This is a genomic window from Pantoea sp. (genome assembly GCF_039594315.1).
Taxonomy (GTDB): domain Bacteria; phylum Pseudomonadota; class Gammaproteobacteria; order Enterobacterales; family Enterobacteriaceae; genus Pantoea.
On record NZ_JBCNNP010000006.1, the window covers coordinates 57,672 to 166,338 of the forward strand.

Here is a 108,667-nt window from a genome sequence, read left to right on the forward strand (position 1 = left end):
TTTATGGCTTTGTGGCTTACGCACTGGGTAAAGTGTTCTTCCCCGATGCTTCGCCAAGTGTGCAGATGATTGCGGCACTGGGTACATTCTCGGTTCCGTTCCTGATTCGTCCGTTAGGTGGCTTGTTCTTCGGTATGTTGGGCGACAAATACGGTCGTCAAAAAATCCTCTCTATCACCATTGTCATCATGTCGATCAGTACCTTCTGTATCGGCTTGATACCCTCTTATGCCTCGATCGGTATTTGGGCACCGATTTTACTGTTGCTGGCAAAAATGGCGCAGGGCTTCTCGGTTGGCGGTGAATACACCGGTGCATCGATCTTTGTTGCTGAATACTCGCCAGACCGTAAGCGCGGCTTCATGGGCAGCTGGCTCGACTTCGGCTCCATCGCCGGTTTCGTGCTCGGCGCGGGCGTGGTGGTGTTAATTTCCACCGTTATCGGCGAAGCGAAGTTCCTCGAATGGGGCTGGCGTATCCCATTCTTTATCGCACTGCCGCTGGGTATTATTGGTTTGTATCTGCGTCATGCATTGGAAGAGACGCCAGCATTCCAGCAGCACGTGGAGAAACTGGAACAAGGCGACCGTGAAGGTCTGCGCGACGGCCCGAAAGTGTCGTTCAAAGAGATCGCCACTAAGCACTGGAAAAGCCTGCTGGCCTGTATCGGTCTGGTGATTGCCACCAACGTCACCTACTACATGCTGCTGACCTACATGCCGAGTTACCTGTCGCATAACCTGCACTACTCGGAAGATCACGGTGTGTTGATCATCATCGCCATCATGATGGGTATGCTGTTTGTGCAGCCAGTGATGGGTATGCTGAGTGACCGCTTTGGCCGTCGTCCATTTATCATCATTGGTTCGATTGCGCTGTTTGTCTTCTCGATCCCGTCGTTCATGCTGATCAATAGTGGCGTGTTAGGGCTGATTTTTGCTGGCCTGCTGCTGATGGCGGTGATTTTGAACGCCTTTACCGGTGTGATGGCTTCCTCGCTGCCAGCGATGTTCCCAACGCATATCCGTTACAGTGCGCTGGCCAGTGCCTTTAACATCTCAGTGCTGATTGCCGGTTTAACGCCTACGCTCGCCGCGTATCTGGTTGAAGCGACTAACAATCTGTATATGCCGGCTTACTATCTGATGGTAGTGGCAGTGATTGGTTTGATTACCGGTATCTACATGAAAGAGACCGCCAACAAGCCGTTACGTGGTGCGACGCCAGCGGCTTCGGATCTGGATGAAGCGCGTGAAATCCTGCAGGAACATCACGATAACATTGAGCAGAAAATCGAAGACATCGATGACGAGATCGCCAAGCTAGAGGCGAAACGTAAAAACCTGGTGCAGCAGCATCCGGACATCAACGAGTAATCTTCCCCACTCCCGCCGCCCGGCGGGAGTTTTCGTTTCCGCACACAATCCTTCATCCTATGCCGCGAAAAGGGGTAAACTACTGCCACTTTTTTAACCTGCATAAGTTGTAGAGCATGTCTGAATTTAATCTTATCCAGCGTCCAAGAAGACTGCGCAAAAGCGCGTCGATGCGCGCAATGTTCCAGGAATCCAACCTCAGCATCAACGATCTGGCGCTGCCCATCTTCGTTGAAGAAGGCGTGGATGATTACGTGCCAATCAATGCCATGCCGGGCGTGGTGCGCATTCCTGAGAAACGTTTGGCGTATGAGATCGAACGTATCGCCAAAGCTGGCATCCGCTCAGTCATGACCTTCGGTATTTCCCACCACACCGATGCCACCGGCAGCGATGCGTGGAATGAAAACGGCCTGGTGGCGCGTATGTCGCGCATCTGCAAAGACACCGTGCCGGAAATGATTGTCATGTCCGATACCTGTTTCTGCGAATACACCAGCCACGGCCATTGCGGCGTGTTGTGCGATCACGGCGTGGATAACGACCAAACGTTGATTAACCTCGGCAAGCAAGCTGTGGTCGCGGCGCAAGCCGGTGCCGATTTTATCGCGCCGTCTGCGGCGATGGATGGCCAGGTTAAAGCCATTCGCCAGGCACTGGATGCCGCCGGATTCACCGATACCGCGATCATGTCTTACTCCACCAAGTTCGCGTCATCGTTCTACGGCCCGTTCCGTGAAGCGGCCGGAACCGCGCTAAAAGGCGATCGTAAAACTTATCAGATGAATCCGATGAACCGCCGTGAAGCGATCCGTGAGTCGCTGATTGATGAAGCGGAAGGCGCGGATTCACTAATGGTAAAACCAGCAGGCGCGTACCTCGACATTCTGCGTGATATCCGCGAGCGCACTACGCTGCCGCTGGCTGCGTACCAGGTGAGTGGTGAATACGCGATGATAAAATTCGCCGCCCAAGCCGGTGCGATTGACGAACGAAATGTGGTTCTGGAAAGCCTTGGCGCAATTAAACGTGCTGGAGCGGATCTCATTTTCAGCTATTTTGCCCTTGATCTCGCCGAGCAAAAAGTGCTCTGATCCTCGTTACGCTTGGCAACGATTATCGCAGCCGTTGCCAGGCGCTTTCTGCCTTTGTGGCACATAAACACCAGTGTTGTCGTCATTCCATAATTAATAAGAGTAACGCGATGAAAGCACCTGCACTGCCTGCGGACGAGTCACATCGTCTGGCCCAGTTACGTGCGCTCAACATTCTGCACACGCCTGCAGAAGAGCGTTTTGACCGTTTAACCCGCCTCGCCCGTCGTTTATTTGGCGTGCCGGTCGCGCTTGTCAGCCTGTTAGAAGAGGACCATCAATGGTTCAAATCTGCGGCGGGATACGCTGCCCAAACCGCCCCACGCAATACCTCATTTTGCGGCCACGCTATTTTGCAAGATGATGTGATGGTGGTGGAAAACGCCCTTGATGATGAACGATTCCACGATAACCCGCTGGTCAGCAATGAAAACAGCCCGGTGCGTTTCTACGCCGGTTGCCCGCTGCGCACGCCGGCCGGTGCCAAAATCGGTACGCTGTGCATTATCGATCATCATGCACGCCAGTTTAATGCCGACGATATCCATACATTGCGCGATTTGGCGGCGATGGCAGAAGCCGAATTAGTGGCGTTTCAGACCGCTACCTCCGACGAGCTGACGCAAATCACCAACCGCCGCGGCTTTATGACGCTCGGCCAATTAGCGCTGAATGAGTGCCAGGTAAAACAATTACCGGCCAGCTTAACCTTCCTCGATCTTGATCGCTTTAAAGCCATCAACGATACACTCGGTCATCGCGAAGGCGATCGCGCATTGATGGATTTTGCCGATGCGATGAAGGTGAGTTTCCGTCACGCGGATATCTTTGCCCGTTTGGGCGGCGATGAGTTTGTGGTGCTGTTCAATGGCTTGCAGCAATCGGATGCGGAAGGCGTGCTGGCGCGTTTTGATCAGTTCCTGCAACAGCAAACGCAGAGTCTGGATCGCCGTTATTCGCTGCACTTCTCGTCGGGCATCGTTGAGTTTGATCCTGACTATCCACAATCGCTGGAGCAATTGCTGGAAGGCAGCGACGAACGCATGTACGCCGCGAAAAACGGCAAAAAACAACGTTCATGATTGATCGGTCGCCATCAGTGGCGACCTTCTGTTTATTTGCGAGCTAAATCGTCGATTAAGGTCTGATTAAACTTCTGCGGCTCTTCCATTTGCGGCGCGTGTCCCATGCCGGGGAATTCAATCAAGCGTGCGCCCGGAATCATCTGCGCCACCTGCTTACCCAGCACATTGTAATGACCTAACTGCGCTTTCACTGCCGGCGGCGCGATATCACTGCCAATCGCGGTGGTATCGGCGGTGCCAATCATCAAAGTGGTTGGCACGGTGAGATCTTTGAACTCATAAAATACCGGCTGGGTGAAAATCATGTCGTAGATTAACGCCGAGTTCCACGCCACTTTCTTGTGCCCCGGCCCGCTATTCAAGCCCGCCAGCATATCGACCCATTTGTCATATTGCGGCTTCCACTGTCCGCTGTAATAGGTGTTCTGCTCGTACTTCTTGATGCCTGTCGCATCCAGCTTCAATTCACGCTGATACCACTGATCGACCGAACGCCACGGCGCGCCTTTGGCTTTCCAATCCTCCAGGCCGATCGGATTGACCAACACTAGCTTCTGCGTTTGCTGCGGATACATCAGCGCATAGCGCGTTGCCAGCATGCCGCCGGTGGAGTGCCCAACAATCACCGCTTTCTCTACACCCAGCTGTTGCAATAATTGATGAGTGTTTTGCGCCAACTGCTGGAAAGTGTATTGATAATTGGCGGGTTTGGTTGAACTGCAAAAACCAATCTGATCCGGCGCAATCACGCGATAACCGCTTGCCGCCAGCGCTTTAATGGTGTCATCCCAGGTTGCACCACAGAAATTCTTGCCGTGCATCAACACCACAGTTTGGCCATTGGCCTGCTGCGTGGGTTTGACATCCATGTAGCCCATGCTCAGCGTTTGCTGCTGCGAAGCGAAGTTGAAATGCTGCAACGGATACGGATATTTGAATCCTTCCAGTTGCTCGCCATAGACATTGGCGGCGAAGGCCGATGCGCTGGTACATAACGTCAGCGATGCCAGCATAACGGCAAGTGATTGTTTTGGCTTGAAACGAAACTCCATAACGCCCTTCCTCAACGGTGAAAAACCTTCAGTCTGGCACGTAAATAGCGTTTACGTATTGATGGTGTGTGCCGCGAAAAATATTCACCTTTTACTGTTAAGCGCGGCAAAGCGATGAAAAATTTGAGTTAATAATAACTTCCGTTATTACGATGAATATATTACATCATCACAACATGCAATCGTTTAAATTCACGAAAAACGAGACCGGTCTTGATGACAAATAATAAATATGCCGAATAATCAGAAAACTTTACATTAATTGCAGATTGGAAAGATTAATTAAATTACACTCTAGCTGTGTTTAAGGAGGACTAAGATGACACAAACAAAATACAACGAAGGGGTTATTGATTCGGTAACTGAATGGATTATGGCTAATCTGGATCAACGTTTGAGTATTGATGATATTGCACTGAAGTCTGGCTATTCAAAATGGTATTTACAGAAACTTTTCGCTCGCTATCACAATGAAACACTGGCACGTTTTATTCGTAAAAAGAAATTGATGCACTGCATTACCGACCTGAAAAACAGCAAGGCTCCGATTATCAGTCTGGCAGTGAAATACCATTTCGAAAGCCAGCAATCTTTTACCCGCTCATTCAAACATGTTTTAGGTTGTACGCCGCTGTTTTGCCGTAAGCGCCAGCTGGAGGCTGATGTGCAGCAATCGCTGCGAGAAAGTGACGACCCTTGCAGTATTTGTCGTCAGGTAGGATTTGATGCCACAGAACGCAATAAAGAAATTATCACTCCGGTGGTGCGTAACGATAAATTTCACCCACGTCTCAGTTGTGTAATGCGTTAATTTCTAATTGAATTTTATTAGCGCTTTTTAAACTCTTTTTTGACACTGACTTATGTCAATATTACGGCACATTCATCAATTGAAAGCGGATGGCATCCCATCCGCTTTTGCATTTAGTAACTCGACTTATTATTTCCCATCACGGTATTTTTGAAATGGGCTAAACGATTATCCAGTGCGCTGGTGTAGAGCATCGTATCAACGCCGACCGCGACAAAATTCGCACCCCATGCAATTGCACGTTCTGCCATCGCAATATTCACTGCCAAAAATCCAGCGGCTTTTCCTGCCCGGCGAATACGTTTAATACTCTGCTCAATTATCCGTTGCACTTCAGGATGATCGGCATTATCGGGATAGCCCAGCGAGGCAGACAGATCTGCCGGGCCGATAAAGATGCCATCCACGCCTTCCACTTCCAGCAATGCATCCAGATTATCAATTGCCGTTTTGCTTTCGGCCTGAATCAGCAAACACAACTCGTCATTGGCGCGCGCCATGTAATTTTCCACCCGCCCCCAACGTGCCGCGCGCGCGACGGCGGCACCGACACCACGCGTGCCGTAAGGGGGATAGCGCGTCGCCTGCACCAATGCTTGCGCCTGCTCGGCGGTATCGATCATCGGCACCAGCAAGGTACGTGCGCCGATATCCAGCACCTGCTTAATCAACGCGGTTTGATACTCCACCGGACGAATCACCGGTTGGCTACGATACGGCGCAATCGCCTGCAACTGGTGATAGAGATCCTGCACGGTGTTTGGTGCATGTTCACCATCGATCAACAACCAGTCGTAGCCGCTGGTGGCGGCAATCTCGGCCATATACGACGATGTGCTGCTGAGCCACAAACCAATCTGCGTTTCACCTTGTGCCAATCCGGCCTTGAAGGGATTTTTTAACGGATCTTGCATACATGCTCCTTGTTTAGTGGCTGGCCTGCTGTGATTGTGGCAGCGGGCGATCCACTTTCAGGCTAAGAATAATCAGCGAGCCAACGGCGGCGATCAGCGCCAACGCCAGTAATCCCGCGCTGCTGCTATTAAATTGCATCTCGGCATTAACGCGAATCAGCGGCGCCAGGAAGCCGCCCACAGCGCCAAACAAATTGACGAAGCCAATGCCCGCCGCCAGCGCAGTGCCGGAAAGCAGTTGCGTCGGCATGGTCCAGAACACCGGCTGCACGGCAATAAAACCTACGGCGGCAACGCTCAATGCGATGATGGCAAACAGCGGCGCGACTAAACCGGAAAGGCCAATGCCCACTGCCGCCGCCAGCAAGGTGAAGGCTGCCACCCGACGTCGCTCACCCGTGCGATCGGAATAGCGCGGAATCAGCCAGGTGCCAAACAGCGCAGCCACCCACGGAATCGCCGCCACCATCGAAGCGAGAAAACCCACTTTGGTGCCGAGCAGCGCCGCGACTTGTGAAGGCAGGAAGAAAATCAGGCCGTACACCGCAATCTGAATGGTCATGTAGATGATGGCGAGCTGCCAAACCCGACTGTTGCGCAGTGCATCACGCAAATGCGCGGTAGGTTTTTGCTGCTCTTCACTTTCCAGCTGACGTTGCAGCGCCTGCTTCTCTTCTGGACTGAGGAAACGCGCTTTGGCTGGCGTATCGTCGATGTAGCTAAAGGTGAAAACGCCCGCCGCAACGGCCAACAATCCTTCAATGATAAACATCCAGAACCAGCCGGGATGTCCCAGCACACCGTGCATTTCCAGCAACGCGCCAGAAAGTGGCGAACCCAGTGTCAACGCCAGCGGCGCGCCCATATAAAACAATCCCATGACGCTGGCGCGCTGCTGTTGCGGGAACCACAGCGAGGTCAGATAGATCATGCCCGGAAAGAAGCCCGCTTCAGCCGCGCCGAGCAAGGTGCGCACCAGCAGGAATTTGGCTTCGGTGTCGGCAAACGCCATCGACGCCGAGAGAAAACCCCACAATAATGTGGTGCCGCCAATCCAGCTGCGCGCACCGAAACGCCGCATCAGCAAATTAGCCGGCACCCCCAGCAACGCGTACACCACAAAGAAAATCCCGGCTCCCAGCGCATAGGCTTCATTACTTAAGCCGGTATCCAGTTGATAGGCTTCTTTGGCAAAACCAATGTTGGCGCGGTCGAGAAACGCCAGCACGTAGAGCATCAACATGAAGGGAATAAGACGTGCGCGGTTCTTTTTCACCGCGCTTAGCACCAGTGTATTCATCGGAACAGCCCTCATAATGGGCTGCGACGCAACGCCGCAGCCGAGGCGATTAGTGTTGATAAGGACGTTTCAAGCCTTCGCGATTCAATTCCACGCCAAAGCCCGGCTTATCCAGCACCGATTTGTGCATACGGCCATTAACCGGCACCGGCTCATCAATCAGCAGCGGATCAAATTGCGGACGCAGCGTGCTGCAATCCGGGCTGGTCATCAGGAATTCGCTGAATGGCGTGTTGGTGAAAGTGATTACCGCATGATGCGAATACACCGACGATCCGTGCGGTACCACCAGTTGGCCGCGCGATTTCGCCAGCGCCGCCACCTCAACCAAGGTGGTTAAGCCACCGCACCAGCCGACATCCGGCTGCAAAATATCGATGCCGGTTTCCGCCAGCGTGCGGAACGATTGCAGCGTGCCGTGGTGCTCACCGCTGGTGATCAACATGCCTTGCGGCGCCTGGCGTTTCAGTTGTGCATAGCCTTCAAATTGCTGCGGCGGCAAGCACTCTTCCAGCCATTTGACGTTATACGGTGAGCAAGCGTGCGCCAGTTTGGTGGCAAAGTTCACGTCCTGGCTCATCCAGCAATCCAGCATCAGCCAGAAATCCGGGCCGCAGGTTTCGCGATAATGCGCGATGCGCGCCACCTCTTTACGGATACCTTCATCGCCGTCGTGCGGTCCCCACTGCACCGCCATTTTTCCGCCGATAAAGCCCATTTTCTGCGCCAGATCGGGCCGCGCGCCGGTGGCATAAAACTGCAATTCATCGCGCACCGCGCCGCCCAAAAGCTTGTAAACCGGCAGCTCGGTGACTTTGCCGAACAGATCCCACAGCGCCAAATCAACACACGAAATGGTGTTCATCACCAAGCCGCCGGAACCGGCGTAGTACATGGTGGCGTTCATCATCTGGTCGTGAATCAGTTTGATATCACTAACGCAGCGACCTTCAAGAAAACGATTCAGATGTTTTTCGACAATAAAGCAGCCCATTTCCCCGCCAGTGGTAATAGCGAAGCCGGTTTGACCGTTATCGGCCTCCACTTCCACAATCAGCGTACCTAACACATTAATGCCAAAGGATTGGCGTGACTGTTCGTATTGTTTGTATTTGCTCATTGGCGTGGCGACATGATCGTCAATCCAGTGGTTAGCACCTTGATCGTGATAATCGCCGCCTGCCGCCGCTTTATCGGCGGTGGCACCGCCAGCAAAGTAAGCGCGAACCGTTTTAATTTTTGGTAGGGACATGGTCTTCTCCTGTTACGAGGCCTGTTTTTCTGCCGGGCTACGCCAGCCCAGCAGTTGGGAAATGTCGCGGGCGCAGGCAATCGCCTGGCCTGCAAGGTAATCGCGTTTGTCGTCATCAATTTCGAGCCGCGTGCCCACCAGCGAAATTGCCGCAACCAACTGCTCACGCGCATTGAAAATCGGTGCCGCCACGCAGCGCACATCGGGATAATCTTCGCCGTTATCAAAGCTCCAGCCCTGACGGCGAATGCGCGCCAGCTCGGTGCGCAACGCATCGGCACTGGTTAGCGAGGTGGGCGTTACTGCGACAAAACGCATCTCTTTGATGATGCGCTCTTGCTCTTCCGGACGTTGCCAGGCGAGCAGACATTTACCGATGCCTGAGCGATACAGTGAAAGGCTTTTGCCTTCGTGCGAGCGCACGCTGATGGTGGCGGCAGATTCGAGTTTGAGGATGTAGCAGGCATGGCCTCCATCCAGAATGCCGAGATGGCACAGCAAGTTGGTCTGCTGCATTAAACGTGTCAGGCGCGGACGGGCGATGTCGCGTATATCCATGTGCTGCAACGCATGGCCGGCAAACTCCACCAGCCGCGTCCACAGGCAGTAATTGTTATTGCGATCGATGGTGATCAGGCGCTGCTTTTTCAGTTCAGCGAACAGCAGATAAGCACTGCTTTTCGGCAACGCCAGCGCTTCAATGATTTCGGCCGGGCTGCACGGCCCTTGCTGCGCAATAAACTCGAGAATCGCGATGGCACGCGTCAGTGCGGGAACAGGCGTAACTTCCAACATGCTGGACTCCAGTCTGATTATCTGGAGGGCAGTGTTGGTGTTTTAGTTGTTGATAAGTGTGCGCCGCATCAAATTACGCACGCTCGCAGCGGTTTGCAGGCGGTGTGTGTGCGGGAATGTGAATCGCGCCGCGCGCCAGGTACAGCCGATTGTACTCAGCGCATACGATGTGGTTATTCAGGAGAAGATATATTTGATTGCCGCAATCACCATGGTGGTGGCCATCACCATCAGTAAGCGCTTGATCCAGCGCATGTCGGTTTTTAGCTCGGAGACATCGGCTTTTAGAACAATGATGTCTTTTTCCATTCTGTCTAAACGAACTTCCACATTCGAAAGCCTTACATCAAGATCTTTGATGGCACCGCTAAGTCTCGCATCTAAATCCTGAATTGCGTTACTAAGTCGAACATCTAGTTCATGGATGCTCTCTTTGATCCCTTCTCCGGCTTTCATCAAATCGGCACGCGAAAGAGCGTTGTCCTGCTGCATCTCTGTGAAGATCTCCACCATGGCTTCGGCTTGCTGGTCACTGACGCCAGCCCGTTGCAGCGCTTTAAAGGCTTTGTGTGTATTCATCATTGCGAGTGTCATCCGTGAAGCTCCCTGGCAGATATCGGCTGAGCCAACAGCATGTCAGGCGAGCGATTGCTGTACCATTCGACTGTTTATATTTTGCGCTGCATGGCAAAAAACATCAATTAGTACAACAAGTAACGCGCATTCTCATGCGAGACATCTCGCAAATATTCGCTAGGTTCTACCACGAAAGGTTTTGCGATATTGCAGCGGAGATGTGTTGAGTTGCTTCTTGAAATGGCGACGCAGCATTAAGGGCGAGGAGAATCCGGCTTTCTCGGCAATCAGCTCCACCGGCTGATCGGTTTTCTCAAGAAAACGCTGCGCTAACGCCAGGCGCTGATTCACCAACCAGTCGCTGAAACAGCTGCCGGTGGTCTGATTGAAGCGACGGGTGAAACTGCGGCGGCTCATGAGCGCTTTATCCGCCAGCTGTTCCAGCGTTAGCGCGTGCTGTAAATTTTCTGTCGCCCAACTTAATGCCGACATAAAGCGATCGTTACCGGCAGATTGATAAACCGGCTGCTCAATATATTGCGCCTGTCCACCCTGACGATGCGGCGGTACCACCAGCATGCGCGCCACGCTATTGGCAACATCCACGCCACACTGTTCGCGCACCAAATGCAGGCAGCAATCAATACTCGCTGCGGTGCCCGCCGAGGTGACAATCTGTCCTTCATCGATATACAGCACGTCGCGGTCAATCGCCACATCAGGATAAAGTCGCTCGAAATCCGCCATCCAACACCAGTGGGTGGTCGCGCGTCGCTGGCTGAGCAATCCCGCAGCGCCCAATACAAAAGCACCGAGACACAGGCCAACCACTTGCGCGCCGCGTTGTACCGCCTGCTGCAAAGCGAGCAGTAATTCCGCCGGCGGCTGTACGTCTGGATCGCTCCAGCTTGGAACCACCACCATATCCACTTCCGCCAACTGCATCAGGCTATGTTCGGCAACAATTGAAAAACCACTGTTGGTTTTTAACGGTCCGGGATGGGTGGCACAGATAAACAGCTGATAGCACAGCGATCCATCATCGTGCGCCGCTTTTTCAAATACCGCACAAGGCACCGAAAGATGGAACGGAATGATGTCGTCAAACACCACAACGCCCACTTTAATCGGCGCAGCAGTGTGCGACGCTTTTGGCGCAAATTGAACGTTATTTGTCATCCGCTGTACTCCTTCACTCACGACGAAATCACCATAATGCAACACATCGGAGGCAACTCAGGCCTCTCAAGCCAAACACTCATTAAAGGATTATTAGTTATGAACAACATTTTAACCTCAAGCGCTCCAACCATTCGCACCATGAGCGGCGCGACGGCTACCCAAACACTGACGGCTAAAGAAACTGCGGTCATCGTGATTGATATTCAGAACGAATATTTTGCAGACGGAAAAATGCCGATTCCCGATGGCATGAAAGCGTTGAACAATAGCAAACGCATCGTCGAGTTCGCTCACCAACACAACATGCCGGTTTTCTTTGTGCAGCATTTAGGTGATGCCGATGGCCCATTGTTTGCCAAAGGCAGCCGTTTTGCTGAATTCCATCAAGATTTGCAACCTGGCAGCAACGACTGCGTGATCAGCAAAGCGACGCCAAGTTCGTTTGTTGGCACCGATCTGCAACAGCAGTTGGATGCGCTGGGCATTAAGCAACTGATCGTCACCGGCTTAATGACCCATATGTGTGTGTCATCTACCACACGCGATGCGGTGCCATTAGGCTATGCGGTGATCATTCCGGAAGATGCCACTGCCACACGCGATCTTGCTACCTGGGACAACAACGTGGTCGATCACAACGTGTTGCAGCAAGCGGCACTGGCGGCAGTGGCTGATGTGTTTGCCGAAATTAAAACCACTGACGACGTACTCGCGTTACCAGTGCGCTGATTATTGAACCGATTTGCCCGGCAATAATTTCTCTGACATCACGCGGCGGCAGGCCAAACTTTCCTCACGAGCCTGCTGCTGCTGTTCCGGTGATAAATCCTGCCACACCGTTTGCAAATGATCGGCTAAACCACTTTGGAAATGGATTTTTTGCAACGCGTAATCGGAGTTGCTGCCTTCAATAATCTGATGCATATCGTGCGATGTGTTACCGCGTCCATCGTGCGTCAGCGTGCAGAACATCGCGATGTAATAGCCTTTGTCCTCGTCGCTGTAATGCGGCATCAGCCACCATACAACAGCACTGGCAACAATCAGCAATGGCAGGAGGAATTTGATTTTTAACATACGTCGATTCACCAACTGGAAAGTAAAAGCGTGGCGATAGTAGCAGATTGGGCGCGCGTGACACATTCGGCATCAGCGATCCAGAGTGAAACGATGAACTTACATAAATGCCTAATTCGTTGTGATCGAATGCAAAAATTTGATATTTAGCCGTAAAAACAAGACGAGTCTTGAAAGTCGCGTTAGGTACACCGCTATAAGTTGCTCATTCCGCAGCCACCTAATCCGACGAGAGACTATGAAACCGACTCCGCTGGCGCTGGTTTTTGGCGCACTGTGTAGTGAGCCCGTTTATGCCAAACAAGCTCAGTCCACTTCTGAATTCCCTTACCCACCCTCCAGCCTGTTACTGCAACCTCCGGACGATCCCCTTAATGCCGCTTTGCAGGGAAATACACACGACCATTCGCTGATGCAAACCGTAAGACAAGCCGCCGCCAACGGCATCAAAAACCTCGGTAAATCACTGGCACGTAGCGAGTGGTATGACGATTTCAATCCTGCCGCCCAGCGATCGCCGTTGTTATTGGCGGATCGACGGCCTCATCTTTTCTGGTATTACCGGCTGCAAAACTCAATGATCGCCAGTTTGCCTGATGATGATGATGAGCTTGATCCTGCCTTAGATGGAGGTTTACCGTCGGGGCCACCGCCGGTACTGCCGCAGCCGAAGAAACCACAAATTGCCAGTTATGCAGCGCTGCCAGGCACGCTGTTTAGTGTCAGTGACAATTTGCAGGCCAGTTTCATCCAGCATGCCCAACTGGCTGGCAAAGATAGTCGGCCGAATTTGTTTATTTCGGGTTATCAGGTGCAGGAACACTATCAAGGCAAAACTTCACGCGAGAACAGTGAAAGTCGCTATCGAGGCTGGCAGATCGGTGCGCGCTGGACGCTGGCAGGCAATGAACAGCGCCAATTGGCTCTCAGTTTGGGGATCAATAAAGGCCAGTTAACGCTGGTGCCGAAAACGGAAGATGGCCGCAGCAGCAGTCGCTTCGACACGCAAGGCGTCAATGCCATGTTGAGCTGGCAACAACCTGTGGGTTTACAACTGGCTGTGCCGTTTGGCGTCAACCACTATCGTGGTCGCATCAGCACCGACAAAGCCGGTGAAGTGGCGCAGATGCAAGCGATTGGCGGCAATATTGGGCTGGACGGCGGTTGGCGCTGGTCGCACGGCGCACATGCCTTTACGCCAGTAGCTGGCGTGATGGCACAGTGGCTGAATATCGACGATATCCGCGATCAAGAAGGCTTGCATGCTCGTTATCAACAGCAAACACAGCGGCAACTCTCCGGCGGCTTCAAATATGACTTTACGCCAACCGATATGCTGGCATTCGGGATGGAAGTGCGTTACGTCGAGCGCGCTAGCAGCGCGGGCAGCGTCAATCTGGGGAATGAAGGTGAATTCAGTACCGCCCGCAGCGGAAATAGTCTGCGTTATAGCGGTTATATCGATTGGCAGCTGACAGAAAATCTGTCGCTAAATTCCCAGCTTAAAAAGCAGCAGCGGTTAGGGCACGAAGGCGTCAGCAATTGGCAGGCCCAACTTGGGGTGCAGATCGCCTTCTGATTGCGTTGAAAGCTTACAGCGCCTGCGCACACGCCCAGGCGGAACTCCACGCCCATTGGAAGTTGTAGCCGCCCAACCAGCCGGTGACATCCACCACTTCGCCGATAAAGAACAAGCCCTGCACATCGCGCGCTTCCATGGTTTTCGAGGACAGCTGGGTGGTATCGACGCCGCCCAGCGTCACTTCTGCGGTGCGATAGCCTTCAGTGCCATTTGGCTGCACGCGCCATTGATGGAGCGTGTTGACCAGTTCGTTTTGCTGCTTACTGTTCAGTTGCTTCAGCGTTACATCCGGAATCTGCTTCAGTTCCTGCAACACTTCAACCAAACGCTTCGGCAGAATCTTCGCCAGGCTGTTTTTCAGGCTGAGATTGGGATGCGCATCACGCTGCACATTAATAAAGTCATCCAGCGAAGTGGCTGGCGACAAATCAATGGTGACGAATTCACCCGGCTGCCAATAGCTGGAGATTTGCAGCACCGCTGGGCCTGACAAGCCGCGATGGGTAAACAACATCGCTTCTTTAAATAAGGTGCCGTCCTGAGCGGTAATGGTGGTGGGCAGCGCCACGCCGGACAATGTATTGAGCTGCTCCAACAAAGGTTTGTGCAAGGTAAATGGCACCAACGCCGCGCGCGTGGGGAACACTTTCAGGCCGAACTGCTCCGCCACTTTGTAGCCGAACGGCGTGGCACCGAGTCCCGGCATCGACAGTCCGCCACTGGCGATCACCAGTTTTTCCGCCTGCACGGACGTGCCATTAAGCTGCAAAGTGTAGCCGCTGTCATCACGCTCAACGCTCAGCACTTCACTGCGCAAGCGCACGCTGACCTGCCCGGCTTCGCACTCTTTCAGCAGCAAATCGACAATCTGCTGCGCCGAGTCATCACAGAACAGTTGTCCGAGGGTTTTCTCGTGGTAAGCGATGCCGTGGCGAGTAACCAGATCGATGAAATCCCACTGCGTGTAACGCGCCAGCGCGGATTTACAGAAATGCGGATTGTGCGACAGATAGGCAGCAGGTTCGGTATGCATATTGGTGAAATTGCAGCGGCCGCCGCCTGACATCAATATCTTGCGTCCGGCCTTTTTGCCGTTATCCAGCAGCAATACACGACGGCCCAATTGCCCTGCCTGCGCCGCGCAGAACATGCCGGCAGCGCCTGCACCAATAATGATAACGTCAAACTTTTCCACTGCGATAACCCAACTTGCCCGAAAGGCGCTGATTGTAGAGATCTGCGGCATTTAGCGCTAGCGTCAAAAAAATGCCGCAAATATGTCATATTGTAACTACCTAATTTATAGGGGTTTTAAGGGTAATCCTCTGTGTTAATTACAATTTTAAGTCAAGTTGCAGCTATATTTTCCTTTCACATCGCGCACGTTGTCGCAGATAATGCGCCGCGTTCATGTCCTCCAAAAATGGCGTAACGTTTATGCTACATCTGTTTGCTGGTCTCGACCTCAGTACCAGCCTGTTACTGATTCTTGCTCTGCTGTTTGTATTGTTTTATGAAGCAATCAACGGTTTCCACGACACTGCTAACGCGGTCGCTACTGTCATTTATACCCGTGCGATGCGGGCGCAACTGGCGGTTGTCATGGCGGGTGTTTTCAATTTCTTAGGTGTTTTGCTAGGTGGATTGAGCGTGGCGTACGCCATCGTTCACATGCTTCCGACCGATTTGCTATTAAATGTCGGTTCGGCCCACGGTTTAGCGATGGTGTTCTCCATGCTGCTGGCCGCGATAATCTGGAACCTCGGTACCTGGTATTTAGGCTTGCCGGCCTCCAGTTCTCACACATTGATTGGTGCAATCATCGGCATTGGTCTGACCAACGCCTTAATGAGCGGCACTTCGGTGGTTGATGCGCTCAACTTGCCGAAAGTCATCAATATCTTTATGTCATTGATTCTTTCACCGATTGTCGGTCTGGTGATTGCGGGCGGTCTGATCTTTATCCTGCGTCGCTACTGGAGCGGAACCACTAAACGTTCACGCATCCACATGACGCCAGCCGATCGCGAAAAGATTGATGGTAAGAAAAAACCCCCGTTCTGGACGCGCATCGCCCTGATCGTCTCCGCGATTGGCGTGAGTTATTCACATGGCGCTAACGATGGGCAGAAAGGTATTGGCCTGATTATGCTGGTGTTGATTGGCGTCGCACCAGCGGGGTTTGTGGTTAACCTGAGTGCATCGGGTTACGACATCACCCGCACGCGCGACGCGGTGAACCATCTGGAGCAGTATTACCAGCAGCATAACGAGTCGCTGACGCACATGATGCAGCTCGCACCGCCGGTGGTGCCAACGCCGGAAGAATCGGTCGGTGGCCCGCATGAGTTCCATTGCGATAGCGGCCGTGCGTTGCAGGCGATCGATCGTGCGCAACTGCTGCTGAACAATCTGCAAAGCTACGATCAGCTGACGGTTGATCAACGCAGCCAGATGCGTCGCTTGCTGCTGTGCGTCTCCGATACCGTGGATAAAGTGGCTAAGCTGCCGGAAACCAGCGCGGAAGATAAGCGCTTCCTCAACAAGCTGAAGACGGATTTGCTGGGTACCGTTGAGTACGCACCAATCTGGATTATCGTGGCTGTCGCGCTGGCGCTGGGCATCGGTACCATGATTGGCTGGCGTCGTGTCGCGACTACTATCGGTGAGAAGATTGGTAAAAAAGGCATGACTTATGCGCAAGGGATGTCCGCGCAGGTCACCGCTGCGGTATCGATTGGTATCGCCAGCTACACCGGCATGCCAGTTTCCACCACCCACATTCTGTCTTCATCCGTCGCCGGTACCATGCTGGTTGATGGCGGTGGATTGCAGAGCCGCACCATCAAAAATATCGCCATGGCGTGGGTGTTCACCCTGCCGGTGTGTATTTTGCTGTCGGGTTCGCTGTACTGGATTGCGTTGAAACTGATTTAATTCAGCCGCTAGAAATACGGAGGGCGACAGCGATGTCGCCCTTTTTTATTGCCAGATCGCCATCGCAATCAAACTCACCACCACCAAAAAGCACAGTCCGCTGGTCAGCACAAACTGCCCGCGCACCCGTTCGCAGCGGCGAATGAACTCTTCGTCGTGATGATCCTGATAACGCTTATCCCAAATGTAACGTACCAGCCGTACCTGTTTGCTCGGCTGCCCGTGCGAGGTGAAGAAACCCGCGCCATCAACATATTGATATAACAGTGGATCGCAACCGCGCAAAACGGCCAAAAGTGAGCGCAGAGAAGAGAAGTAGCGCGCCATATTCACCAGACAAACCACACACAGAGCCCAAAAAAGCGCGATAGTGCTGATCATGTTCCCCTCCCGGCTGGAACCGCAACGACGTCAAACGCAGCGGGGAATTGCTGTAGACGCCGGACGGCAAATAAACCAGCCACTGAATGTTTTCGATTGCATTGTTGTTATGCGAACCTGAGTGCGCGACTCATACGGCAGTGGCACTTATTTTCAGTGTAGGAGATCTGTTCAATTTTTTTCCAGCGATGATTTTCGTTCACCGCGAGTGAAAAAGCCGATAACGCTTGATCTTCCTCACATGCGAACTTCTGCTTGCAGCATTTGTTAACAACTCTGGCTATACTCAGGACATAACAATAGCCACCTGCACGGCTGAAAATAGGGTTGGTGGCGCTTCATCGCCGTTTCGCGCAAAGGACAACGCCGACCAAGAAAGCAGGAAGGTTGCCCCCGAATCTTGAGAAAGGAGTTTTATCATGGCTTATAAACACATCCTGATTGCAGTAGACCTTTCCCCGGAAAGCCAGTTATTGGTTGATAAAGCCGTTTCGCTGGCCCGTCCATACGACGCTAAAATCTCGCTGATCCACGTTGATGTGAACTATTCAGACCTTTACACCGGGCTGATTGACGTCAATTTGGGGGATATGCAGAAGCGCATTTCTGAAGAGACGCACACCGCGCTGAAAGAACTCTCCGTCAATGCCGGTTATCCGATCAGTGAAACCCTGAGCGGCAGCGGCGATCTCGGCCAGGTGCTAGTGGATGCGATTAAGAAATATGATGTGGATTTGGTGGTGTGCGGCCACCATCAGGATTTCTGGAGCAAGCTGATGTCTTCAGCACGTCAGTTGATCAACACCGTGCATATCGACATGTTGATCGTGCCACTGCGCGATGAAGATGACGAATAACGCTTAAGACACACCTTGATTGTAGCGGCGCGATTTATCGCGTTCTTTTTACAGCGACTCTGCTGTGAAATGCGCGATAAATCGCGCCGCTACGAAACTTGCGGAATCAGACCAACGGCGGATAAATATCAAACCGGTGGCTTTTGGTCACCACCGCATCGGGCGTTGCAATACCTGCTAACGGCGGCGCGTAATCCGGGCGCTTCACCACAATGCGCTTTTTCGCCAGCCGACGCGCCGGTTCCAGCAATGCATCAGCATCCTCATCCGGCCCCACCAGCGACTGAAACACCCGCATCTCCTTCTTCACCATCGCGCTTTTTTGCCGATGCGGATACATCGGATCGAGATATACCACATCCGGCGCGGGCGTGATATCGCTCAGCGCTTGCTGACTCACCACGTGCAATAACGTTAAGCGATCGCGCAGCCAGCCGCCGATTTCGATATCCTCATAGCCTCGACGCAAACCGTCTTCCAGCAGCGCCGCGACCACCGGATGACGCTCCAGCATGCGCACACGACAACCCAATGCCGCCAGCACAAACGCGTCACGGCCCAAACCGGCGGTAGCATCGATCACATCCGGCAGATAACCGCCTTTGATGCCCACGGCTTTCGCCACCGCTTCGCCGCGACCGCCACCAAATTTGCGCCGATGCGCCATCGCGCCAGAAACGAAATCGACAAAAATGCCGCCCAGCTTTGGTTCATCCAACTTGCGCAATTCGAGATGTTGCGGCGTGAGCACCAGCGCCATCGTCGCCTCAGCGTCTGCTTCTAAACCCCAGCGCTGTGCCAAATGTAATAAGGCGCCGTCTCCGGCGCCTGTTTCGTCAACTAAACCGATTTTCACTACAGGCTTATCCCTGAATTCCGTAATGTTCCAACATCGCATCCAACTGCGGTTCGCGGCCACGGAAGCGTTTGAACAGCTCCATTGGCTCTTCAGAACCGCCGCGCGTCAGGATGTTATCGAGGAACGATTGACCGGTTTGGCGGTTGAAAATGCCCTCTTCTTCGAAACGAGAATAGGCATCCGCCGCCAGCACATCGGCCCACAGATAGCTGTAATAACCTGCGGCGTAGCCACCGGCAAACACGTGGCTGAAGGCGTGCGGGAAGCGGCCCCATTCTGGGCTTGGCACCACGGCAACCTGCTTCTTCACTTCACGCAGGGTTTCAAGGATTTGCGCGCCTTTAGCGGGATCGAATTCAGTATGCATACGGAAATCGAACAGGCCGAACTCCAGCTGACGCAGAATAAACAGCGCCGCCTGATAGTTTTTTGCCGCCAGCATTTTATCCAGCAGATCCTTCGGCAACGGCTCGCCCGTTTCAAAATGTCCGGAGATAAATGCCAGCGCTTCCGGCTCCCAGCACCAGTTTTCCATAAACTGGCTTGGCAGTTCGACCGCATCCCACGGCACACCGCTGATGCCCGACACGCCCGGCGTTTCGATGCGCGTCAGCATATGATGCAAACCGTGGCCGAATTCGTGGAACAGGGTGATCACTTCATCGTGAGTGAACAGCGCCGGTTTGCCTTGCAGCGGACGGTTAAAGTTACAGGTGAGATACGCCACCGGCTTCTGCAAACTGCCGTCGGCTTTACGCATCTGGCCAACGCAATCATCCATCCACGCGCCGCCGCGTTTGTGTTCACGCGCATACAGGTCGAGATAGAAGCTGCCGCGCAGTTCGCCACTTTCGTCGAACAGGTCGAAGAAACGCACGTCAGGATGGTAGACATCGACGTCTTTACGCTCTTTAGCCGTGATGCCGTAAATACGTTTCACCACTTCAAACAAACCACTTACCGCACGCGCTTCCGGGAAGTACGGACGTAGTTGCTCGTCGCTGATGGTGTAAAGATGCTGCTTCTGTTTTTCGCCGTAGTAAGTCAGATCCCACGGATTCATCTCGTCAACGCCGTGCTCTTTTTTGGCGAAGGCACGCAGTTGCGCCAGCTCTTTTTCGCCTTGCGGACGGGCGCGTTTCGCCAGATCGGTCAGGAAGTCGATCACCTGCGTTGGATTTTCCGCCATTTTGGTCGCCAACGATTTGTCGGCATAGGAATCAAAGCCCAACAACTGAGCGAATTCGTGGCGCAGCGCTAACTCTTCCGCCATTACCGGGCCGTTATCCCATTTACCGGCGTTCGGGCCTTGATCGGACGCGCGCGTTGAATAGGCGCGATACAGTTCTTCACGCAGTGCGGCGTTGTCGCAATAGGTCATTACCGGCAGATAGCTCGGAATATCCAGCGTCAGCAGCCAGCCTTGTTGCTCTTTGGCTTCGGCCTGTGCTTTTGCTGCGGCCATTGCGCTTTCCGGCATGCCCGCCAATTCTGCTTCATCGGTGATTAGCTTGCTCCAGCCCATGGTGGCGTCGAGCACGTTGTTGCTGTAGGTCGAACCGAGTTCAGACAAGCGCGCGGCGATTTCGCCATAACGCTTCTGCTTCTCTTTATCGAGGCCGATACCGGACAACTCGAAATCGCGCAGGCTGTTATCCACCGCTTTCTTCTGCGCGGTATCCAGTTTGGCGTAGCTGTCGCCCTGTTTCAGATTGCGATAAGCCTGATACAACCCTTCGTGCTGGCCCACCCAGGTGCTGTATTCGGACAGCAGCGGCAGCGTTTGCTCGTAAGCTTCACGCAGTTCAGGGCTGTTTTTCACGGAATTGAGATGGCTAACCGGTGAGAACAGACGGCCTAAACGATCGTCCACTTCGGCCAACGGCTGCACCAGATTTTCCCATGTGTAAGGCGCGCCTTGCGCCACCGCCTGTTCAACTGCCGCGCGGCAATCGTTCAGCGCTTCAGTAACCGCTGGCACCACGTGTTCTGGTTTGATGGAAGAAAACGGCGGAAGCGAAAAAGGCGTGAGTAACGGATTGGTCATAAGCGCAGTCCTTTCTTTATGGATGGGGCGCGAGCTTTCGCGCGACGCAATTTTACTAACATGCGGCTTGAAGGCATGAAAATCAATGCTCACACATTCCGTAGCGGCGCAATTTATTGCGCAATGCCGGAGAGGGGCAAGATGTTCAGGGTGAATAAATGCAAAAGAGCGCGATGAATCGCGCTGCTACGGATGGTGCGTGAAGTGGGATTGAAGCTTAATGTGGAAAGATTACTTAACCGCCAACTGATAATGAATCACATCATAAGGTGCCACCCACGGTGGCAGCGGCTCGCGCTCGACAATATCTTTCGCCAGCGCCCAGCCTTCAATCGCGCCACCTTTTCCGGTGAGCGACATGCCATCGTGCAGCAGCGGCGGCAGATTGTCATCAAACGGCACTTTGTCATCGGCAAAATCGTTGATCACTTTGCCGCCCAGCGTGCTGATTTTCACGCTGACTTCCACTTGTTGATCCGGAATCAGCCTGGCTTTCACCGGCTTGACCGCAAACCAGCGCATACCGTTTTCAGCGCGCAACGTTTTACGTTTCTCAACCTGCTTATCCAGTTGCGCATAGCCTTGCTCGATCAGCTTGCCCATGCCTTGGTTCATCGAGGCCTGCATCTTCGCGTAGCGCTGCGACATCTCTTCACTGTCGATAGCAGAAGTGCCGGTTTTCAATTGGGTTGTCATTCCGGCGATTAACTGATCCAGGCTAATGTTGAGGCCCACATCTTTCACCATCTGCAACTGCACCACCGCATTAGTGGCGATCGATTGGCCTAGCGTATAGCCATCACGTTCAGCATCAGTTTTCGGGGATGCCAGCGGCGTCATGCTGGCTGGCTGCTTTTTTGCCTGATTCAACTCATTGGTCAACGCAGAAATATTTTGCATCTGCTTGAGTTTTAAAGCTTCCTCACGGCGTTTGGCCGCATCATGCGCATCACGCAATTGCTGATTTAACTTTTCAGAATCTGCCGCGTGCTGGAGTTTCAGCTTCTCTTCATTGCGTTTAACCGCTTCCTGCGCCTGACTCAACTGTTCACTGAGTTGCGCTGCGTTTTGTGCTTGTTGCTGTTTTTCTGCGTTCAGCGATGCCAGTTTTTTATCGCTTTCACTTTGTTGCGCTTGCAGTAAATCAGCTGTCTTTTGCGACTCGCTCAACTTTTGATTTTGCTGCTCAGCCGCTTGCAACGCCTGCGTTAGCTGGCCGACTTCTTGTTCCAGCCGTTTTTTTTCTGCTTGCAGTGCCGTGAGTTGCTCATCATGATCGGCAGGCTGCACCGCCACGACATCTTTTACTTTTTGCTGAGCGGCTTTCAGCTCTTGCGCCATTTTATTCAGGCGCTGCGTTTGCTGATGATTCTCTGCTTCTAAAGCCGTTAGCTTTTTCTTGCTCTGTTTCAGCGATTCCTGCGACGAACCACGATTTGCCTCGGCCTGGTGTTTTTCTAACTGTTTGACGCGTGCGCGCAAGCGTTCAAGTTCAGCTTGTTCGGCAGATTTTTTGGCAGGTTGAGGTTTAGCCACTTCCGCGGGAATAAAAGGTTTGGCGCTCGATGCCTCACCGAATGCGCGCAGCATCGCATCGTCAGATGCCGCCTGTGCCAAAACCGGCATTAGCGCTACAGTGATAAAAAGAATCCGTGGCAGACAACGTAATGTCATCTTAGCCTCCCGGTGCGGCATCAAGAAAACACAAGGCTCCATCGTCATCATTAAGATAAAGATGAAGCCCAACCACAGCGCAAGTTAATTGCGCTGTTAATACTTTTAATTGGTACTACGCGTGTTAACCGGCTTGACGAATAATCAGCTGAGAAAGGCGAGTTTTAATGCGGAAGCACAGTTCGCGAATCTGGAACTGATAACGCGGCATCACCAAATCATTAATATCCGCACCAATTGAATCTTTAACTTGCAGATATTTATTGGTTTGCGCGCCAATTTTTTGGAATTCAGCCTGATAGCTATCGAATGATGCCTGACTATACAAACGCATCGCATCCAGCTCTTTACGACATTGCTGAATATTGCTGGCACGATCTTCACCAAATGAAGATGAAGACGATTGCTCAGGCGCTGAAGCCACAAACGGTGAGCTTTGTTGCTCCGGCGCTTGCTGCGCCACAGGCTGTGGCTCAGGGGCTTGCTCAGTGACGAGGCTATGAACAGGTTGTTGTTTCGCGCACCCACTCAGTACCAACAGGCTTGCCACCGCGATACCAGTCATTTTTTTCATTATTTTCACCAGGAGTTAATAGAGATGCTTTAAGCAAAAAAATTATACGGTCTTAACCGGAAAGTTTCCTGCCAGAATCTCCTGGCATTGAGCTTGAGACCGCTTGGTTTAGCGAAGACTAACTTACTTAATCTGCGGATGTAATCCGAGAAAAGAATTCTGCCGCGGAAATATTCGCTGATAACCAGACAAGTCGCAACCCGCTAAAGCGACGAAAAGACGCGAAACTTAACTCGCTACGCCAAAACGTCAGCAATTTTTAGCCGACGCGGCTATAATCGCGCCACATACACAGTTTTATCTCCTTTGATCCAACCGCGGACCCCCTTTCTTTATGCTGAGTTATCGCCACAGTTTTCATGCCGGCAACCATGCCGACGTGCTCAAACACACCGTTGAAAGCCTGATCCTCACCGCTTTGATGGAGAAGGAAAAACCTTTCCTTTATCTGGATACGCACGCCGGTGCTGGACGTTATCTGCTGAGCGGTGAGCACGCCGAGCGTACCGGAGAATATCTGGAAGGCATCGGCCGCATTTGGCAGCAGCCGGACGTGCCAGAACTGCTCAAGCCGTATCTCTCGGCGGTGCGTAACCTCAATCCGCATGGCACGCTGAAGTATTATCCTGGCTCGCCGCTGATCGCGCGTTTCCTGCTGCGTGAAGACGACAAGATGGAAATGACCGAGTTGCACTCCAGCGATTACCCGCTGCTGCGCACCGAGTTCAGCAAAGACGATCGCGCACGCGTGTCGCGTGGTGATGGCTACCAGCAATTGAAGGCGAAGTTGCCGCCGCTGAGCCGTCGTGGCCTGATTCTGATCGATCCGCCGTATGAGATGAAAAGCGATTATCAGGATGTGGTGAAAGGCATCAAAGAAGGTCACAAACGTTTTGGTACCGGCGTATTCGCGCTGTGGTATCCGGTGGTGATGCGCCAGCAGATCAAGCATATGATCAAAGATCTGCAAGCCACCAACATCCGCAATATTCTGCAAATTGAGCTGGCGGTGCGTCCAGACAGCGATCAGCGCGGCATGACAGCTTCCGGCATGATCGTGATTAACCCGCCGTGGAAACTGAAAGCGCAGATGGAAGAGTTGCTGCCGTGGCTGCATAAAAAGCTGGTGCCAGCCGGAACCGGTCACTTCAGCGTTACCCAGATCGTGCCAGAATAAGTTCGCTCTGCGCGCTGCCAGCCAAATAGGACAATTATCATGTGGATCATTCTGGCTGGCGCGCTGACTGCGCTGTCGCCGGCCAAACGTCTCTCCGTTTTACTGCTTACGCTCGCCACCATTCTCGGTTTATTTGAGGATGTGGTGAACTGGCCAGCGATGACGCTGCTGGGCGTGATCGCCGTGATCGCCTGGGTTCGCGTCGAAAATCCAGCACGCTGGATGCAGATCATCACCGAAGTGGCACTGGTCGCCATCGCTATCGGCCTGTTCCTGCACTTCTTCCCCGGCTTCAACAATCCGCGTCAGGTGCAAGATGTACAAGCCGGGCCGCTCAGCACGCCGTTTAGCTTCTCGTACAATTTCGATAAAGCGCTGATTCCGTTTGTGTTGCTCATCTGCTTACCGACGTTGTTCCGCACTCCCGCCGCACCACCGCGTTACAAAATTCTGTGGTTAGCCTTGCTGGCGGCGATTCCGCTGCTGCTATATATCGCGGTGCAATTGGGCGGTTTGGCGGTTGAGCTGCACTGGCCAGAATGGCTGGGCAGTTTTATGCTGGCGAATCTGTTCTTTGTGTCGCTGGCGGAAGAAGCGTTCTTTCGGGGTTATCTGCAACAGCGCCTGCGCCAGAAAGGCGGCGTTGTGGCGGCGCTGCTGCTGACATCGTTACTGTTTGGCGTGTCGCATTTTCCCGGCGGTCCAATGCTGATGGTGTTCGCCACCTTGGCCGGATTGATTTACGGGTTGACGTGGCAGTGGAGCGGCCGCTTGTGGGTCGCCACCGGCATGCATTTCCTGTTCAACATGACGCATCTGCTGTTCTTCACCTATCCGGCGCTGCAGCACTAAATTTCGAACACCGCAAAATCATGTGCCAGTTCGGTTGCCGCAAACACCGACTGGCACTCTGCCAGCAATCTTTCCCGATCGTGCGACACATAACGCGAGCTGAAATGCGTGGCAATCATGCGTTTCGCGCCTGACTTTTTGGCCACTTCGGCCGCCTGAATCGTGGTTGAATGACCGCGTCCATTGGCTTTCTCCACCAGCGCCGCTTCCAGCGTGGTTTCGTGCACCATCACATCGGCATTGGCCGCCAGTTGCAGCGCTACCTCGGTTGGCGCGGTATCGCCAAAAATCGCCAGCACTTTGCCTTTGGTGGCCGGGCCGAGATAATCCGCGCCATTAATTTCACGACCATCCTCGAGCCGCACGCGTTTGCCGGCTTTCAAATCCTGATACCACGGACCACGCGGCACACCTTCAGCTTTCAAACGCGGCGCATCAAGGAAGCCCGGTTTGTCATGCTGCTCAATGCGATAGCCGTAACACTCGATCATGTGATTCAGCGGCCACGCTGTGACGCGGAATTCGCCGTCATCCAGCACCAAACCGGCTTCAATCTCAACAATCTCCAGCGGATAGCTGGTGTACGAGCCGCTCAAACTCAGCGCGGTTTCGATAAACTGGCGAATGCCTTTGGGGCCAAACACCGTCAGCGGCTCCAGCAAACCGGCCATTGAGCGGCTGGTGAGTAATCCTGGCAGCCCAAAGATGTGGTCGCCGTGCAGATGGGTGATGAAGATTTTCTCCAGCTTGCTCGGTTTGAGCGCCGAACGCATGTATTGGTGTTGCGTCGCTTCGCCGCAATCGAACAGCCAGGTTTCGCCGCGTTTCGATCGCGTGAACGCAATGGCGGTAACGTTGCGTTGCAGGCTGGGCGCACCGCCGCCGGTGCCAAGAAAAGTCAGATGCATAATATTCATCCCTGTAAACGGAACCTGAATTTGACCCTATCATAAACATAGGCGCAATCTTTGCGTGCCTCGCGCTGCTAGCGTTAAACTCTATGCCAATTTTCCTCCCACAGATGGAACATAACGGATGACCAGACATTATGACTACCTCGCCATCGGCGGCGGCAGCGGCGGAATCGCCTCGATTAACCGTGCGGCGATGCACGGTCAGAAGTGCGCGTTAATTGAAGCCAAAGAGCTGGGCGGCACCTGCGTCAACGTTGGCTGCGTACCGAAAAAGGTGATGTGGCATGCGGCACAAATCGCCGAAGCGATTCATCTTTATGGCCCGGATTATGGCTTCGACACCACGGTAAACCGTTTTGATTGGTCGATTCTGGTGAAAAACCGCAGCGCTTACATCGACCGTATTCACACCTCGTACGACAACGTGCTGGGCAAGAACAAGGTTGATGTGATCAAAGGCTTCGCACGTTTTGTTGATGCCAACACCGTGGAAGTGAACGGTGAAACCATCACCGCCGATCACATCCTGATCGCCACCGGCGGCCGTCCAAGCCATCCAAAGGTACCGGGCGCAGAATACGGCATCGACTCCGACGGTTTCTTCGAGCTGGATGCGCTGCCAAAACGTGTGGCGGTGGTTGGCGCGGGTTATATCGCGGTTGAGCTGGCGGGCGTGGTCAATGCGCTGGGCGCGGAAACGCACCTGTTTGTGCGTAAACATGCGCCGTTGCGCAGCTTCGATCCGCTGATCGTCGAAACGTTAGTGGAAGTGATGCAGGCAGAAGGTCCAACGCTGCATACCGAATCGATTCCAAAAGCCGTGATTAAAAACGCCGACGGCAGTTTGACGCTGCAACTGGAAAGTGGTCACGAGCAAACCGTGGATTGCCTGGTGTGGGCGATTGGCCGTGAACCGGCGACCGACAATCTCAATCTGGCGGCCAGCGGCGTGGCGTTGAACGACAAAGGTTATATCAAGGTCGATAAGTTCCAGAACACCAACGTCAAAGGCATTTACGCGGTCGGCGATAATACTGGCGCGGTAGAATTAACGCCGGTTGCCGTGGCGGCAGGTCGTCGTCTCTCCGAGCGTCTGTTTAACAACAAACCCGACGAGCATCTGGATTACAGCAACGTGCCCACCGTGGTGTTCAGCCATCCGCCGATTGGCACCGTTGGCCTCACCGAACCGCAGGCACGCGAGCAGTATGGCGACGATCAGGTGAAGGTCTACAAATCCTCCTTCACAGCGATGTACACCGCCGTGACACAACATCGCCAGCCGTGCCGCATGAAGCTGGTGTGTGTTGGACCGGAAGAGAAGATTGTCGGCATTCACGGCATCGGCAACGGCATGGACGAGATGCTGCAAGGCTTTGCGGTCGCGCTGAAAATGGGTGCGACCAAAAAAGACTTTGATAATACCGTGGCGATTCACCCCACCGCTGCGGAAGAGTTCGTCACCATGCGTTAATATTTCCTAATGGAAATTAAAAACCAGCCATTTATTTATCTGGCTGGTTTTTTTATGTCTGCAATTTATATCCCGCTTTCTTCACTACTCAATAATTCGCGCACAGGATAAGATTTATTTCTTTGCTGGCAGTGGGTCCAGGTTACTTGTCATGAAAAATATCAATTTCCGCACCTACCGTAGCGGCGCAATTTATTGCGCAATGCCTGGATGGGCGATGTTGCTGCATAAGATAAGGTCAAAATAACGCGATAAATCGCGCCGCTACAGAGCGGTGCGCGATGTAATTCTTGTGTAAAACAATTTTTTCGGGGAGAACAGTGTGAACAGAGGTCGCAAGCGGGCATGAATATCATCAACATTATTATGTCCGCAGGGAAATCATCGGTAGATGTTGCGTTGTATACGTTAATTCCAATTATGGTAGTGATGTTATTCATCATGAAATATTTGGAAGTGAAAGGCGTATTAGATTTTGTGGTTCGGCATACCACACCGTTATTAAAACCATTTGGGATTACTGGATTGGCATTTTTCGCCATGATTCAGCTTAATTTCGTCAGTTTCGCCGCCCCGCTGGCGGCGCTAGCAATCATGGAAAAGCGTGGCACCTCCGATCGGCATATGGCAGCGACGCTGGCGATGCTGTTTGCCATGGGCCAGGCGAGCACCTTTTATCCGCTGATTCCGGCGGGATTACATTGGAGTACCGCGCTGATTATTTCCGTATGCGGCGGTGTGATAGCGGCGGCAGCAACTTACCATCTGTTTGGCCGCAAACTCTCCGACAAAGCGTTGCTCAACGAAGATGAAGCCGTCACCACCAACGAAAGCAAAATGGGGCTGATTGGTATTATTAATAGCGCCGGTTCCGATGCGATTCGTTTGGCGATGGGTTCGCTGCCGATGCTAATCATCTCGCTGTCGGTGGTTGGCATCCTAAAAGAAGCAGGCGGTATTGAAATGTTAACGCGCCTGGTTTCACCGCTGCTGGATAAACTCAACATCTCCGAAGTCTACATCCTCCCGGCACTGACCAAATGCCTGGCGGGCGGCACCGCCTATTACGGCGTGGTGGCAGGATTGGTGGAGAAAGGTTTGTACAGCGCGCACAACATCAATGCGTCGGCGGGATTGCTGATCCAGACCTTCGACCTGCCTGGCATTGGCATTTACCTCGGCTTGTCGAGTCGCTTCCCGCGCCTGTTCCGCTTTGCCGTGCCCGGCATTTTAGTTGGCATCGGGCTGCGCGCTGCGGTTCACAGTTTGTTGTATTAGCGCTAACCGTTTGCACTATTTGTAGCGGCGCGATTTATCGCGTTGTGTTGACCTTCATGGAATGAGGCACCAAGCCCATCCCGGCAATGCGCAATAAATTGCGCCGCTACGGTCTGTGCGGTGTGAAATTATTTATCCGCGCCAAACGCCACATCGCGCTGTGCCCGCAACTCCGCCAAACGTTGCTCCAGCGCGGTTTCAATATGATTATACGCGGTGCTGCCCAGCGCCAGACGCAGCGGCATCGCGGCTTGATCCAGCGTAGCAATCATCGCCGTCACGCACTTCCCTGCATCGCCGGCAATGGTGAAATCGCCGGATAAAATCGCGCGACGCAACTGGCCTGCGGCATTGTCCTGATATACATCCAGCGCCGTCGCCACATCCAAACTCGCGCCGAAATTGGTGGCGGTTGGGCCTGGCTCAATTAACAGGAAATCAATGCCAAAACTGGCGACTTCCTGACGCACCGCTTCGACAAAGCCTTCAATGCCCCATTTGCTGGCGTGGTAGAGACTAAAGTTGGGATACGCTACCTGCCCGCCTTCCGAAGAAATCTGGGCGATGCGTCCGCCACCCTGCTGACGCAGCAACGGAATCACCGCACGAATCAACTGAATCGAACCGGTCAGATTGGTGGCGATCTGGCGATCAATCTGCACATCGCTCAACTCTTCCGCCGCGCCAAATAAGCCATACGCGGCATTGCTCACCACCACATCAATGCGATCAACCGTGGCAAAGGCTTGCGCAATGGTCGGCGCGATACTGGCGGTTTGCGCCAGATCCAACATGATGACCTGCAACTGCTCGCCATAAATCTGCTGCAAATCGGTCATCGCTTGTTCACGGCGCACTGTCGCCACCACGCGATCGCCGCGCGCCAGTAAACGTTCACTCATCAAACGGCCCAGCCCGCTGCTGGCTCCGGTAATTAACCAGGTTTTCATCTTAAGTTCCTCATGTTGAAAACCTGATGGTAGATCGCTTCACTGGTGGTGATAATCTACGCAATCACGTATGACCTGGTGAGGAAAAGCCACCAATGAAACGCCCTTCCTGGCACGAACTGCAAGCCATCAAAACGCTCGGCGAGCAGCGCAGCTTTCGTCGCGCCGCTGAACTGCTTGGCTTAAAGCGTTCATCGCTGAGTCATTTAGTCAAAACGCTGGAGCACAATCTCGGCGTGCAGCTGTTCCAGCGCACCACACGTAGCGTGTCGCTGACCGAGGCCGGGCAGCAGCTGCTGGATCGGCTGTCGCCCTTGCTCAATCAGATGGATGATGTGCTGCAAGACATCTCCGCCAGCCGCCATCAGCATTACGGCACGCTGCGTATCAGCGCCAGCGATGTGGTGATTGGTGTGTTGCTGGATAAGGTGGTGGCGGAATTCAGCGCGCGCTATCCGGATATTCAACTCGATTTCGCTGCGCAAGGTGCGTTGGTGGATATCACCGCCGCCGGGTTTGATGCTGGCATTCGGCTGATTGAAGACGTGCCGCAGGATATGGTGGCGATTGCATTAGGCGGCCCGCTGACTTTTGTCACCGTGGCATCGCCCACTTATCTGGCGCAACATCCAGCGGTGAACCATCCGCACGATTTATTGCAACAGCAGTGCATTCGCCATCGTTTACCCAGCGGCAAACGTTATCAGTGGGAATATGCGCAGGCAGCGCAAAGCTATGAAATTGACGTGCCGGGCATCATCACCTTGGATAACAACGCGCTGATGGCGCAAGCGGCGAGCGCCGGTTTAGGCATTGCTTATGTGCCGTCGCTGTATGTTGAGCAGGCATTGAGCAGCGGCCAGCTGGTAGAATTGCTGGCCGATTGGCGGGTGCAATCGGCGGGGATTGCGTTGTGGTTCCCACCTAATCGCCATCAATCAGTGGCGCTGCGGCTGTTTATCGAAGCCTTGAAAACCAGCCTGCCGCGCCCTGAGTGAATCAGGCCTTACGCTGTGGCGCTTTATGCACCAGCGTGTAAGCGTAATCGACGCCCATGCCATAAGCACCGCTGTGTTCGCGTACCAAATCCATCACCGCATCGTAAGTCTCTTTGCGTGCCCAATCGCGTTGGTACTCGAGCAGCACTTGCTGCCAGGTGACCGGAATCGCACCGGCCTGCACCATGCGCTGCACTGAACGTTCATGCGCATCGACGCTGGTGCCGCCCGACGTATCAGTGACCACGTACACTTCGTAGCCCTCTTTCATCGCCATCAACGCCGGGAAAGTCAGGCACACTTCGGTCCACAACGCGGAGATAATCAGCTTCTTACGGCCGGTTTTCTCAACCGCTTCAACGAATTTCGCGTCTTCCCACGAGTTCATTGAGGTGCGCTCAATCGGCGCCACATCCGGATGCACCGCCAGCAGTTCCGGCCAGATGTAACCACTAAAGCTTTCAGTTTCCACCGAGGTATAAATCACCGGCACGTCGAAAATTTTGCCCGCTTTCGCCAGGGCGACGGTGTTATTTTTGAGCTGCTGGCGATCAATATTCGCCACACCAAAAGACATCTGCGGCTGGTGGTCGATAAAGATCAGCGTGGAGTTCTGTGGGTCAAGCAGGTCGAATTTAGACATCATCTATTCCTCTAAAGTGGTTTTAAATTTGTGTGTTGTGCTGCTGGAATGAACTTTAGAGAAAGTGGATGTTAAGAGATAACGCAAAGAATTTTACAACTTGTTCAAAGCATTGATAGAAGATTGATTTACAACGTTTAAAACGCATATTGATGGCAATATTCACCTTAAAACGCCTAAGAAATGGCGTTGATCCCGCCGTATGTACCGGCGTAACCTGTCGCCACAAAATCTAAAAAACCACCTGCAAAAATGATCGTACGTCCTCATCAACACTGGTTTATCCGGTTGTTTGACTGGCATGGATCGGTGCTCAGTAACATCGTGTTCCGCCTGTCGCTCAACCTGCTCATGTCACTGATCGCCGTCTTCGGCTTTCCCTGGTATTCCACCTTCGGCATTCATCTCACCACCGCACCGTTCAGTTTGATTGGGGTGTCGATCGCCATCTTCCTCGGCTTTCGCAACAACGCCAGCTATGCGCGATTCATCGAAGCACGGACGTTGTGGGGCAGCTTGCACATCACCCAGCGCTCGCTGCTGCGGCAGATCAAAAGCATTCGCGGCGTGAGTGAAGAACAACAGCGAGAATTTAGCAGATTGCTGCTGGCGTTCTGCTGGAGCCTGAAACATCGCTTGCGTAAGACGGATGAACAAGCCGATTTGCAGCGCTTGTTACCCGCCAACTGGCATCATGCGGTGCTTGATAAGCCGATGCCGACGTCGCAGATTTTATTGTGCTTGAACGCATGGCTGGCGCAGCGCCGCGATAGTGGATTGATATCGGATATGGTCTGGCACAGCGTGGATGAAAATCTCAATCAGCTGTCGGGGATTTTGGGCGGTTGCGATCGCATTGCCAGTACGCCGATTCCGTTTGCCTATAGCCTGATTCTGCATCGCACGGTTTATCTGTTCTGTACCTTGTTGCCGTTTGCGCTGGTGGCAGATTTGCACCTGATGACGCCGCTGGTGTCGATGTTTATTTCCTACACCTTTTTGTCGCTGGAATCGTTGGCCGAGGAGCTGGAACATCCGTTTGGCAGCGCGCCGAATAATCTGCCGCTGGATGCATTGTGCGTGAATATTGAACGTGAGTTGAAAGCGATGAATGGCGATCTGTCGTTGCCGGAACCGTTACAGCCGGATGCGCATTTTAATTTGACGTAATCGCCAAACGCCGCGCATACCGTAGCGGCGCGATTCATCGCGCACATAAATGGCAGCACCAAGCCCATCCGGATATTGCGCAATAAATTGCGCCGCTACGGATGATGCGCGATGTGAATCTATCCTAAATGATCCAACCAACGCGCGTACGCCTGATCCCACAACGCGGACGGCGTACCGGCTTTACCCAAACCAAATCCGTGCCCGCCGCTGCTCAGCTCAATCAGTTCAACCGGCACGCGCATACGGCGACAAGCATCGCGCATCATTTCGGTGTTGTGCGGATTGGAGGTGTGATCGTCTTCCGCCTGCGCGAGGAAGGTCGGCGGATATTCGTGGGTCACGTAGTTTTGCACCGACCAGTTAGCTTCCTGCGTCGGCGTGGCGTGATCGCCCACCATCATCAAATGGGTTTTAGTGTTTTGATACGGTGCTTCAAGAGTGATTACCGGATAAATCAGGCCGACGCTATCGGCTTTCGGCACGATCTGATCAAGCGGATCTTGTGCCGGATAGGAATCGAACGTCGGTCGCGCCGCCGCCATGCCGAGCAGATGTCCACCGGCGGAGAAGCCGAGCAAATGCACTTTGCGCTCCATCGAACGCACCAAACGAATCGCGCGCTGCGCATCCTGCAACGGCGCCAGATTGCCCGCCTGCCATTTCTCGCCCGGTAAACGATAACTCAGCACATACACGGTGTAGCCGCTGCCGTTCAACCAACGCGCCACCGGCCAGGCTTCGCGGCCCATGCCGATAAAGCGATAACCGCCACCTGCCGCCACAATCACCGCTTCACCGTTGGGATTTTCCGGACGAAAGCGCTGGATCGCTGGCGAGACAATATTGGTCCACGAGCCGTGTGTATCGACTTTCAGTAAACCTGAAGGGCCGCCGCCGCCCGGAGGATCATCCGGCCACAATGGGATAATGTCATCACGCGCAAACAATTTGCCCGTGGTCATTGCGAGGACGGTTGCTCCGCCAGCCAGTAAAAAGTGACGCCGTGTAATCATCTTGCCCAGTAGCCAATATTGAAAAAGGTGTCAGCTTTTACAGCTGAATCTCATTATGTGACGCATGTCTGATTTCAACGCTGGCGATTATGTACGCAAATCGTACAAAAAATCCATAAAAAAACGCGCCTAAAAAGGCGCGTATTCTTTCGATAAATAGAACTAATCCTGCTGTTGAAATTGTGTCATCACGGTTTGTTCGCATTGCGACTGATCGTGACGCAGTTTATGGCGCTCATCCTCGCCCAATTCCAGCCACGCGCTAATTACTTCCTGCGCGATTTCTTCATTAAATTCAGGCTTCTCAACCGCCGACGAAGACTGGCTGGCCGCGAGTTGCGACTTCATCTTCTCGGTGTAAGTATCCAAATCGCTGGTCTTCTTTTCCGTGCTCACCAAATGACACAACTGGCTGGCGTAAACATTCTCTTCCTGATTATTATCGCCATCAGCGGCAAGCGCAGCGGCTGAGAGAGACAGCCCAACGAGGGCGAGTAATAACGCTTTCATAATAGGCTCCAATAAATTCCAATAAGTCAGTTCTTATTGCGCGCGGCCTGACGCGCAGCGCGCCAATTTAACAACGGCGTCACCGTCACGCCGTGCAACACAATGCTGCACACCACCAACGTCAACGCCATATCCACCATCTGTTCCGCCTGCGGGCCACGCATGCCGTGCACCCACGCATAGGCAATATAATTGATACTGCCGATGCCGCGAATACCTAACCAACCAATCAATAAGCGCCGCATCAGCGGAATATCGCAGCGCCAGGTGGTGATCCACACCGCCAGCGGGCGCACCACCACAAACAATAATAGCGCCAGGCCAATGCCGGTAAGGTTCCAGTGCTGCGCCAGCGTGATGCCCAACACCACCATCATGCCCGCCGCCAGCAAGCGCTCGATAGTATCACCAAACGACAGCGCATCGCCGATCACCAAGCCCACCGATTTCACCATGCCGCTGCTGCCCTGCGCCAGACGTTGGCCGGTATTCACGCGCGCTTCTGCGGGCAAGTAACGTTCTTCTTCGGATATCTCATCTTGCGGATAGCGTTTCACCACGCGCAATTCGGCGCGGCGCAATCCCACGCCCGCCGCAAAAGTCGCGAGGAAGCCGGAAGCATCCACCGATTGTGCCGCTGCGTAGCTCAGCGCAATCAATGACAGCGCAAACAGATCGTTGGGGGCCACGTCATGATGCGCGGTGCGCAAGTGCGTCGCGAGTTGACCAATCAACCAACCTAAGGCGTAACCGATGCCCAATCCGCCGCCAATCGCCCACACCGCATCTTTCGCCAGCCACTCACCCAACGCCGCACCGCTTAACGCGCCAGGCTGCAACAGCAGTAACGCCAGCATCAACAGCGGCAACGCCGAACCATCATTCATGCCCGCTTCGCTGGAGAGCGCCACACGCAGCGCATCATCATCGCGCGCGTCATTGACTGAAATCAGGCTGGCGAGCACCGGATCGGTCGGCGCGACAATCGCACCAAACGCCAGCGACAGCGCCCAATCAAAGCCGGTAATCCAGTGCACCAGCAGCGTCATGCCGCCAACGGTAAGCAACATGGCGGGAAACGCCAGCCGCACACCAATACGCCACGCATGCGCTTTAAGCGGCAAACGAAGCTTCAGTCCAGTGATGAACAGCGAGGCAGCCATGGCGATTTCGGTGAGGTGAGCGGCAAGATTGGCGTGGCCGATAATATCGACCTGCAACAAGTTGAACATCCACGGGCCGCACAAGATGCCCGCGAACAGGTAGAGACCAAATGAGGTCACTGGCCCGCGGTGAATCCAACCGGAAGCCAGCGACATAAGGAGTAGTAGACCGCCGGTGGCAGCGGTCCAGGCCAGGAAGTTCATAACGCTCCGTTTTTTAAAAACAATCTCCCTTAAGCCTGGCACACGAAAAGCGATCAGTTTTGCAGATGGCGACTGGCAAGGCGAATCATCAGTGCCAGCGCTGCGGCCAGCGTCGAGAGTGCCACCACGCCGGTCCAGCCCCAATGCGCCAGCGCCAAACTGCCGAGCGCCGCACCGGTCGCCATGCCGATAAACACCACGGTAAACATCAAGGCATTCAAACGGCTACGCGCTTCCGGCGCCAGGCTGTAAACCAGGGTTTGATGCGCCACCAGCGTCGCTTGCACGCCTAAATCAAAACCAATGGTGCTGAGGATAATCAAACCGATCTGCGCGGGAACCGGCAACAACGGCAGCAGGAACATCAGCGCAAACGACACCATCACCAACGTTGCGCCGTATTGCGTGACACGCGCCGGGCCGATGCGGTCGGCGATGCTACCGGCTAACGGCGCGGCTAGCGCACCGGCTGCGCCCGCCAGACCGAAGGCACCGGCGACGGCGCTATCGAGGTGAAAACGTTGGCTCAACATTAATGCCAGCGTTGACCAAAAGGCACTGAAGCCCACCGACAACAAGCCTTGCGCCAATGCCGCACGACGCAGCGTTTGATGGTGCTGCCACAGATGCGCCAGCGACAGCAGCAAACGCGGGTAGCTCACCGAGGTGCCCGGCGTAAAGCGCGGCAACACGCGCCACAACGCCAGACTAATCAGCAATACCGCCACCGCCGCCACCATATACATGGTGCGCCAGCCAAAATACTCCGCCACCACGCCGCTCACCACGCGCGACAGCAGAATGCCCACCAGCAAGCCGGTCATCACCGTGCCGACGGTTTTACCGCGACTGCGCTCTGGCGCTAATGCCGCTGAAGCAGGCACGATATCCTGCGCCACGGTGGCGGTTAAACCGGTCACAAAGCTGGCGATCAACAGCGCGTTCAAGCCGCCGGAAAAACCACATAACAGCAGTGCAGCAACCAGCAGCAAGCCTTTAATCAGAATGATGGTGCGACGATCGTGCCGGTCGCCGAGCGGTGCCAGCAACAAAATGCCGAGCGCGTAACCGGCCTGCGTCAGCATCGGCACCATGCCCACGCTGCCGACACCGACGTTAAATTGTTTGCTGATGATATCCAGCATCGGTTGGCTGTAGTAAATCGATGCAACGCTCAGTCCTGCACCGGCCGCGAGCGTAAACACCAGCGGCGCGGGCAGTTTTTCCGCCGTGACGGCTGAAGACGAAATGGCTGACATAATGGTTTTCCCCCGTGAAAGTGCGCTTATTAAAGCGCGTCTCCGCCATACGCGGTAGACTGCTCAAACACAGAACTGTTATGCGTGGTACGTATGAATACTCCTTCCAGCCTTGACCGCATCGAATTGATGCAGACCTTTATCCGCATCGTGGAAAGTGGATCGCTTTCTGCCGCTGCATCGCAGCTTGGCACCACGCAGCCCACCATTAGCCGCCGCCTGCAAGCGCTGGAGCAGCGGCTCGGCCTGAAATTGATTATGCGCACCACGCATGCGCTCAAACTCACTGACGACGGCGAACGCTGTTATGCGCAGGCGCTGCAATTGGTGGCGACCTGGCATGCGCTGGAAGATGAATTAACCGGTGCCAGCGACGATCCCATTGGCACCTTGCGGGTGCGTGCGCCGCATGCGTTTGGTCAGGATCAGCTGATTGAGCCGCTGATTGATTACCTACATCGTTATCCACGTTTAACCGTAGAGTGGATGTTGAATGACCGCACGCCGGATTTCATCAGCGAGAACGTCGATTGTGCGATTCAGGTCGGCGCGCCGAGCGATCCGTCGATTGTGGCAGTGCTCTTAGCCGAAGTGCCGCGCTTTGTGGTGGCAGCGCCCTCGCTGCTGGCAAAGCATGCACCGGTTGAGGACGTTGCGCAGCTGACCGATTTGCCATGGCTGGCGCTGACCAGTTTTTATCGTAATGAAATTGCCCTCAAGCGCATCAGCGATGGCCAGCCGTTGAATCTGGCGATTGCGCCACGCCTCGCCAGCGACAGTTTGTACGCAATACGCAAAGCCGCCCTCGCCGGGATGGGCGCCGCGGTGGTGTCATCGTGGGTAGTGCAGGAAGATTTGGCGAACGGCGATTTGATTCAGTTGGTGCCCGAGTGGCAAGCCCCGCCGCTGCCGGTATGGCTGACTTATCCGTGGGCCAGTTATTATCCGGCGCGTTTACGCCAGTTTTTCGCCATGATCCGCGAAGTGATGCCGCAATTGGCGGGAACGCAGCCGGCGAGTCGTTAAAGAAATGAAGCGGTCACCCTAAATGGCGACCCTACGGGAATGGTGTTGTAGGGTCGCCATTTAGGGTGACCTGGATTCATCACATATTTGCCGCTTTCTTATCATTCTTAGACATATTATCCAGCCAGCCCATCACAAAGGCCGACAGCACAAACGTCAGGTGGATTATCACGTACCACATCAATTTCTCGTTCTCGACGTTACGCGCATCCATAAAAATACGCAGCAGATGGATCGAAGAAATCGCTACAATCGAGGCCGCCACTTTGTTCTTCAGCGAGCCGGAATCCATCTTGCCGAGCCAACTCAGCTTCTCGCGGTGCTCATCAATATCCAGCTTGGAGACAAAATTCTCGTAGCCCGAAAGCATCACCATCACCAGCAAACCGCCGACCAGCGTCATATCCACCAGCGACAACAGCAGCAGAATCAAATCGTTCTCCGCGATGCTGAACACGTGCGGCAGCAGGTGAAAAATTTCCTGGAAAAATTTAATCGACAGCGCCAACAGCCCCAATGACAAGCCCATGTAAACCGGGGCCAACAGCCAGCGCGCTGAATACATCAGATTTTCGACAAAACGTTCCATAAGTTCCCATTAATCAACAGACAAGTGGCCGAGTATAACCGAACTTATGTGAAGTTATTTCAGGCCATCTTCAGAAATTTCTGGCGCGGCTGGCAGCGGCAAAGACAAACGAAACACCGCGCCACCTTCCGGCCGATTCTCTGCCCAAATGCGTCCACGGTGCGATTCGATAATGGTTTTGCCGATCGCCAAACCCAAGCCAACGCCCGGCACCGCTGACTCCTTATCGCCGCGCGCAAACTTATCGAAAATGCGCGTCAGATTTTCTGGCGCAATGCCCGGCCCGCTGTCCCACACCGCAATCTCCAGCCGATCCTGTGCGCGCCAGGCTCGAATGCCGTGCTGCGCGGCGTTACCGGCATATTTCAGGCTGTTCTCAATCAAATTAGTAAACACCCGTTCCAGCATCGCGCTGTCGCCTTTGATCAGCACCATGTCCGGTAAATCGAGCGTAAAATCATGGCCTTTTAGCGATGGTCCCATGCTACTTAACGCGCCGCCAATCACTTCATCCAGCGCCACCCATTCATCGCGCAGATTCAGCCCGCCAGACTGAATGCGCGCCATATCCAGCATGTTGCTCACCAGTCGGATGGTGCTCAGCGTTTGTTCGCGAATTTGATTGGCCTGACCGACATACTTCGATTGTTCGCTGGCGAGATCAAGCATCAGCATTTCCGCCTGACCAAACAGCACCGTCAGCGGCGTACGCAGATCATGTGATAGCGCCGACAGCAGCGCATTGCGCAGTTGCTCGCGTTCTGCCGCCAGCCGTGACGCCGCTTCGCTGTGCGACAGCGCCATGCGTTCCAGCGCGTTGGCGATCAGCACGGTGAAAGTTTCCAGTAAACGCTGCTGCTCAGGAATCATCAGTTGGCGCAGATTCTCCGGCTCCACCACCAGCAAGCCGCGACAGTGATTGCCACTTTTCAGCGGCAAAATCTGGTACGGCACGGCGGGAAGTGTATCGGTGCCCGCGCCCGCCGGTTGGCCTTTGCTGTAACTCCATTTGGCGATCGCCAGATCCGGCGGTGTACCAATCTCGGTATCGCCAAGGGTTTGCAGTTCGCCGTGTTCGTCTGGCAACAGCAGCAAGCTGCGCGCCTGGAGCGTGACGTCAATGATGCGTTGGCTGGTGGCGGCGATATCCTGCGGCGTTAAGTCGCTGCCGAGCGCTTTCGCCATCTCATACAAATGGCGCGCGCGCTGCTCGCGATAACGCGCCACTTTGGCTTGATAGCGCACGCCTGCGGTTAGATTCCCGACAATCACGCCGACCGCCAGCATCACCGCAAAGGTCACCAGATACTGTAGATCCGACACCGCCACGGTGCCGGTTGGCGCAACGAAATAGAGGTCGAAGGCGAGGATGTTGATCACCGTGGCGAACACCGACGGCCAGCGACCATAACGCAGCGCCACCAGCACCACCGCCAGCAGATAAATCATCACGCTGTTGGCGGGATCAAATTCGATCAGCAGCGATTGCCCAACGCAGGTGACCACGATGCATAGCAGCAGCGCCATCATGCAGCCGCGCAGTTGCAGCCGCCATTTTTCCGCGCTGGCGCGCTGGCCGCTGAGCGCATGCGGCGCATCGCGCACCGGTTCATCCAGCGCCACCACGATTAAATCGAGATCCGGGCCAAGCTCGCCGAGACGCTGAGCAAAGCTGTCGCGCCGCCAGCGCCGCTGCGGCTGGCGTCCGGTGACGATTTTGCCGAGATTGTGCTCGCGCGCGTAACGCAGCACCGCGCGCGCTTCATCGGGATCGGACAGCGTCGCGGTTTCTGCGCCTAATTCTTGCGCCAGTTGCAGCGTGCGTAAAATCGCGCGACGCCGCGCTTCCGGCAGACGATTAAGGCGCGGCGTTTCCACATACACCGCATGCCACTCGCTGCCGAGGCGAGCCGCCAGCCGCGCGGCGGTGCGCACCAGCTTTTCGCTGCCGGTGTCATCGCCAATGCACAGCAGAATGGCATCCCGCGTGTGCCACACTTTGTCTCGGCCTTGCTGATCGCGCCAGGCGCGCATCTGGTCATCGACGCGATCAGCGGTGCGGCGTAAAGCCAGTTCACGCAGCGCGAACAGATTCCCTTTGCGGAAGAAGTTTTCGATGGCGCGCTCGGCGCGGTCGCCCACGTAGACTTTGCCCTCTTTCAGCCGCTGACGCAGATCGTCCGGCGGCAAATCCACCAGCACCACTTCATCGGCGCTGTCGAAGAACGGATCGGGCACGGTTTCGCGCACCTGAATGCCGGTCACGCCGCCGACCACATCATTCAGGCTTTCCAGATGCTGCACGTTGACCGTGGTGATGACATCAATGCCCGCTTCCAGCAGCTCCTCAATGTCCTGCCAGCGTTTCGGATGGCGCGAACCTTGCACGTTGGTGTGCGCCAGTTCGTCCATCAGAATCACCGCCGGATGGCGCGCCAGTGCGGCGTCGAGATCAAATTCGGCATGACGTGAACGCCCGGTGGCGCGGCGTGGCAACAGCGCCAAACCGTTGAGCAGCGCGGCGGTTTCCTGGCGATCGTGGGTTTCAACCACACCGGCTAATACGTCGAGACCTTGCGCACGCAGCCGCTGCGCCTCTTGCAGCATGGCGAAGGTTTTCCCCACGCCCGCGCAGGCACCGAAGTAGATTTTGAGTTTGCCGCGATGGCTGTCGCGCTGATTGAGCAGCAGCGCGTCAGGATCGGGGCGGGAGATTTCGTCGTTCATCAATCATCCATTGAGAAGGTCACCATCAATGGCGACCCTACGGGTTTACTGCAAATCATCTAACGCCAGATTCAAACGCAGCACGTTCACGGTTTCTTCACCGATAAACGGCAGCAACGGGCGCTCGGTTTGGCGGGCAATCAGCGCTTGCACCTCCTGCAACGACAGATGACGCGCGGCGGCGATGCGCGGTGCTTGCCACATCGCGGCTTCTGGCGATATATCGGGATCTAACCCACTCGCCGACGCGGTGACCAACTCCACTGGCACCGCAGCAGGTGCCTGAGGATTTGCCTGGCGCAATGCGGCAACCCGTTCCGCCACCGCTTTATCCAGCGCCGGATTGCTGCCCGCCAGGTTGCTACCGCTGGAGGCCAGCGCGTTGTAGGGCGTATCACCGGTGGCGGAAGGTCGCCCCCAAAAGTGCCCCGCCTGATTGAATACTTGCCCAATCTGCTCCGAACCGCGCACCGCGCCATCCTGCTCAATCAACGAACCGTTGGCCTGCGACGGAAACCACCATTGCGCCAAACCGGTGGTGAGCAGCGGATACAGCGCGCCGGTAAGCAGCGTAAGTACCATTAACAATATAATAGCCGGACGTAACTGACTCATTTTTCTCTCCTTACGCCAGACCCAGCAGGGTTAACAGCAGGTCGATGGCTTTAATACCGATAAACGGCACCACTAATCCGCCCGCACCGTAAATCCACAGATTGCGGCGCAGCAGCGCAGCGGCACTCAGCGGACGGTAACTTACGCCTTTCAGCGCCAGCGGAATCAGGAACACAATCACCAGCGCGTTGAAAATCACCGCCGACAGAATCGCCGAGTTGGGTGAATGCAGCGCCATCACGTTCAGCATGTTGAGCTGCGGATAGGTGGCGGCGAACGCGGCGGGAATGATGGCGAAATACTTCGCTACGTCGTTGGCGATACTAAAGGTGGTGAGCGAACCGCGTGTCATCAGCATCTGTTTGCCGATGTGCACCACTTCCAGCAGCTTGGTTGGGTTCGAGTCGAGATCGACCATGTTGCCGGCTTCTTTCGCCGCCTGAGTACCGGAGTTCATCGCCACCGCCACATCGGCCTGCGCCAGTGCGGGGGCATCGTTGGTGCCGTCGCCGGTCATCGCCACTAAACGCCCTTCGGCCTGATATTGGCGAATCAATGCCAATTTGGCTTCCGGCGTGGCCTCCGACAGAAAATCATCGACGCCCGCTTCCGCTGCAATCGCCGCTGCGGTTAACGGGTTATCGCCGGTGATCATCACGGTTTTGATGCCCATTTTGCGCAGTTCGGCAAAGCGCTCTTTAATGCCGCCTTTCACGATATCTTTCAGCGCCACCACACCAAGCACCTGCGCACCTTCTGACACCACCAACGGCGTGCCACCGGCGCGCGCCACCTCTTCTACGGCGCTATTCACTTCTGCCGGGAAGCGGCCGTGATTGGCTTCGATGTGGCGACGCACCGCATCCACCGCGCCTTTGCGGATCAGGCGATCCTGCACGTTGACGCCGCTCATGCGCGTTTGCGCTGAGAACGGAATAAAGCTGGCGCCCATGCTGCTTAAATCGCGTTCGCGTAGGTTAAATTTCTGCTTCGCCAGCACCACAATGCTGCGTCCTTCAGGCGTTTCATCGGCCAATGAAGCCAACTGCGCCGCATCGGCCAGTTGCTGTTCAGTGATGCCCGGCGCAGGTAAGAACTGCGTTGCCTGGCGATTACCCAGCGTGATGGTGCCGGTTTTATCCAGCATCAACACATCGACATCGCCCGCCGCTTCTACCGCACGGCCGCTGGTGGCAATCACATTGGCTCCCAACATGCGGCTCATGCCCGCCACGCCAATCGCTGATAACAAGCCGCCGATGGTGGTGGGAATCAGGCACACCAGCAAGGCCACCAGCACCGTGATGCTGACTGGCGTGCCGCCATAGGCCGAGAACGGCCACAGGGTGGCGGTTGCCAGCAGGAACACAATGGTCAGCGACACCAGCAGAATGGTCAGCGCGATTTCGTTCGGCGTTTTGCGACGTTTCGCCCCTTCCACCATCGCGATCATGCGATCGAGGAAGGTTTCACCCGGATTGACGCTGCACTGAATCACCAGCCAATCCGAAAGAATGCGGGTACCGCCGGTAACTGAGGAGAAATCGCCGCCCGATTCACGAATCACCGGCGCAGATTCGCCGGTAATCGCGCTCTCATCCACCGACGCGCCACCTTCCAGCACTTCGCCATCGCACGGAATAATGTCACCGGCTTCCACCAGCACCACATCGCCTTTGCGCAGCGTATCGGCGGCAACGTTATGCCAGCTAGCGCCGTAACGTGCTTCCGCCAGTTTTTTCGCATCGCTGGTTTTACTGATGCCTTTCAGGCTGTTGGCCTGCGCCTTGCTGCGTCCTTCTGCCAGTGCTTCGGCGAAATTGGCGAACAGCACCGTGAACCACAACCAGATCGCGACGCCCGCAGTAAAGCCAGCGCTGCCGTTTAACGTGCCGATGGCCATGCCGATCGCGAGGATCGATGTCAGCACGCTGCCGATCCACACCAGGAACATCACCGGGTTGCGAAACTGCACGCGCGGATCGAGTTTTTTCAGCGCATCCAGCATGGCAACGCGGGTTAGCGCCGCATCAAACAGCGCCAATTGTTGACGACTCATGATTCCGTTATCCCTGAATAAGTTGCAGATGTTCCGCCACCGGGCCAAGTGCCAGCGCGGGGATGAACGTTAATGCACCTACCAACACCACGGTGCCAATCAGCAGCCCAATAAACAGCGGACCGTGCGTGGGCAGCGTACCGTTGCCGACCGGCTGAATTTTCTTCGCCGCCAGCGAACCGGCAATCGCCAGCACCGGAATGATGATGCCGAAGCGACCCACCAACATGCAGAAGCCGAGCAGCAGGTTCCAGAACGGCGTATTGGCGCTCAAACCAGCAAAGGCGCTGCCGTTGTTATTCGCCGCCGACGACACGGCGTACAGCACTTCGCTAAAGCCGTGAATGCCGGGATTGGCCATGCCCGCGCGTCCGGCGTCAGTCATCATCGCCAGCGCCGTGCCCAGCAGCACCAGCGTTGGCGTCACCAGAATCGCCAGCGCGGTCATCTTCATTTCCCACACGTCGATCTTTTTGCCCATGTATTCCGGCGTGCGACCGATCATCAAGCCAGCGATAAACACGCCGAGCAGCACAAACAGCAGCATGCCGTATAAGCCCGCGCCGACGCCGCCGAACACCACTTCGCCCAACTGCATCAACCACATCGGCACCATGCCGCCCAGTGCGGTGAACGAGTCATGCATGGCGTTAACCGCACCACACGACGCCGCCGTGGTGATGACGGCAAACAAGCTGGAATTGAGGATGCCGAAGCGCGTCTCTTTGCCTTCCATGTTGCTGGCGCTGTCAGCACCGAGCGCGAGGAAATGGGGATTGCCGCGCACTTCCGCCCACATCACCGTGATCACCGCCAGTACGAACATGATGGTCATCGCCCACAGCAGCATGTGGCCTTGACGGCGATCGCCCAGATGCTGACCGAAGGTGAAACACAGCGCGGCGGGAATCAGGAAGATGCTGAGCATCTGCACCAAGTTAGTCAGCGCCGTTGGGTTCTCGAACGGATGCGCCGAGTTGACGTTAAAGAAACCGCCGCCGTTGGTGCCGAGCATTTTGATCGCTTCCTGCGAAGCTACCGGACCGAGCGGCAGCGTTAGCTGTGCGCCTTCCAGCGTGGTCAACGCGTGATACGGCTCGAAGGTTTGAATGCTGCCCTGACTGACAAAGAACAGCGCCATCAGCAGGCTGATCGGTAGCAGCACGTAAACGGTGATGCGCGTCAGATCGCGCCATGCGTTGCCGAGCGTATCCAGCGAACGATTAGCAAAGCCGCGAATCAGCGCAAACGCCACCGCGATACCGGTCGCCGCCGACAGGAAGTTTTGCACCGTGAGGCCAGCCATCTGACTGAAATAGCTCAGCGTGCTTTCACCGGCGTAAGCTTGCCAGTTGGTGTTGGTGACGAAGCTGATAGCGGTATTCAGCGCCAGATCCCAGCTCAGATTGGGCAGATGTTGCGGATTAAGCGGCAGCGATGCTTGCGTCATGAGCATCAGCAGCAACAGCGCAAAACCCAGCGCATTGAACAGCAGAATCGCCAGCAGATACTGCGGCCAGCGCATCGCTGCGTCGTCGGCGCCGGCCAGACGCCACAGCGCGCGTTCGGTGCGCGGCAGCAGCGGCTTGTCCGCCACCAATACGGCAAGGAAACGGCCCAGCGGATGTGCCAGCAACATCAGCACCAACAGGAATCCGGCGATCAGCAAAAATGCATTCGCAGCCATCAGAACGCCTCCGCATTTAGCAGGGCATAAATCAGGTAGCCCAGAAGAATAAATACCAGCACGATGCCGGCTATCACGCCCACGCTCACAGCAACCTCCAATCGATTGGTTAGTGCTGCAAGCATGCGCGGCGCGGCATAAAGAAGAGGTAAAAAGGCGGGAATCTGGCGTAAATAAAGTATAAAAATGGCGCGAAATTAAGCGGTTTCCAGCGCCCAGATGCGGTTGAGATCGATGTTCTGCCACAATCCGCTGTCTTCCGCGCCGGTAATGCTGTCGGTGCAGAAGCTATCACCAAGATCGAGCTCTTCCGGCTTCACTTCACGCTGAGCGTGCAGCGACCAGAACACATGCACTTTGGGCTTAAGCAGCGACTTTTCACCGGCTTTCACCACCAGCGCCACGCGCCCGGAAGCTAAACGCACCAGCGATCCCACCGGATAAATGCCGATGGTGCGCACAAAGGCGTGCAGCAGCGTGTTATCGAAATGTCCACGCCAGCTCAGCATGTTGTGCATCGCTTCGGCGGGCGTCCAACCTTTGCGATACGGGCGATTCGAGGTCACAGCATCGTAGACGTCGCACACCGCCGCCATGCGCGAATAGAGCGAGATTTCCTCGCCTTGCAGGCCATGCGGATAACCTTTGCCGTCGTATTTTTCATGGTGATGCAGTGCGATATCCAGCAAATCCTCACCGGCATTGGCATCCATCAGCATCTGCGCACCGACAATCGGGTGCTGGCGCATCACGGTGAACTCTTCATCGGTCAGCTTGCCGGGCTTATTGAGAATCTCCAGCGGCACCGCCGCTTTGCCAACATCGTGCAGCAAACCACCCATGCCAACGCGGCGCAACTGATGCTCATCCAGCCCCATTTTTTTGCCGAGCGAGATCATCAGGCCGCACACCGCCATCGAATGCAGATAGGTGTAATCGTCGTGATTTTTCAGCCGCGCCACGCTGAGCAATGCCGTGGGTTCGCGGGTGATCGAACCAGCGATCTGATCCACCAGATCAAGGGTGTAATCGAGATCGAGACCTTGCCCCATACGCGCTTCATTGAACATCGCCAGCACTTGCGGCTTGCCCTGATTGAAGATGCTTTGCGCCTGATCCATCTCCTGGAAGAAGGAGGTTTTGGGAATATCTTTTTTCGGTGCGGGCGCCACCGGAGCCTGCACCGACTTATCCAGATCGATCCACAGCTGCATGATCCCTTCATTGCGGATCATCGCGATCTGACGTTTATCAGTGATCAGCATTTGGTTGCGAATGCGCTTATCTTTGACCCACCAAACTTCAAGTTTGTGGATAAACATTCCCTGCCGCAGTTCGTCAACGTTAATCAGCTTTATCACGATATCGCTCCTTAATATCAGTGGGTGGTAAGGAGGTATCGGCAGCTGAGCAAAAAATCTTCAGGAGGGATTTGTGCGATCGGTGAGGTTTGTGAGGTGGGTGCGCACTGCAATGTAATTGCATGCAACTGAACAGATTGTTTGGAGTACGGCTCTGGGATCAACTACAATGTTAAAAAATGCACTGTATAACGGTGCATTTATGCAATAGGTTGCTGCCCTGTTTACGGCAAAGTAGAGCAACCCATGAAGGGATCGATTGAGAATTTTAGGGATGATTGGCTGGAATCGTTTTTTGTCTATGCAACACCGCACAAATATATTCCAGCCGCGATTGAATCTGCCTTAGCGCGCAAGCTCGATATCATCCACGCGGCGGCATCTCATCACGTTGCGTTCACCTCCGGGCAATCGCTTTGAGGTATTGAAGCCGCCGCTGCTGGGATATTTCTCCATTCGAATCAATGAGCAATATCGGCTCATTTTTCGATGGAATAATGGCAAAGCCACCGATCTCTATTTGGATCCTCACAGCTACCGTAAACACCGCTAGCGTCCACCAGCGAGTATAAGAGAAGCCACTATGAAACAAGCGATGCGTAAACCCACCAGCGTGGGTGATGTACTGCAATATGAGTTCCTTGAGCCGCTGAATCTCAAAGTGAATGATTTGGCGGAAATGCTGAATGTGCACCGCAACACCGTGAGTGCACTGGTGAATAATAACCGTAAATTAACCACTGAAATGGCCTATCGGCTGGCGACCGTTTTCGATACGTCTGTTGATTTGTGGCTCAATCTGCAACGTCATCTGGATCTGTGGGAAGTCGAAAACGATGCCAGAACGCAGGAAGAACTGAGTCGCGTTACGCCGTTAGTCATTTTCATGGCGCAACGCGCAGCAGCGGTGGCATAAAAGCCCGCCATCAGAACCGGTGTTGTAGGGTCGCCATTGATGGTGACCTGGATAATCACACCACTCTGGTCAGCACATCTTCGCCTTGCGAAAACGCCAGCAGATTCTCGAACACCAAATCGGCCATTGCCGCCATGGTCTCTACGGTGCTGCTGGCGAGATGCGGCGTGATCACCACATCATCACGACCACGCAGCGCTTCGGGCACCGCAGGTTCCTGTTCAAACACGTCCAAACCGGCACCGGCAATTTCGCCCGCCTGCAATGCGGCGATCAGCGCCTGTTCATCGACTACGCTGCCGCGCGCGATATTGATCAAAAAGCCCTGCGGCCCCAACGCGCGCAGCACTTCCGCGTTGACCAGATGATGGGTTGCAGCGCCGCCCGGCAACGTTAGCACCAAAAAATCGGCCTGCTGCGCTAGCGACAACAGCGAATCATGGCGCGTGAAAGGCACATCAGGACGCGAACGCGGATTGTAAAAATGGATATCCATATCAAACGCCTGCGCGCGTTTCGCCAGTTCTTTGCCGATGCCGCCCAATCCAACAATGCCGCAGACTTTGCCACCGATTTTAGTGGTCAGCGGATAACGTCCTTGCGCCTGCCAGTTGCCGGCGCGCACATAGCGATCTGAGGCGCTAATACGACGCGCCACATCCAGCAACAGCGCCATGCCGGTATCCGCCACGCAAGCGTTGAGCACCCCCGGCGTGTTGGTTACCACAATGCCACGCGCCTGCGCGGCGGCGGTATCAATCGCGTCATAGCCAACGCCGTTGCTGCATATCACTTTCAGATTAGGCAATTGCGCGATCAACTCGGCACTGGCGCCCATCAACGCATTGCCGCTGGTGACCAGCGCATCAATGCTTGCGCCATGTTGTGCCAACCACGCCGCCTGATCCTCCTGCTGCCACAGGCGAAAAGTGGTGAAATGCGCGTCGAGATTGTCCTGTAAGCGCGCCGGTAACAGCGGCCCTTTCAGCAATACCTTATACGGCGTTGATGCCATCTTTTTTCCCCTGTTTTTGATATGACGTCGCGGCGGCATCCTGCTCTTCGCCAACGCGTTCAATCGGCCCCATCACCAGCAAGAACAACAGTGCTGCCACCACGCAGTGCGCGCCAACAAACACCAATCCAATGCTGTAACTGCCGGTTAAGCCAACGATGATGCCGAACAGCAGCGGTGTGATGAAACCGGCCATATTACCGATGCCGTTAAAAATCGATCCCGCCAGACCAACCGCTTCTTTCGGCGCGGTATCGCTGACAATCGTCCAGGTTCCCGCGCCCGCCGCCACGCCTTTGCCAAAGAAGGCGAACGACATAATGGCGATAATGCCGACGTTGCTGGGGATCACCGCCGCCAGAATCAACGTAGCTGCCATCAGCATGCCAACGATGTACGGCGTTTTGCGCGCCCACGACAAGGTCCAGCCGTTAGCCAGTAATTTATCCGAGATATAGCCGCCGCTGATGCCGCCCAGGAAGCCAAACACTGCCGGTGCGATAGTGGCAAAACCGGCATCAAGAATGTTCATGCCGCGCGCCTGCACCAGATAAATCGGGAACCAGGTGATAAAGAAGTAGCTGAGCGCGATGATGCAATACTGGCCGATGTAGGCGCACCACAACATGCGGTTGGTCAGCAGCTTTTTGAACATCGCTTTGCTGAGTGGCGGACGCGCTTTAAGCGTCTGTTCGGAATCGATATCCACCAGCGCACCGTTCTGTTCAATGAAACGCAACTCGCTTTCCGAGACCTGTGGATGCTGGCGCGGGCTGCGCATGTAGCCGAACCAGATAAACACCGCCAGCACGCCGATGCCGCCCAAGACAAAGAACGGCCATTCCCAACCGAAGCGTGATACCAACCAGCCGGAAAGCGGCGAGAAAATGGCGACGGCAAAGTATTGCGCCGACGCAAATAACGATGACGCGCGGCCACGTTCAGCGCTGGGGAACCACATGATCACCGCACGCGCATTGGCGGGGAAACTTGGCGCTTCAATCAGTCCGAGGGCGAAACGCAGCGCAAACATCAAGGTCAGCGCCATAGTCATGCCGCTAGAGAATTCGCCGACAAACCCCATCAACAAGGTCGAAACTGACCACAGCGCCAGCGTTACGCCATAAACTTTTTTGGTGCCGAAGCGGTCGAGGAACAAACCGCCGGGGATCTGACCGATCACGTATGCCCAGCTAAAGGCCGACAGGATCAAACCAAGCTGGATCGCTGATAATCCAAATTCATCTTTGATCGCCGATCCGGAGATCGACAGGATCGAACGGTCGGCATACGCCACCACCGAAAGAAACAGGATCAGACACAAGATCCACACGCGGACGTGGCTATTTTGCGGGCGGTTATTCGCTGTTTGCATAAGCTGAGTTCCTCAAAAGGAGAGCGCGATGGGGCGGAATACCGCGTTATTTCCACTCTTCAGCAACTATAGAGAGCCGCATGCGCGCTGGTCATTGTGCGATTGGAGGAATCGGCGGGGGAAAATCGCGTCAGATTTGGCATCTGCCACAAAGCGAGGTGCGGCGCTGCACAGAACCCTAAATATTTGCGCTCGATTGCGCTGAAATGTGCGCCAGGCGGAAGAAAAATCTTCGCATCGAAACTATGAGCAGACTCAGAATAGTTAGTTTCCCTTTTTACAGATGAAGCATTACTATTCATTAAATACCATTACTAAATGCAAGGGATTGACTAGCCAATGGATACGGTTGAAGAAATTAGTGGGACGTATTTTTTTAATGGAATGTCCAACCTCTCAGCAACGGAATTATATTTCTGGGTGCTATTGGATGAAGCCGGAAAACAACTTGGTACTGATGACTTAGTTACGTTAGCGCTTATCATTTTGGGACAACCAATTAAAGGAACCAGAGGGAAACCGGCTGGCGCAACCAAAGGCACATCATATCTCAGTTCATATTTGAGGCAGTGGCTCAGAGTAGAAGTAAAGAACTGGCCGACACTTACGACAGGCAGCATAAAACGTCGAAAATTTTCCTATGTAAATAACTTAGGAGCATTTGTGGGCAGATGGATACCCATCCTGGGAATTGTCATCTTAGCCTATGATGTGAGTGCGATATCTTATAAAACGACTGCCAGATATAACCTAATCGCCCGTGGAAATGACAAGTTATGGAACTAGGGCCAACGGAAAAAAGCATAATTGAGTGGTATAAGCAGAACTGGAATGGGCAGACACTGCTGTCACGAACTCCTTGGCCTGTAAGCCTAGATACCAGCTTATCTACTGGCGATCACGCCTGGCTAGTGGAAACTGGGGAAGAGATCATGAATGATTATTTTCATCGGTTTGGCATTTCCCACTCTGGTTTCGATCTACTCGAATATTGGCCTGTGGAGCCTGGATGGATCCCCAACATCTTGTTGCCGAAATCAATGAGAAATGAATATAAAGCACCTAAAAAACTCACGTTAAGAATGTTAGCTGAGTCGGCTAAAGTTGGGCGCTGGTTATACGATTAAACAAACGCAAGGAGCATTAATAAAATGGCCGTACCTGTTCACTTATATTTAACCGATGATGGCGGTGCAGTAATCCGAGGCTCCTCTGACGTGCATGAGCGCGAAGGAAGCATTGAATTGAGAGGATTACATCACTGTATAACTATTCCCACCGATCCGATGACAGGAAAGGTGACCGGCACTCGACAACATGCCCCCTTCAATTTCAGCAAGGAACTTGATAGCTCATCGCCTTACTTGTTCAAAGCTGTTGCAACAGGGCAAACCCTAAAATCCGCTGAGTTTCGTTTTTATCACATCAATGATGCCGGACAGGAAGTTGAATATTATCGAATCACGCTTGAGGGAGTAAAAGTCATATCCGTCTGCCCAATAATGCATGACACAAGAGACTGTCCAGGCACAGGCCACATGGAAGAAGTTGCATTGAACTACGAGAAAATAACCCATCTTTATAAAGATGGGAATTTACTGGCGCATGACGCCTGGAACGAGCGCTCCACGGCGTGATCTGAAACAACTGTAGGGGGGCCCGCGGGCCTCTCGTCGTAAATCCAGTGCGAAACGGAATTCAATCGCGCAGTTGCGCCATCACCACAATGTCATGCAGCTCGCCGTCGCGCAGGCAGGCTTTGCGTTTGAGGCCTTCGCGCTCGAATCCCAGCTTGTGATACAGACCCAGCGCACGTTCGTTATCGTGGAACACTTCCAGTTCAATGCGCACCACGCCGAGCCAGTTATAGGCGTAATCAATGGCGTTGCGAATCAGCTTCTCACCAATGCCGCGTCCGCCAAAGGCGGGATCAACGCTGATACCGAAACTGATGCTGTGACGTGTACGCGGACGCTGTTCGACAAACAACGTCAGTTCGCCGACCATCGCGCCATCAATCTCGGCGACAAAGCCGATGTAGCCTAGCTCATCCATCTTCTCGAATTTTTTCTGCCAGGTTGCCACGCTCGGACACGGTAACTGCGTGGTCCAGCGGTAAACCTCAGGATGGCTGTATAAACGTTGATAGGCGGCGGCATCGCCCGGCTCGCGACCGCGAATAATTAAATCCATGTCGGTGTTCCCTTTTCTCATGCACTAAGCTGTTAACTCTCACCAATTCGGGAAGAGTGACTCTATGTTGTATCGTCGTTTTGAACGTTTTATCAATATTTTCCAGGATGCGCCAACCGATTCCCCGCCCACCAGCATGTGGCCGTTTTACTTCTACTACCTGCGTCAGGTGTGGCCGAGTTTTGTCGCGCTGCTGATTGTTGGGCTGGCGCAGGCACTGATTGAAGTGGCGCTGTTTAGCTATCTCAGCCGCATTATCGATCTGGTCAATAAATCCACGCCCGCCACGCTGTTCAGCGATAACTGGCAAATCTTGATGTGGATGGCGTTTGTCGCGCTGATTCTGCGGCCGGTGGTGATCGCGCTACACGATATGCTAGTGCATCAAAGCATTAACCCGAGCATGACCAGCATGATCCGCTGGCAGCATCACAACTACGTGCTGCGCCAAAGCCTGAACTTCTTCCAGAACGATTTTGCCGGGCGTATTGCACAACGCATCATGCAAACCGGTAACTCGCTGCGCGATTCGGCGGTGCAGCTGGTCGATGCGATTTGGCATGTGGTGATTTACGCCGTGACCTCGCTGGTGCTGTTCGCCGAAGCCGACTGGCGTTTGATGATTCCGCTGGTGATTTGGATTGTGGCGTACAGCGTGTCACTGAGTTTCTTTGTGCCGCGCGTTAAACAGCGTTCGGTGGTGTCATCGGAAGCGCGCTCCAAATTGATGGGCACCATCGTCGATGGCTACACCAACATCGCCACCATCAAACTGTTTGCGCACAACGATTTAGAACGCAAATACGCGCGTGAAGCGCTGCAAGAGCAAACTGACAAAACCCAGCATGCCAGCCGCATGGTGACCACCATGGACGTCACGCTCTCAACGCTGAATGGCTTGCTGATTGTCAGCACCTCGGCGCTGGCGCTGTGGTTGTGGAGCCAGTCGCTGATCAGCGTGGGGGCGATTGCGCTGGCTACCGGTTTGGTGATCCGCTTGGTGAACATGTCCGGCTGGATCATGTGGGTGGTGAACGGCATCTTCGAAAATATCGGCATGGTGCAGGATGGCCTGAACACCATCGCACAGCCGCTCAGCGTGCAGGACGCGCCGGATGCCAAACAGATGAAGGTGAAACATGGCCAGATTCGTTTTGAGGATGTGCGCTTTGATTACGGCGGCAGCCGCCAGGTGATCAATCGCCTCAATCTCAACATCAAACCGGGTGAGAAAATCGGCTTAATTGGGCCATCTGGCGCCGGTAAATCAACGCTAGTGAACCTGCTGCTGCGGCTGTACGACATCAACGGCGGACGCATCCTGATTGACGATGACAACATCGCTGAAGTGACGCAAGAGAGCCTGCGCGGGCAAATCGGCATGATTACCCAAGATACCTCGCTGCTGCACCGCTCGATTCGTGACAACCTGTTGTATGGTCGGCCGGATGCCACCGAAGAGGAGTTACAGACGGCGATTATCCGCGCACGCGCCGATGAATTCATTCCGTTGCTGTCGGATCCGCAAGGCCGCACTGGCCTGGATGCGCACGTTGGCGAGCGCGGCGTGAAGCTGTCGGGCGGCCAACGTCAGCGTATCGCCATTGCGCGCGTGTTACTGAAAGACGCGCCGATTCTGATCATGGATGAAGCCACTTCAGCGCTGGATTCTGAAGTAGAAGCGGCGATTCAGGAGAGCCTGGAAACGCTGATGCAGGGCAAAACGGTGATCGCCATCGCGCACCGTCTTTCGACTATCGCCAAGATGGATCGCTTGGTGGTGCTGGAGAAAGGCGAGATTGTCGAGATGGGCAACCACCGCGAACTGCTGGCGCACAATGGATTGTATGCGCGCCTGTGGCAGCACCAAACCGGCGGTTTTGTCGGCGCGGATTAATCGCCGCGTCGATATGGCAGGGCATCGCGCGCTTCCAATGCCCAGGCGCGCATCCCTGCCCGTTCTTCCACTAAATACGCCGCCACTGCTTCACGTAAGCCTGAATGACACAGATAGTGCCAGGAATGGGTGATTTGCGGTTCGAAGCCGCGCACCAGCTTGTGTTCGCCTTGCGCACCGGCATCAAAACGCTGCAAACCTTCCGCAATCGCAAAATCCATGCCCTGATAGAAACAGGTTTCAAAATGCAGGCGATCAAACTCCGCCAGACAGCCCCAATAGCGGCCATACAGCGTGTTGCCATCGACTAAACAAAACGCCATTGCCGCCGGTTGTCCTTGCAGCGTGGAGATCACCACGCGTATCGCATGCGGCATGCGTTCGGCCAATTGGCTGAAGAACTGGCGCGTCAGATACGGACGCTGACCGCGCACCCGATAGGTGTTGGCGTAGCAGGTGTAGACGAAATCCCACTGATCTTCGCGTAGTTCATCGCCGCGATACCAGATGAATTCGAAACCGTTGCTCATCACCTGTTCACGCTCTTTGCGCAGCTGTTTGCGTTTGCGCGACATCAGCGTATCGAGGAAATCCTGGAAGTCACGATAGCCTTTGTTGTGCCAGTGATACTGAATGCCGAGCCGCTCCAGCCAATCGGGTTGTTGCGCCATCAACGTGTTGGCAAATGGCGTGGTGAAGTTGATATGCGCCCCGCTCAGGTCGTGTTGCAGCAATTCATCCGGCAATGCGCTGAGCAGTTTGGTCAGCGCTTCGTCGTCACCCAACAAGCGTGCGCCGGTGACCGGGCTGAACGGGATCGCGCCCAACCATTTGGGATAATAGGGAATGCCAGCGCGCCCGCAGGCATCGGCCCAGGCGTGATCGAACACGTATTCGCCGCGCGAATGGCGCTTGCGATAACCCGGTAACGCCGCGCGCAATACCCCGTTTTCCCGCCACAGCAGATAATCGGTGTGCCAGCCATTTTCTGGCCGCACGCAGCCGCTCTCTTCCAGGGTTAAGAGAAAGGCGTGGCGTAAAAACGGTTGATCGTTAGGTAACAGCGCATCCCATTCGACAGCAGAGATTTCCGCCAGCGACGACAGATGAAGCAAGGACATTCACGGCTCCCGGCCAGGTGAAAGCAGGCGCTTAGTTCAACAGGTTTTGCCGCGCGGGAAAAGGTGCAGCGCACTGAATGCGAATTCGTGCCCCGTTTCGGCAATGCGCAATAAATTGCGCCGCTACGGTAGGTGCGGTTTGTGATTGATGCGCATACACATCGCACGCATTTGTAGCGGCGCGATTTATCGCGTTCAGTTGATTTTAAAAAGGTCAAAACAACGCAATAAATTGCGCCGCTACGGTAGGTGCGGTTTGTAATTGATGCGCACACACATCGCACGCATTTGTAGCGGCGCGATTTATCGCGCGTCGTTGATGTATGCGTATAATCAGGCTTTTCTCGTTATTGGGAATTTTCATGGATCGACTCGATTGTGACCGCATGTTTGTCGCCGTGCTGGAAGTCGGCAGCTTTGCCGGTGGCGCTGAACGCCTTGGCACCAGCAGCGGACAGGCATCCAAGCTGGTATCGCGGCTGGAACAGGAACTCGGCGTGCAGCTGTTCAAACGCAGCACGCGCGCGTTGTCGCCAACCGAAGTCGGTCGCGCCTATTACGAGCGGGTGAAAACCTTGCTGGAAGCGTTTGATACATTGGATGCCACAGTACGCGACAGCGCAACCACGCCGACCGGTCGCCTGAAAATCAGCGCGCCCGGCACCTTCGGCACCGCAATCCTCGCCAGCGTATTGGTGGAGTTCGCACGCCACTATCCCAACATCGAACTTGATGTGAATTTCTCCGATCGTGCGGTCAACATCGTCGATGAAGGGTTTGATATGGCGATTCGCATCGGCAAGCTCGACGACAGCAGTTTGATCGCGCGTCGACTCGGCGATGTACCGATTCGCGTGGCGGCGGCACCCGGCTATTTGCTGCAACACGGCACACCACAGCACTGGCGCGATTTGGCCTCACATCAATGCATCAGCGACACCAATTTCCGCGATCCGTGGCACTGGCCGTTCGTCACGCCGTGTGGCGACAGCGTCAGCATGCCGATTCGCGGTCGCCTGTGTTTTTCCAATACCGAAGCCTGTTTGCAGGCGGCGATTGCCGGATTAGGCATTGCGCGGCTGCCCGGTTTTATCGCCGCGCCCGCCTTGCAGCGCGGCGATATCGTCTCGCTGCTGGAGGAGTTCGCCACGCCGCCGCTCGGCCTGTTTGCACTTTATCCACCGGCGCGTCATCTGGCGCAGAAAACCCGCTTACTGATCGATTTCCTCGCCGATCATTTCCTGCATCATCCGCCTGGCTAATTCCTTCCAATTTGGAAGCAATGAAAGCCATTTTGCCCGGATTATCACCGATTCAGCAGCGCTGTATGCTCTCTTCATCACCACAGAGGAGAATTGCGATGCTGGTAAACGGTAAGTGGAGTGCAGAGTGGCACCCGGTGCAAGCCACCGATAAACAAGGCGGATTTGTCCGTCAAACGTCCAGTTTCCGCCACTGGATCACCGCTGATGGCTCCAGCGAATTTGCCGCTGAAGCGGATCGCTATCACCTGTATGTGGCGCTGATTTGTCCGTGGGCATCGCGCACGCTGCTGGCGCGCAGTTTGAAAGGACTGGAGGAAGTGATCAGCGTGTCAGTGGTCGAGCCGCAATTGGGCGCACAAGGCTGGCGTTTCGGCGATTATCCGGGTGCCGACCGCGACTGGCTCAATAAAGCCGAATACATTCACGAACTCTACACCCGCGCCGATGCCGATTTCACCGGCCGCGCCACCGTACCGGTGCTGTGGGACAAGAAAACGCAAACCATCGTCAACAACGAATCGGCCGATATCCTGCGCATGTTAAACAGCGGATTTGGTGATTTAGCTGACGATCGCATTGATCTGTATCCCGAAGATCTGCGTGCGGAGATCGACGCACTCAACGAAGCCATCTATCCGCGCCTGAATAACGGCGTGTATCGCACCGGTTTCGCCACCACGCAAGTCAGCTATCAGCAGGCGTTTAATGATGTGTTTGGTCAGTTGGATGAGCTGGAGCAGCGCTTGCAGGATGGTCGCACTTTCCTGCTCGGTGAGCGTTTAACCGAAGCCGATATCCGCTTGTTCGTTACGCTGGTGCGTTTTGACGCCGCGTATCACGGCCTGTTTAAATGCAACCTGCGCCGCCTGCGCGACTATCCGCTGCTCGATCGTTATCTGAAGAGTATGCTGTCGGTTTCTGGCGTGCGTCAGACGGTGAATATCGACCATATCAAACAGGGCTATTATTCGATTAAAGCGCTGAATCCCAACGGCATTGTGCCGGTTGGCCCAGATATGGCGGCTTACGGTTTATAAGGAGCGTTGCGATGGCGAAAGCCCTGGTGATTTTTTTACATGGCGTTGGCAGCAATGGCGACGATTTGGCGGTGCTCGGTCAACATTGGGCCAGCCTGCTACCGGATGTGGCGTTTGCCTCGCCGAATGCGCCCTTCCCCTTTGAGCATGCGATGGGATATCAGTGGTTTAGCTTAACCGGCATCACCACGGAAAACCGTCCGGCGCGAGTGCGTGCAGCGCGCGCGGCGTTCGATGACACGCTGCAACAGCTGATGGCGCAGCACGGCATGGCGGATGCGTGGGACAAAGTGATTTTGGTTGGCTTCTCGCAAGGTTCGATCATGGCGCTGGATGCATTAGCATCGGGCCGTTATCCGCTGGCGGGTGTAGTGGCGTTTTCCGGACGCTTGTCGGTCGATGATGCCTTAACGCCGCTGCCGCACATTCCTGCGCTGCTGATTCATGGCAAAGCAGATGATGTGATTCCCTTCAGCGAGAGCGAATCGGCGGCGCAGCGTTTGCAGCAGGCGGGCGTGACGGTTGAAGCAAGTTATGAAGCGGCAACCGGCCACACCATTTCATCGCAAGGCGCGATGCAAGCGGCCGGTTTTATTGCTCAGTGTTTACAGGACTAGGTTGACAAAATCACGGCCAGAAGCGGTTTAACGCCTGCCACGCCTTGTTTGCAGCCACTTCCGGTGGCTGCGCTTTTAAGCCATCGTTGAACACTTCAATGCCCACCGGTCCGCTATAACCGGCACTTTTCAACTTATCGACGAAACGATCGACATCAATGATGCCGTCGCCCGGCAACAAGCGTTGGTGGCGCGCGTAATCACTTAATGGCTGTTTATCCTGCGGCGGCATCTCAGCCATATCGCACAGTTGCACTTCATAGATACGATCGGCAGGAATGCCATCCAACTGCGAAGCATCGCCACCTAACGCGCTGATGTGAAACAGATCGACCACCAAACCGATGTTCGGCTGATCAAGACGTTGCAAGCGTTCCCACGCCAGCGGCAAGGTGTTATCGACGCTGCACCACGCCATCGGTTCGTACATGATGCGCATGTTGTAACGCGCGGCTTCCGACGCCATCCATTGCAGATCTTCATCAATACGCGCCGCCACGCAATCTTCCCGCGTGCTGGCGGGTGCCTGAATGGTATCGCAGCCGATGGATTGGGCGATTTGAATAAATTGACGCAGTTCGGCGCGTTTTTGCTGGCGTTCGCGATCCGGCGCACCGGTGAAATCGCGCAGCACCTGCACATTGGTGAAGCCGAGCTGCAATTGCTCGGCGATGTGCGGCGTACTGGCTTGCACATCGTCGCGCCAGATTTCAACCTGATCAAAACCGGCTGCGCGCGCGGCACGCAGCTTGTGTTCAGGTTCACCGTTTAACAACACCAGGTTAAGGAATTTGGGGTTACTTCGCATCAACAGGCTCCTTAATCGTCCGGATAAATCGGTGACAGCGTCTGCGCGTCACGCGCGCAAACCGCCGTTTAGTATCTACCTCTTAATAGTTATTTCAAGCCTGACGGTTATCCCAGCAGATTCACCACGGCAAAACCGGCAAACGTCATCAACAGTGAACCGATGACATGCACCATCACGCTCGACATCGCCCACAGATATTTGCCGGTTTGCAGCAGCCCAACGATTTCCGCCGAGAAGGTGGAAAAGGTGGTTAACCCGCCGCACAAACCAGTGACAATCAACAACTTCCAGAAGGGATCGATATGCGGATTGCGCACAAAAAACGCCAGCGCCGCGCCAATAATAAAGCCGCCCACCAGATTCACCATCAAGGTGCCCGGCGGCAGATTGGGAAACAGCGCGTTAAAACGTAATGAAATTAACCAACGTAGCGAGCAGCCAACCGCACCGCCAAGCACCACCGCCAGTAACGACTTCAACATAGTTTGGAGCTCCTGAAATAGATTACGCGCAGGGCCGCGGCAGGACAGAAAAACGCCTGACACACCGCCGTCTCCCGCGCAGGGATACCAGTGTTGTCAGGCGTCATCAGCCGTCTGTGACCAGAACGGCGGTTGGGAAAGGTGGCACGCCATCACCTTAGGCGGGTGATAATACGCTGGCTTGGTAATCTAGACAATAAATCAAGAAATATGGGATTCGGCTCGAAAGTCTGCCAGCAATTCTTCGCGAGAAATGCCGAGATTTGCAGCTTTATCATGCTCAGATAAAGCGAATAATAAGAGCAGCAATGCTGCATCTTTGGGATACTGCTTTTTATGAGGTGAACCAATAAATTTAAGCGAGTAAATTTTCATATTAGGCTCCAGGAATTTTGATGTTTTATAGCGCTTATCAATTCCTGGTATATTGATTTAGCAACCTTTTAGAGCGCACATACCGTAGCGGCGCAATTCATTGCGCAATATCACAGCGGGAATTAAATCCAAACAACGCGATAAATCGCGCCGCTACGAAAACCGTACAGCTCAAACGTAGGGTCGCCATTCATGGTGACCAAATTTCATCGAAAGCAATATCAACGCTCGAAGTGAATCACGCCCTTAATCAGCTCGCGATTATTAATCACCTCGGATTCAAACGTTTCTGCCAGCGTTGAGAAATCATAATGTCGGTTCAGCATGATATCGGCACGAAGCTGACCATTCGCCATCAACTCGCGTACTTTGGCGAAATCTTCCAATGTAGCGTTGCGGCTGCCCATCAAGGTGGTTTCACGTTTGTGGAACTCGATATCCGGGATCACCAGATCGCCTTTGTGCAGGCCGACGAACACGATGGTGCCGCCATGACGAATCAAATTCACCGCGCCGTTCATCGCCGCTGGACTGCCGGTGGCATCGATCACTTTGGCGGCTAAACGTCCACCAAATTCCGCGCGCAGTTGCGCTTCAAAATCGGCTTCTAATGGATTAACGGTGGCTAAAGCCAGTTGCTGCGCCACATGCGCGCGGCGCTGTTCGCTGGTGTCGGCCACCACCACTTTCGCCCCTGCGGCTGCGGCAATCGCCGCCACGCCCAGCCCAATCGGGCCTGCGCCGACCACTAAAACATGTTCATCGGCTGCAACAGCAGCGCGCCGGACTGCGTGGGCGCTAATGGCAAACGGTTCGATCAGCGCCGCCGCTTCTGGATCAACATCATCCACCGCCAATAAATTGCTGGCGGGCACGCTGAGAAATTCACAGAAACCGCCGTCCTGATGCACGCCAATCACCGAGATTTTTTCACAGCAGTTGGTTTTTCCGCTCAGGCACGCATCGCACTGCTGGCAGGCAACATACGGAATCAACGCCACGCGCTGACCGACAGAAAAGCCGTTCGCCTGGCTACCAAGTGCCACCACTTCGCCACACAGTTCATGGCCCAACACGCGCGGATAGCTAAAGAACGGCTGATTGCCGGCCCATGCATGAATGTCGGTGCCGCAAATCCCGGCGGCGATCGGTTTGATTAACACTTCCTGTGCGGCAGGTGTTGGCTTGGCACGCTGTTGCCACACCATGTGGCGCGGCTCGGCGACCACCAGAGTTTTCATCGTTGTCATCGGTTTCTCCTGTGCTGATGCCGAAGTTATGGCGAAAATCGCCGATGGCGGGTTTTTAGCGTGAATGAAGTGTGAAGTCAGACGCTTTTTTTGGGCTTTGTATGGTTTTTAATAAATAAAAAACCGGAGACCGTGATGAGCCGCAGCCAGAACTTACGTCAGAACGTGATTAACCAAATGCTGGATGGCATCGCCAGACGGCATATTCGTTCGCCGTTGCCACCGCAGGCGGCGCTGGCTGAGATGTTCAACATCAGTCGCACCACGGTGCGCCATACCTTGCAGCATTTACATCAACGCGGCGTGCTGGATAAGGTCGATGAAACTTACGTGATCGTGCGCGATCCCAGCGAAGAAGATGGTTTTAACGCCTTAACGCCACCGATAGAGCAGCAAGCGTTGCAGTTCGAGCAGAGCTTTTTCAACCTAATTAACCAGCGACAATTAATGCCCGGCGATACCTTCAGCGAGCTGCAACTGGCGCAACGGGTGAAAGTCAGCCCAATCGTAGTACGTGAATTTTTGCTGCGTTTTATGCGTTACGACTTACTCGAGCCAGTAAAGCGCGGCCAATGGCGCATGAAAAAGTTTGATCAGACCTACGCCGAGAACCTGTTTGAATTGCGTGAAATGCTGGAAACTCACGCCCTCACCCGTTTTCTTAATCTGCCTTCTCAGGATGAGCGCTGGATGCAGGCGCGTGATTTATTAGATCGCCACCGCGCGATGCGTGACACCATCGCCAGCAATTATCGCCACTTCGCCGCACTGGATAAGGAGATGCACACGCTGATTCTCTCCGCCGCCAACAATCCGTTTTTTAATCAGTCGCTGGAGATTATTTCGGTGATTTTTCACTCGCATTATCAATGGGATGAAACCGATCTCAAGCAGCGCAATATTGTGGCGCTCGAGGAACACATGGCGATTCTTACCGCGCTGATCAGTCGTCAGGATGTGGAAGCGCTATTTGCCCTGCACAATCATCTCGATACCGCCAAGACCTCGATGATCCGTTCCATCCGCCAATACAATTAAAAACCGATTAAAAACCACAAAGCATTAGCTCCCGCACGAATCTGAAACATCTGCGCAACATCCCGTTCCAATCCCTTCTAGTCTCGAAGTCAATCCGTTGGGGCAGCACCGATTGGCTGCCGCAGGATCCCACACTGACACATAACGATAAGTACCCAGATCCGGGAGGTCGCAATGGAAAATACTTCGGCTCGTGGCCGCGAAAACGCGCCGCAACCCACCAACGACGGGCAAGCATTTATCCCGGCGCGCGGTGATGTGGTGAGATCAAAGCGCATCAAAAAGATTCAGGTCACAGCCATGTTGCTGCTGCTGTTTGCCGCGATGATCAACTATCTCGACCGCAGTTCGCTGTCGGTGGCCAATATGACCATTCGCGGCGAGCTGGGCTTATCCGCTACCGAAATTGGCTTGCTGCTGTCGGCGTTTTCGCTGGCTTACGGTCTGGCGCAATTGCCGTGTGGTGCGCTGCTGGATCGCAAAGGGCCGCGCATCATGCTGGCGATTGGCATGTTTTTCTGGTCGCTGTTCCAGGCCGCCGCCGGTTTAGTGCATAACTTCACACAGTTTATTTTGGTGCGTATCGGTTTGGGAATTGGTGAAGCGCCAATGAACCCGTGCGGCGTGAAGGTGATCAACGACTGGTTCAACATCAAAGATCGCGGCATGCCGATGGGCATGTTCAATGCGGCGTCGATGATTGGTTTGTCGATTGCACCACCGATTCTGGCGGCGATGATGATGGTGATGGGCTGGCGCGGCATGTTCGTCACCATCGGTGTTCTCGGCATGTTCCTCGCGGTGGGCTGGTATTTGATGTACCGCGATCGCGATAACAACAAGCTGAGCGGCGAGGAGATTCACTATTTGCAGGCGGGCAGCGTGGCGTCACGCAAAGAGCCGCTGAGCTTTGCCGAGTGGCGCGGCCTGTTCAAGCAGCGCACCATGTGGGGCATGATGATTGGCTTCAGCGGCATCAATTACACTGCGTGGCTGTACATCGCCTGGCTGCCGGGTTATTTGCAATCGACTTATAACCTTGATTTGAAAAGCACCGGTTTGCTGGCGGCAATTCCGTTCCTGTTCGGCGCGGCGGGCATGCTGCTGAACGGTTACGTGGTCGATGCGCTGGTGCGTCGCGGCCACAATGCGGTGAAAGTGCGTAAGGTTTCAATTGTCACCGGCATGCTGTTCTCAGCAGCGTTCACCGCTTTCGTGACGCGTGCCACCGACACTACCAGCGCGGTAACGCTGATTGGTATGGCGCTGTTTTGCATCCACTTTGCCGGTACATCATGCTGGGGTTTGATTCACGCCAACGTCACGGCGCGCATGACGGCATCAGTCGGGAGCATCCAGAACTTTGCCAGCTTTGTATTCGCCTCGTTCGCGCCGGTGATTACCGGTTGGGTGCTGGATACCACCAAATCGTTTAGCCTGGCATTGATGATTTGCGCCGGAGTGACGGTGGTGGGTGCGCTGGCGTATTTGCTGTTGGTGCGTAAACCGATTACCGATGGGGTTTGATTTAGAGTTAGATGTGAAAGGGTCGCCATGAATGGCGACCTTACGCCGGCCGCGTAAAAAACTGTGATTCACATTGTCGCGCAATCTCCCACAACTTCTGTCGAATCACCTGTTTTAACTGTAAAGTCGATTGCGATTGCGGCTGATCGCGACGACTGATCAACATCACTTCAAACGGCAGCGGCTGCGCCACTGGCAACAGCTTGAGCTGGTCGGCATAGCGGCAAGCGGTAAACAGATCGACAATCCCCACGCCGCCGCCCGCCAGCACCATATCGGCAATCACCGAATAAGTTTTAATCGACAGCGACACCGCCGGATTGAGCGCTTTGTCGCGCAGCGCGCGGTGCAACACGCGGCCGAGCGGATCCTGATTCTGCATCATCAGCAAATTATTGGCGCACAGCCACTCCAGCGTCACCGGCTCGTTGTGGGTGTGATCGCGCGGCAGCAGCGCCACCATCGACGATTGGAACAGCGGTTCCGCCAGTAAGTCGGCATCAACCTGCTGTCCAAACACCAGCGCGAAATCGAGCTGATTATCCATCAGCATGCGGCACAAAGTGCTGAAGTGTTCGGTCACCAGTTCCACGCTCACTGAACTGGCTTGCTGACGCCAATTCACCAACGCCGGTGCCAGCACCATTTGACCAAACGCATGCGCTGCACCCACGCGCACCGTTTGTCCTTCGCCGCGCCGCAGTTGTTCGGTGAGTTGGGTAATTGATTGCAAACGTTGATAAATATCTTCGACTTCCGGCAACAAACGCCGCCCTTCCGCAGTGACAATCATGCCCTGCGCGCGCCGTTCAAACAGCGCAAAACCCAACTGTTGCTCGGCATGATGCAGCACGCGGCTGACGTTGGGCTGCGAGACATTGAGCAGGCGCGCCGCCGCACTGATGCTGCCGGTCTGCACAATCGCCTGAAACACCTCAATGTGACGCAGCCGCATGATTATTCGCCCCAGGTCGCTTCGAGCACGCGCAGCCAGTTGCCGTAGCAAATTTTCTTCAGCAGCTCACGCGAGTAACCGCGCGCCGCCAGCGCCTGCACCAGCAGCGGGAAACCCGCCACATCTTTCAGATCGCCCGGCATGGTGGCACCGTCGAGATCCGAGCCAAAGCCAACGCCATCTTCCCCGACTTTTTCCAGCAAATATTCAACGTGACGCACAATGGCATCGACGCCGGTTGGCGCATTACGGTCGCCATCTTCACGCAGGAACGGCACAGCGAAATTGACGCCAACAAAGCCGTTGGTTTCGGCAATCGCCGCCAGTTGGCGATCGGTGAGATTGCGCGACTGCGCGCTGATCACATGCGCATTAGAGTGGCTCGCCACCAGCGGCGCATCACTGATGGCAGCGGTGTGCCAGAAACCCTTCTCATCCATGTGCGACAAATCGACCATGATGCGACGGCGATTGCAGTCGCGTACCAGCTGTTTGCCGGCTTCGGTCAAGCCGTTGCCGATGTCTGGCGATGATGGATAAAGGAACGGCACGCCGTCGCCAAACTGATTCGGTCGGCTCCACAGCGGGCCAAGCGTACGCAAACCACTGGCGTACAGCAGATCGAGCAATTCACCGTTGGTATCCAGCGCTTCCGCGCCTTCTACATGCATCACCACCGCCAGCACATCACGCGCCATGCACTCACGAATTTCGCGCACGCTGCGGCAAATCTTCACCTGACCGTTGGAAGCCTGCTCGATACGCAGCAGCAGCGCCAGCATGGAAAAGGTGGCATCACGCGCAGAGCTGATAATTTCCTGAGGAAAATCTGAGAGGTCTGGCGCACTTCTTGCAATCAGAGGATGAGACGGCACCCAAGTGGCAAAAATTCCACCTACCATTTTTCCCTGGCGGATACGCGGAAAGTCCATTTGGCCGCGTTCGGTGCCGTTGAAAAAGGCCTCAACTGCGTTGGGTTGGTGGTGCTGCCACAGCTTGTTGAGGACGTCGTTGTGGCCGTCAAACACCGGAATGTCGAGGTGAAGAGAATCAGACATGTTGTATCGGTTCCATATTCAGGGGAAAGCACGGCGCTGCCAGTTGGCGGAGCAAGTTGCACCAGAAAGAGGCATGCGCGGGCGAGTGAAACAAACGATGTAATGTCGGTATTAATCCTCTCGCCGGTAACGAAAGTCAAGATAAAAAACAGCCAAATAACAAATTTTAATTTTAATAATCAATAACTTGGAGTTGTCATGGTAACCAGAAGACGTTTTCTTGCAGGATGCACCGCCGTGCCCGTTGTTTCCTATCTCAGCCTCAATTCTGCCTTTGCTGTCACGCCACCTAGCATGTTGGTGATCGCCATGCAGCTCGACAACATCACCAGCCTCGATCCACATGAAAGCTTTGAAGCCACTGGCGGCCAGATCTGCGGCAACCTGTATCAACGTCTGGTCACGCCCGATCCACAACAAGCCGATAAAGTGATTGGGCAACTGGCGCAAAGCTGGGATGTCAGCAGCGATAACGGCACTTACACTTTCCATCTCGATCCGGCGGCGAAATTTGCTGATGGTTCGCCACTCACCGCTGAAGATGTGGCGTTCTCGATTGAGCGTATTGTGAAGCTGGATAAAAGCCCGGCGTTTATCATCAACCAGTTTGGTTTTACCAAAGACAACGTGACGCAGTTGGTGACGGCGAAAGATGCGCACACCGTGGAGATGAAACTCGGCGCGCCAGCGGCAGAAACCTTCCTGCTGTATTGCTTATCGGCGACGGTTGGCAGCATCGTGTCGAAAAAAGCCTGTCTGGCAAATCAGCAAAACAACGATTTTGGCAACGGCTGGCTGAAGCAGCACAGCGCCGGTTCCGGTGCTTTCACCCTGCGCACCTGGAATGCCAGCGAAACGGTGATTCTGGAGATCAGCCCGCAATATAAAGGCGCGAGCAAAACCAAGCGCGTGCTGCTCAAGCACATTGCCGACCCAGCCGCGCAGGCGCTGATGCTGAAAAAAGGCGATGTCGATGCGGCGTACGACCTCACCACCGAGCAGCTGTTGCAGGTGAAAAACGACAGCAGCGTGGCGCTGGTGAATCAGTCGCTCTCCGCCATCATGTTGATGTCGTGCAACACCAATAATCAGTACCTGAAAAAGCCGCAAGTGTGGCAGGCGCTGAAGTGGGCGCTGGATTACGACAGCATCCAGAAAAACATCCTGTCGATGAGTTTTGTCACCCATCAAAGCTTCCTGCCGAGCGGTTTCCCGGCGGCGCTGGATGACACGCCATTCCACAAAGATCTCGCCAAAGCCAAAGCGTTGCTGGCTGAAGCCGGTTATCCGGATGGCTTTGAAATCACCCTTGATCACTACTCAGCGCAGCCGTATCCGGATATCGCTCAGGCGATTCAAACGCAGTTGGCCGCGATTGGCATCAAAGTGTCGTTGATTGCCGCCGAAAACCGTCAGGTATTGACCAAAATGCGTGCGCGTCAGCATCAATTGGCCTTGACCGTCTGGGGCGCGGATTACTTCGATCCTAACTCCAATACTGAAGCGTTCTGCGTCAACACCGACAACAGTGATAACGCGCGTGCGCGTACCCTGGCGTGGCGTTGCAGCTGGTCTGACGATGCGTTCAACAAGCTGACCGAGCAGGCGCTGCACGAGCCGGATCCGGCCAAGCGTATTGCGCTGTATCAGCAGATTCAACAGATGGGCCGCGAGAAGAGTCCGTTCATTTTCATGATGCAGAAGACCAAAAACGTGGCGACAGGCAAAGGCCTTTCTGACGTCCACATGACCGTGCTGGAACAATGGCCGTATGCGCAGGTGAAAAAAGCCTGATGCCGTTACTGAAGAAAATCGTCAGCACCTTGGGAAGCCTGGTGCTGACGCTGTTTGGCTTGTCGGTTTTGACCTTTTTCATTGGCCGCGTGATGCCCACCGATCCGGTGCTGGCGGCAGTCGGTGATAACGCGCCGCAATCTGTCGTCGAACGCGTGCGCGCGGAAATGGGGCTGGATCAGCCCCTTTACGTTCAGTTTGGTCACTATCTCAATCAACTGCTGCATGGCGATCTCGGCAAATCGATTCTCACCTCGAATCCGGTCAGCACCGATATCGCGCGCTTCTTCCCGGCGACCATGGAACTGGCCACCGCGGCGATCATCATCGCCGCGCTGGTTGGTATTCCGCTCGGCGTGTGGGCGGCAGTGCGCCAACGTTCGTGGATCGACCAAACCATTCGCGTGATTTGTCTCGCCGGACATTCGTTGCCGGTATTCGTGCTGGCGCTGTTAAGCCTGCTGGTGTTCTACGCGGTGCTCGGCATTGCGCCCGGCCCCGGACGGCAGGACATCATCTGGCAGGATATGGTGCCGCAAGTCACTGGCTTCCTGACCATCGATTCGCTGCTGGCCGGGGAAACCGACGCATTCTGGGATGCGCTGGCGCACATGGCGCAACCGGTGCTGATCCTCGCCTATTTCAGCATGGCCTACATCACACGTATGACGCGCACTTTCATGCTGAATGCGTTAGGCGGCGAGTTCGTGATTACCGCGCGCGCCAAAGGGTTGTCCTCACGCCGGGTGATTTGGCGTCATGCCTTTCCTACCGTGGCGGTGCAATTGGTGACGGTGCTGGCGCTGACCTATGCCGGATTGCTGGAGGGCGCGGTGGTGACGGAAAACGTCTTCGCCTGGCCGGGCCTCGGGCAATATCTCACCACTTCGCTGATGAACGCCGACATGAATCCGGTGGTCGGCGCGACCTTGTTAGTCGGCACCGTGTATGTGCTGCTCAATCAGCTGGCTGACCTTCTCTATCGACTTTGGGACCCGCGCGTAAAATGATCTTCTTTTCTCGAGAGTGGCTGCTGGACGATACGCCCGCCAATCGCCGTCAGGCGGTGTGGGGCCGACGCTATCGTCTGTGGCTCAGCCTGCGCAGCAATCCATTGGCGATGATGGGTTTGCTGGTGATTGCCGTGATGCTGTTTCTGGCGCTGTTTGCGCCGTTATTGACGCCATTTGATCCCGGCGTGCAGCACCTGGAAAATCGCCTCGCCGCACCTTCTTTTGCCCATTGGCTCGGTACCGATGAGTTGGGCCGCGATGTCTGGACGCGCATTATTTATGGCGGCCGCACCACGCTCGGCATGGTGATCGCCGTGGTGCTGCTGACGGCGCCGCTCGGTTTGCTGATTGGCTGCATCGCCGGTTATGCCGGCGGCTTTATCGATAAAGCGCTGATGCGCCTCACCGATATCTTCCTCGCCTTCCCACGTTTGATTCTGGCATTGGCGTTTGTCGCCGCGCTGAAACCGGGCGTTGAGAGCGCGATTCTAGCGATTGCACTGACTTCGTGGCCGCCGTATGCACGTTTGGCGCGCGCCGAAACCCTGCAATTCCGCCACAGCGATTTCATCGCTGCCAGCCGGTTGAGCGGTGCTTCGCCGCTGCGCATTATTCTGCGCCACATCATGCCGCTGTGCGTGCCGAGCCTGATTGTGCGCGTCACGCTGGATATGAGTTCCATCATTATTACCGCCGCCAGCCTCGGTTTCCTTGGCATGGGCGCGCAGCCGCCGTCACCGGAATGGGGCACGATGATCGCTACCGCACGTCGTTTCCTGTTCAGCGAATGGTGGGTGCCGTTAATGCCGTGTATCGCGATTTTCCTGACGTCGTTGGCGTTTAACTTTCTCGGCGACGGTCTGCGCGACGTGCTGGATCCTAAGGAGCGCTAAATGTTGGTGGAAATCGAGAACCTGCGCATTGCATTCCGCTCGCGCAGCGAAACTTTTGAAGCGGTGCGCGGCGTAAGTTTCAGCGTGGGCCGCGAGAAATTTGCCATCGTGGGCGAAAGCGGTTCAGGTAAGTCGCTGACCGCGCGCTGCCTGATGCAGTTGCTGCCGGGCAATGCTGAAGTCAGCGCTGACGTGCTGCGTTTTGATGGCATCGATCTGCGCGGTGCCAGTGAAAAAGTGCTGCGTAAAATTCGCGGCAAGCGCGTCGGTTTTATCCTGCAAGACCCGAAATATTCACTCAATCCGGTGATGACCATCGGCCAGCAAATTGCCGAAGCCTGGCGCGAGCACAAAGGCGGCAGCAAGAAAGCGGCGATGCAGGCGGCGATTGAGTTACTGGAACAGGTGAAGATTCGCGATCCCGAGGCGGTTGCCAAACGCTATCCGCATGAAGTGTCTGGCGGCATGGGCCAACGTGTGATGATTGCCATGATGCTGGCACCGGATCCAGAATTGTTGATCGCCGATGAACCGACCAGCGCACTGGATGCCACGGTGCAAGCCGAGATCCTCAAGCTGATTGACGAACTGGTGTCGGCGCGCGGCATGGGGCTGATTCTCATCAGTCACGATTTGCCGCTGGTGTCGCACTTCTGCGATCGCGTGGCGGTGATGTACGCCGGGCGCATTGTCGAGTTGCTCGACGCCGGGCAATTGCAGCAGGCGCAGCATCCGTATACGCGCGGATTGTTGGCGTGTTTGCCGTCGTTGCGCCATCCGCGCGAACGTTTACCGGTTTTACAACGCGATGCCGCGTGGCGGGAATAACCTATGATTCAAATCGATAATCTGCGCATCGCCTTTGGTGCGCACACGGTGGTGAAGGATGTCAGCTTTGCGGTTGGCAACGGCGAAAGCTTTGGCCTGGTCGGCGAAAGCGGCTCCGGCAAATCCACCATTCTGCGCGCGCTGGCCGGGCTGAATGCCGACTGGCACGGCAATATGCTGTTTGGCGGCATGCAACTTGGCGCGAAACGCAGCCGCGCCTTCTTCCGCCAGGTGCAAATGGTATTTCAGGACCCGTTTGGTTCGCTGCATCCGCGCCAAACTATTGACCGTATTCTGCATGAGCCGCTTTTGGTGCATCAGATGGATCGCGCCGAACAACGCATCAGCCAGGCGCTCAGCGAAGTCGGTTTGCCCGCGTCTGTGCGCTTCCGCTATCCGCATCAGCTTTCCGGCGGTCAACGTCAGCGAGTGGCGATTGCGCGCGCCCTGATTGCCGAACCGGAAGTGCTGCTGCTCGACGAACCCACTTCGGCGCTGGATGTTTCGGTGCAGGCAGAAATCCTGAATTTACTCAGCGATCTACGCAGCGAGCGCAAACTCACCTACATTATGGTGACGCATAACCTCGCGGTGGTAACGCATCTGTGTCAGCGCATTGGCGTGATGCAGCATGGCGAGATGGTGGAGCAACTCAGCGCCGACGATCTGCGCGCCAGGCGCATTCAGCATCCGCATACCGCCCAACTTTTCGATCTCAGCATGACGCTGGAGGAACCGGCATGAGCGCAAACTGGCAACGCGCCGCGGATGTCGCACAACAGATTACCGACAGCTGGCAGCAGCCTGGCGCGCCGGGTGGTGCGATGATTGTGTTTGATGCGCAGCAGATTCACTCAACCCATTGCGCTGGCCTGGCCGATCTGGCGCAGCAAACGCCGTTCAGCGCTGACAGCGTGGTACGTTTCGCCTCGATTACTAAGCATCTGTTTGCCGCGCTGGTCACCGGGCCGGGCCGTCGCTACCTGCAACTCGACGATACGCTGGCACAACATCTGCCGCAGCTCACTGGCGCTAACGGGCAGATTACTGTCGGCCAGGCGCTAGATATGAGTAGCGGTTTACCGGATCTACGTGAATCGTTGTCGCTGCTGGGATTGTCGGTGTACAACGCCACCAGCGCCGAAGATTTGCTGGACTTTATGGCGCGTGAAGATGAACTCAATTACCCGCCAGGCAGCGAGATTTCTTACACCAATACTGGTTATCGCCTGGTGGAAGAAGCGCTGAAAGCCAAAGGTGTTGGCTTCAACGATCTGTTGCAGCAGTACATCTGCGATCCGCTGGATATCAACCTGATTGCGCCGGATAGCTGGTTCGACATCGTGCCGGGTTTGGTGCCGGGATATTGGCAAAATGGCGAAAACTGGCAGCTTTCCAGCGCCGGATTGCATCTTTCGGCCTCAGGTAGTGTCACTGGCAGCCTCAATCATCTGACGCGCTGGCTGCAAAGTTTGCTGGCCGATAGCGGGCCGGGCGCAGGTGTGTTGCAGCGCCTGAGCGCGCCGCGCAATCTCAACGATGGGCGTACCAGCGGCTACGGTTTGGGCCTCGCCAGCTCGATGCTGGGCAGCCAGACGCTGTTCGGCCACGGCGGTTCACATGCTGGCTATAAAAGCTATTTCCTGCTGCATCCAGAGTTAAAACTCGGCGTGGCGTTGGTGGCGAATCGCGAGGACGTCACCACCTCAGAAAGCGCGTTACGCGTGATGGCGGCGCTGCTTAATCGTGAATTGCCGCAGAAAGGCCATGATTTGACGCCTGGCCTGTACGTGGCGGAACACGATGCCGATTGGCTAGAGATCAAAGGCGTTACCGCCACCTGGCTGGGCGCGGGCGAAACCTTATGGCGCGACGATAGCCACGGCGATGCGGTGTCGCTTTCCAGCACCTTCCCGATGCAGCTACGTCACGCTGGCGCGGCGATTGTCGGTGAGATTGGTCATGCGGTGCGGCGTTTTGTGCCGGTGCAGCCCGATCAAGCCAGCCTCGATCATCTGCAAGGACGTTGGTTCGCCGCAGAATGGCGCAGCGAATTGGAGATTGAGGGCGAGCGTTTAGTGATGGGCATCGGCCCGGCAGCGATTCGCGCAACCTTGCAGTCGCTGGGCGGCGATCGCCTATTAGCCACCGCGCAAGATGGCCCGTGGGAGAAGCGGTTCGTGATCGCGCGTGAAGGCGAGTCGCTGCGGCTGCTGCTTAACCGCAGCCGCGTGGTGAGATTTACGCGTTAGGCAATTTTATGCTGTAAACGGCCGATCTTCTCGATTTCCACTTCAATCTCATCGCCGGGGAACATAAACAACGGCGGCGTGCGTTTTTTACCGACGCCGCCCGGTGAACCGGTGATGATCACATCGCCCGGCGACAGTGGGCTGAAAGCAGAAATGTACTCGATGATCTTCGCCACCGGATGCACCATGCTGGCGGTAGTATCGTTCTGCACTTCGCGCTGATTGAGCCAGGTTTTGATCGCCAACTGCTGCGGATCGGGGATTTCATCGGCGGTAGTCATCCACGGCCCAAAACCGCCGGTCTGCTGCCAGTTTTTACCGGCGGTGAACCAGGTAAACTGCATGTCGCGCACCGTGGCATCCATAAAGCAGCTGTAACCGGCAACGTGTTGCAGCGCATCAGCCGCTTTCACCTGATAGGCATCTTTGCCGATGATCACCGCTAACTCGCCTTCGTAATCAAATTCTTGCGTGGTCGCCGGTTTCAGCAGTGGCTGTTGGTGCGCCGCCAGAGAATCAGCAAATCGCACAAATAAGGTTGGCGCTTCAATGGTCTCGGCGAACTCTTTGCGTTTGTCGGCGTAGTTCATGCCAACACAGAACACTTTGCCGGGATTTTCCACCACCGGCAGGAAGCGAATGGCGCTGAAGGGATGATCAATCGGCTGCGAAATGAAAGCGTCGAGATCGCGTAAACCGCCGCGTTGCAGCAAAGTTTTCAGATCCGGGCACTCTGCGCCGAGACGAGCGCCGATATCAATCACGCCCTCTTCCAATACGATACCGTAACTTTTTCTTTCCTGGTCAATAAGATAAAAACTGCAGAGCTGCATGACTGCCTCGTTGTTATAGCTAAATTGCGCGCAGGTTACCAAATACCAGCAGGAAATGCGGACCGACCTGCTGAATTAGCGGTCACCATCAATGGCGACCTTACGATTTAAGACTGCGTGCTCGCCAGATAGGAAAAGGCGCTGAGCAGGCTAATCAATGTGTTCATGTTGTCGGCGCGATAGCCGACCGTCACCGCATCAATGCGCGTGACGCCGGGAATCAGGCTGAACAAATCAGCCAGCACCGGTTTGCTGGCTTGTAGCGCCATCTCGTACGGCGCGCTCAAACGCGTGGTGCTGACTTGTCGCGCACGTTTTACCGCAGCGGTAGCGGCCGCGCGGATGGCGTTTTGCGCCGCTTGCGGACTGATCGATTCGGCACAGGTATGAGAAATCGCGCGCTTCACGCAAACGTAATCCACCGACGGATAATGCTCGGCAATCCAGCCTTGCAGCTGATCGTCACCGCTCACCAACCACAGCGGCGTACCCTGTTCAGCTGCCGCCGCCGCGTAGATATCGCTTTCGCCCATCACTTTGCCGTTGATGTGGATTCTCCAGAAGGCGCGGCCATTAATGGTGTGCGCCAGCACACCCGGTTCACCCGCCGCGCTGTGATAACCGATAAAAAACAGGCCATCAAACGGCTGTTGTTCAATGCCTTCGACCATCGATAAACCACGCGGTTTGCCTTGCACCATGCGCGCACGCGGATCGATATTTTCCGCGCGCAGGTTGGTCATTTGCGCGTGGCTATCGGCGACCACCACTTCAGTTGCGCCACCGGCAAATGCGCCGTCGATGGCAGCATTGACTTCCTGTTCCATTAATCCGCGCGCCAGCTGGTATTCCGCGTGACCAGGTGAACACTGTTCCGGACGCATCACGCCCGCGATGCCTTCGATGTCGGCAGAGATAAAGATTTTCATCAGATTAATTTGTCCAACACTTCAGTTAATGACGGGCGATGATGTCCGCGGAAACCGCTAACGGCTTCAGCGCTCAGCAAAGCATCCAGCACCGCGTGTTCGGTGGCGTCGGCGGCAGCAGCGAGTAGCGGTTCCAGCGCCGAGTCTTCAGGCGGTTGCGGTTGTGGCTGGGTGGAAAACGCCACCGCGATGTCGCCAGAACCGTGGCCCCAATAGCTGCCTAAACGGCCCAAACCGGCACCGGCGCGTTTGGCGATGCGCTTGAGTTGACGTGCATCGAGCGCTGCATCCGTGGCCATGATGATGATGATGGAACCGGCATCGCGCTGCGGCGTCAGTTCTGGTAGCAGCGGCGCGATCATTTCGCCAAGGCGCACGCCATCCAGCGTCAGCGCGGTTAACGCACCAAAGTTCGCCAGCACTAACACGCCCAACGTGGCGTTCAGCGAGGGAATCACGCGTGATGCGCTGCCAATGCCGCCTTTAAGGCTGAAACAACTCATGCCGCGCCCCGCACCGACGCTGCCGCGATCAAAATCTGGCGCGGCATTGTCCAGCGCCTGTTGCGCCATGGCTTCGGTGATCGCCAGCGCCTGAATGTCGTTGAGCCAGCCGTCGTTGCACTCCAGCGCCAGCGGGTTAACCGTCGGCAAGCTGCGACCCAATTCGCTGTTGCGGCTGATGGCGTCGCGCACCAGCGTGGTAAACAGCGTGCCGACCGCCAGCGTGTTGCTGAGTAAAATCGGCGTTTGCAGCACGCCTAACTCTTCGACTTGCACCAATCCCACCGGCTTGGCAAAACCGTTGAATACCGCTGCTGCACACGGCAACGGGTGGGTAAACAGGTTGTCGCCCGGTGGCACAATCGCGGTAACACCAGTTTGGATGTCACCCTGATCCAGCGTGTGATGGCCGACGCGCACGCCCGGCACATCGCTGATGCGATTGGTGGCACCGCAGGCGCTGCGCGGTTGTCCTAGCTGGCGCTCGCTGCGCCAGCGTTGCAGCAACAGATCGCGCTGCATTTGTTGAAAGTCCATGCTTAGCTCTTTAGTTTGGGATCGAGCGTGTCGCGCAGTGCATCACCCAGCAGGTTAAACGCCAGCACGGTAATAAAGATCGCCAGACCAGGAAACACGCTGACGTGCCATAAACCCGCCATCATCATGCTACGGCTCATCGCCAGAATATTGCCCCACTCCGGCACATCGGGTTCCGGGCCAAGGCCGATAAAACTCAGCCCAGCAGCAGTGAGAATACTGGTGCCTATACGCATAGTGAAATAGACAATCACGTTCGACAACGTGCCCGGCAGAATATGGCGCAGCAGAATCACGCGATCTGGCGCACCGGCACAGCGCACCGCTTCGACGTAAGCCGCTTGCTTCAACGATAAGGTAGAAGCACGTACGATGCGGGCAAACACCGGCACGCTGAAGATCGCCACCGCAATGATGACGTTATTCAAACCTGGGCCGAGAATCGCCACCACCGCAATCGCTAGCAGCATGCCGGGAAACGCGAACAGCACGTCGGAGCCGCGCATGATCAGCATATCAACCCAGCGACCGTAATAACCCGCCAGCAGACCGAGCAGCACGCCAACCACCATGCCGAGCGTCACCGACAATACGCCGACATACAGTGAAATACGTGCGCCAAAAATGATGCGGCTGAACAGGTCGCGACCGAGTTCGTCAGTGCCCATCCAGTGCGTGCTGGACGGCGGCGATGACAGCGCCATCCAGTCCGGCGCCATCGGATCCCACGGCGCCAGCCACGGGGCGAATATCGCCACCAGCACCAGCAACAACACAAAGCCGCCAGAGACCAACGCCAGCGGATTGCGCACCAGCGCGTGCAGGAAATCGCGCCACGGCGAACGGATCGCCTCCTGCGTTTGGGCAGGCAAAGATTGCAGACTCATCACGGCTCCTGTCGCAAGCGGATCGCGGGATTAACCACCGCGTACAGCAGATCAACCAGCAAGTTGATCACGATAAATTCAAACACGAACAGCATCACCAGCGCCTGGATCACCGGCTGATCCTGCGCTTTGATCGACTCGATCAGCAGCCAACCCAGTCCCGGCCAGTTGAAGACGCTTTCCACGACGATCGATCCGCCGAGCAGGAAACCAAACTGCAAACCGAGCATGGTGATCACCGGGATCAACGCGTTACGCATGACATGTTTCCACGTCACCAACCGATTGCGCAGCCCCTTGGCTTTGGCGGTGCGCACGTAATCTTCCTGCGCCACTTCAAGAAACGCCGAGCGGGTGAAGCGCGCCATCACCGCCGCGACCGAAGAACCGAGCGTGATGGCGGGCAACACGATGTCGCTGGGCTGATTGAAACCACTGACTGAGAACAGGCCAAACGGCATGGCGACGAACTGGATCAGCAGCAGGCCGAGCCAAAAAGTTGGCATGGAGATGCCGCCGACGGCGACGCTCATCAATGTCCAGTCCTGCCATTTGCCGCGTTTCAAGGCGGCAAATACGCCAAGGAATAAGCCGAGCAGCACCGACCAGGCAAAACCGGCCAGCGCCAGCCACATCGTCGGCATAAAGCCTTGTTTGATCACCTCAAGCACCGGTTGCTGGGTGCGATAAGTGATACCGAGATCGCCGCGCAGTAAGCCACCGATCCAGTTGATGTATTGCTGCGGCAGCGGATCGTTGAGACCAAGATGCTGACGCGCCGCTTCGACTGCGGCCAAAGGCGCATCCGGTCCGGCGTAGATGCGCGCCGGATCGCCGGGCAGCAATTTGATGAAGCCGAAGACCAGCAGCGAGACCACCAGCAGTACTGGGATCATCTCCAGCAATCGGCGAATGATGTATGCGAACATGCGGTTCCTTGGTTTTTTGGGATGATGCTCGCTGGCCCTCACCCCAGCCCTCTCCCACACGTGGGAGAGGGAGCAGACAGTGCCCCTCCAGGCGAGAGAGGACGTTGACCTTTCACCTATTCATCCCCTCTCCCACTTGTGGGAGAGGGTTAGGGTGAGGGAATTATTTAAACGCCGCTTGGGTATACAAGAAGTTGCCATCTGGCAGCATCGACACGCCGCTTAAAGTGCTGCGTTTGCCCACCAGGTTGTCTGGCGTGCCGAGGAACGCAACTGGCGCCTCTTGCCACAACACTTTCTGTGCGTCGGCATAAGCGGCACCGCGCTTGGTCGGATCGGCGGTAGCTAAACCTCCGGCGATGGCTTTGTCGGCATCGGCATTGCTGAAGTACGAAACGTTATACGAAGTCGGCACCCAGGATTCGGTGGCGTACAGCGGGCGCAGCGCCCAGTCGGCATCACCGGTTGAGGTTGACCAGCCGCCGTAATAGAGATCGAATTCCGCCTCTTTCGGGTCTTTTACGCCCCACAATTTGGCGTTACGCGTGCCGGAATCCATTGGCGTAACGGTGGCGCGAATGCCGACGGTCGCCAGTTGGGCTTTTAGCACCTGTGCCGCACGGACGCTGGCGGTGGCATTAGTCACCCACAATTTCAGGTCGAGGCCGTTCGGGTAACCGGCTTCTTTCAGCAACGCTTTGGCTTGATCCGGCGCGTAGTGATAGTTCGGCGCACTTTGCTTCTGGTAGAACTGTACGCCTTCTGGCATCGCCGAAGACGCCGGTTTGCCCATGCCGGCAAACGCCACTTTCAGCCACAGATCGCGATCGATGGCGTAGTTGATCGCCTGACGCACGCGCACATCATTCAGCGGTTTGTGCTGGGTGTTGATCGCCATGTAATAGAGATAAATGCTGGGATCGCGCTGGATCGCCAATTTGCTGTCACTCTGCACCGTGGCGATCAGATCCGATGGCAGCGGCCAGATCGCATCCAGCTGACCGGATTTCAGCGCGGCAACGCGCGTGGCATCTTCCGGGCTTGGCGAGAAGGTGACGTTATCGACCTTCGGCCAACCTTGCTGCCAGTAGCCGTCATATTTGGTCAAGCTGACCGCTTTGCCTGGCTGCCAGGATACGAACTTGAACGGGCCGGTGCCGACCGGATGCAAACGCAGCTGCGCTTCATCAGGATACTGCGCCAGAATCGCTGGGCTCCACATCACCGCCGACGGATGCGCAAGGGTGTTGATGAATGCACCAAATGATTGGTTCAACTCGATTTTCACCTGATCCGCTGCCAGCACCGTCACCTTGTCAATCATCTTGTACAGGCTGTTGCGCTTGAGGCCTTTTTTCTGATCGGCGAGGCGATCAAGGTTGGCTTTCACCGCGTTGGCATCAAATGGCGTGCCGTCCTGGAACATCACACCTTTGCGCAGCGTTAAGGTGAATTCAGTGGCGCTGTCGTTGCTGGTGTAACTGGTTGCCAGCCACGGCTGCAACTTCATCTGCGCATCGAACTGGAACAGGCGCTCAAAGATGCCGCTCTGCACCGAATAGCTGACGTTATCTGAAGTATCGTGCGGATCGAGGCCGGTGATATCGGCATACATCGAAATGCGCAGATCCTGCGCCTGAGCAGCGGCAGCCAACGAAAGGGTCAATCCCAGCGCAAGCGCAGTACGGCGAAAAATCGGGTTCATGAAATCTCCTGGTATTGAGGGTTAGCGCGAAACAAAATCAGCGACCCAGTGTTGCGGAGCAACCTGGCGATAACGCGGTTTAACGACCGTTTCTCCCACTTTGCGCAGCGGCGAAGGAATCTCGCCCTCTTCAAAGGTGCGGGGTTGACGGTTCTGAGGATCGGCTACCGGCACCGAGGCCAGCAGACGTTGGGTATATGGATGTTGCGGTTGGTTGAACACCGACTGGCGCGGCCCCAGCTCAACAATTTGGCCGAGATACATCACCGCCACGCGATTGGCGATGCGCTCAACCACCGCCATGTCGTGGGAGATGAAAATCCACGCCACGCCAGTTTGCTGTTGCAGATCCATCATCAGGTTAACCACCTGCGCCTGAATCGACACGTCGAGCGCAGAAACCGCTTCATCGGCAATAATCACTTTGGGTTTCAGCGCCATGGCGCGCGCAATGGCGATGCGTTGACGCTGGCCACCAGAGAATTCGTGTGGATAGCGCTGCGCATGCTCCGGCAGTAATCCAACGCTTTTTAGTAATGCATCAACCTGTGGCGAGGCTTCTTCCAGCGACTTGACCATGCCGTGCAGCAACAGCGGCTCGGCAATGGTAAAACCAACGGTGAGACGCGGATTGAGCGAGGCGTACGGATCCTGAAACACCATCTGGATTTCACGACGCAGCGGCTGGAACTCGGCCTCTTTTAAATTGGCGATTTCGCTGCCCTGGAAATGAATGCTGTCGGCCTGGCTTTTGATCAGCCGCATCAACGCACGGCCAGTGGTGGATTTTCCGCAGCCGCTTTCGCCAACAATCGCCAGCGTTTCGCCCGGCCACAGACTGAAATCGATCTGCTCCACCGCGTGCACTTGATGCGTCAGCGCCGAGAAGATGCCGCTGCGCACCGGGTAATAGACTTTCAGGCCGCGTACATCCAGCAGCGGCGTTTCGTCGTAACGCGCGGTGCGTTGTTCACTGTCGTGACTGATTTGGCTACCGAGCAGCGGAAAACGCTGCGGCCACGCGCGTTCACGCATGTCGCCAAGTTTCGGCACCGCCGCCAGCAACGCTTTGGTATAGGCATGCTGCGGCGCGTTGAAAATTTCGTTCACTGTGCCCTGCTCAACCACTTCACCGCGCAGCATCACCACCACGCGATCGGCAATTTCCGCCACCACGCCCATGTCGTGGGTGATGAACAGCACCGCCATCTGCTTCTCACGTTGCAGGTCACGCAGGATGTGCAGAATGCGCGCTTGCACCGTGACATCCAGCGCGGTGGTCGGTTCGTCGGCGATTAACAACTGTGGATCGCAGGCCAGCGCCTGAGCAATCATCACGCGCTGGCGCATGCCGCCGGAAAGGGAATGCGGGTAGCTTTTCATCACCCGATCAACATCGGCGATGCGGACCTGACGCAGCAGTTCACGCGCCCGCGCGTCGGCCTGATTTTTGTCGCAAATTTGGTGATCACGCAGCGCTTCAGTGAGCTGATCGCCGACGCGCAATACCGGATTGAGCGAGGTCATCGGCTCCTGGAAAATCATCGCCATTTCACGTCCACGCAGGGCGCGGCGCTGATTTTCATTCAGGTTCGCCAATTGATGCGTGCTGCCCTGGCGATCGCGGAACTGCATAGTGCCGCGATCGATGCGGCCAGAAGCCGCCAGCAAGCCCATCACCGCCAATGAAGTGACCGATTTTCCTGAGCCACTTTCGCCGACCACCGCGACGATTTCGCCCTGATTAATCGAAAAACTGATGCCTTTTAACGCCTGATTTTCGCCGCTGCGGCCACGAAAACTGACGCTAAGATCCTGAATCGCGAGCACCGGCGCTGAACCGGCAACGCTGGCGGCGTTGGGTGTAAGTAAAGTGTCCGTCATCGTTGCTCCGCGTGCGGGTTACAGCCAGATTCGGCCTTGAGCGTAAGAAAGGAAGGGCGAGCTATCGGCGGCCAACCAAATCGGGCCATCGAGATCGACATGTTCGGCGGCAATCGCCACGGGCAGCGCGGCTTCCATCGCCAGCGAAGAACCGAGCATGCAGCCCACCATCAAACGCATGTCGAGCTTTTGCGCATCGATCACCATCGCCAGCGCCTCGGTTAACCCGCCGCATTTATCCAGCTTGATGTTGATCATCTCGTAGCGATTACGCAGCTGCGCGATGTCCTCACGCGTGTGGCAGCTTTCATCGGCGCACACCGGAATCGGATGGGCAAAGCGCTGCAACTCCTGATCCTGACCAGCAGGCAATGGCTGCTCGACCATGGCAATGTTGTAGCTGACCAGCGCGTTGAGCAGGCTCGGCAAATCCACGCCCGACCAGGCTTCATTGGCATCAATGATCAAGGTGGCGCGCGGTGCGGCGGCGCGGATCGCGGCGACTTTCTCCAGAATCTCGTCGCGATTGAGTTTGATTTTCAGCAGGATGGCACCGCGTGATACTGCGTCGGCAGCGGCGGCGGCCATGTTTTCGATGGAATCGAGGCTGAGCGTTTCGGCAGTGATTACCGATTCCGGCGCAACACGCTGGCTTTGCTGCCAAATGGTTTGCTTAGCCAGCGCGGCATCAAGACGCCACAGCGCGCAGTCCAGCGCATTACGCGCTGAACCGGCAGGCAAACGGCTTTGCAGATCGAGACGGCTCAAACCCGCTTCGATGTCGGCGCGCAGCGCTTCCAGTTCGGCGTTGACGCTTTCCGGCGTTTCATCGTAACGCGGCGTGGGTGTGCATTCGCCGCGACCAATAAAACCGTTTTGCTCCAGCGTGACACGAATCACCGTCACCGCGGTGCGCGTGCCACGCGAAATGGCAAACGGACGCGCCAGCGGCAGCTCCAGCACTTCAATCTGCATGCGCCGCATATTAGCCACGCTCCTGCAACAAGGCGGCGATATCAGCAATGCCGAAACGCACCGGATCGGTAGCGGGCACGCCGAATTCAGCGCTGATTTCGGCGCAGTAAGCGCGTGCTTCGTCTTCGCTGTAATTCGAGGTGTTGATGGCGAAACCGGCCAGCTGCACGTTATCGCTGGTGACGTGCGCCGCGCGCAGATTGGCTTCCACGCAATCTTTCAGGCTGACCATTGGCTGATGCGGCAGATGGCGCATATGTGGACGGCCCATTTCGTGGCACATCACTAGCCAATGTGGCTGCGCACCGTGAATCAGGCCCATGCTGACGCCCGCATAAGAAGGATGGAACAGCGAACCCTGGCCTTCAACGATATCCCAATGATCGGCATCGTTAGCTGGCGACAACGCTTCAGCGGCACCGGCGATGAAGTCGGCAATCACCGCATCAATCGCAATACCTTCGCCTGCCACCAAAATGCCGGTTTGGCCGGTGGCACGGAAATCGGCTTTCATGCCGCGTTCACGCATCGCCGCTTCCAGCGCCAGCGAGGTGTACATCTTGCCCACTGAGCAATCGGTGCCGACAGTGAGTACACGCTTACCTTCGCGCTTTTTGCCGCTGCCAACGTTGAGTTTTGGACGCATGTGGCGCAGGTCGAACAGCTCAACGCCAAACTCTTTGGCTAATGCCACCAGCTCTGGCTCATCGACCAAGCGATGGTGCAAACCGCTGGCAACGTTCATGCCCGCCGCGATGGCGCTTTTTACCGTATCGAGCCAATGGGTTGGCAGATAGCCACCGGCATTGGCGGTGCCGAGCACCAAGGTTTTGGCACCGCGCGCTTTGGCGGCGGCAATGTCGAGTTCATCTAAACCCAGGCTCACGGTGCAGCCCGGCAATTTGATTTCGCCGACGCACTGCTCTGGTCGCCAGACCTGAATACCGCGCGCGGTTTTCGCTGCCAGTGGATCGGTTACATCGCCAAGAAAGAGTAAATAGGGTTGTGGGATCAGCATGATGTTTCTCGTTTCAGACAAGTTATAGGGCCTGAATCGACTATTTCACGCAGCAGAAAGGGTGACGAATGCTTGTTTGATTATAGGGTATAACCGCAGGCTATAGTCAGATCGAAAAGTGATGGCTGGAGAGCTAAATCAAGCGGTTAGAGGGATTTTTGTAACATTTGAGGCGGGAGAGATAAGAAAACGGTTGATAACCACCGGTCGATCCATGACCGCGATTATCGAGGGTATTCTGTGGCGTGAATTAGTTCATCGCGCCTGGCGGTACGTGTTTGAACGTTTCAACATAAGAACGGAACACGTAACGGAAAAAGCGTTTCATAAGGCACCTGGTTCAAAAATTGTTGAAGAAATACGCAAAAAGTATAACGAATGTGCGTTTTTACCGCAATTATTTTTGAAGTAGATCACAAAATGAAGGGGTTTGTAGCGGCGCGATTTATCGCGTTGTTTTGACCTTAACATCGTGCCCGCAGCAATATTGCGCAATAAATTGCGCCGCTACGAAAGGTGCGGGCATCCGATAAGGTTTAAGGCGTTGCCTTAGCTAATCCAGCCTAAATGCTCGCTGAGAATGGTGCAGCCGATGCTGATTAACACCACGCCGCCCAGCACTTCGGCCCATTTGCCCATTACCGGGCCGATGAAACGTCCAACCAATACGCCGGTGGTCGCCATAATGGTGGTGGCGGCACCGATGGTCACCGCGGTAAGAATAATATTGACCTGCAAGAAGGCCAGGCCGACACCGACGGCCAGCGCATCAAGGCTGGTCGCCACGGCGGTTAATGCCAGCACCATAAAACCGTGACGCTGCGGCGCTTCACAAGGCTCATCCGCGGTTTGACGGAAACCTTCCATTACCATACGCACGCCCAGCACGGTTAACAGGCCGAAAGCCACCCAATGATCCCACGCCATAATGTAGCGGCTGGCAGCTAGGCCAATCGCCCAACCAATCAATGGCGTCAGCATTTCGATGACACCAAAAATAAGGCCAGTACGCAGCGCTTCTTTTATGCCTGGGCGATGCAGTGACGCGCCTTTGCCCAGTGCGGCGGCGAAAGCGTCCATCGACATACCAAAGGCCAGAATCAGGGTTGCAATAAAAGTCATGGGTTTTCAATCAATGCTGCGGAACAGGCGGTTAAGCTGCTACTTCTCCGCATTTATTGTTCAGTAATGAAAAAGTGCGCGCAGTCTAACACGCAAAATCGCCAAAAAAAAGACAGTAAAATCAGGGATTTAAGTATAGCAAAGGCTATAACTCTTAACTTCCGCTATTTTTGACGCTAAGTGAATGGAATAGAAGAATTTTCTGAGACTGGTCTGGTACGGGGATTGCACCGCAGCGGCGTTTTATGCGCTAATGCCCGCGCTCACTGATAGGAAATTTAACGATGAATAACCCGTTTGAAACGCTGATCATTCCAGGCGGCATCTTGCTGCTGGGCTTTCTTTCTGCCCTGCTGCTGCCTGCGCCCTCATTTGGTATTGAGCTGGCAAAAAAACTGCAAGAAAGTCTGCATCTGATGGATGTTAATCAGCTGTATACCATCGTCTTCAGTTTGTGGTTTTTGCTGCTGGGCGCAATTGAATTCTTCGTTATTCGTTTTCTCTGGCGTCGTCGCTCACGTTAATCCTCTTCCACGCGGTGATGCATTTTTCCTCTGAAGAGCACGCCGCGTCACGCCCAAAATCTTAACCACAAAAATGTAACATTAGTTTTACACAAACGGGTGAAATATCAGGCAACATAAAATCCGCATCAATTATCAATTTAGATAAAAATCTTAAATATCATGATATTATTTTGTGACGCACCTCACTAGCCCAATTCTTAACCTGTCATATCACTCACAATCTAGCAACAACTGCATTACCATAAGCGTCTGATTAAGAGATAAAAATCCCTTATGGCAACAAGGTTGAGCTGATTAATTCTTATGCTGAATCATTTCCGCCTTTAAAAAATAAACAAACGTTTAATTCCGATACGAGAATGTTATATTCGGATGCATATGTATAACGTGCAGTTAACCGTTATCGTCCCCATGACTTATACCTGAGTCTTAACCTTTGAGAGATAGCGCCACGCGCTCGAAAGAAGCGCGGCTATTTCGCCTGCGAACCTGTTGAGCTTCAGGTCAACAGAGAGAGGAGATGTCGCCTCATGAGTACTACTGCGGTAAATCTGGCGCTGGCCGCCGCTGGCAAGGAAAGCGCAAACCTTCAGGAACGAAAAGACGTCGACGTACTGCTGATTGGCGCAGGCGTGATGAGTGCGACCCTGGGCGCATGGCTGCAAGATCTTGAGCCGGACTGGTCAATTGAGATGGTTGAACGCCTCGATGAAGTGGCGGTGGAATCCTCTAATGGCTGGAACAACGCCGGAACCGGTCACGCTGCGCTGGCCGAGCTCAACTACACGCCGCAAAAAGCCGACGGCAGCATCGATATCGCCAAAGCGGTAGCGATTAACGAATCGTTCCAGATTTCTCGCCAGTTCTGGGCTTATCACGTTCAGAAAGGCAACCTGCGCAATCCTAAAAGCTTTATCCACAGTACGCCGCACATGAGTTTCGTCTGGGGCGACGATAACGTTGAATTCCTGCGCAAGCGGTTCCAGGCGTTGCAGAAAAGCACCCTGTTCCGCGGCATGAACTATTCCGAAGATCGCCAGCAAATCACCCAGTGGATTCCGCTGGTGATGAATGGTCGTGACAGCAAACAGAAAGTCGCTGCCACCTGGACCGAAATGGGCACCGACGTGAACTTCGGTGAAGTGACGCGTCAGCTGATCGCCTCATTAGAGAAGAAAGCCAATTTCCGCCTGCGTCTGCGTCAGGAAGTGCGTGATATCAAACGCCTGAGCGATGGTCGTTGGCAGGTCACGCTGCACAATCTGGCTAGCGGTGAAAACCGCCTGCTGACCACACGCCAGCTGTTTATTGGTGCGGGCGGCGCGGCGTTGCCATTGCTGCAAAAATCCGGCATTCCAGAAGTGAAAGGCTATGCCGGTTTCCCGGTTGGCGGTTCATTCCTGGTGACGGAAAATCCAGAAATCGTACAGCAGCACATGGCGAAAGTGTATGGCAAAGCCAGCGTGGGCGCGCCGCCGATGTCGGTGCCACACGTTGATACCCGCGTGCTGGATGGTAAACAAGTGCTGCTGTTTGGCCCGTTCGCCACCTTCTCCACCAAATTCCTCAAGCAAGGCTCGCTGCTGGATATGTTCGGCGCGATGAATGGCAGCAACCTGAAACCGATGTTGCAAGTTGGCCTGAAGAGTTTTGACCTGGTGAAATATCTGGTTGATCAGGTGCTGCAAAGCGATGACGACCGCATGGAAGCCCTGCGCGCTTATGTTCCTCAGGCGCAGCAAGAAGATTGGCGTTTAGTCACCGCGGGCCAGCGTGTGCAGATCATCAAAAACGACGCCAAAGAAGGCGGCGTACTGCGTCTGGGCACCGAAGTGGTGACCTCGGAAGATGGCACCATTTCCGCACTGCTGGGCGCATCACCGGGCGCATCGACTGCCGCACCCATTATGCTCGAACTGATGGCCAAAGCCTTCCCAGAGCAGATGCGTTCACCAGAATGGCAGACCAAAATCCGCATGGTGATCCCATCGTGGGGCCGTAAGCTGAATGGCGACGTCGCACTGACCGAAAAAGTGCTGGCCGATACCAGCCGCGTGTTGCAACTCGACTACGAGCCAGTGATTACGCCTGATGCCGCCAACGATGAAGCGCGCGAAACGGCGCACGTGGTGGGAAAGTAAAAACGTAATCCCAATCCGGGTCGCCATTATTGGCGACCCAATTCATCACTTAGTTCCCTTCTTTATCAGTCGATTATTAATCACATCATTGATTATATTTTATTATTTTTTTATTTGAATGCTAATTCCGTATAAAAATGATTTAGCTGGCTTCGCGTACTCTTGGTTAGGCGAATTGATGCCATCGTATTTGTCAGCATCAAATGTTTCCTAATAAATAATGAGGTCATTGCGATGACAGCTAAATACAGTTATTTATCTTGCGCCATTAACTTCCTCAACAAAAAAGACATTATTGCCCTGCGTTTATCTCTGATTGTTATTTTCCTGTTTTTTGGCATTGCGAAGTGGTTTGAATTTGAAGTGCAGGCCTTGACGCCAATTATCACCGCAACATGGCTCAATATCTTTAATCAGGTGCTGGGACTGCATGGCACCAGCTATTTTCTCGGCGGAGTCGAATTAACCACCGTGGTGCTTCTGCTGCTGGGATTTAAAAACCCGATGGCGGGCGCTGCGGGTGCTGCGATGATCATCCTAACCGGCTTGGTGACGTTAAGTTTGTTGCCACAGTTAGGCACGATCGACAGTTTTATCCTCAAAGATATTATGGTGGTGGCGATCGGCTTAACCTTGCTTAAACAAGATTTGATTCGCTGGCATCAAGAATAAAACCTTCATCATTAAAACAGTGAGCATGACGATGGAACCAAAAATTTCCGAAATCGACCAAGCTTATATTAAGAAAAAAATCCCGCGCTATATTGATGCATTAGTCGAGAGAGTTGATGAAGCCATTGTGGAGACAGAAACCACCGCCAGTTGGGACTTTGTTTCGCGCGGCATGGTATTTAACGGACAATTCCCAGCCAATGCTGATTTTTTAACCATTAGCGTGGTTGAGAAACTGTTCCATAAAATCCATGCTGGAGATAAAGAATTAGCTGCGTTAATGCTGACAATGATGGGTAAACAAGCTGGGATTGTTTTGCACCGGCTTTAACCATTCTATTTAAGCTGCGTCCCACGTTGTCACTTAATATAGAGCAACGTGGGTTATTCCCTATTAGCTTAATAACACCGCGTCATACAGCATCCAGCCGGTGGTCGCCACCAGCGACAGCGCCATCAAGCTATTAAACGCCTGGCGTTTCCACGCGATTTGCAGATGGTTGCGTAAGCGATCGCCGAGCGCAGCCCAGATCAAAATGCACGGCAGGTTCAAGGCGGCAAAGCCGAGCAACACGGTGATAACGCCATTGCTGTTGGCGTACATCAGCGCCACGTTGGTGACCATCAACCACGCTTTTGGGTTGACCGCCTGGAACAGAATGCCGCCCACCAGCGTCATTGGACGCGGGCGTTCACGCAGTTGCGGCGCACCGGCGCGGAAGATCTTCCACGATAACCACAGCAAATAGCTGCACCCAACGATGGTCAGCGGCAAACGAATCGCCCCCATCCAATGCAGTAACGCATCCAGCGCCACGCTCGCCAGCAACATCTGCACCGCACAACCCACTAAGATGCCAAACAGCATCGGCAGCGTGCGTTTAAAACCAAAATTCACGCCGGATGTCGCCAACAGCAAGTTGTTCGGGCCAGGCGTGATCGACATAACGGTGACGTAGCTGAAGAATGAGGGATCGAGCATGATGCGTTTCCTGATGAACCAATAATGACTCTATGCTAATGCGCACATCGCAATGGAAACAGAGACACAAAACCACTATTGTAATGGTTACAGTTGTCTTAATTTCTGATTGTACCCATCGTGCGCGGAGGCTTTTGTGTCCCTTCCACTTTCATCCGGTCAAACGCTGTATCAGCAGTTGGTCGATAGCTTTGCCGAGTCGATCCATCAAGGCACATTAAAGCCCGGTAAGCGGCTGCCGGCGATTCGTCGCGTGGCGCAATCGCATCAGGTCAGCATCAATACGGTGCTGAATGCCTGGCAAGTGCTGGAAGATCGCGGCCTGATTGAGTCGCGCCCGCAATCCGGTTACTACGTGCGTGGCGTGCTACCGGCTGTCACGCGCCAGGTGAAACCGATCTCGGCCAAAATAAACGATCCCAGCACGCAAAAGCGCGAGCTGATCGAGCAAGTATTTGCCGCGCAGAATAATCCCGATTACACCAATATCTCGCTGGCTTGCCCGCAAGATGCCACCTTTTATCCGGCGGCACGTTTGGCGCGTATTACTGCGTCAATTCTGCGGCAGAATCCTGACATCATCGGACGCTACGCGCTTCCGCCCGGTAGTGAGCGCTTACGGGAGGAGATTGCGCGGCGCAGCTTGCATAACGGTATTAGCTTGCCGCCGAATGAGATCACCCTAACGCACGGTTGTCTTGAAGCGTTGCAACTGGCGCTGCGCGCGGTGACCAAACCCGGCGATTGCGTGGGCTTAGAATCGCCGACCTACTTCTTCCTGTTCCCGATGCTGGCGTCATTGGGGCTGAAAGCGCTGGAAATCCCGACCGATCCGCAACACGGCTTGTCGTTGGATGCGCTGGAAATGCTGTTACAGGAAAAACGCATTCAAACGCTGATCGCCATGCCCAGCGCGCAAAATCCGCTGGGTTATGTCATGCCGTTAGAGAGTAAGAAGCGGCTGGCGAAGTTAGTGAATACTTACCACGTTCCATTAATTGAAGATGGTTTGTACGACGAATTGCAATTCGATTGGCCGCTATCGCCACCGGTAAAAGCCTTTGATAGCGATGGCTGGGTGATTTACTGCACCAGCTTTACCAAAACCGTGGCACCCGATTTTCGTGTTGGCTGGACCGCCGCTGGGCGTTTTCATGAAGACGTGGCGCGGCTTAAAGCGGTGTCATCAATGGCGGAGTCGCGTTTGCTGAGCGAAACGCTGGCCGAGTTTCTGGCGAGCGGCGGCTACGATCACCATTTGCGTTCACTGCGCCGCCGCTATGCCAGCAATCTGGATGCGGCACGCGGCTTGCTGGCGCGTCATTTTCCGCAAGGTACGCGCGCTACCCTGCCGCGCGGCGGCTTTGTGTTTTGGGTCGAACTGCCGGGGAAAGTGGATACCGTGGAGATGTTTCATCGGCTATTGCAGGAGCAGATTTGCGTCACGCCGGGTGCGCTCTATTCGATGAGTGAGCGCTATAACCACGCGCTGCGCCTCTCCTGCTGCTATCCATTCGATGAACGTTATACGTGGGCGTTGAAACGCACCGGCGCATTAGCCTGCGAAATAGCGGGCATCGCGCCGGGACAGGATCAAGGTTTACCGTTGCGTCCCCAAGTGGTGTAAGGCTCGCGTTCGGTCAGGCGTTCGTAATAGGTTTGTACTGCCGGAAAGTTTGGATGTTCAAGCGGGGTTTCAAACCAGCGATTCACCGCCAATCCCACCGGAATATCCGCCAGCGAGAAATTACGGCCTGCGACGTAGCGCCCGGTTTTTTCTAGGTGCTGGTTAAGAATGTTCATGGTGTGCGTCCAGCCTTTCACCGCCGCAGCCAGCAAACGCGGATCCTGATGCGCCGGCGAATTGCGCACCAGCGACATAAACGCATAGCGCCATGAGGTGTTGAGTTCGGTGGCTTGCCAATCCATCCATTGATCGACTGGCGCACGGGCGCGCGGATTTTCGGGGTAGAGCCATTCGCCGCCGTTGCTGTTCGCCAGATAACGCAGAATGGTGTTGGATTCCCACAGCACAAAATCGTCCTCGATAATCACCGGGACCAGCGCATTGGGATTGAGCGCCATAAATTCTTTCGAGTGAAGCGATTGGGGATCTTCGCCCCACGGCTCTAATTCGTAGGCGATATCCAGTTCAGCGCACAGCCACAGAACTTTGCGCACGTTGATTGAAGAAGTACGGCCAAGCACTTTTAACATTGCGGACTCCGATTCCAGAATTCTTAATCTATTCATAGCCCTGTTGCTGGCCTTTCGCAATCAGCAGGATGTAAATCCGGATTTCAGACAATCCTAACAAGCAAGGAGTGACAATGAAGGTCGCATTTAAACAAGTGGATGTATTTACCTCAGCAGCGTTCAAAGGTAATCCGCTGGCGGTGATCATGGAAGCGCAAGGCTTGAGTGATGCGCAGTTGGCGGCGATTGCACGCTGGACCAATTTGTCGGAAACCACCTTCGTGCTGCCGCCGCAAGACAGCGCCGCAGATTATCGTGTGCGCATTTTTACCGTTGAAGGTGAGTTGCCGTTTGCCGGACATCCAACGCTCGGCACCGCGCACGCGCTGCTGGAAGCCGGTTGGCCGCTGAAAACGCCGGGCCAAATCGTGCAGGAGTGCGGCGTCGGCTTGGTTGACGTGAAAATCAGCGACGACGGTGCGCTGGCGTTTGCGGCACCGGCTGCGACGTTGGCGCCGTTTAGTGATGCGCTGATGAGTAGCGCATTGAACAGTGAAGCCTTCGATCTCAGCCAATCGCCCACCATCGTTGATATGGGGATTCGCTGGCTGTTGATTCCCATGAGTAGCGCGCAGGCGGTGCTGGATGTGCAGGCTTCAGCAGCCGATTTACAGCGCTTACAGAAACACGCCGACGTTAACGGCACGATGATTTTTGGCGCATTACCTGCGGGTGAACACGAACAGTACGAAGTGCGCGCATTGCTGGTAGAGAACGGCAGTTTGACCGAAGATCCAGTGACCGGCAGCGCCAATGCTTGTCTGGCGCGTTATTTCGCCGCGCAGGGACAAACACAAGATTATCGTGCTCGTCAGGGCAGCGCTATTCAGCGTGAAGGCCGTATTCAGGTGAGTTTCAGCGATGAAGCGATTTGGATTGGTGGTCAAACCGTGACGGTGATTGACGGGACGATTGATTTGTAAAAGGAAACGGGCGCAATCATCGCCCGTTCGTTTTTTTACAGTGCCTGACCGCCAGACGCTTCGATGCGTTGGGCGTTGATCCAACCACTTTCATCGCTGAGAATCGCGCTGATCGCATCGCCAATATCATCCGGCAAACCAACGCGGCCCAGCGCGGTGACAGCGGCGATATGATCGTTGAGATCTTTGGTATCGCGCACGCGCCCACCGCCGAAGTCAGTTTCAATCGCGCCCGGCGCCAGAATGTTGACGCGAATACGACGTTCGCCCAACTCTTTGGCCTGATAGCGCGTTAACACTTCCATCGCACCCTTGATTGAGGCGTAAGTGCCTGAGCCCGGCAACGTCATGCGCGTTAAGCCGCTGGAGATATTCAGAATGCGTCCACCATCAATGATCAGCGGCAGCAGTTTTTGCGTCAGGAAGAACGGCCCTTTGAAGTGCACATTCACCAGTGCATCGAACTCTTCTTCGGTGGTTTCGGCAAACGGTTTGTAATGACCGTGACCGGCGTTGTTCACTAAATAATCAAAGTTGTCACGCTGCCAGGTTTTTTGCAGCGCCTCTTTCACCTGCGCGACAAAACTTTCAAAGCTGCTGGAATCGCCAACATCCAGCTGCAGCGCCACGGCACGTGCGCCCAGCGCTTCGATCTCTTTAATCACCGCTTGCGCTTCTTCCGCATGTCCGCGATAGGTAAACAGGATATCGGTGCCTTTAGCGGCCAGTTTCAGCGCGCCATTCTTGCCTAAACCGCGGTTTCCGCCGGTAATCAATGCAATTTTATGACTCATGTTTCGCTCCAGTTGGAAAATTGAACACGAGTTAAGGATATTCGCGAATAATTGATCTATAAACGCAGAGGAATACGCAGCACTGTTTCACTAACAACAACAATCGGTGAACAACATGGATAAAATTCACTCAATGCAGGTTTTTGTGCGGGTGGCAGAAATGGGCAGTTTTACCCGTGCGGCAGAAAGTTTGGGTTTACCGAAAGGCAGCGTATCGCGTCAGTTGCAGGCGCTGGAAAATCAAATGGGTACGCGTTTACTGCATCGCACTACGCGGCGCGTGCATCTGACGCAAGATGGCTTGGTTTATTACGATCGCTGCCTCGATTTGCTCTCAATGCTGGATGATATGGACAGCCTGTTCCAGCACGATCCCGGCACCTTAAGCGGCAAGCTGCGCGTCGATATGTCGGTGGCGATGGCAACCGGTTTTGTCTTGCCGCGCCTGCCGGAGTTTTTGCAGCATTATCCCGGTTTGGAGATTGAGCTCAGCAGCAGCGATCGCCAGGTTGATGTAATTCGTGAAGGTTTTGACTGCGTGGTGCGCGTGGGTGAGTTGAAAGATTCCGGCCTGATCGCGCGAAAAATCGGATCACATGCCTTGATCAACTGCGCCAGCGCCGATTACCTTGCCCGCTTCGGCATGCCGGTGCGGTTGGAAGATCTGTCGCAACACGCGATGGTGCATTACAGCCAGCAGCTTGGGCAGCCTTCATTGGGCTTCGAGTATTTCGATGGCAAGCAGTGTCATTACATCCAAACCGGCGGCGTGGTGACGGTCAACAGCACCGAAACCTATCGCGCGGCCTGTATGGCCGGATTGGGGATTATTCAGGTGCCGGCGATTGGCGTCCAGCCGCTGCTGGAATCGGGCAAGTTGGTGGAAGTGCTGCATCATTTCCCGGCTAAACCGATGCCGATCTCGCTGCTGTATCCGCATCGCCGTAACGTGGCGCGCCGCGTGCGGGTGTTTATGGAGTGGCTCAGCCAGGTCCTACAGGAATATGTAACCTAGCAGACTATAATTGTAATTTCGCAGTGAACAGGATGACTATCGTCTATGACGGACAAAAACATTAAAGAGACGGCGGCTGACACCAAGCCGCTGATTGATATTAAAACCGGCAATAAAACCGTGGATGGCTCGATCCAACATGTGTCGCGCTTCGCTGCCTGGTTTCAGGCGATTCCGGCGGTGGCGCACTTTATGCGCGCGCTGGAACGCTTTAACGATCGCCTCGGTAGCCAGTTTGGCGCTGCCATCACCTATTTCTCGTTTCTTTCGCTGATACCGATTTTGATGGTCTCCTTTGCGGCGGTCGGCTTTGTGCTGGCGTCGAATCAGGATCTGTTGAGTGAGTTGATCAACAAAATCGTGAGCAGTATCAGCGATCCGACGCTGGCAACCACCTTAAAAAACACGGTGAATACTGCGATTCAGCAGCGTGCCACGGTGGGGTTGACCGGTTTGCTGTTGGCGCTCTATTCAGGCATCAACTGGATGGGCAACCTGCGTGAAGCGGTGCGCGCGCAGTCACGCGATGTGTGGGAACGCACGCCTGACGACAAGGAAAAATTCTGGAAGAAGTACGCGCGCGATTTGTTGTCGCTGCTGGGTTTGATGCTGGCGCTAGTGATTACGCTGTCGCTGACGTCGATTGCCGGTGCCGCGCAGGCGGCGATCGTCAACGCCTTGGGCTTGGGCGACATTGAATGGCTGCGCCCGGCGATGACGGTGATTGCGCTGTCGATCTCCATCCTCGCCAACTATCTGTTGTTCTTGTGGATTTTCTGGATTCTGCCGCGTCATAAGCCGCGCAAAAAAGCGCTGTTCCGCGGCACGCTGCTGGCGGCGATAGGCTTTGAGGTGATCAAATTTGTGATGACGCTGACGCTGCCGAAACTGGCGACCTCGCCTTCTGGCGCGGCGTTTGGTTCGGTGCTGGGACTGATGGCATTCTTCTATTTCTTTGCGCGCTTGACGCTGTTCTGCGCGGCGTGGATTGCCACCGCCAAGTACAAAGACGATAAAGAGATGCCGCAGCCGCATCAGGCAAAATAATCCAACCAGATTGTTACAATTGCCAAACTAGCTAAAAATGTTTCCTGCTGGCTATTTTTTCCGCAAAAACCAGCAGGAAACGCTGGAGGGTCACTTTTATTTGGCCCTTTTGCAGAGATTCCCGCCAAAAAAAGCACGCTTCGCGTTCCCATCCGCCGCCGATTGCAGCAACTCACAAATTATCCACTTTTTCGCCGAAAAAGCCCGGTGCGACGCGGTTTTTCGCCATTGAATGCCGCAATACAGGTGCGTAAGATTCTCTGTCTACATTTACAATTAAGAAACACTTATGCAAGCCTCCATCACAGAAACACTCGACAAAAAACACGACGACGCGCCAGTGAATTCACGCGGCAAAGTGGTTGTGGCATCGCTTGTCGGCACCGCTATTGAATTCTTCGATTTCTATATCTATGCCACCGCCGCGGTGATTATCTTCCCGCACATTTTCTTCCCGCAGGGCGATCCAACCGTCGCAACGCTGCAATCGCTGGCCACCTTCGCCATCGCTTTCGTCGCACGTCCTATCGGTTCTGCGGTGTTCGGCCACTTTGGTGACCGCGTCGGCCGTAAAGCAACCCTGGTGGCATCGCTGCTGACCATGGGCGTATCCACCGTGCTGATCGGCCTGCTGCCGAGCTATCAAACCATTGGCGTTGCCGCTCCGCTGCTGCTGGCGCTGGCTCGCTTTGGTCAAGGCTTGGGATTGGGTGGCGAATGGGGCGGTGCGGCGCTGCTGGCCACCGAAAATGCGCCAGCCAAGAAACGCGCGCTGTACGGTTCGTTCCCGCAGTTGGGCGCGCCGATTGGCTTCTTCTTCGCTAACGGCACCTTCCTGCTGCTGTCTTGGCTGCTGACTGATGAGCAGTTTATGAATTGGGGCTGGCGCGTACCGTTTATCCTTTCTGCGGTGCTGGTGCTGATCGGCCTGTATGTGCGCGTGTCGCTGCATGAAAGCCCGGTGTTTGCCAAAGTGCAGAAAGAGAACAAGCAAGTGCGCATGCCGATTGGCACACTGCTGAGCAAGCATTTGACTGCGACCATTCTTGGCACCTTCATCATGCTCGCCACCTATACGCTGTTCTACATTATGACCGTTTATTCCATGAGCTACGGCACCGCGCCTGCACCGGTTGGACTCGGTTATTCACGTAACAGCTTCCTGTGGATGCTGATGGTGGCGGTGATTGGTTTTGGTGTGATGGTGCCGATTGCTGGCCTGCTGGCGGACCGCTTTGGTCGCCGCAGAACCATGATCACCATTACGTTGATGATTATTGCTTTTGCGCTGATGTTCCCAGTGCTGCTGGGTTCCGGTTCACAGGTGCTGGTGATGGGCTTCCTGATCCTCGGCTTGAGCATTATGGGCCTGACCTTCGGCCCGATGGGCGCGCTGCTGCCGGAACTGTTCCCGACTGAAGTGCGTTATACCGGCGCATCGTTCTCGTACAATCTGTCGTCGATTCTCGGTGCTTCGGTTGCGCCGTATATCGCTACCTGGTTGAACGCGAATTACGGTTTGCAGGCAGTGGGCTTCTATCTGGCTTCGATGGCGGTGCTGACGCTGATTGCACTGATTGCCTGTAAAGAGACGCGTCATCAGACGCTGTATGAAGCGGTGTGATGTTGATTTATGCGCTAAAGGAAACCCGGCTTAGGCCGGGTTTTTTATTGGTGAGATTTTGTAAGGTGGTGCGCGCTGTCCCTCATCCCAACCTTCTCCCGCAAGCGGGAGAAGGGGCTGATCGAGCGGAGGTGTAGCATTGAGTACCGCCTAATCATTTCCTCTCCTGCGAGCACTCTTCAGACAATAAAAAACCCCGGCAAGCCGGGGTTTTTTGTGTGCTGAAAACTGTGTTGCGCGAGGCTTAGCCTGCTACTGCGATACGCTTCATATCGGTCATGTAGCCACGCAGTTTGCGGCCAACAGATTCGATTGGGTGCTGACGAACTGCTTCGTTCACATCACGCAGCTGCGCGTTATCAACCTGAGTACCTTCGATCGCTTTACCCAAATCGCCCGGTTGCAGCGTGGTCATGAACTCTTTCAGCAGCGGAACCGCCGCGAAGGAGAACAGGTAGTTACCGTATTCTGCGGTATCAGAGATAACCACGTTCATTTCATACAGACGCTTACGTGCAATGGTGTTAGCAATCAGCGGCAGCTCGTGCAGTGATTCGTAGTAAGCAGACTCTTCGATGATGCCCGCATCAACCATGGTTTCGAACGCCAGCTCAACGCCTGCTTTCACCATCGCAACCATTACGACACCTTTGTCGTAATATTCTTGCTCTTCGATTTTGCCTTCGAACTGCGGTGCGTTTTCGAATGCGGTTGCGCCGGTCTCTTCACGCCAGGTCAGCAGGTTTTTGTCGTCGTTGGCCCAGTCAGCCATCATGCCTGAAGAGAATTCGCCAGAGATGATGTCATCCATGTGCTTCTGGAACAGCGGCGCCATGATGGTTTTCAGCTGCTCAGACAGTGCGTAAGCACGGATTTTCGCTGGGTTGGACAGACGATCCATCATCAGCGTGATGCCGCCGAATTTCAGTGATTCGGTGATGGTTTCCCAGCCGAACTGAATCAGTTTTTCGGTGTAAGCCGCGTCGTGACCTTCAGCCACCAGCTTGTCGAAGCACAGCAGTGAACCGGCTTGCAGCATACCGCACAGAATGGTTTGCTCGCCCATCAGGTCAGATTTCACTTCCGCAACGAAGGAAGATTCCAGCACGCCCGCGCGGTCACCGCCGGTGGCTGCGGCCCAGGCTTTAGCAATCGCCATGCCTTCGCCCTTTGGATCGTTTTCTGGGTGAACGGCGATCAGCGTCGGCACACCGAAACCACGCTTGTACTCTTCACGCACTTCGGTGCCTGGGCACTTCGGTGCAACCATTACTACGGTCAGATCTTTACGGATGGTTTCGCCAGATTCAACGATGTTGAAACCGTGTGAGTAGCCCAGTGCAGCGCCGTCTTTCATCAGCGGCTGAACCGCCTGAACTACCGCTGAGTGCTGCTTGTCTGGCGTCAGGTTAACTACCAGATCAGCCTGCGGGATCAGCTCTTCGTAAGTACCCACTTTGAAACCGTTTTCGGTTGCTTTGCGGAAAGAGGCACGCTTCTCAGCAATCGCTTCGGCACGCAGGGCGTAAGCGATATCCAGGCCGGAATCGCGCATGTTCAGGCCCTGGTTCAGACCCTGAGCGCCACAGCCAACGATGACCACTTTTTTGCCTTTCAGGAAGCTGGCGCCATCCGCGAATTCATCGCGTGACATGAAACGACATTTGCCTAACTGCGCTAACTGGTTGCGCAGATTCAAAGTGTTAAAGTAATTAGCCATGGGTACTCCGGTTAGATGTTGTGTTTGTTTTTGTTCAGTAACGACGCTGCCATTAGCGCCGCGAATGACCCCATCATATGACAGGAAATCTGTTGCTTAAATTGATATATTAGCAAGGTTACATTGCAAAATTTGCAACATCACGTTGAGGCGACAAACGCATGGATTTACGAGACCTGAAACTCTTCCTTCATCTGGCTGAAAGCTGCCACTTTGGTCGCACCGCACGCGCCATGCACGTAAGCCCTTCGACCTTATCGCGCCAGATTCAGCGCCTGGAAGAGGATGTCGGCCACGCGCTGTTTCTGCGTGATAACCGCACTGTGACGCTGACCGAAGCCGGTGAGCGCCTGCGCCAGTTTGCTCAACAAACCTTGCTGCAATATCAGCAACTGCGTCATGTGATGGATCTGAACGGACCTTCACTGAGCGGCGAGTTGCGCCTGTTCTGTTCGGTAACCGCGGCTTACAGCCATCTGCCGCCGATTCTTGACCGCTTCCGCGCCGAGCATCCGCAAGTGGAAATCAAACTCACTACCGGCGATGCCGCCGACGCCATCGAAATGGTGCAATCGGGTGATGCCGATTTAGCCATTGCCGGTCGCCCCGAGTCGCTGCCCGCGAGTATAGATTTTACGCCACTTGGCCTGATCCCGCTGGTGCTGATCGCCCCGGCGTTGCCTTGCCCGGTGCGCAGCCAGGCCACGCAAGAGCAACCGGATTGGTCGCAGATTCCGTTTATCCTGCCGGAACAAGGGCCTGCGCGGCGCGGCATCGATTTATGGTTCCGTCGCCAGCGCATTCCCAATCCGCAAATTTATGCCACGGTTTCCGGGCATGAAGCGATTGTGTCGATGGTGGCGCTGGGATGCGGCATTGCGCTGCTGCCGGATGTGGTGCTGGAAAACAGCCCGGAACCGGTGCGCAATCGTGTATTGACGCTGGAGAGTGTGGAATCGGTCGCGCCGCTGGAACTCGGCGTGTGCGTACAAAAAAAGCGGCTCGGTGAGCCGCTTATCAATGCATTTTGGAGTCAGCTGTAATTACTGCCCGGCGAGGAAGAAGCGGAACGCCGGGTTGTTGGCCTCATCATGCCATTCGTAGCCTAACGCGTTGAGATGGCTTTCGAACTCCGGCTCATGATCGTTGGCTTCGAACGCCGCCAGCACGCGACCGTAATCGGTGCCGTGGCTGCGATAGTGGAACAGCGAGATATTCCAGTGCGCGCCAAGCGTTTGCAGGAATTTCAGCAACGCGCCCGGTGCTTCCGGGAATTCAAAGCTGAACAGACGTTCACGCAGCGGCTTAGACGGACGTCCGCCAACCATGTAACGCACATGCAGCTTGGCCATCTCATCATCCGACAGATCCACCACATGATAACCACCTTCGCTGAGCTGGCTGATGATTTCACTGCGCTCTTCCAGCCCGCGCGTTAAACGCACGCCAACGAAGATGCAGGCGTTATCCGCATCCGCATAGCGATAGTTGAACTCGGTGATTGAACGGCCGCCGATGGTCTGACAGAACTTGAGGAAGCTACCCTGCTGTTCTGGAATCGTCACTGCCAGCAGCGCTTCACGTTGTTCACCCAGTTCACAACGCTCGGAAACGTAGCGCAAGCCGTGGAAGTTGACGTTAGCCCCCGACAATACGTGCGCCAGACGCTCGCCTTTGATGTCGTGCAGCTGGATGTATTTCTTCATACCTGCCAACGCTAACGCGCCAGAAGGTTCCGCCACCGCACGCACATCTTCGAACAGATCTTTAACCGCCGCGCAAATTGCATCGCTATCCACTGTGATGATGTCGTCGAGATATTCTTTGCACAGACGGAAAGTTTCACTGCCGATGCGCTTCACCGCCACGCCTTCGGCAAACAAGCCGACACGCGCCAAATCCACCGGTTCGCCCGCATCCAGCGCCGCTTTCAGGCAGGCTGAATCTTCCGATTCCACCGCAATCACTTTGATTTGCGGCATCAACTGTTTGATCAGCACCGCCACGCCAGCGGCTAGACCACCGCCACCAACCGGCACGAAGACGCGATCGAGATGTGCATCCTGCTGCAACAGCTCCATCGCCAGCGTGCCTTGTCCGGCAATCACTGCCGGATGATCAAACGGCGGGACGAAGGTGTAACCTTGCTGCTCCGCCAACTCAATCGCTTTGGCTTTCGCTTCGTCGAAGTTAGCCCCAAACAGATAAGCCTCACCGCCAAATGCGCGTACTGCATCAACCTTGATGTCTGCCGTGGCCAACGGCATCACAATCAGTGATTTGATGCCAAGCGTGCTGGCCGAGAGCGCCACGCCCTGCGCATGGTTTCCGGCCGAAGCCGTCACCACGCCGCGCGCTTTTTGCTCTTCATTCAGCCCGGCAATCATCGCGTAAGCCCCGCGCAGCTTGAAGCTGTGCACCGGCTGACGATCTTCTCGCTTCACCAGAATGGTGTTGCCAAGACGCGATGAAATTTTTTCCATTTTTTGCAGCGGCGTCACCTGAGCAATTTCGTACACTGGTGAACGCAGCACTGCGCGCAAATATTCCGCACCGTTGGGCGTTGCGGATAGCGGTTGAGACTCAGCCATCGGTTAGCCTCCCAGCTTAGACTTATCGCGCACCGCGCCTTTGTCAGCGCTGGTCGCGAGTGAAGCATAAGCACGCAGGGCGAAGGAGACTTCACGCTCACGACCATGCGGGGTGTAAGCCGCATCGCCACGCGCTTGCTCTTCTTCACGACGCGCGTGCAATTCGTTATCCGGCACCGCCAGCTTGATGCCACGGTTCGGAATATCGATTTCAATCATGTCGCCATCTTTCACCAGCGCGATGGTGCCGCCGCTCGCCGCTTCCGGAGAGGCGTGACCGATTGACAGTCCAGAAGTACCGCCAGAGAAACGACCGTCGGTGATCAAGGCACAGCTTTTGCCAAGGCCCATCGATTTCAGGTAAGTGGTTGGATAGAGCATTTCCTGCATGCCCGGTCCGCCTTTCGGCCCTTCGTAGCGAATAACAACCACATCGCCAGCCACCACTTTGCCGCCCAGAATCGCGGTAACCGCATCATCCTGGCTTTCGTAGACTTTGGCCGGGCCTTTGAAGGTGAGGATTTCTTTGTCGACGCCGGCGGTTTTAACGATACAGCCGTCTTCCGCGATGTTGCCGTACAGCACCGCTAAACCGCCATCTTGCGAGTAAGCGTGTTCACGCGTACGAATACAACCTTCAGCACGATCGTCATCCAGCGTATCCCAACGGCAATTTTGCGAGAACGCCTTGGTAGTGCGAATACCGGCTGGACCCGCGCGGAACATGTCTTTCACCGCTTGGTCTTTGGTCAGCATGATGTCGTACTGATCGATGGTTTCACGCATGCTCTGCTGCAAGATGTTACGCGCGCTGGTGTCGATCAGTCCGGCGCGATCCAGCTCGCCGAGAATACCGATCACACCACCCGCACGGTGCACGTCTTCCATGTGATATTTCGGCGTACTTGGCGCCACTTTACACAGTTGCGGAACTTTGCGTGACAGGCGGTCGATATCAGAGATGTTGAAGTCGATTTCGCCTTCCTGCGCCGCTGCCAGCAAGTGCAGAACGGTATTGGTCGAGCCGCCCATGGCGATATCCAGCGTCATGGCGTTCTCAAATGCTGCTTTGCTGGCAATGTTGCGCGGCAGCATGTTGACGTCATCCTGCTCGTAATAACGTTTGGTCAAGCTGACGATGCGCTTACCGGCATTGATGAACAGCTCTTCGCGATCGGCGTGCGTTGCCAGCAGCGAACCGTTGCCCGGCTGTGACAGGCCCAGCGCTTCGGTCAAACAGTTCATTGAGTTGGCGGTGAACATACCGGAACACGAACCGCAGGTTGGGCAAGCAGAACGTTCGATCTGATCGCTGTCGGCATCACTAACGTTCGGGTTGGCGCCCTGAATCATTGCATCGACCAAGTCCAGCTTGATGATTTGATCGGACAGCTTGGTTTTACCGGCTTCCATCGGGCCGCCGGAAACAAAGATCACTGGAATGTTGAGGCGCAGAGAGGCCATCAGCATTCCCGGGGTGATTTTGTCGCAGTTGGAGATACAGACCATGGCATCGGCGCAGTGCGCGTTGACCATGTATTCCACCGAGTCGGCAATCAACTCGCGTGAAGGCAGTGAATACAGCATGCCGCCATGGCCCATGGCGATACCATCATCCACCGCAATGGTGTTGAACTCTTTAGCGACACCACCTGCTGCTTCGATTTGTTCGGCAACCAGTTTGCCGAGATCGCGCAGGTGCACGTGGCCCGGTACGAATTGGGTGAATGAGTTGACTACGGCGATGATCGGCTTGCCGAAATCGTCGTCGGTCATTCCAGTTGCGCGCCACAAGGCACGGGCACCGGCCATGTTACGACCATGGGTGGTGGTGGCGGAACGGTACTTAGGCATGCTCTATTTACTCCAGTAATAATAAGGTTGCGGGCGCCATCTGACGCCCGCAAAATTCTAGTTATGCGTTAACCGGATCCAACCAGCCCCACTTGTCTTCCGTCTCGCCAGTGAACAGGCCAAAGAATGCCTTCTGGATACGACCGGTGACCGGACCACGTTTACCTTCGCCGACCTGAATACCATCGACGCTGCGCACCGGAGTGATTTCCGCTGCGGTACCAGACATGAATACTTCGTCAGCCAGGTAGAGAGATTCGCGAGACAGCACTTGCTCACGCACTTCGATACCCATGTCTTGCGCCAGCTTGATGATGGCGTCACGGGTGATGCCCGGCAGCGCTGAAGAGGTGAACGGAGGCGTGAACAGAATGCCATCTTTCACTTCGAACAAGTTTTCGCCAGCACCTTCTGAAATATAGCCGTTGGTGTCGAGAGCGATACCTTCCTGATAACCGTGACGGCGCGCTTCGCTACCGACCAGCAGAGAGGAAAGGTAGTTACCGCCAGCTTTGGCTGCGGTTGGCAAGGTGTTTGGTGCTACGCGGTTCCAGGAAGAAACCATTGCATCGATACCGTTTTCCAGCGCTTCAGCGCCAAGGTACGCGCCCCAAGGGAATGCGGCGATGATCACATCAGTGGTGTAACCATCTGGCGGGTTTACACCCAGACCCACGTCACCCACGAAAGCCAGCGGACGGATATAAGCGCTCTTCAGGTTGTTCACGCGGATCACTTCGCGGCATGCTTCCATCAGCTCATCAACGCTGGCTTTGATTGGGAAACGGTAGATCTTGGCAGATTCGTGCAGACGCTTCATGTGCTCGCGGTGACGGAACACCACTGGGCCTTTGTGTGAGTCGTAGCAGCGCACGCCTTCAAACACAGAAGTACCGTAGTGCAGGGCGTGAGACATCACGCTGACCTTAGCGTCTTCCCACTTAACCATCTCCCCATTGAACCAAATAAAGTCTGCTTTCTTCGTACTCATTGCTATTTTCCTTTGGCGACTAAGCGCGGATTTGTTGTGTTGTCTGTTGTTGGATCTCGACACAAGCGACATCCATAAGTTTGCTTAACTGCGAAGACAGTAAATCGACTGAGCGTTGGCTGGCAACGGTCATTTCGATATTAATGTTCTCGGCATTGACCGCAGAGGCCATGTTCATGGCGCACACCTGGAAACCACGGTGGCGCACGACACGTAAAATGCGCTCCAATATTTCAGGACGAAAGCGGGCTTCGATAGACAATTGATGCTGATTCATGCGGTTTTCTCCATCATGTTTGCGTTGCTGGCACCCGGTGGTACCAATGGCCAGACGTTTTCATGCTCATCTATCGAAACATGCAGGAAGTAAGGACCTTCACTGTTCAGCAGAGCATCGAGGGCGGCGTCGACCTGATCTTTACGGCTAATGCGTTGGCCAGGAATATCAAACGCGCTGGCCAGCGTGAGGAAATCGGGGTTATCGGTCAGGATGGTTTCGCTGTAGCGACCATCAAAGAACAACTGCTGCCACTGACGCACCATGCCAAGGCGTTGGTTATCCAGCAGCAGGATTTTCACCGGCAGTTTGCCGCGCTTGATGGTGCCCAGCTCCTGAATATTCATCATGATGGAGCCATCACCAGATACGCAAATCACCGTATCTTCTGGACGCGCAACCTGTGCACCAATCGCCGCTGGCAGGCCAAAGCCCATCGTGCCAAGGCCACTGGAAGTGATGAAGTTTTCTGGCTGGGTGAAGCTCATATGCTGAGCGGCCCACATCTGATGCTGGCCGACGTCGGTGGTGACCACTGCGCTCTCCGCTTTGCGATCGGACAATTGCTTGAGCAGCAGCGGCGCGTAAATCGCTTCGCCAGGATGATCGTAGCGCCAATCGAACTCGGCTTTCATCGCACTGACTTCGGTGCGCCAACCTTCAATGTTCATCGGCATGCTGAGCGCTGGCAGCACCTGGTTCAAATCACCCTGCAAAGAGACGTGCGCGCGGCGCAGTTTGTTCAGCTCGGCGGGATCGATATCAATGTGAATAACATTGGCGTGTGGGGCGAAGGTATCCAACTTGCCAGTTACGCGGTCGTCAAAACGCGCGCCAACCGCAATCAGCAAATCGCAGGATTGAACGGCGAGATTGGCGGCCTTGGTGCCGTGCATGCCCAACATGCCGAGATAGAGATCGCTGCTGGCATCAGCGCTGCCCAAGCCCTTCAAGGTGGAAACCATCGGGATACCGGTTTCTTGTGCCATCGCACGCAGCGCGGGGACCGCTTGCGCCATGCCAACTCCACCGCCGATATACAGCATTGGTTTGTGCGATTGCGCCATCAAGGCACGCGCTTCAGTAATGTGCTGCGGCGAATGGCTGATCGCCTCTTCTACCGGCAGCAGATGCGGCGTCAGCTCACCACTGGCGATTTGGATGTCTTTCGGGATATCGACCAGAACCGGGCCAGGACGACCGGACTGCGCAATGGCAAAGGCTTCGGCCATTACTGAAGGTAAATCATCAAGAGATTCAACCAGGAAGCTGTGCTTGGTGCAGGCTAATGACAAACCTAAAACGTCGATTTCCTGGAAGGCATCGGTGCCAATAAAAGCGGAAGAAACCTGGCCAGTGATCGCGACAACCGGGATGGAATCCATCATCGCATCGGCCAATCCAGTTATCAGGTTGGTAGCACCCGGCCCCGAAGTGGCAATACACACGCCGGTTTTACCGGTTGCGCGGGCATATCCGATTGCCGCCATCACCGCACCCTGCTCATGACGGCACAGTAGGTGTTCCACGCCGCCATCGTAGAGCGCATCGTACACTGGCATGATTGCGCCGCCAGGATAGCCAAACACTGTATCGACACCCTGCGCGCGTAAAGCCTGAACTACCCACTGTGCACCTGTCATAGTTATTCTCCTGTATTCCTTGGGAAACAACAGAATTTTATGCTACTGCTCATAATCTGTTCCTCGCTTATTCGCTGATTTTTACTCTGGTTAAAAAAAAACCCCCGGACCTTTCGGTGCGGGGGTTTTTGGAATTCCAGACTTGATTTTTAAGCCTTTCTTTCTCCAAGCGATGCCCCGCACGGTGGGATAATAATCACCACCACGCTAATCACGACTAGGCTAATCACTTGTAGAAGGGCTTTCATGTGTTGTTTGTTTTTTCGATTGTTCGAAGTAATGCCTACAGAGTTATCATAGTTATCCGCTCGTTGACAATAATTTTCATTGGTTTTTTTTATGACGCATTTCAGCGCTGTGAGTTATCACTCTGTAACTAAAAGGTTATTTTCGAACTTGATAAATATTCATTACGCACGTTGAGAAAGCGACTTTTGCACTTTGCGAGCGCGTTCTGATGTGTAGTGAAACCACTGCAATCGTTAGTGAATGTGCGGAATCTGCATCCGAAAGAATATGGTTGGCATTTGATTCGCCTGTTTTGGAGCTTAATGATAAGGACAACAAGGAGCGGTTATGTCTTTATCCAAAGTATTAACGCGTGCAGCGTTGGGCGTTCAGGCTCCGCTGGTCACAGTGGAAGTGCACATCAGTAATGGTCTTCCCGCACTCACGTTAGTTGGCCTACCTGAAACCACCGTCAAAGAAGCACGAGAACGCGTGCGCAGTGCGATTATCAACAGTGGATTCACCTTCCCAGCTAAACGCGTGACAATCAACCTGGCCCCTGCTGATCTGCCTAAAGAAGGTGGCCGCTACGACCTTCCCATCGCTATCGCAATTCTGGCGGCCTCTGAGCAGCTTCCTGACGCCAAGCTAGGGCAATATGAATTCCTGGGGGAGCTGGCCCTTAACGGCGCTCTGTGTGGCGTTCAGGCCGCTATTCCGGCGGCCATGGCAGCACTGCAAGCCGGCAGACAAATGGTTTTAGCTGAACAGAATCAACAGGATGTGGGGCTAATCCAGCAAGGTGAAACGCTGGTAGGCAAACATCTAATCGAGATCTGCGCTTTTCTGCACAACCAAAATACGCTTACCGTTGCTCATTATCATCCTGATACGCATATGCCCGAAAGACATGATTTGAGCGATATCATTGGTCAGGATCAGGGCCGACGCGCGCTAGAGATCACGGCGGCAGGCGGACACAATTTGCTCCTGATCGGTCCGCCGGGCACCGGCAAGACAATGTTGGCAACGCGGTTGCCGGGAATCATGCCGCCACTAGACGACCAGGAAGCGCTTGAGTGCGCCGCGATTGCCAGCTTAGTCAGTAGCGGCAATCTGCATCATCAGTGGCGCAGACGGCCGTTCAGAGCGCCTCATCATAGCGCTTCGCTGTATGCCTTGGTTGGCGGCGGTTCACTGCCGCGTCCGGGAGAAATATCTTTAGCGCACAATGGCGTGTTATTTCTAGATGAGCTGCCTGAGTTTGAACGCAAAACACTCGATGCACTGCGCGAGCCTATTGAGTCCGGGGAGATCGCTATTTCACGTACGCGCGCGAAAGTGACTTATCCAGCGCGCTTTCAATTAGTTGGTGCAATGAATCCGAGTCCGACTGGGCATTATCAAGGCACACATAACCGCTCATCACCGCAGCAGGTTTTACGCTACCTCAACCGCCTTTCCGGCCCCTTTCTTGACCGCTTTGATTTATCTTTAGAAGTACCGCTTCTGCCCAGCGGATCGCTCAGCAAGAAGCAGCAGGTTAGCGAAAGCAGTGCTGAGGTTCTGAGCCGCGTACTCGCTGCGCGGAAGATTCAAATCGATCGCAGCGCCAAAGTTAACGCCCATCTCTCGAACCCTGAGATTTTACGCTGGTGTCAATTACAGCAAGAGGATGCGGAATGGCTGGAAACGGTACTCAATTCATTGGGTCTTTCAGTACGTGCGTGGCAGAGAATTTTGAAAGTGGCGAGAACCATTGCTGACTTGGCGGGTGAAGAGCGAATTGCGCGGTGTCATTTGCAGGAAGCGGTGGGATATCGCAGCATTGATCGTTTAATGATCTACCTGCACAAAAGTATGGAATAAAAAACGGGGCTTATTTAAGCCCCGTTTTTCTTAATCATCGCTGTCGCTGAAATCTTCAACGGTGTCCATTTGCGGTTTACCGCCAGACAACGTGTGAAAACGCTTTGGACGCTTGATACGTGCGGTATATTTCGACCAGACACGTTCCGCTTCCGTTTGCGGCTCACGAAGACCACGACATACTTCTAAAAATGCACGCTCTTCTTCAGTAATTGGCTCACGCTTAGCGAGATCCAATTCATTAAAGGCGAAACCGTGGCGCTCCAGAAGCTGAGCTTCTTTAATGGTGAAATCACCATGACGCGAAAAACCACGTGGGTAATGTTTGTTATCGAAGAAACGATTTGTTGTTGCGAAGCTATCCGCCATTTTACACGCTCCTGACTCTCATATGGCCGTGCTATTTATGGCGCGGAGTATTAGATAGGCTTGACAGAGTGTAAAACAAAACATTTAAATCAGTACGACAAACAATTTTTGGGAGAATGCTGTGGATACGGAATTACTGAAAACTTTCCTCGAAGTGAGCAGAACACGCCATTTCGGGCGTGCTGCTGAAGCGCTTTACCTCACGCAATCTGCCGTTAGTTTTCGCATTCGCCAACTGGAAAACCAGTTGGGTGTTAACCTTTTCACTCGTCACCGCAATAACATTCGGCTGACTTCAGCGGGAGAGCGTTTATTACCCTACGCTGAGAGCTTGATGAGCACTTGGTTGATGGCTAAAAAGGAAGTTTCTCATACACAACAGCATCATGAGCTTTCAATAGGAGGGAGTGCATCGCTTTGGGAGGCCTATCTAACTCCTTGGTTGCAAACACTTTATGAGAATCGTGAAAGCCTCCATCTTGAAGCACGCATTGCACAGCGACATTTGTTGGTTAAGCAATTACATGAGCGTCAATTGGATCTGTTGATTACTACCGAAGCACCAAAAATGGATGAGTTAACCAGCCAGCAGATCGGTCATATATCGCTCGCTTTATTCCGCGCGCGCAAAACAGAAAAACGTGAGAAATATGATTACATCAAGCTGGAATGGGGTGCAGATTTTCATCAACATGAAAGTTATCTTTCCAGTGATGATGTTCCCGTATTAACCACAACGTCAGCTCACGTTACACGCGAATTACTGCATACCACCGGCGCATGCGCATTTTTACCGGATTTCTGGCACGGTATTTATAGTGATTTGATGGTTATTCCAGATACACCTGTCGCTGTAAGACCTTTATATGCGGTGTGGCTGCAGAATAGCGATCAGCAAACTCACATTCGCCAGCTGCTTAAATTTCCAGTGATGACACAATAAGGTAATAATTGAGCGGAGTTTGAGTGGGCACAGTGAAACTCAAACTCTTTTCACTGCTGAATTTTGGACA

General features: G+C 54.8%; 103 protein-coding genes, 1 pseudogene and 1 riboswitch (1 of these 105 running past the window's edge). Of the genes and pseudogenes, 45 read left to right on the forward strand and 59 right to left on the reverse strand.

Annotation, left to right across the window (positions count from 1 at the left end; genetic code table 11):
- From proP to ABDW13_RS06385, 3 genes are all read left to right on the forward strand, one after another.
- Nucleotides 1-1,376 carry the 3' portion of a glycine betaine/L-proline transporter ProP gene (gene proP / locus ABDW13_RS06375; protein ID WP_343551633.1) on the forward strand. It extends 130 nt beyond the left edge of the window, so only the last 1,376 of its 1,506 coding nucleotides appear in the window; its start codon lies off the left edge, out of view; its stop codon occupies nt 1,374-1,376.
- A gap of 116 nt (nt 1,377-1,492) precedes the next feature.
- Nucleotides 1,493-2,470 carry a porphobilinogen synthase gene (gene hemB / locus ABDW13_RS06380; RefSeq protein ID WP_343551634.1) on the forward strand — a complete coding sequence of 326 codons (978 nt, stop codon included), beginning with the start codon at nt 1,493-1,495 and terminating at the stop codon, nt 2,468-2,470.
- Nucleotides 2,471-2,580: 110 nt separating this feature from the next.
- Nucleotides 2,581-3,552, forward strand: a complete 972-nt coding sequence (locus ABDW13_RS06385) for a sensor domain-containing diguanylate cyclase (RefSeq protein WP_343551635.1) — start codon at nt 2,581-2,583, stop codon at nt 3,550-3,552.
- Between the two features lie 32 nt (nt 3,553-3,584).
- On the opposite strand, the gene ABDW13_RS06390 is transcribed toward ABDW13_RS06385, so the two are convergent.
- On the reverse strand, nt 3,585-4,607 hold the full coding sequence (locus ABDW13_RS06390) for an alpha/beta hydrolase (RefSeq protein ID WP_343551636.1): 1,023 nt from the start codon (nt 4,605-4,607) through the stop codon (nt 3,585-3,587).
- A gap of 319 nt (nt 4,608-4,926) precedes the next feature.
- Here ABDW13_RS06390 and ABDW13_RS06395 point away from each other — a divergent pair, with 319 nt between their 5' ends.
- Nucleotides 4,927-5,418: a helix-turn-helix domain-containing protein gene (locus tag ABDW13_RS06395; protein ID WP_343551638.1), complete on the forward strand. Its 492-nt coding sequence runs from the start codon at nt 4,927-4,929 to the stop codon at nt 5,416-5,418.
- Nucleotides 5,419-5,531: 113 nt separating this feature from the next.
- Here the strand turns inward: ABDW13_RS06395 and yfaU are convergent, their stop codons facing one another.
- The 6 genes from yfaU to ABDW13_RS06425 form a co-directional block, all read right to left on the reverse strand.
- Nucleotides 5,532-6,332, reverse strand: coding sequence for a 2-keto-3-deoxy-L-rhamnonate aldolase (gene yfaU, locus ABDW13_RS06400; RefSeq protein WP_343551639.1), 801 nt, complete (start codon nt 6,330-6,332; stop codon nt 5,532-5,534).
- A 13-nt stretch (nt 6,333-6,345) separates the two neighbouring features.
- Nucleotides 6,346-7,632 (reverse strand): MFS transporter, encoded by a 1,287-nt coding sequence (locus tag ABDW13_RS06405; RefSeq protein ID WP_343551640.1) that lies wholly within the window; start codon nt 7,630-7,632, stop codon nt 6,346-6,348.
- A 49-nt stretch (nt 7,633-7,681) separates the two neighbouring features.
- Nucleotides 7,682-8,884: an L-rhamnonate dehydratase gene (gene rhmD / locus ABDW13_RS06410; protein ID WP_343551641.1), complete on the reverse strand. Its 1,203-nt coding sequence runs from the start codon at nt 8,882-8,884 to the stop codon at nt 7,682-7,684.
- Nucleotides 8,885-8,896: 12 nt separating this feature from the next.
- Nucleotides 8,897-9,679: an IclR family transcriptional regulator gene (locus ABDW13_RS06415; protein WP_343551642.1), complete on the reverse strand. Its 783-nt coding sequence runs from the start codon at nt 9,677-9,679 to the stop codon at nt 8,897-8,899.
- A gap of 177 nt (nt 9,680-9,856) precedes the next feature.
- Nucleotides 9,857-10,273, reverse strand: a complete 417-nt coding sequence (locus ABDW13_RS06420) for a DUF1640 domain-containing protein (RefSeq protein ID WP_343551643.1) — start codon at nt 10,271-10,273, stop codon at nt 9,857-9,859.
- Between the two features lie 159 nt (nt 10,274-10,432).
- Nucleotides 10,433-11,434 carry a helix-turn-helix domain-containing protein gene (locus ABDW13_RS06425; protein WP_343551645.1) on the reverse strand — a complete coding sequence of 334 codons (1,002 nt, stop codon included), beginning with the start codon at nt 11,432-11,434 and terminating at the stop codon, nt 10,433-10,435.
- Between the two features lie 99 nt (nt 11,435-11,533).
- On the opposite strand from ABDW13_RS06425, the gene ABDW13_RS06430 reads away from it, so the two are divergent.
- On the forward strand, nt 11,534-12,166 hold the full coding sequence (locus tag ABDW13_RS06430) for a cysteine hydrolase family protein (protein WP_343551646.1): 633 nt from the start codon (nt 11,534-11,536) through the stop codon (nt 12,164-12,166).
- On the opposite strand, the gene ABDW13_RS06435 is transcribed toward ABDW13_RS06430, so the two are convergent.
- Nucleotides 12,167-12,514: a hypothetical protein gene (locus ABDW13_RS06435; protein ID WP_343551647.1), complete on the reverse strand. Its 348-nt coding sequence runs from the start codon at nt 12,512-12,514 to the stop codon at nt 12,167-12,169. It abuts the gene before it with no gap.
- 238 nt (nt 12,515-12,752) lie between these two features.
- On the opposite strand from ABDW13_RS06435, the gene ABDW13_RS06440 reads away from it, so the two are divergent.
- Nucleotides 12,753-14,093, forward strand: a complete 1,341-nt coding sequence (locus ABDW13_RS06440) for an autotransporter outer membrane beta-barrel domain-containing protein (RefSeq protein WP_343551648.1) — start codon at nt 12,753-12,755, stop codon at nt 14,091-14,093.
- 13 nt (nt 14,094-14,106) lie between these two features.
- On the opposite strand, the gene ABDW13_RS06445 is transcribed toward ABDW13_RS06440, so the two are convergent.
- Nucleotides 14,107-15,291: an NAD(P)/FAD-dependent oxidoreductase gene (locus tag ABDW13_RS06445; protein WP_343551649.1), complete on the reverse strand. Its 1,185-nt coding sequence runs from the start codon at nt 15,289-15,291 to the stop codon at nt 14,107-14,109.
- A 242-nt stretch (nt 15,292-15,533) separates the two neighbouring features.
- Here ABDW13_RS06445 and pitA point away from each other — a divergent pair, with 242 nt between their 5' ends.
- Nucleotides 15,534-17,033: an inorganic phosphate transporter PitA gene (gene pitA, locus ABDW13_RS06450; protein ID WP_343551743.1), complete on the forward strand. Its 1,500-nt coding sequence runs from the start codon at nt 15,534-15,536 to the stop codon at nt 17,031-17,033.
- A gap of 45 nt (nt 17,034-17,078) precedes the next feature.
- On the opposite strand, the gene uspB is transcribed toward pitA, so the two are convergent.
- Nucleotides 17,079-17,414, reverse strand: a complete 336-nt coding sequence (uspB, locus tag ABDW13_RS06455) for a universal stress protein UspB (protein WP_343551650.1) — start codon at nt 17,412-17,414, stop codon at nt 17,079-17,081.
- Between the two features lie 419 nt (nt 17,415-17,833).
- Between uspB and uspA the strand changes: the two genes are divergently transcribed.
- Entirely contained in the window at nt 17,834-18,271 is a 438-nt protein-coding gene (gene uspA / locus ABDW13_RS06460; RefSeq protein WP_343551652.1) for a universal stress protein UspA, read from the forward strand.
- Nucleotides 18,272-18,377: 106 nt separating this feature from the next.
- Here uspA and rsmJ read toward each other — a convergent pair whose 3' ends face one another.
- The 4 genes from rsmJ to ABDW13_RS06480 all read right to left on the reverse strand — a co-directional run bounded on the left by rsmJ (nt 18,378) and on the right by ABDW13_RS06480 (nt 23,425).
- Nucleotides 18,378-19,127, reverse strand: a complete 750-nt coding sequence (gene rsmJ, locus ABDW13_RS06465; RefSeq protein WP_343551653.1) for a 16S rRNA (guanine(1516)-N(2))-methyltransferase RsmJ — start codon at nt 19,125-19,127, stop codon at nt 18,378-18,380.
- Between the two features lie 7 nt (nt 19,128-19,134).
- A complete protein-coding gene (prlC, locus tag ABDW13_RS06470) occupies nt 19,135-21,177 on the reverse strand; it encodes an oligopeptidase A (RefSeq protein WP_343551654.1) in 2,043 nt (680 codons plus the stop codon).
- 231 nt (nt 21,178-21,408) lie between these two features.
- Entirely contained in the window at nt 21,409-22,851 is a 1,443-nt protein-coding gene (locus ABDW13_RS06475; RefSeq protein ID WP_343551655.1) for a hypothetical protein, read from the reverse strand.
- A 124-nt stretch (nt 22,852-22,975) separates the two neighbouring features.
- Nucleotides 22,976-23,425 carry a hypothetical protein gene (locus ABDW13_RS06480; protein WP_343551656.1) on the reverse strand — a complete coding sequence of 150 codons (450 nt, stop codon included), beginning with the start codon at nt 23,423-23,425 and terminating at the stop codon, nt 22,976-22,978.
- Nucleotides 23,426-23,759: 334 nt separating this feature from the next.
- On the opposite strand from ABDW13_RS06480, the gene ABDW13_RS06485 reads away from it, so the two are divergent.
- Nucleotides 23,760-24,602, forward strand: a complete 843-nt coding sequence (locus ABDW13_RS06485; RefSeq protein WP_343551657.1) for a 23S rRNA (adenine(2030)-N(6))-methyltransferase RlmJ — start codon at nt 23,760-23,762, stop codon at nt 24,600-24,602.
- A gap of 39 nt (nt 24,603-24,641) precedes the next feature.
- Complete coding sequence (locus ABDW13_RS06490; protein ID WP_343551658.1) at nt 24,642-25,454, forward strand: CPBP family intramembrane glutamic endopeptidase; 813 nt, start codon at nt 24,642-24,644, stop codon at nt 25,452-25,454.
- Here the strand turns inward: ABDW13_RS06490 and rnz are convergent.
- Nucleotides 25,451-26,362, reverse strand: coding sequence for a ribonuclease Z (gene rnz, locus ABDW13_RS06495; protein ID WP_343551659.1), 912 nt, complete (start codon nt 26,360-26,362; stop codon nt 25,451-25,453). The genes ABDW13_RS06490 and rnz overlap by 4 nt on opposite strands.
- A 127-nt stretch (nt 26,363-26,489) precedes the next feature.
- Here rnz and gorA point away from each other — a divergent pair, with 127 nt between their 5' ends.
- Nucleotides 26,490-27,842, forward strand: a complete 1,353-nt coding sequence (gene gorA / locus ABDW13_RS06500; RefSeq protein WP_343551661.1) for a glutathione-disulfide reductase — start codon at nt 26,490-26,492, stop codon at nt 27,840-27,842.
- A 345-nt stretch (nt 27,843-28,187) separates the two neighbouring features.
- Entirely contained in the window at nt 28,188-29,120 is a 933-nt protein-coding gene (locus tag ABDW13_RS06505; protein WP_343551662.1) for a nucleoside recognition domain-containing protein, read from the forward strand.
- Nucleotides 29,121-29,248: 128 nt separating this feature from the next.
- On the opposite strand, the gene ABDW13_RS06510 is transcribed toward ABDW13_RS06505, so the two are convergent.
- On the reverse strand, nt 29,249-30,070 hold the full coding sequence (locus tag ABDW13_RS06510) for an SDR family oxidoreductase (RefSeq protein WP_343551663.1): 822 nt from the start codon (nt 30,068-30,070) through the stop codon (nt 29,249-29,251).
- Nucleotides 30,071-30,165: 95 nt separating this feature from the next.
- Between ABDW13_RS06510 and ABDW13_RS06515 the strand changes: the two genes are divergently transcribed.
- Complete coding sequence (locus ABDW13_RS06515; protein WP_343551664.1) at nt 30,166-31,068, forward strand: LysR family transcriptional regulator; 903 nt, start codon at nt 30,166-30,168, stop codon at nt 31,066-31,068.
- A gap of 1 nt (nt 31,069) precedes the next feature.
- Here the strand turns inward: ABDW13_RS06515 and ABDW13_RS06520 are convergent, their stop codons facing one another.
- Nucleotides 31,070-31,711, reverse strand: coding sequence for a hydrolase (locus ABDW13_RS06520; RefSeq protein ID WP_343551665.1), 642 nt, complete (start codon nt 31,709-31,711; stop codon nt 31,070-31,072).
- A gap of 252 nt (nt 31,712-31,963) precedes the next feature.
- Here ABDW13_RS06520 and ABDW13_RS06525 point away from each other — a divergent pair, with 252 nt between their 5' ends.
- The gene (locus ABDW13_RS06525) at nt 31,964-32,881 is read left to right on the forward strand and encodes a bestrophin family ion channel (protein ID WP_343551666.1); all 918 of its coding nucleotides are present in this window, start codon (nt 31,964-31,966) and stop codon (nt 32,879-32,881) included.
- 119 nt (nt 32,882-33,000) lie between these two features.
- On the opposite strand, the gene ABDW13_RS06530 is transcribed toward ABDW13_RS06525, so the two are convergent.
- The 4 genes from ABDW13_RS06530 to ABDW13_RS06545 all read right to left on the reverse strand — a co-directional run bounded on the left by ABDW13_RS06530 (nt 33,001) and on the right by ABDW13_RS06545 (nt 37,033).
- The gene (locus ABDW13_RS06530; RefSeq protein ID WP_343551667.1) at nt 33,001-33,897 is read right to left on the reverse strand and encodes an alpha/beta hydrolase; all 897 of its coding nucleotides are present in this window, start codon (nt 33,895-33,897) and stop codon (nt 33,001-33,003) included.
- Nucleotides 33,898-34,059: 162 nt separating this feature from the next.
- The gene (locus ABDW13_RS06535; protein ID WP_343551668.1) at nt 34,060-34,407 is read right to left on the reverse strand and encodes a hypothetical protein; all 348 of its coding nucleotides are present in this window, start codon (nt 34,405-34,407) and stop codon (nt 34,060-34,062) included.
- A 26-nt stretch (nt 34,408-34,433) separates the two neighbouring features.
- Entirely contained in the window at nt 34,434-35,774 is a 1,341-nt protein-coding gene (locus ABDW13_RS06540) for a sodium:proton antiporter (RefSeq protein WP_343551669.1), read from the reverse strand.
- A 53-nt stretch (nt 35,775-35,827) separates the two neighbouring features.
- Nucleotides 35,828-37,033 (reverse strand): MFS transporter, encoded by a 1,206-nt coding sequence (locus ABDW13_RS06545; protein ID WP_343551670.1) that lies wholly within the window; start codon nt 37,031-37,033, stop codon nt 35,828-35,830.
- Between the two features lie 93 nt (nt 37,034-37,126).
- Here ABDW13_RS06545 and ABDW13_RS06550 point away from each other — a divergent pair, with 93 nt between their 5' ends.
- A complete protein-coding gene (locus ABDW13_RS06550) occupies nt 37,127-38,059 on the forward strand; it encodes a LysR family transcriptional regulator (protein ID WP_343551671.1) in 933 nt (310 codons plus the stop codon).
- A gap of 79 nt (nt 38,060-38,138) precedes the next feature.
- On the opposite strand, the gene ABDW13_RS06555 is transcribed toward ABDW13_RS06550, so the two are convergent.
- The 7 genes from ABDW13_RS06555 to ABDW13_RS06585 form a co-directional block, all read right to left on the reverse strand.
- The gene (locus ABDW13_RS06555; protein ID WP_343551673.1) at nt 38,139-38,648 is read right to left on the reverse strand and encodes a TIGR00645 family protein; all 510 of its coding nucleotides are present in this window, start codon (nt 38,646-38,648) and stop codon (nt 38,139-38,141) included.
- 54 nt (nt 38,649-38,702) lie between these two features.
- A complete protein-coding gene (gene kdpD / locus ABDW13_RS06560; protein ID WP_343551675.1) occupies nt 38,703-41,375 on the reverse strand; it encodes a two-component system sensor histidine kinase KdpD in 2,673 nt (890 codons plus the stop codon).
- A 45-nt stretch (nt 41,376-41,420) separates the two neighbouring features.
- Nucleotides 41,421-41,990, reverse strand: a complete 570-nt coding sequence (kdpC, locus tag ABDW13_RS06565; protein ID WP_343551676.1) for a potassium-transporting ATPase subunit KdpC — start codon at nt 41,988-41,990, stop codon at nt 41,421-41,423.
- Between the two features lie 10 nt (nt 41,991-42,000).
- A complete protein-coding gene (gene kdpB, locus ABDW13_RS06570) occupies nt 42,001-44,049 on the reverse strand; it encodes a potassium-transporting ATPase subunit KdpB (protein WP_343551678.1) in 2,049 nt (682 codons plus the stop codon).
- A 7-nt stretch (nt 44,050-44,056) separates the two neighbouring features.
- On the reverse strand, nt 44,057-45,736 hold the full coding sequence (gene kdpA, locus ABDW13_RS06575; protein WP_343551679.1) for a potassium-transporting ATPase subunit KdpA: 1,680 nt from the start codon (nt 45,734-45,736) through the stop codon (nt 44,057-44,059).
- Nucleotides 45,736-45,825, reverse strand: coding sequence for a K(+)-transporting ATPase subunit F (kdpF, locus tag ABDW13_RS06580; protein WP_100701897.1), 90 nt, complete (start codon nt 45,823-45,825; stop codon nt 45,736-45,738). The genes kdpA and kdpF overlap by 1 nt, the downstream gene beginning before the upstream one ends.
- Nucleotides 45,826-45,933: 108 nt before the next feature.
- A complete protein-coding gene (locus tag ABDW13_RS06585) occupies nt 45,934-47,097 on the reverse strand; it encodes an HD-GYP domain-containing protein (RefSeq protein ID WP_343551680.1) in 1,164 nt (387 codons plus the stop codon).
- A gap of 246 nt (nt 47,098-47,343) precedes the next feature.
- Here ABDW13_RS06585 and ABDW13_RS06590 point away from each other — a divergent pair.
- A pseudogene (locus ABDW13_RS06590) lies at nt 47,344-47,650 on the forward strand (type II toxin-antitoxin system RelE/ParE family toxin).
- Between the two features lie 30 nt (nt 47,651-47,680).
- Nucleotides 47,681-48,013 carry a HigA family addiction module antitoxin gene (locus tag ABDW13_RS06595; RefSeq protein WP_343551681.1) on the forward strand — a complete coding sequence of 111 codons (333 nt, stop codon included), beginning with the start codon at nt 47,681-47,683 and terminating at the stop codon, nt 48,011-48,013.
- A gap of 55 nt (nt 48,014-48,068) precedes the next feature.
- Here the strand turns inward: ABDW13_RS06595 and ABDW13_RS06600 are convergent, their stop codons facing one another.
- Complete coding sequence (locus tag ABDW13_RS06600; protein ID WP_343551683.1) at nt 48,069-49,028, reverse strand: 2-hydroxyacid dehydrogenase; 960 nt, start codon at nt 49,026-49,028, stop codon at nt 48,069-48,071.
- Entirely contained in the window at nt 49,009-50,403 is a 1,395-nt protein-coding gene (locus ABDW13_RS06605; protein ID WP_343551684.1) for an MFS transporter, read from the reverse strand. Before ABDW13_RS06605 ends, ABDW13_RS06600 begins: the two co-directional genes overlap by 20 nt.
- Before the next feature lie 339 nt (nt 50,404-50,742).
- Here ABDW13_RS06605 and ABDW13_RS06610 point away from each other — a divergent pair, with 339 nt between their 5' ends.
- The 3 genes from ABDW13_RS06610 to tssD are packed head-to-tail and all read left to right on the forward strand — an operon-like array spanning nt 50,743 to nt 52,040.
- Complete coding sequence (locus ABDW13_RS06610; protein ID WP_343551685.1) at nt 50,743-51,189, forward strand: STM2901 family protein; 447 nt, start codon at nt 50,743-50,745, stop codon at nt 51,187-51,189.
- Nucleotides 51,180-51,530, forward strand: a complete 351-nt coding sequence (locus ABDW13_RS06615; protein ID WP_343551686.1) for a DUF1493 family protein — start codon at nt 51,180-51,182, stop codon at nt 51,528-51,530. The genes ABDW13_RS06610 and ABDW13_RS06615 overlap by 10 nt, the downstream gene beginning before the upstream one ends.
- Nucleotides 51,531-51,554: 24 nt before the next feature.
- Nucleotides 51,555-52,040, forward strand: coding sequence for a type VI secretion system tube protein TssD (gene tssD, locus ABDW13_RS06620; protein ID WP_343551687.1), 486 nt, complete (start codon nt 51,555-51,557; stop codon nt 52,038-52,040).
- A gap of 61 nt (nt 52,041-52,101) precedes the next feature.
- On the opposite strand, the gene ABDW13_RS06625 is transcribed toward tssD, so the two are convergent.
- Nucleotides 52,102-52,596, reverse strand: coding sequence for a GNAT family N-acetyltransferase (locus ABDW13_RS06625; protein ID WP_343551688.1), 495 nt, complete (start codon nt 52,594-52,596; stop codon nt 52,102-52,104).
- A 64-nt stretch (nt 52,597-52,660) separates the two neighbouring features.
- Between ABDW13_RS06625 and ABDW13_RS06630 the strand changes: the two genes are divergently transcribed.
- Nucleotides 52,661-54,493: an ABC transporter ATP-binding protein gene (locus ABDW13_RS06630; protein WP_343551689.1), complete on the forward strand. Its 1,833-nt coding sequence runs from the start codon at nt 52,661-52,663 to the stop codon at nt 54,491-54,493.
- On the opposite strand, the gene ABDW13_RS06635 is transcribed toward ABDW13_RS06630, so the two are convergent.
- On the reverse strand, nt 54,490-55,614 hold the full coding sequence (locus tag ABDW13_RS06635; protein WP_343551690.1) for a GNAT family N-acetyltransferase: 1,125 nt from the start codon (nt 55,612-55,614) through the stop codon (nt 54,490-54,492). The two genes, ABDW13_RS06630 and ABDW13_RS06635, sit on opposite strands and share 4 nt — an antisense overlap.
- 362 nt (nt 55,615-55,976) lie before the next feature.
- Between ABDW13_RS06635 and ABDW13_RS06640 the strand changes: the two genes are divergently transcribed.
- The 3 genes from ABDW13_RS06640 to ABDW13_RS06650 all read left to right on the forward strand — a co-directional run bounded on the left by ABDW13_RS06640 (nt 55,977) and on the right by ABDW13_RS06650 (nt 58,533).
- The gene (locus ABDW13_RS06640; protein ID WP_343551692.1) at nt 55,977-56,876 is read left to right on the forward strand and encodes a LysR family transcriptional regulator; all 900 of its coding nucleotides are present in this window, start codon (nt 55,977-55,979) and stop codon (nt 56,874-56,876) included.
- A 98-nt stretch (nt 56,877-56,974) separates the two neighbouring features.
- Nucleotides 56,975-57,916 (forward strand): glutathione S-transferase family protein, encoded by a 942-nt coding sequence (locus ABDW13_RS06645; RefSeq protein ID WP_343551693.1) that lies wholly within the window; start codon nt 56,975-56,977, stop codon nt 57,914-57,916.
- 11 nt (nt 57,917-57,927) lie between these two features.
- Nucleotides 57,928-58,533, forward strand: a complete 606-nt coding sequence (locus ABDW13_RS06650) for a prolyl oligopeptidase family serine peptidase (protein WP_343551694.1) — start codon at nt 57,928-57,930, stop codon at nt 58,531-58,533.
- A 10-nt stretch (nt 58,534-58,543) separates the two neighbouring features.
- Here ABDW13_RS06650 and ABDW13_RS06655 read toward each other — a convergent pair whose 3' ends face one another.
- The 4 genes from ABDW13_RS06655 to ABDW13_RS06670 form a co-directional block, all read right to left on the reverse strand.
- A complete protein-coding gene (locus tag ABDW13_RS06655; RefSeq protein ID WP_343551695.1) occupies nt 58,544-59,341 on the reverse strand; it encodes a sugar phosphate isomerase/epimerase family protein in 798 nt (265 codons plus the stop codon).
- A gap of 107 nt (nt 59,342-59,448) precedes the next feature.
- Nucleotides 59,449-59,826: a fluoride efflux transporter CrcB gene (gene crcB / locus ABDW13_RS06660; RefSeq protein WP_039333080.1), complete on the reverse strand. Its 378-nt coding sequence runs from the start codon at nt 59,824-59,826 to the stop codon at nt 59,449-59,451.
- Between the two features lie 90 nt (nt 59,827-59,916).
- Nucleotides 59,917-59,992, reverse strand: a riboswitch (Fluoride riboswitch).
- 35 nt (nt 59,993-60,027) lie between these two features.
- Nucleotides 60,028-60,201 carry a hypothetical protein gene (locus ABDW13_RS06665; protein ID WP_343551696.1) on the reverse strand — a complete coding sequence of 58 codons (174 nt, stop codon included), beginning with the start codon at nt 60,199-60,201 and terminating at the stop codon, nt 60,028-60,030.
- A gap of 221 nt (nt 60,202-60,422) precedes the next feature.
- Nucleotides 60,423-61,451 (reverse strand): zinc-binding alcohol dehydrogenase family protein, encoded by a 1,029-nt coding sequence (locus tag ABDW13_RS06670; protein ID WP_343551697.1) that lies wholly within the window; start codon nt 61,449-61,451, stop codon nt 60,423-60,425.
- 135 nt (nt 61,452-61,586) lie between these two features.
- On the opposite strand from ABDW13_RS06670, the gene ABDW13_RS06675 reads away from it, so the two are divergent.
- Both ABDW13_RS06675 and ABDW13_RS06680 read left to right on the forward strand, forming a co-directional pair.
- On the forward strand, nt 61,587-62,489 hold the full coding sequence (locus tag ABDW13_RS06675) for a GntR family transcriptional regulator (RefSeq protein WP_343551698.1): 903 nt from the start codon (nt 61,587-61,589) through the stop codon (nt 62,487-62,489).
- 174 nt (nt 62,490-62,663) lie between these two features.
- Nucleotides 62,664-64,016: an MFS transporter gene (locus ABDW13_RS06680; RefSeq protein ID WP_343551699.1), complete on the forward strand. Its 1,353-nt coding sequence runs from the start codon at nt 62,664-62,666 to the stop codon at nt 64,014-64,016.
- Between the two features lie 40 nt (nt 64,017-64,056).
- Here ABDW13_RS06680 and ABDW13_RS06685 read toward each other — a convergent pair whose 3' ends face one another.
- Nucleotides 64,057-64,971, reverse strand: a complete 915-nt coding sequence (locus ABDW13_RS06685; RefSeq protein WP_343551700.1) for a LysR family transcriptional regulator — start codon at nt 64,969-64,971, stop codon at nt 64,057-64,059.
- 2 nt (nt 64,972-64,973) lie between these two features.
- Nucleotides 64,974-66,029 carry a dipeptidase gene (locus ABDW13_RS06690; RefSeq protein ID WP_343551701.1) on the reverse strand — a complete coding sequence of 352 codons (1,056 nt, stop codon included), beginning with the start codon at nt 66,027-66,029 and terminating at the stop codon, nt 64,974-64,976.
- Between the two features lie 198 nt (nt 66,030-66,227).
- Between ABDW13_RS06690 and ABDW13_RS06695 the strand changes: the two genes are divergently transcribed.
- From ABDW13_RS06695 to ABDW13_RS06720, 6 genes are read left to right on the forward strand one after another with little or no spacing between them, the layout of a single operon-like run.
- On the forward strand, nt 66,228-67,823 hold the full coding sequence (locus ABDW13_RS06695) for an ABC transporter substrate-binding protein (protein ID WP_343551702.1): 1,596 nt from the start codon (nt 66,228-66,230) through the stop codon (nt 67,821-67,823).
- Nucleotides 67,823-68,833 (forward strand): ABC transporter permease, encoded by a 1,011-nt coding sequence (locus ABDW13_RS06700; protein WP_343551744.1) that lies wholly within the window; start codon nt 67,823-67,825, stop codon nt 68,831-68,833. Before ABDW13_RS06695 ends, ABDW13_RS06700 begins: the two co-directional genes overlap by 1 nt.
- The gene (locus ABDW13_RS06705) at nt 68,830-69,729 is read left to right on the forward strand and encodes an ABC transporter permease (RefSeq protein ID WP_343551703.1); all 900 of its coding nucleotides are present in this window, start codon (nt 68,830-68,832) and stop codon (nt 69,727-69,729) included. Before ABDW13_RS06700 ends, ABDW13_RS06705 begins: the two co-directional genes overlap by 4 nt.
- On the forward strand, nt 69,730-70,557 hold the full coding sequence (locus ABDW13_RS06710; protein WP_343551704.1) for an ABC transporter ATP-binding protein: 828 nt from the start codon (nt 69,730-69,732) through the stop codon (nt 70,555-70,557).
- Between the two features lie 3 nt (nt 70,558-70,560).
- A complete protein-coding gene (locus ABDW13_RS06715; RefSeq protein ID WP_343551706.1) occupies nt 70,561-71,301 on the forward strand; it encodes an ABC transporter ATP-binding protein in 741 nt (246 codons plus the stop codon).
- The gene (locus tag ABDW13_RS06720; protein WP_343551707.1) at nt 71,298-72,809 is read left to right on the forward strand and encodes a serine hydrolase domain-containing protein; all 1,512 of its coding nucleotides are present in this window, start codon (nt 71,298-71,300) and stop codon (nt 72,807-72,809) included. Before ABDW13_RS06715 ends, ABDW13_RS06720 begins: the two co-directional genes overlap by 4 nt.
- Here ABDW13_RS06720 and ABDW13_RS06725 read toward each other — a convergent pair.
- From ABDW13_RS06725 to dgcN, 9 genes are all read right to left on the reverse strand, one after another.
- The gene (locus ABDW13_RS06725; protein ID WP_343551708.1) at nt 72,806-73,642 is read right to left on the reverse strand and encodes a fumarylacetoacetate hydrolase family protein; all 837 of its coding nucleotides are present in this window, start codon (nt 73,640-73,642) and stop codon (nt 72,806-72,808) included. The genes ABDW13_RS06720 and ABDW13_RS06725 overlap by 4 nt on opposite strands.
- A gap of 107 nt (nt 73,643-73,749) precedes the next feature.
- Nucleotides 73,750-74,571: a M55 family metallopeptidase gene (locus ABDW13_RS06730; protein WP_343551709.1), complete on the reverse strand. Its 822-nt coding sequence runs from the start codon at nt 74,569-74,571 to the stop codon at nt 73,750-73,752.
- Nucleotides 74,571-75,611, reverse strand: coding sequence for a P1 family peptidase (locus ABDW13_RS06735; RefSeq protein ID WP_343551710.1), 1,041 nt, complete (start codon nt 75,609-75,611; stop codon nt 74,571-74,573). Before ABDW13_RS06735 ends, ABDW13_RS06730 begins: the two co-directional genes overlap by 1 nt.
- Nucleotides 75,612-75,613: 2 nt before the next feature.
- Complete coding sequence (locus tag ABDW13_RS06740) at nt 75,614-76,498, reverse strand: ABC transporter permease subunit (protein WP_343551711.1); 885 nt, start codon at nt 76,496-76,498, stop codon at nt 75,614-75,616.
- Nucleotides 76,498-77,427 (reverse strand): ABC transporter permease subunit, encoded by a 930-nt coding sequence (locus tag ABDW13_RS06745; RefSeq protein ID WP_343551712.1) that lies wholly within the window; start codon nt 77,425-77,427, stop codon nt 76,498-76,500. The genes ABDW13_RS06740 and ABDW13_RS06745 overlap by 1 nt, the downstream gene beginning before the upstream one ends.
- A gap of 163 nt (nt 77,428-77,590) precedes the next feature.
- Nucleotides 77,591-79,132, reverse strand: a complete 1,542-nt coding sequence (locus ABDW13_RS06750) for a glutathione ABC transporter substrate-binding protein (RefSeq protein WP_343551713.1) — start codon at nt 79,130-79,132, stop codon at nt 77,591-77,593.
- A 21-nt stretch (nt 79,133-79,153) separates the two neighbouring features.
- Complete coding sequence (locus ABDW13_RS06755) at nt 79,154-81,016, reverse strand: ABC transporter ATP-binding protein (RefSeq protein ID WP_343551714.1); 1,863 nt, start codon at nt 81,014-81,016, stop codon at nt 79,154-79,156.
- Nucleotides 81,017-81,034: 18 nt separating this feature from the next.
- Entirely contained in the window at nt 81,035-82,000 is a 966-nt protein-coding gene (gene dgcA, locus ABDW13_RS06760) for an N-acetyl-D-Glu racemase DgcA (RefSeq protein WP_343551715.1), read from the reverse strand.
- Nucleotide 82,001: 1 nt separating this feature from the next.
- Nucleotides 82,002-83,009: an N-acetyltransferase DgcN gene (gene dgcN / locus ABDW13_RS06765; RefSeq protein WP_343551745.1), complete on the reverse strand. Its 1,008-nt coding sequence runs from the start codon at nt 83,007-83,009 to the stop codon at nt 82,002-82,004.
- A 121-nt stretch (nt 83,010-83,130) separates the two neighbouring features.
- Here dgcN and ABDW13_RS06770 point away from each other — a divergent pair, with 121 nt between their 5' ends.
- On the forward strand, nt 83,131-83,421 hold the full coding sequence (locus tag ABDW13_RS06770; protein ID WP_343551716.1) for a hypothetical protein: 291 nt from the start codon (nt 83,131-83,133) through the stop codon (nt 83,419-83,421).
- A 137-nt stretch (nt 83,422-83,558) separates the two neighbouring features.
- Here the strand turns inward: ABDW13_RS06770 and mntP are convergent, their stop codons facing one another.
- Nucleotides 83,559-84,131 (reverse strand): manganese efflux pump MntP, encoded by a 573-nt coding sequence (gene mntP / locus ABDW13_RS06775; RefSeq protein ID WP_343551717.1) that lies wholly within the window; start codon nt 84,129-84,131, stop codon nt 83,559-83,561.
- 284 nt (nt 84,132-84,415) lie between these two features.
- Between mntP and ABDW13_RS06780 the strand changes: the two genes are divergently transcribed.
- The 4 genes from ABDW13_RS06780 to ABDW13_RS06795 all read left to right on the forward strand — a co-directional run bounded on the left by ABDW13_RS06780 (nt 84,416) and on the right by ABDW13_RS06795 (nt 87,802).
- On the forward strand, nt 84,416-84,655 hold the full coding sequence (locus ABDW13_RS06780) for a DUF1158 domain-containing protein (protein ID WP_343551718.1): 240 nt from the start codon (nt 84,416-84,418) through the stop codon (nt 84,653-84,655).
- 533 nt (nt 84,656-85,188) lie between these two features.
- On the forward strand, nt 85,189-86,799 hold the full coding sequence (gene mqo, locus ABDW13_RS06785) for a malate dehydrogenase (quinone) (protein ID WP_343551719.1): 1,611 nt from the start codon (nt 85,189-85,191) through the stop codon (nt 86,797-86,799).
- 234 nt (nt 86,800-87,033) lie between these two features.
- A complete protein-coding gene (locus ABDW13_RS06790; RefSeq protein ID WP_343551720.1) occupies nt 87,034-87,471 on the forward strand; it encodes a DUF417 family protein in 438 nt (145 codons plus the stop codon).
- Nucleotides 87,472-87,502: 31 nt separating this feature from the next.
- A complete protein-coding gene (locus tag ABDW13_RS06795; protein ID WP_343551721.1) occupies nt 87,503-87,802 on the forward strand; it encodes a hypothetical protein in 300 nt (99 codons plus the stop codon).
- A 63-nt stretch (nt 87,803-87,865) separates the two neighbouring features.
- On the opposite strand, the gene ABDW13_RS06800 is transcribed toward ABDW13_RS06795, so the two are convergent.
- Nucleotides 87,866-88,453 carry a LysE family translocator gene (locus ABDW13_RS06800; RefSeq protein WP_343551722.1) on the reverse strand — a complete coding sequence of 196 codons (588 nt, stop codon included), beginning with the start codon at nt 88,451-88,453 and terminating at the stop codon, nt 87,866-87,868.
- 136 nt (nt 88,454-88,589) lie between these two features.
- Between ABDW13_RS06800 and ABDW13_RS06805 the strand changes: the two genes are divergently transcribed.
- Entirely contained in the window at nt 88,590-90,080 is a 1,491-nt protein-coding gene (locus tag ABDW13_RS06805; protein WP_343551723.1) for a PLP-dependent aminotransferase family protein, read from the forward strand.
- On the opposite strand, the gene ABDW13_RS06810 is transcribed toward ABDW13_RS06805, so the two are convergent.
- Nucleotides 90,047-90,670 carry a glutathione S-transferase gene (locus tag ABDW13_RS06810; RefSeq protein ID WP_343551724.1) on the reverse strand — a complete coding sequence of 208 codons (624 nt, stop codon included), beginning with the start codon at nt 90,668-90,670 and terminating at the stop codon, nt 90,047-90,049. The two genes, ABDW13_RS06805 and ABDW13_RS06810, sit on opposite strands and share 34 nt — an antisense overlap.
- A 113-nt stretch (nt 90,671-90,783) precedes the next feature.
- Here ABDW13_RS06810 and ABDW13_RS06815 point away from each other — a divergent pair, with 113 nt between their 5' ends.
- Nucleotides 90,784-91,632 carry a PhzF family phenazine biosynthesis protein gene (locus tag ABDW13_RS06815; protein ID WP_343551725.1) on the forward strand — a complete coding sequence of 283 codons (849 nt, stop codon included), beginning with the start codon at nt 90,784-90,786 and terminating at the stop codon, nt 91,630-91,632.
- A 35-nt stretch (nt 91,633-91,667) separates the two neighbouring features.
- Here ABDW13_RS06815 and ABDW13_RS06820 read toward each other — a convergent pair whose 3' ends face one another.
- Nucleotides 91,668-92,426, reverse strand: coding sequence for an SDR family oxidoreductase (locus ABDW13_RS06820; protein WP_343551726.1), 759 nt, complete (start codon nt 92,424-92,426; stop codon nt 91,668-91,670).
- 115 nt (nt 92,427-92,541) lie between these two features.
- Here ABDW13_RS06820 and ABDW13_RS06825 point away from each other — a divergent pair, with 115 nt between their 5' ends.
- The 3 genes from ABDW13_RS06825 to ABDW13_RS06835 all read left to right on the forward strand — a co-directional run bounded on the left by ABDW13_RS06825 (nt 92,542) and on the right by ABDW13_RS06835 (nt 96,112).
- On the forward strand, nt 92,542-93,441 hold the full coding sequence (locus ABDW13_RS06825) for a LysR family transcriptional regulator (RefSeq protein ID WP_343551727.1): 900 nt from the start codon (nt 92,542-92,544) through the stop codon (nt 93,439-93,441).
- Between the two features lie 45 nt (nt 93,442-93,486).
- The gene (gene yhjD / locus ABDW13_RS06830; protein WP_343551728.1) at nt 93,487-94,488 is read left to right on the forward strand and encodes an inner membrane protein YhjD; all 1,002 of its coding nucleotides are present in this window, start codon (nt 93,487-93,489) and stop codon (nt 94,486-94,488) included.
- A 289-nt stretch (nt 94,489-94,777) separates the two neighbouring features.
- Nucleotides 94,778-96,112 carry an MFS transporter gene (locus tag ABDW13_RS06835; protein WP_343551729.1) on the forward strand — a complete coding sequence of 445 codons (1,335 nt, stop codon included), beginning with the start codon at nt 94,778-94,780 and terminating at the stop codon, nt 96,110-96,112.
- A 244-nt stretch (nt 96,113-96,356) separates the two neighbouring features.
- Here the strand turns inward: ABDW13_RS06835 and ilvC are convergent, their stop codons facing one another.
- Nucleotides 96,357-97,832, reverse strand: a complete 1,476-nt coding sequence (gene ilvC, locus ABDW13_RS06840) for a ketol-acid reductoisomerase (RefSeq protein WP_343551730.1) — start codon at nt 97,830-97,832, stop codon at nt 96,357-96,359.
- 161 nt (nt 97,833-97,993) lie between these two features.
- On the opposite strand from ilvC, the gene ilvY reads away from it, so the two are divergent.
- Entirely contained in the window at nt 97,994-98,875 is an 882-nt protein-coding gene (ilvY, locus tag ABDW13_RS06845; RefSeq protein ID WP_343551732.1) for an HTH-type transcriptional activator IlvY, read from the forward strand.
- Here ilvY and ilvA read toward each other — a convergent pair whose 3' ends face one another.
- From ilvA to ilvL, 6 genes are all read right to left on the reverse strand, one after another.
- The gene (gene ilvA / locus ABDW13_RS06850; RefSeq protein ID WP_343551733.1) at nt 98,876-100,423 is read right to left on the reverse strand and encodes a threonine ammonia-lyase, biosynthetic; all 1,548 of its coding nucleotides are present in this window, start codon (nt 100,421-100,423) and stop codon (nt 98,876-98,878) included.
- 3 nt (nt 100,424-100,426) lie between these two features.
- Nucleotides 100,427-102,277 carry a dihydroxy-acid dehydratase gene (ilvD, locus tag ABDW13_RS06855; RefSeq protein ID WP_343551735.1) on the reverse strand — a complete coding sequence of 617 codons (1,851 nt, stop codon included), beginning with the start codon at nt 102,275-102,277 and terminating at the stop codon, nt 100,427-100,429.
- 61 nt (nt 102,278-102,338) lie between these two features.
- A complete protein-coding gene (locus ABDW13_RS06860; protein WP_343551736.1) occupies nt 102,339-103,268 on the reverse strand; it encodes a branched-chain amino acid transaminase in 930 nt (309 codons plus the stop codon).
- Nucleotides 103,269-103,287: 19 nt separating this feature from the next.
- Nucleotides 103,288-103,545 (reverse strand): acetolactate synthase 2 small subunit, encoded by a 258-nt coding sequence (ilvM, locus tag ABDW13_RS06865; protein WP_008106624.1) that lies wholly within the window; start codon nt 103,543-103,545, stop codon nt 103,288-103,290.
- Nucleotides 103,542-105,188 carry an acetolactate synthase 2 catalytic subunit gene (gene ilvG, locus ABDW13_RS06870; protein ID WP_343551737.1) on the reverse strand — a complete coding sequence of 549 codons (1,647 nt, stop codon included), beginning with the start codon at nt 105,186-105,188 and terminating at the stop codon, nt 103,542-103,544. The genes ilvM and ilvG overlap by 4 nt, the downstream gene beginning before the upstream one ends.
- A gap of 149 nt (nt 105,189-105,337) precedes the next feature.
- Entirely contained in the window at nt 105,338-105,436 is a 99-nt protein-coding gene (gene ilvL / locus ABDW13_RS06875) for an ilv operon leader peptide (RefSeq protein WP_071531048.1), read from the reverse strand.
- A gap of 328 nt (nt 105,437-105,764) precedes the next feature.
- Here ilvL and ABDW13_RS06880 point away from each other — a divergent pair, with 328 nt between their 5' ends.
- A complete protein-coding gene (locus ABDW13_RS06880; protein ID WP_343551738.1) occupies nt 105,765-107,285 on the forward strand; it encodes a YifB family Mg chelatase-like AAA ATPase in 1,521 nt (506 codons plus the stop codon).
- A 30-nt stretch (nt 107,286-107,315) separates the two neighbouring features.
- Here the strand turns inward: ABDW13_RS06880 and ABDW13_RS06885 are convergent, their stop codons facing one another.
- Nucleotides 107,316-107,654: a DUF413 domain-containing protein gene (locus ABDW13_RS06885; RefSeq protein ID WP_343551739.1), complete on the reverse strand. Its 339-nt coding sequence runs from the start codon at nt 107,652-107,654 to the stop codon at nt 107,316-107,318.
- Between the two features lie 121 nt (nt 107,655-107,775).
- On the opposite strand from ABDW13_RS06885, the gene hdfR reads away from it, so the two are divergent.
- On the forward strand, nt 107,776-108,597 hold the full coding sequence (gene hdfR, locus ABDW13_RS06890) for an HTH-type transcriptional regulator HdfR (RefSeq protein WP_343551740.1): 822 nt from the start codon (nt 107,776-107,778) through the stop codon (nt 108,595-108,597).
- Nucleotides 108,598-108,667 lie beyond the last annotated feature (70 nt).

Excerpts from the sequence above, each read along its gene's own strand:
- hemB (WP_343551634.1), top strand. The coding sequence starts at position 1,493 with ATGTCTGAATTTAATCTTATCCAGCGTCCAAGAAGACTGCGCAAAAGC.
- ABDW13_RS06385 (WP_343551635.1), top strand. The coding sequence starts at position 2,581 with ATGAAAGCACCTGCACTGCCTGCGGACGAGTCACATCGTCTGGCCCAG.
- ABDW13_RS06390 (WP_343551636.1), bottom strand. The coding sequence starts at position 4,607 with ATGGAGTTTCGTTTCAAGCCAAAACAATCACTTGCCGTTATGCTGGCA.
- ABDW13_RS06395 (WP_343551638.1), top strand. The coding sequence starts at position 4,927 with ATGACACAAACAAAATACAACGAAGGGGTTATTGATTCGGTAACTGAA.
- yfaU (WP_343551639.1), bottom strand. The coding sequence starts at position 6,332 with ATGCAAGATCCGTTAAAAAATCCCTTCAAGGCCGGATTGGCACAAGGT.
- ABDW13_RS06405 (WP_343551640.1), bottom strand. The coding sequence starts at position 7,632 with ATGAATACACTGGTGCTAAGCGCGGTGAAAAAGAACCGCGCACGTCTT.
- rhmD (WP_343551641.1), bottom strand. The coding sequence starts at position 8,884 with ATGTCCCTACCAAAAATTAAAACGGTTCGCGCTTACTTTGCTGGCGGT.
- ABDW13_RS06415 (WP_343551642.1), bottom strand. The coding sequence starts at position 9,679 with ATGTTGGAAGTTACGCCTGTTCCCGCACTGACGCGTGCCATCGCGATT.
- ABDW13_RS06420 (WP_343551643.1), bottom strand. The coding sequence starts at position 10,273 with ATGACACTCGCAATGATGAATACACACAAAGCCTTTAAAGCGCTGCAA.
- ABDW13_RS06425 (WP_343551645.1), bottom strand. The coding sequence starts at position 11,434 with ATGACAAATAACGTTCAATTTGCGCCAAAAGCGTCGCACACTGCTGCG.
- ABDW13_RS06430 (WP_343551646.1), top strand. The coding sequence starts at position 11,534 with ATGAACAACATTTTAACCTCAAGCGCTCCAACCATTCGCACCATGAGC.
- ABDW13_RS06435 (WP_343551647.1), bottom strand. The coding sequence starts at position 12,514 with ATGTTAAAAATCAAATTCCTCCTGCCATTGCTGATTGTTGCCAGTGCT.
- ABDW13_RS06440 (WP_343551648.1), top strand. The coding sequence starts at position 12,753 with ATGAAACCGACTCCGCTGGCGCTGGTTTTTGGCGCACTGTGTAGTGAG.
- pitA (WP_343551743.1), top strand. The coding sequence starts at position 15,534 with ATGCTACATCTGTTTGCTGGTCTCGACCTCAGTACCAGCCTGTTACTG.
- uspB (WP_343551650.1), bottom strand. The coding sequence starts at position 17,414 with ATGATCAGCACTATCGCGCTTTTTTGGGCTCTGTGTGTGGTTTGTCTG.
- uspA (WP_343551652.1), top strand. The coding sequence starts at position 17,834 with ATGGCTTATAAACACATCCTGATTGCAGTAGACCTTTCCCCGGAAAGC.
- prlC (WP_343551654.1), bottom strand. The coding sequence starts at position 21,177 with ATGACCAATCCGTTACTCACGCCTTTTTCGCTTCCGCCGTTTTCTTCC.
- ABDW13_RS06475 (WP_343551655.1), bottom strand. The coding sequence starts at position 22,851 with ATGACATTACGTTGTCTGCCACGGATTCTTTTTATCACTGTAGCGCTA.
- ABDW13_RS06480 (WP_343551656.1), bottom strand. The coding sequence starts at position 23,425 with ATGAAAAAAATGACTGGTATCGCGGTGGCAAGCCTGTTGGTACTGAGT.
- ABDW13_RS06485 (WP_343551657.1), top strand. The coding sequence starts at position 23,760 with ATGCTGAGTTATCGCCACAGTTTTCATGCCGGCAACCATGCCGACGTG.
- ABDW13_RS06490 (WP_343551658.1), top strand. The coding sequence starts at position 24,642 with ATGTGGATCATTCTGGCTGGCGCGCTGACTGCGCTGTCGCCGGCCAAA.
- rnz (WP_343551659.1), bottom strand. The coding sequence starts at position 26,362 with ATGCATCTGACTTTTCTTGGCACCGGCGGCGGTGCGCCCAGCCTGCAA.
- gorA (WP_343551661.1), top strand. The coding sequence starts at position 26,490 with ATGACCAGACATTATGACTACCTCGCCATCGGCGGCGGCAGCGGCGGA.
- ABDW13_RS06505 (WP_343551662.1), top strand. The coding sequence starts at position 28,188 with ATGAATATCATCAACATTATTATGTCCGCAGGGAAATCATCGGTAGAT.
- ABDW13_RS06510 (WP_343551663.1), bottom strand. The coding sequence starts at position 30,070 with ATGAAAACCTGGTTAATTACCGGAGCCAGCAGCGGGCTGGGCCGTTTG.
- ABDW13_RS06515 (WP_343551664.1), top strand. The coding sequence starts at position 30,166 with ATGAAACGCCCTTCCTGGCACGAACTGCAAGCCATCAAAACGCTCGGC.
- ABDW13_RS06520 (WP_343551665.1), bottom strand. The coding sequence starts at position 31,711 with ATGTCTAAATTCGACCTGCTTGACCCACAGAACTCCACGCTGATCTTT.
- ABDW13_RS06525 (WP_343551666.1), top strand. The coding sequence starts at position 31,964 with ATGATCGTACGTCCTCATCAACACTGGTTTATCCGGTTGTTTGACTGG.
- ABDW13_RS06530 (WP_343551667.1), bottom strand. The coding sequence starts at position 33,897 with ATGATTACACGGCGTCACTTTTTACTGGCTGGCGGAGCAACCGTCCTC.
- ABDW13_RS06535 (WP_343551668.1), bottom strand. The coding sequence starts at position 34,407 with ATGAAAGCGTTATTACTCGCCCTCGTTGGGCTGTCTCTCTCAGCCGCT.
- ABDW13_RS06540 (WP_343551669.1), bottom strand. The coding sequence starts at position 35,774 with ATGAACTTCCTGGCCTGGACCGCTGCCACCGGCGGTCTACTACTCCTT.
- ABDW13_RS06545 (WP_343551670.1), bottom strand. The coding sequence starts at position 37,033 with ATGTCAGCCATTTCGTCTTCAGCCGTCACGGCGGAAAAACTGCCCGCG.
- ABDW13_RS06550 (WP_343551671.1), top strand. The coding sequence starts at position 37,127 with ATGAATACTCCTTCCAGCCTTGACCGCATCGAATTGATGCAGACCTTT.
- ABDW13_RS06555 (WP_343551673.1), bottom strand. The coding sequence starts at position 38,648 with ATGGAACGTTTTGTCGAAAATCTGATGTATTCAGCGCGCTGGCTGTTG.
- kdpD (WP_343551675.1), bottom strand. The coding sequence starts at position 41,375 with ATGAACGACGAAATCTCCCGCCCCGATCCTGACGCGCTGCTGCTCAAT.
- kdpC (WP_343551676.1), bottom strand. The coding sequence starts at position 41,990 with ATGAGTCAGTTACGTCCGGCTATTATATTGTTAATGGTACTTACGCTG.
- kdpB (WP_343551678.1), bottom strand. The coding sequence starts at position 44,049 with ATGAGTCGTCAACAATTGGCGCTGTTTGATGCGGCGCTAACCCGCGTT.
- kdpA (WP_343551679.1), bottom strand. The coding sequence starts at position 45,736 with ATGGCTGCGAATGCATTTTTGCTGATCGCCGGATTCCTGTTGGTGCTG.
- ABDW13_RS06595 (WP_343551681.1), top strand. The coding sequence starts at position 47,681 with ATGAAACAAGCGATGCGTAAACCCACCAGCGTGGGTGATGTACTGCAA.
- ABDW13_RS06600 (WP_343551683.1), bottom strand. The coding sequence starts at position 49,028 with ATGGCATCAACGCCGTATAAGGTATTGCTGAAAGGGCCGCTGTTACCG.
- ABDW13_RS06605 (WP_343551684.1), bottom strand. The coding sequence starts at position 50,403 with ATGCAAACAGCGAATAACCGCCCGCAAAATAGCCACGTCCGCGTGTGG.
- ABDW13_RS06610 (WP_343551685.1), top strand. The coding sequence starts at position 50,743 with ATGGATACGGTTGAAGAAATTAGTGGGACGTATTTTTTTAATGGAATG.
- ABDW13_RS06615 (WP_343551686.1), top strand. The coding sequence starts at position 51,180 with ATGGAACTAGGGCCAACGGAAAAAAGCATAATTGAGTGGTATAAGCAG.
- tssD (WP_343551687.1), top strand. The coding sequence starts at position 51,555 with ATGGCCGTACCTGTTCACTTATATTTAACCGATGATGGCGGTGCAGTA.
- ABDW13_RS06625 (WP_343551688.1), bottom strand. The coding sequence starts at position 52,596 with ATGGATTTAATTATTCGCGGTCGCGAGCCGGGCGATGCCGCCGCCTAT.
- ABDW13_RS06630 (WP_343551689.1), top strand. The coding sequence starts at position 52,661 with ATGTTGTATCGTCGTTTTGAACGTTTTATCAATATTTTCCAGGATGCG.
- ABDW13_RS06635 (WP_343551690.1), bottom strand. The coding sequence starts at position 55,614 with ATGTCCTTGCTTCATCTGTCGTCGCTGGCGGAAATCTCTGCTGTCGAA.
- ABDW13_RS06640 (WP_343551692.1), top strand. The coding sequence starts at position 55,977 with ATGGATCGACTCGATTGTGACCGCATGTTTGTCGCCGTGCTGGAAGTC.
- ABDW13_RS06645 (WP_343551693.1), top strand. The coding sequence starts at position 56,975 with ATGCTGGTAAACGGTAAGTGGAGTGCAGAGTGGCACCCGGTGCAAGCC.
- ABDW13_RS06650 (WP_343551694.1), top strand. The coding sequence starts at position 57,928 with ATGGCGAAAGCCCTGGTGATTTTTTTACATGGCGTTGGCAGCAATGGC.
- ABDW13_RS06655 (WP_343551695.1), bottom strand. The coding sequence starts at position 59,341 with ATGCGAAGTAACCCCAAATTCCTTAACCTGGTGTTGTTAAACGGTGAA.
- crcB (WP_039333080.1), bottom strand. The coding sequence starts at position 59,826 with ATGTTGAAGTCGTTACTGGCGGTGGTGCTTGGCGGTGCGGTTGGCTGC.
- ABDW13_RS06665 (WP_343551696.1), bottom strand. The coding sequence starts at position 60,201 with ATGAAAATTTACTCGCTTAAATTTATTGGTTCACCTCATAAAAAGCAG.
- ABDW13_RS06670 (WP_343551697.1), bottom strand. The coding sequence starts at position 61,451 with ATGACAACGATGAAAACTCTGGTGGTCGCCGAGCCGCGCCACATGGTG.
- ABDW13_RS06675 (WP_343551698.1), top strand. The coding sequence starts at position 61,587 with ATGAGCCGCAGCCAGAACTTACGTCAGAACGTGATTAACCAAATGCTG.
- ABDW13_RS06680 (WP_343551699.1), top strand. The coding sequence starts at position 62,664 with ATGGAAAATACTTCGGCTCGTGGCCGCGAAAACGCGCCGCAACCCACC.
- ABDW13_RS06685 (WP_343551700.1), bottom strand. The coding sequence starts at position 64,971 with ATGCGGCTGCGTCACATTGAGGTGTTTCAGGCGATTGTGCAGACCGGC.
- ABDW13_RS06690 (WP_343551701.1), bottom strand. The coding sequence starts at position 66,029 with ATGTCTGATTCTCTTCACCTCGACATTCCGGTGTTTGACGGCCACAAC.
- ABDW13_RS06695 (WP_343551702.1), top strand. The coding sequence starts at position 66,228 with ATGGTAACCAGAAGACGTTTTCTTGCAGGATGCACCGCCGTGCCCGTT.
- ABDW13_RS06700 (WP_343551744.1), top strand. The coding sequence starts at position 67,823 with ATGCCGTTACTGAAGAAAATCGTCAGCACCTTGGGAAGCCTGGTGCTG.
- ABDW13_RS06705 (WP_343551703.1), top strand. The coding sequence starts at position 68,830 with ATGATCTTCTTTTCTCGAGAGTGGCTGCTGGACGATACGCCCGCCAAT.
- ABDW13_RS06710 (WP_343551704.1), top strand. The coding sequence starts at position 69,730 with ATGTTGGTGGAAATCGAGAACCTGCGCATTGCATTCCGCTCGCGCAGC.
- ABDW13_RS06715 (WP_343551706.1), top strand. The coding sequence starts at position 70,561 with ATGATTCAAATCGATAATCTGCGCATCGCCTTTGGTGCGCACACGGTG.
- ABDW13_RS06720 (WP_343551707.1), top strand. The coding sequence starts at position 71,298 with ATGAGCGCAAACTGGCAACGCGCCGCGGATGTCGCACAACAGATTACC.
- ABDW13_RS06725 (WP_343551708.1), bottom strand. The coding sequence starts at position 73,642 with ATGCAGCTCTGCAGTTTTTATCTTATTGACCAGGAAAGAAAAAGTTAC.
- ABDW13_RS06730 (WP_343551709.1), bottom strand. The coding sequence starts at position 74,571 with ATGAAAATCTTTATCTCTGCCGACATCGAAGGCATCGCGGGCGTGATG.
- ABDW13_RS06735 (WP_343551710.1), bottom strand. The coding sequence starts at position 75,611 with ATGGACTTTCAACAAATGCAGCGCGATCTGTTGCTGCAACGCTGGCGC.
- ABDW13_RS06740 (WP_343551711.1), bottom strand. The coding sequence starts at position 76,498 with ATGAGTCTGCAATCTTTGCCTGCCCAAACGCAGGAGGCGATCCGTTCG.
- ABDW13_RS06745 (WP_343551712.1), bottom strand. The coding sequence starts at position 77,427 with ATGTTCGCATACATCATTCGCCGATTGCTGGAGATGATCCCAGTACTG.
- ABDW13_RS06750 (WP_343551713.1), bottom strand. The coding sequence starts at position 79,132 with ATGAACCCGATTTTTCGCCGTACTGCGCTTGCGCTGGGATTGACCCTT.
- ABDW13_RS06755 (WP_343551714.1), bottom strand. The coding sequence starts at position 81,016 with ATGACGGACACTTTACTTACACCCAACGCCGCCAGCGTTGCCGGTTCA.
- dgcA (WP_343551715.1), bottom strand. The coding sequence starts at position 82,000 with ATGCGGCGCATGCAGATTGAAGTGCTGGAGCTGCCGCTGGCGCGTCCG.
- dgcN (WP_343551745.1), bottom strand. The coding sequence starts at position 83,009 with ATGCTGATCCCACAACCCTATTTACTCTTTCTTGGCGATGTAACCGAT.
- ABDW13_RS06770 (WP_343551716.1), top strand. The coding sequence starts at position 83,131 with ATGGCTGGAGAGCTAAATCAAGCGGTTAGAGGGATTTTTGTAACATTT.
- mntP (WP_343551717.1), bottom strand. The coding sequence starts at position 84,131 with ATGACTTTTATTGCAACCCTGATTCTGGCCTTTGGTATGTCGATGGAC.
- ABDW13_RS06780 (WP_343551718.1), top strand. The coding sequence starts at position 84,416 with ATGAATAACCCGTTTGAAACGCTGATCATTCCAGGCGGCATCTTGCTG.
- mqo (WP_343551719.1), top strand. The coding sequence starts at position 85,189 with ATGAGTACTACTGCGGTAAATCTGGCGCTGGCCGCCGCTGGCAAGGAA.
- ABDW13_RS06790 (WP_343551720.1), top strand. The coding sequence starts at position 87,034 with ATGACAGCTAAATACAGTTATTTATCTTGCGCCATTAACTTCCTCAAC.
- ABDW13_RS06795 (WP_343551721.1), top strand. The coding sequence starts at position 87,503 with ATGGAACCAAAAATTTCCGAAATCGACCAAGCTTATATTAAGAAAAAA.
- ABDW13_RS06800 (WP_343551722.1), bottom strand. The coding sequence starts at position 88,453 with ATGCTCGATCCCTCATTCTTCAGCTACGTCACCGTTATGTCGATCACG.
- ABDW13_RS06810 (WP_343551724.1), bottom strand. The coding sequence starts at position 90,670 with ATGTTAAAAGTGCTTGGCCGTACTTCTTCAATCAACGTGCGCAAAGTT.
- ABDW13_RS06815 (WP_343551725.1), top strand. The coding sequence starts at position 90,784 with ATGAAGGTCGCATTTAAACAAGTGGATGTATTTACCTCAGCAGCGTTC.
- ABDW13_RS06820 (WP_343551726.1), bottom strand. The coding sequence starts at position 92,426 with ATGAGTCATAAAATTGCATTGATTACCGGCGGAAACCGCGGTTTAGGC.
- ABDW13_RS06825 (WP_343551727.1), top strand. The coding sequence starts at position 92,542 with ATGGATAAAATTCACTCAATGCAGGTTTTTGTGCGGGTGGCAGAAATG.
- yhjD (WP_343551728.1), top strand. The coding sequence starts at position 93,487 with ATGACGGACAAAAACATTAAAGAGACGGCGGCTGACACCAAGCCGCTG.
- ABDW13_RS06835 (WP_343551729.1), top strand. The coding sequence starts at position 94,778 with ATGCAAGCCTCCATCACAGAAACACTCGACAAAAAACACGACGACGCG.
- ilvC (WP_343551730.1), bottom strand. The coding sequence starts at position 97,832 with ATGGCTAATTACTTTAACACTTTGAATCTGCGCAACCAGTTAGCGCAG.
- ilvY (WP_343551732.1), top strand. The coding sequence starts at position 97,994 with ATGGATTTACGAGACCTGAAACTCTTCCTTCATCTGGCTGAAAGCTGC.
- ilvA (WP_343551733.1), bottom strand. The coding sequence starts at position 100,423 with ATGGCTGAGTCTCAACCGCTATCCGCAACGCCCAACGGTGCGGAATAT.
- ilvD (WP_343551735.1), bottom strand. The coding sequence starts at position 102,277 with ATGCCTAAGTACCGTTCCGCCACCACCACCCATGGTCGTAACATGGCC.
- ABDW13_RS06860 (WP_343551736.1), bottom strand. The coding sequence starts at position 103,268 with ATGAGTACGAAGAAAGCAGACTTTATTTGGTTCAATGGGGAGATGGTT.
- ilvM (WP_008106624.1), bottom strand. The coding sequence starts at position 103,545 with ATGAATCAGCATCAATTGTCTATCGAAGCCCGCTTTCGTCCTGAAATA.
- ilvG (WP_343551737.1), bottom strand. The coding sequence starts at position 105,188 with ATGACAGGTGCACAGTGGGTAGTTCAGGCTTTACGCGCGCAGGGTGTC.
- ilvL (WP_071531048.1), bottom strand. The coding sequence starts at position 105,436 with ATGAAAGCCCTTCTACAAGTGATTAGCCTAGTCGTGATTAGCGTGGTG.
- ABDW13_RS06880 (WP_343551738.1), top strand. The coding sequence starts at position 105,765 with ATGTCTTTATCCAAAGTATTAACGCGTGCAGCGTTGGGCGTTCAGGCT.
- ABDW13_RS06885 (WP_343551739.1), bottom strand. The coding sequence starts at position 107,654 with ATGGCGGATAGCTTCGCAACAACAAATCGTTTCTTCGATAACAAACAT.